The organism is Limnohabitans sp. 2KL-17 (assembly GCF_003063415.1).
In the GTDB taxonomy this organism is placed as follows: Bacteria; Pseudomonadota; Gammaproteobacteria; order Burkholderiales; family Burkholderiaceae_C; genus Limnohabitans_A.
The window spans coordinates 1-115,343 of the sequence record NZ_NESK01000001.1 but is presented as its reverse complement, the minus strand read 5'-3'; the positions used below and the strand labels follow the sequence as shown (position 1 = coordinate 115,343).

Sequence of the window (115,343 nt, the reverse complement as noted above, 5' to 3'; positions counted from 1 at the left end):
ATGGCATCGGTGATGTCCGCCACATGAAATTCGTCAAAGCAAATGAGCCGATATCGCTTGGCCATGCGCCGACCCAGTTCGTCCAGCGGGTTCACGGTTCCCTGCATGGCGGCCAATTCGCGGTGCACTTCGCGCATGAACTCATGAAAATGCAAACGGGTCTTGCGCTCAATCGGCACCGCCGCAAAAAAGCAATCCATCAGGAAACTCTTGCCGCGCCCGACCCCGCCAAACATGTAAACCCCTTTGGGTATTGGCGGGCGGCTGAGGAATTTCTTCAGGACATTCGAGCGTTTGGATTTGTACGCCGCCCATTCGCTGGCGCAACGCTCCAATGCCTCGATGGCCCGCAACTGGGCAGGGTCGCTTTGGTAACCGCGCTTTTGGAGCTCTTCTTCGTAAACTGCACGAACAGACATGGGTTGATTGCTCTTCAATTCAAAACAAAACCCGGGACCAGGCCCGGGTTTTCAGGGATGCAGAACTTTAACCCAACTCACCAGAAACGTCAGTTCCGGGCAAGCCATGGGCTTAGAAGTTGAGTGTGCGCTTATCGACCGCCAAAGCCGCTTCTTTGGTCGACTCGCTCAAGGATGGGTGTGCGTGGCAGATGCGGGCAATGTCTTCTGCGCTGGCGCGGAATTCCATGGCCACCACGGCTTCGGCAATCAACTCAGACGCCATCGGGCCCACAATGTGCACCCCCAAAATCTCGTCGGTTGTGGCGTCGGCCAGCATTTTCACCATGCCAGTCGTATCGCCCAAAGCGCGTGCACGGCCATTGGCCAAGAACGGGAACGAACCCGCCTTGTACGCGACACCGTCGGCCTTGAGTTGCTGCTCTGTGCGGCCCACCCAAGCGATCTCAGGGCTGGTGTAAATAACCCAAGGGATGGTGTTGAAGTTGACGTGTCCATGCTGGCCAGCGATGCGCTCGGCCACGGCAACGCCCTCTTCTTCAGCTTTGTGCGCCAGCATCGGGCCACGCACCACGTCACCGACTGCCCAAACGCCAGGCAAATTGGTTTTGCAGTCAGCATCGACCACGATGGCACCGCGCTCATCAAGCTGCAGGCCAACGGCTTCGGTATTCAGCCCGATGGTGTTGGGCACGCGGCCAATCGAGATGATCAATTTGTCTGCGTTGAGCACCACCGACTCGCCCTTGGCGTTGGTGTAGTTGACGGTCACGCCCTTCTTGCCGTTGACGATCTCGCCCACTTTCACGCCAAGTTCGATCTTTAGGCCTTGCTTGTCGAATGCTTTTTTGGCTTCTTTGGCAATTTGCTCATCGACAGCACCCAGGAAGGTCGGCAGACCCTCGAGGATGGTGACGTCCGAGCCCAAACGACGCCAGACTGACCCCATTTCGAGGCCGATCACGCCGGAGCCGATCAATGCCAGCTTCTGGGGTACGCCGCCCAAGCGCAATGCGCCATCGTTGCTCAACACGTTCACCTCGTCGAACGGGGTACCAGGCAAAGCCCGTGCGTTGGAGCCGGTAGCGATGATGACCTGTTTGCCGGTGATGGACTCTTCGGTCTTGCCAGCAACTTTGATCTCGTAGCCGCCATCGGCTTTGCCGGCAAAGCTGCCACGGCCGTGAAAGAACGTGACCTTGTTTTTCTTCAGCAGATACAAAATGCCATCGTTGTTTTGCTTTACAACGTTGTCCTTGCGGGCCAACATCTGGGCCACATCCATCTTCACATCTTTGGCGCTGATGCCGTGCTCTGCAAAGTGGTGGTTGGCGTGGTCAAAGTGCTCGCTGGATTGCAGCAAAGCCTTGGAAGGAATGCAACCCACGTTGGTACAAGTGCCGCCGGGAGCAGGGCCGCCCGCAGCGTTTTTCCATTCGTCGATACAGGCAACCTGAAAACCGAGTTGTGCAGCACGAATGGCCGCAATATAGCCACCTGGGCCACCACCAATGACGACGACGTCAAATTGTTTGCTCATGCTAAATGCCTTCTGGATGAAAAACGCCCCCTTGGCAGGGGGCATTCAATAGGGGGAAATCAGATGTCGAACAGCAAGCGGGCTGGATCTTCCAGCGCTTCCTTCATGGCCACCAAACCCAGCACGGCTTCGCGGCCGTCGATGATGCGGTGGTCGTACGACATGGCGAAATAGTTCATGGGGCGAACCACGACCTGGCCGTTTTCCACCATGGCGCGGTCCTTGGTCGCGTGCACGCCCAAAATGGCCGACTGGGGCGGGTTGATGATGGGGGTGGACATCATGGAGCCGAACGTGCCGCCATTGGAGATGGAGAATGTGCCGCCGGTCATTTCTTCCATACCCAGCTTGCCGTCACGGGCCTTCACGCCATACTCGGCGATCTTTTTCTCGATGTCAGCAAAACTCATCTGGTCGGCATTGCGCAAGATGGGCACCACCAAACCACGAGGCGAGCCCACAGCGATACCGATGTCAAAGTAACCGTGGTACACGATGTCATTGCCATCCACAGATGCGTTCAGCACAGGGAACTTCTTCAAGGCGTGCACAGCAGCTTTGACGAAGAAGCTCATGAAGCCGAGCTTGCAACCGTGTTCTTTTTCGAAACGATCTTGCATGCGTTTGCGCATGTCCATGACCGGGGCCATGTTGATTTCGTTGAAGGTGGTGAGGATGGCATTGGTCGACTGTGACTGCAACAGACGCTCTGCCACACGGGCCCGCAAACGCGTCATGGGCACGCGCTGCTCAGGGCGGTCGCCCATGTTGACAGTAGGAGCCGCCACTTGAACCAAAGCCTTGGTCGGCACGCCTGTGGGGATCACAGCAGCGGTTGACTTGACGCCACCGGCCACGGCTGACAGCACATCGCCCTTGGTCACACGGCCGTCTTTGCCAGAACCAGCAACCGTGCCAGTAGCCAGGTTGTTGTCTGCCATCAATTTGGCAGCAGCAGGCATGGCCACACCAGCCATGCTTGCGCTGGTCGCAGTGGCTGCAGCGACTGGCGCTGTCGCAACAGCCGCCACAGCGCTAGGTGCTGCGGCTGCAGTTCCAGCCTTGCCTTCGGTGTCAATGCGGGCAATCAGTTGCTCGGCATTCACGGTGCCGCCATCAGCGACAAGGATTTCGGCGATCACGCCAGCAGCCGGAGCAGGCACTTCCAGCACGACTTTGTCGGTCTCGATTTCAATGAGGATTTCGTCCGCGGCGACCAAATCACCGACTTTCTTTTTCCACTGCAGCATGGTGGCTTCTGCCACAGACTCTGACAATTGGGGGACTTTGACTTCTACGATAGCCATTTTTAGATTCTCTTAATAAAGGTTGAAGGCAAGCTTGTTCTGGTCGATCACTTGGTCAGCACAAAGCCCTTGAGCTTGGCAAACGCGGCTTCGATCAGTGCTTTTTGCTGGTCTTGGTGCAGGTGTGAGTAACCCACTGCAGGCGATGCGGAGGCCGCACGACCGGCATAACCCAGCTTTTGACCTTCGAGCATGTTTTCGTGGATGTTGTGCTGAATAAAGAACCAGGCGCCCTGGTTTTGAGGCTCGTCCTGGCACCAGACGGTGTCGGTGGCGTTCGGGTATTTCTTGATTTCGGCAGCGAAGGCCTTGTGCGGGAACGGATAGAGCTGCTCCACACGGATGATGGCCACATCGTCAGCACCCTTGGCTTCGCGGAACTTCACCAGGTCGTAATAAACCTTGCCCGAACAAGCAATGACACGCTTGACCTTCTCTGCCTTGAGCACCTTGTTCTCGGGGATCACTGTCTGGAAGCTGCCCTTGGTGAACTCGGATATCGGCGATGTGGCATCTTTGTTACGCAACAAGGACTTGGGCGTGAAAATGACCAAGGGCTTGCGCAGATCACGCACCATCTGGCGACGCAACACATGGAAAATCTGGCTGGCCGTGGTTGGCTGAACCAGCTGCATGTTGGTGTCGGCTGCCAGCTGCATGAAACGCTCGACACGGGCCGAACTGTGCTCTGGGCCCTGTCCTTCGTAGCCGTGAGGCAACATCAGTGTCAGGCCGTTGACACGCCCCCACTTGACTTCACCCGATGCAATGAACTGATCGATCACGACCTGCGCACCGTTGGCAAAGTCACCAAACTGGGCTTCCCAAACCACCAGGGTGTTGGGGTCGTTAGAGGCATAGCCGTATTCAAAACCCAGCACGGCCTCTTCAGACAGGATCGAGTCAATGACCACGAAAGGTGCCTGCTTGTCTGACACGTTCTGCAAAGCCACATAAGTTCCGGTGTCCCACTTTTCCCGCTTCTGGTCGTGAATCACTGCATGCCGGTGTGTGAACGTGCCGCGGCCGGAATCTTCGCCCGACAGACGAACGGGGTAACCGCTGGCCACCAGCGAGGCGAACGCCATGTGTTCGCCCATGCCCCAATCCACAGGCGTGTCACCTCGGCCCATGGATGCTCGGTCGTCGTAGACCTTCTTGACCAATTGGTGTGGGGTGACAGACTCGGGAATGGTCGTGATTTTCTGGGCCAGTCGCTTCCAGTCGGCCAGCGGAATGGATGTATCGCCAGCGTCGGTCCACTTCTTGCCCATGAACGGGGCCCAGTCCACCGTGAACTTGGTCTTGAAGTTGGTCAACACAGGTTCGGTGGTGTTCTTGCCCGCATCCAGCGCAGCACGATAGGCCTTGGCCATGTCGTCGCCCAATGTGTCGCCCATACCTTGTGCGGTCAGCTTGTCGGCAAACAGCTTGCGGGTGCCCGGATGGGTGGCAATCTTTTTGTACATCAGGGGCTGCGTCAGCGCAGGCGTGTCCTGCTCGTTGTGGCCGAGTTTGCGGAAGCAAACCACGTCGAGCACCACATCCTTTTGGAAAGTCATGCGGTATTCAAGGGCCAACTGAGTGGCCAGCACAACGGTCTCAGGATCGTCTGCATTGACGTGCAACACAGGGGCTTCGACCATCTTGACGATGTCGGTGCAAAACACGCTGGAACGCATGTCGCGAGGGTCAGAGGTGGTGAAGCCGATCTGGTTGTTGATGATGATGTGGACAGTGCCGCCGGTGGAGTAACCACGGGTCTGGGCCAGGGCCAGGGTTTCCTGGTTGACACCCTGACCGCCAAAAGCCGAGTCACCATGCACCAAAACGGGCAGAACTTGCTTGCCCAGAGGGTCATCACGGCGGTCCATGCGGGCACGCACCGAGCCTTCGACCACGGGGTTCACGATTTCCAGGTGAGATGGGTTAAACGCCAGCGACAAGTGAACCGGCCCACCGGTGGTGTTCACGTCCGAGCTGAAGCCCTGGTGGTATTTCACGTCACCGGCAGGCAGCTCTTCTGGGGCAGTGTGGTCGAACTCGGCAAACAGGTCTGCGGGCAGCTTGCCCATGGTATTGACCAAGACGTTCAAGCGACCACGGTGGGCCATACCTATCACGACTTCCTGGACGCCCTGGGCACCTGCGGACTGAACCAACTCGTCCATGGCCGCAATGAAGCTTTCGCCGCCCTCGAGTGAAAACCGCTTTTGGCCCACGTATTTGGTGTGCAAATAACGCTCAAGGCCTTCGGCAGCAGTCAGGCGGTCAAGGATTTGCTTTTTCTTTTCAGCGCCGAAATTCGGCTTGCTGCGGATACTTTCGAGTTTTTGTTGCCACCAGCGCTTTTCTGCCTGCTCGGTGGTGTACATGTACTCGGCGCCCAGCGTGCCGCAATAGGTCTCGCGCAGCGCATTGAGCAGCTCGCGCAAGGACATGTTGTTCTTGCCGAAGAAAGTGTTGCTGGTATCGAACACGGTTTCCTGGTCGGCATCGGTGAAGCCAAAGAAAGCGGGATCAAGGTCAGGAATATTGGGGCGCTCGGTTCGCTTGAGCGGGTCCAGGTCGGCCCAGCGTTGGCCCACGTTGCGGTACGCGGCGATCAGCTGCTGAACGGCAGTGCGCTTGCGGCCCATCTCGACGTTTTCGCTGGCCATGACGACCTTGGTGCCACCGGCTTTGGCGCGTTCGGCAAAGGCGTTGATCACCGGCAGGTGGGGCACATCTTTGGCGTTGGAGCCATCGACTGCGGGAACATGTTGGAGGGCGTCGAAATATTCGCGCCAGGAGTCGGGTACGCTGCCTGGATTGGCAAGGTAGTTCTCGTACATCTCTTCGACGTAAGGAACGTTACCTCCGAAAAGGTGGGTGTTGCCTGAATAGGCAGCGTAGACGGAATTAGTCTCGCTCATATTTCGCTGACCTCCGTTCCCCTCAGGGAAACATTAGTTGGTTGAGATTTACCTTCCGCGACACGGCTAAACCGATTGGCGGATGCGACTGTGGCAGGGGAAGGGCCTGAGTTCAGAGAGCATTGTGCCATGGCCTGCCCCACATGTTACTTACAGGGTGACAAGAGCATGGACAAAAAAAGACCCCGCAAAGCAGGGTCTGCGCTTGTCACGCCTTGATCAGATCAACGATCTGCTGCAGGGCAGCGGGATCGTCCATGGTGGTCAAGTCGCCTGGGTCGCGGCCTTCCGCCACAGCCTGTATGGCGCGGCGCAGCAACTTGCCACTGCGTGTCTTGGGCAATGCCGAGACAAAAAGCACCCGGGATGGACGGGCCACAGCGCCGAGTTGCGAATCCACAACCTTCATGACTTCGCTTTCCAGCTTTTGGCGCGCAGCGGCATCGGTGAGTCCCGAGGTGTCTTTGGCAATGGCAAAAGCCATGGCCACCTGCCCTTTGAGCTGATCGGCCACACCCACCACAGCGACTTCGGCGATGTTGGGGTGGCTGGAGATGCTTTCTTCGATCTCGCGGGTGCCCAGGCGGTGACCGGCGACGTTGATCACGTCGTCGGTGCGGCCCAAAATGAAGAAGTAACCATCTTCGTCGCGCACCGCCCAGTCAAAGGTGCTGTAGACCAGCTTGTTTGGGACGGTTTTCCAGTAGGTCTTGACGAAACGGTCGTCATCGCCCCAGATGGTTTGCAGGTTACCCGGAGGCAGCGGGCCTTCAATGGTCAACACGCCCTTCTGGTTGGCGCCGGTCAGCTCCTCGCCAGTCTGATCATCGACCAGTTTGACGTTGTAGCCATAAATGGCTTTGCCGGGTGAGCCGAACTTGCTGGGGGCTTTTTCCACGCCATTGCAGATGCTCAGAATCGGCCAGCCTGTCTCGGTCTGCCAGTAGTTGTCGATGATCGGTTTGCCGTTGAGGCCTTCAGAAATCCACTTGGCGGTGGGCTCGTCCAGGGGTTCACCGGCCAAAAACAGCGCCTGCAAGCTGGACAAGTCATACTTGGAAAGCAAGGCAGGATCTTGCTTTTTAAGCACCCGAATGGCCGTGGGGGCGCTGAACATCACGTTGACTTTGTACTTCTCGACCAGGCTCCACCAGATGCCGCCATCGGGCCGAATCGGCAAACCTTCGTAAAGAATGGTCGCCATGCCGCCGATCAGCGGGCCGTAAATGATGTAACTGTGGCCGACCACCCAGCCGATGTCGCTGGTGCAAAAAAAAGTGCCGCCAGGTTTGCCCTCAAAGACATTGGGCATGCTGGCAGCCAAGGCCACGGTGTAGCCACCGGTGTCGCGTTGAACGCCCTTGGGTTTGCCGGTCGTGCCGGAGGTGTACAAGGTGTAGCTGGGATGTGTGGCATCCACCCACTCGCAAGGCACCACGGCATCCATGTGCTTGGCACGTTCGGTGGCGTAATCCACATCGCGACCCGCCACGGGCGTGTAGGCGGCCAGCTTTCGGTCCACCATGATCACATGGGCAGGCTTGTGGGCAGACAGTTGGATGGCCTCGTCCAGCAGGGGCTTGTAGGGCACGCCTTTGCCACCACGGGAGCCGGCGTCGGCGCTGACGATGACCTTTGGCGAAGCGTCTTCGATGCGGGTGGCCAGCGAATGCGAGGCGAAACCACCAAACACCACCGAATGGATGGCCCCCAAGCGGACGCAAGCCAACATGGCAAAAGCGGCTTCGGCAATCATGGGCATGTAAATCAACACGCGGTCGCCTTTGACCACGCCCAGATCTTTCAAGATGGCGGCCATGCGCTGCACTTCGGCGTGCAATTCGTGGTAGGTGTAGGTTTTTTCCTGGTCGGTCTCGGTCGAGACAAAAATCAAGGCGGGCTGGTCTGCCCTCGCGGCCAAGTGGCGGTCTACTGCGTTGTGGCACAGGTTGGTCTGGCCGCCCACAAACCACTTGGCAAAAGGCGGGTTGCTGTAATCGCAAATTTGCTGTGGCGGGACTTTCCAGTCCACCAGCTTGGCCTGCTCGGCCCAAAAGGCATTGCGGTCGTTGATTGAACGTGCGTGAAAGTCAGCAAAGCTGCCCATGAAAGTCTCCTGATTACCAGCCAAATGAGTTTTATGAGGGCACACAAACCAAGCAAGCGCCCCACTTCTGAATTCATAATTATGGGCAGAGGACTTGCTACAAGCTGACTTTGTCGCGCACTGGACAGTTTCCCAAGATGGAAACGCTCAAAGCGCCTAAAAAATCATTTGAACAGGCTTTGCAACAATTTGAAGTCAGGATGCTCAGCGCTGCGGATCCACTCGAAAGCCACCATTTCAGCCGTCACCAGTTCGGCCCCTGCGCCGGCCAAACGGTCATAAGCAGCATCCCGGTTACGCTCGGTGCGCGAGCTGCAAGCATCGGTCACGACCCACACCTCAAATTCGTCTTCGAGCAAATCAAGTGCTGTTTGCATCAGGCAAATGTGGGCCTCACACCCCGCCAACACGATGGTCTTGCGCTCTTGGGCACCCGGCTGGGGCTTTTGCAGGTGGCGAGGCAAGCTGCGGGCATTGCCGCGTGGGGCTTGTTCAGGCTCGGGTTGCAACCATTCACCCAAACCCTCTTCCACCGCGCTGAACTGCATCTTGGCCAGAACCTTGCGGCAATGGCTGCGGATTTCAGCTGGCATCTCACCCAGGCGAGAAGGGTTTTGCTCGGTGCCCCAGGTCGGCACATCCAACGCCTGTGCCAAGGTGGCCAGTTTGGCCGCATTGGCCCAAACGGCATCGGCGTCCAGCATCACGGGTTTCAAGCGGGCCTGGAAATCGACCAAAACCAGTTGGCTTTCATCTGCATCAATCAACATAAGCGTTCCATTTGTAATGACCGCCATTGTGGCAGGAGCGCACACAGGGCTGACCAGCGGACCAACGCACGAACAGGCGGCACGTTTGTCTTGAAGGCCATCCGTTATGCTTGAACAAAACCCAACTTCAAAGAACATGAAAACTCAAATTGATCACCTCGTGGTGATGGCCTCATCGCTCGAAGCAGGTGTGCAGTGGTGCGAAGAAACCTTGGGCATCACGCCAGCCCCTGGCGGCGAACATGAAAAATACGGGACCCACAACCGGCTGTTCAAAATCGCATCCCCCAAATTCCCAATGGCTTATTTTGAAATCATCGCGATCAATCCCCAAGCGGTGATCCCGAAACGATCGCAAGTACCGCGTTGGTTTGACATGGACGATGTGAGCTTGCAAAAAGCCGTGGCACAAGGCCCACGGTTGATTCACTTTGTGGCCAGCACCGACGATGTGAAGGCGGCCCGGCATGTTTTACGCACCCAGGGCATCGAACGCGGCCAAGTGGTGCATGCCAGTCGCAAGTCCGGCAAGGGCACGCTGAACTGGCAAATCACGGTGCGCGAAGACGGTGCACGCCTCTTCGATGGCACCCTGCCCACCCTGATCCAATGGGGCAAGCCAGATGCCACAGACCCTTTACGCCTTCATCCGCGCAACAGTTTGCCGCGCTCTGGCGTGACGCTGCAAAGCCTGGCCGTCAGCCACCCGAGCAGTGACAAACTCCAAGCCGCTTATGAATCCATTGGCTTGGACGGCATCCGCATAGACACAGGCCCGGCGAACCTGGTGGCAACGCTCCAAACCCCCAAGGGCTTGGTTCAGTTGCAAAGCCTGGCCGTTTGATTCAGCCAGGCCCTTTGTAGCCTGAACCGGAGAGAATCAGCGCCGTCCACTGCCAGGCTTCGCAAAACCGGCATCCACCCAGGCTTGGGCAGTCTGCCGGTTGAGCTTGAAGCCAGCCTCAAGCTTGACTTCGGCCAGGGTGTCGCCGCCCTCATCTTGCGCAGTCAGCACCGCAAAAGGGTTGTCATCGTCAGGCACGATGTCCAAAAGCACCGTGATTCGGCCAGCCAGGCCATTGACGATCACCGACTGGTGCAACGAAGCATGCAGTTGCTGTTCATGGCGGCGCACAAACTCGCTAGCGGTTTTCACCAAGGTGATGAATGCGTTGCCATCGAGCGGTTTGGGGTTCTTTTTATCGCGACCCATGGTCCACGGGCCAATCAATGCCGCCTCGGTTTCACCCTCCTTGAACATCGCCACAGCCCAGCCATCGTCGTCGTCATTTTTGATGACCTTGGCGGTCCAGTCGTCACCTTGCCACAGGCGGGGCTCTTGAATCAGGGGCGTGTCTTGTGTGTCTTCGGTCATGGGCAAGCTGCGTGCAAGTGGCTTGCACAAATGTATAAAAAAGGGTCTCAGGGCTGCAGATGCAAAGCCAGCAAAAGCACTTGGCTGGCCCCATTTTCACGCAGAAGCGCTGCTGCCACGGTGGCTGCCCAGCGGGTTCTGACTTCGGTCGCCACCAGCAAGACCGGCCCATCCGGCAAGGATGCACCGGGCAACAGCCGAATGACCGACTCAAGATGCGCCACCACAGGGGTCGATGCCGCGTCATCGGGCGCAGCATGGCCTGTCCAGCTCAACACCTTGTGCAGCGGCAGGCGTCCTTTTTGGGAGATGTGCAAAGCCATCTGCTGGTTTGCAAACATGCGGGGGGCTGGCAAAGGCACCACACACACCGGGCGATGGCCCCATACCTTGGACCATCGCCCCAAAGTCGCCAAGGCACCTGCCAGCAACGCTTCGGGCAAGCATGGCTCGGACACATCCCCGCCAGGAGAAACAAGGGCGCCTGACACGAGCAAAGCCTGCAACTCGTTCACCCAGGCAGGGTCATCGGCAAAGGCCACTGCGCGCCCGGCCTCAAAGCCCAGAATATTGCCCTTGCGGCTGACGCCTGCAGGCCAGCGTTTGCGTGGCTCAATGGGCACATCCATACCACGCAAAAAATCGCGGGCGGCAATCATTTTGTCTTGGGATGGCGTGAGTCCCGGATAAGGCAGATGCCCGGTGCAGACCGAGCAGCGCCCACAAGGCGTTGGCGACGAGTCGTCCAGTGCGGTTTGCAAATACGCCATCAAACAACCCTGGCCGTTGGCGTACTGGCGCATGATGTTCGCCTCTTGTTGACGCACCCGGGCCAAAGCCGCCCATTTGGCGGTGTCGTGCACATAAGTCTGGCCAGTGGCCTTCCAAGCCGAACCGTCTTTGATGACCACGCCCTCCACTGCCAATATTTTCAGCAAAGCCTCAAGCCGGCCTCGGCGCACACCGGTCTGGGCTTCGATCTCCAGCAGCCCCCGCCCTGCCGCAGCCAGACAGGCCAGCACCTTGTCGGCCGTTTGCGGGTCTGGAATTGAAGCCGTGGCAAAGTAATCCCAAATGCGTTCGTCTGCATCTGATGGCAGCAACACGCCCTCGGCATGGACCACAGCGCGCCCTGCCCGGCCCACTTGCTGGTAGTAAGCCACCGGGGTGGATGGCGAACCCACGTGCACACAAAACCCCAGATCGGGTTTGTCATAGCCCATGCCCAGTGCCGATGTAGCCACCACCGCCTTGACCTGGTTGTGGCGCAAACGGTCTTCCACCTGCAGCCGCGTATCGGCGTCGATCTGACCGGTGTAGGCATCGACCGCATGGCCACAACTGCGCAAAAAGGCTGTCAGGCGATCGGCCTCGGCCACGGTCAGCACATACACAATGCCCGAACCCGGCAACTGCTTCAGCGCATCGGCCATCCAGGCATAACGCGCAAGTGGTGACAAACCCGGCACCACCGACAAGGTGAGCGAGGTACGGGCCAGCGTGCCCCGAAACGTGACCGTGCCCGCGCCCAACTGCTGACCGATGTCATGCGTCACCCGTTCGTTGGCAGTCGCCGTTGTGGCCAGTACGCTGGCTGTGGGCGTAGACAGCAGGGCCCGCGCCAGCCGCTGGTAGTCGGGGCGAAAATCAAAACCCCAGTCGCTGATGCAATGGGCCTCGTCGATCACGATCAGGCCCACACGGGACAGCAATTGAACCAGCCGTGCCGCAAAACGCGGATTGCCCAGCCGCTCGGGCGAGACCAGCAGCACATCCACAGCGTCATCGTCCAGTCGTTGGAACACATCGTCCCAATCGTCGATGTTGGTCGAATTGACCGTGGCCGCCTTCAGCCCAGCGCGCTCGGCTGCCGCCACCTGATCGCGCATCAGTGCCAGCAGCGGCGACACCACCAGCGTGGGGCCAGAACCCGTACTGCGCATCGCGTGAGTCGCCGCCCAATACACCGCCGATTTGCCCCAGCCCGTGGCCTGCACCACAAGCACACGAGAAGCCGGTTGCAACACGGCATGCACGGCGTACAGTTGGTCAGCCCTTGGCTTGGCATCTGGCCCCGCCAGGCGCGCCAGCACGGTGTGCATGTGCTGTGCGGCAAAGTCGCGTTGCCGGCGATCCGGCTGTGGGTCGGTGGTTGTGTTCATGTTCTCCCTGACGCCTTGGAAGGCGTTTGTAATGAGCGGCTATTTTGAGGCCAAAGCTTGTTGCCACACCCAGGCTGGAACACGCATTTCAGGTTCGAGGCAAATGTGCATCCAAGCCCCTGCGCGGCGATGGCGATAACGATGGTCCATAACCCAGCCGCGTCCACATCTGAACCGTGTGACCAGGCTCGGTGGCCCCAAGCAACTGGTGGATGGCCTGGTAATGCGGTGCCTGCTCTGTGTATTCTTGCAATGCCTGCGACAAAGGGTGCATGGACAAACCATGGGCCGTGGCAGCCAACTGCGCCCGCACATAGGCACGCCCGGCCAGCAGCTGGGTTGTGCGGTCGTTGCGCTTCGTGTTCAGCCAAAAATATGCGGGAGTGGTGGCGATCTTGGCATTGAATTGGGCCACCTGGTCTTTGATTTCCGAGCTGTCTGCGGCCGAGGCCTGGGTGCGATCAAACAAACCCAATGCGGCAATGGCGCGCAACATGGGCGAATTCAACGAGACCCCATCGCGGTGCTGCACAATTTCTTTCGGACCGATGCGCAATACTTTGTACGACTCCAGCAAGGTTCGGGGGGTGACGAGCTCAGTGCGCCAAGCGTCCATGGCGATCTGGGCATGGCGTTTCATGGCCACATCGTCAGCAAGGGTCACCCAGCCCGATGTCACTGGCAAACCCGCTACGCTTTCGGTCAAGGCCTGCAAAGCGGCCGCATCCGGTGCCCGAGTTTCGTAAGCAGCCCGGTTGGTGTGGCGCCGAAAAATCTGGGCAAATAAAGGATCCGGTTTGACCTGAGCATCCAGCACCAAACGGACGCTTGCAGTCGGGCGTGCGTCGGGAGTTTTGTCATCGAACTCGCCTTCAGGGAATATTTTGACCTCGGTTCGGTAACCGCGCTGACGGGCAGCAAGGTCAAGCAATTCGATGAAGGTTCCTTGGCTGATCACCAACTGGCGCGACAAAGGATCGGTCTCGGGCAGCAGGCGCTTCATGTCCATGCGCAGCACGATGGTGTCGGGCGTCGCCAGATCAACCAACCAAGACTGCAGGTTGTGAGCATGCGGCGCCAACAGCGCATGCGAGATCACCCAGCGACGGATGTCCAAAGTGTCTGCAGGCGGCAGCCAAGCCGCGATGGCCTCTGGCGGCATATCGGCACTGCAACCTGTGAATGTGCTTGCAGTGGCAGCAGCGATAAAGCCGCCACCCGCAATTCGCAAAATTTGTCGTCTGTTCATTCAATTACTCCTGAGTTTGATTTGAGTGCGCTCGATTGTCTGAAGTCAGCAGTGAATGCACAATGGTTTCTTTTCAAATAACAGAAATTCACTTATGAATACCAGAGAATTCAACTGGTCTTTGATCCCGTCATTTTTGGCCGCCATGGAACAAGGGAGCTTGATGGGCGCAGCGCGGGCTACCGGCGTCAGCCAACCCACGCTGGGACGGCACATTGCCGAGTTGGAGCAACAGCTTCAGATGGTCTTGTTTGAACGCACCGGGCGCGGCCTGCAACCCACCAGCCAGGCCATCACCCTGGCCGAGGCTGCCAGCGCCATGCAAGTAGGCGCGGCCAGTGTTTCGCGTCTGGCTTCGGGGGCGGGCCAGGCGATAAAAGGCAAGGTGAGGCTGACTGCCAGCCAGCCCGTGGCCTGCTTTTTATTGCCGCCCATCCTGGTCCAAATGCGCCAGGCCTTGCCCGATGTCGTGGTCGAGTTGGTCGTTAGCAATTCAATTAGCAACTTGCTGATGCGTGAAGCGGACATTGCGCTGCGCATGGTCAGACCCGAACAAGGCAGTCTGGTGGCCAAGCAAATTGGCCAAGTCAGGCTGCGTGCCTGTGCCAGCTTGGACTATCTGCAGCGCATGGGCACACCGCAACATGCCAACGACCTGATGCACCATGACCTGATTGCAGGTAACCGCACCGCCGAGATTGAAGCTGGCTTTGAAGCCCTGGGCCTGTCAGCCCACAACCTGCGGTATGGCCTGTGCACCGATGACCTCAATGCCCAATGGGCGGGCGTAAAAGCCGGATTGGGTGTTGGGTTTGTGGGTGAATACCTTGCCCTCAACGAGCCAGGCATCGCAAGCGTACTGCCCTCACTGGCACTGCCGGCGCTGCCGGTGTGGCTGACAGTGCATCGGGAGCTGCGCACCAGCATGCTGATCCGTTCGGTCTACGACTTCTTGAGCGAGCATGTGGCGCAAGGTTTGATCGATAAGGGTAAAGGCTAGCCAGGCTCAGCCTCGTCCGGCAAAGTGGCCAGCAAAGCCATGCCCAGCAGCATGACAGCGGCCGTCAGCCAAAGCGCCCCCTTGAAAGTGCCAGTGGCTTGTGCCATGGCGCCGGCCACGATGGGGGCGATGACCTGCGCTGCGCCATAACTCAAAGTCAGGCGGGCCATGGCCTTGCCCGGGTTGTGCGGTGCACGCCGCCCAACAAGGGCCAGCGTCAAGCTCACAATGCCAATGAACGTGGCCCCATAACCCAGGGCACCGCCCAGTGCAGCCGCCAAAGAACCGGACAGAGCGGGCAAGATCACCGACACCGTTTGCAAGCCAAAGGCCAGCAGCAAAGCCCGCGTGTCACCCAATCGCCGGGCCACCTTGTCCCACAAAAACACGGCGGGCATGGCCGCCAATCCGACCAGGGCCCAGGCCAATGCGCCCTGCCCGGCCAAAGCCGGTTCGCGCTCGACAATGGCCACGGTGAAGGTGGCACTGATCACAAAGCCCCAGCCTGCCGCAAAGTAGCTACCCGCCATGGTCAGCATCCAGCGCCGAGACACTTTGCTTGCGTCCTGTGTCAATGCAGCGGGTGGCACGGGCGGCACCGGAGGCCGCCAAAACCATGCCGGTATGAAAAACAGCAGCCCCATGGCAGCCATGGCCAACCACTGTGACGACCACAGCGTCCACAGCTGCGACACCCCCCAGGCGCCGAGGGCAGACACCACAATGCCCAAGCCCAGGCCGATGAAATGCACGCCCAGCTCGGGCCTTCGACCTTGCCGCATGAGCCAGCCCAACACAAGTCCTGCCCCAAGCAGCATGCCGGTGGCTCCGCACAACCCGCCCAAAAAACGCCACAGCGCCCAGTTGGGCATCCAGGTCGACAGGGCCATGCCGGCCACAGACAAAAGCGACAACCACAGGCCCATGCTGTAGAGCCGGTGACGCCATCGCACATCGTCAATCCAGGCTGCAGCCAATGCGCCAGAGATATAACCCGCGTAATTGATCGCAGCCAAGCCTCCGGCGGCGGCATCGGTCAGGCCTGTTTGCAACTGCAGCTGGGGCAACAAGGGCGTGAAGGCGAAACGCGCCAAGCCGATGGTCAGCACCAGACCGCAGATGCCCCCCACAATCACTTGCCAGGGCTTTAAGGCGTTGGACACGAGGCTCAAGGCAGCAGACTCATGCGGTGCAGCACCGTTTGGGGCGTTTGTTGCAAGTCCAGATAGCCGCCTTCAGCCCAGCGGTTGGCCATGTTGCGGCTTCGGGGATCCAGCACATGGCCCGACTGGCCTGTCTGGTAAATGAACACCGACTGATCCGGTTGCCCCAAGTCGTAGACGGCGCGCATCGATGCCGCATGGCGATTGGCAAAAGGCGTCTTCTTTTCGTTGGCCCAGTACTGGCCCACGTTGACGGTGAACAAGTCACCGGCACTTTCAACGCGCACGTCGAACAGCGCATTCAAGTAAGGCACTTTGCCGAATGGCTTGTGGCTGCTGATGGCCGGATGCCAAGCGCCCCAACGCCACTTCTTCGCATCGCTGCCCATACTGGCAGAGATGCGATCAAGCGCCCTGTCAAGTGCCGCTGAGGTCTGGGCAGGGCACGCACCAGGGCCACACCAAAATGCATCGGACCGGTCAAGAATGCCCTCCACGGCAGCCCTGAAATGGCGCTTGCCATACAAGCCCTGAAAGCGCTCAGCCCCCAGATGTGGCACCAACAAGCCCCGCGTCAGCTCATCGGCCCAGACATTGATAAGCAATGCCGCTGCGCTGTCGGTTCGCATCTGGCCGTCAAATTCGGCTACCAACTTCAATGCGACCGGGGCCAAGGGGTGCAGTGACTGCACCTTGCCCAGCCTGGACTGCAGGGCTTTGGCGCCCAAAGACATGACATCGTTCTGGATGGCCTGCATGCTTTCACGGCTGTGCTTGGGCGTAGTTGCCAGCAAATGCTCGATGCGCTGAAAACGCTCGGGCGTGGTCCAGTCACCTCCCACAAAATGCGGATAGCCTGGCGGCAAGATGTTCTGGTTGGCGGTCGCGTGCCAGCCCTTTTTCTCGATCTGGGCAGCGTCGACTGCGGGGTTTTGCGCGTAGGGCAACCAGCCTGTCCAATCGTATTGGGCCAACCAACCCGGTGACGGGGCAACGCCGCGAATGTCGTTTTGGGGCGCACGTGTGGGCACTTTGCCCACTGCGCGATACGCCACTTCACCCGAAGTGTCGGCCATCACCACGCTTTGCATGGGTGCATGGTGGTCGGCAAAGGCTTGCTGCAATTGCGGCACGCTTTGGGCCCAATTGGCTTGCATGCCTGCCTCAATGGTTTTGTTGTCCGGCGTCAGCGCCGACCAGCGCAGGCTGACGGCGTAACGGTTCGTGTCAATCAGCCCCTTGTACTGCGGCTGCACATCACTGATGACCGGACCGTGGCGGGTGCTGCGCACCTTGATTGCGACATCCGCTTGCCCCTTCACGCGAATCGTTTCGCTGCGTTGTGTGAAAGCACGCCAACCCTCGGGCGTGCGGTATTGACCAGGCTGGGCTGTATCGAGTTGTTCCAGGTACAAATCCTGCACATCGGGACCTGTGTTGGTGAAGCCCCAGGCCACGCCCGATGTGCGACCCAACACCACAAAAGGCAAGCCTGGCAAGGTGGCACCGATCACGTCCAGTGCCGGGTGCTTTTGCCCACCGGGTAATTCGCCAGCAGGGGCTTTCAGGTGGGCAAAGTACCAAATCGCAGGAGAGCTCAGCGCCAAATGAGGGTCATTGGCCAACAAGGGCTTGCCCGATACCGTGTGGCTACCGGGCACCACCCAGTTGTTGCTGCCCTTGCCATCCAGAACGCCCATGTCGCGCACAGTGTCTGCCGACCATTGCGCCAAAGGGGATGTGTTTGTGGGCAACCCCGAGGCCTTTGCCGCAGGGGGCGAATAGACACCCAGGCTGGCGTAGAGGGCTGGCAAATCAACCGATGTGGCGGGTTTTTCACCCGGATAAGCCGGCAGCAGTTGCCACAGCTGTTCGCTGCTCAGCACCTGGGACGCTGACAAACGTGCAAATTCCTGACCCCAGTTGCCCCCCAAGTCCAAGGCCATCATCAAAGCCCAGCCCACGCTGTCTTCAGGTGTCCAGGCTTGGCCGGTCAAGCCGCCGGCTTGGGCCGAGAGCAACGTGAACTCTGGCGATGGCCTTACCAAGCCACTTTGCCAAGCGGTCTGAACGCCCTCACTGTAGGCCTGCAAAGCGGCTTGGGCGGCAGGCGACAAGCCTTTGAGCTGCTGCTGTGCCATGCCAATAATGCCCAGGGTGCGCATCAGTTTGTCCGTGTCCAGCGTGGCGGCGCCCAGAATCTCGGACAGTTCGCCGCGCATCACCCGTCGGTTGAATTCCATTTGCCAGCCCCGCTCTTGGGCGTGCACGAAACCCAAGGCTCGCCAGGCATCCGGGGCCGTGCTGGCGCTGATATGGGTCACATCAGAAGCATCGCGGGTGATTTGCACCGAGGCCGACAAGCCCTTGAGTTGCACCTCGCCATCCAGCTGGGGCAGTCCGCGCAAAAGGTGCACGCTGACCACACCTCCTGCAAGCAATAAAACAGTCAGGCCTGCCAGCAGAACTCGTGCGATCCACTTCATGATCGTCTCCCTTGTTTGTTTTTTTGTTTCAACAGCAACAGCCGCCTTCAGGCCCCATGTGCCCTAAAACCCGCGGCAAGTCTCAGTTTTTAAATATGGCCCCAAACCATCAAGGCGTCACGCCCCTCGGTGACAAGATCCACCTTGGCGCCGACAGGCAGCAGCACCTTGGTCTCGACATGGCCAAAAGGCAGACCCGTCAAGACCGGCGCCTTGATCTGGCTGCGCAGCCAATCCACCACCGTGGCCAGCTTGAAGCCCTTGTCGTGGGCAGGCACCAGTTTGTAATGGGTGAATTGCCCCATCAACACGGCTTTTTGCCGAGCCAGCACGCCGGCATGCAACAGTTGCGTCAACATGCGCTCGACGCGGTAGGGGTGCTCGCCCACATCCTCGAGGAACAGCACACCGCCCTTGATTTGTGGAAAATAAGGCGTCCCCAGCAAGGAGACCAGCACCGACAGGTTGCCCCCCCAAAGCGGGGCATCCTTGAGCAGCACGCGGCGCTCGGTTTCAGTCTTGGGCAATTGCCAGCCGGTGCCCTCCCCTTGCTCAAGCAACAGGTCGTCAAAACAGGCTTGCATGATGTCGTCAGGCTCTTGAGCCGAACCGAAATCCTCGCCCAAAGCCGGGCCTTGCCATGTGATGCGGCCCGTCTTGGTGAACACCGCTTGATTAAACGCTGTGAAATCACTCAGGCCGACAAACTGCAAGCCGCCATCGATGGCTTTGCCAATGGCTTTGTAGGGCAAGTCCGGCAGGATGCGGGTGAGCCCGTAGCCCCCGCGAGAGATCAGCGCCACATCAGCGCCACTGGCAGCCGCACGGCCAATGGCTGCAATGCGCACAGCGTCATCGCCCGCAAAACGCATGTGACTGGTCAATGCGGCTTCATCCACTTCAACTTCATGACCCTGCGACTTCAAGCGTTTGAGCCCACGGCGAAAAGCCGCCTTGTCGCGCACCGCGCTGGAGGGAGAAAAAATATAAATATGGGCCATGGCGGGTGTTCTGTTTCAGGGCACAAAGTGTCGCACAGCCGCCTGTGCAATCGCATCGCCCTGCTCTTGCACAAAATGCCCGGCTTGCGGCAGCAGCATGGGTTCTGGACAAGCACGAATCTGACTTTGCAATCGACGCATCACCGGCTCGCCCAAAACCGGGTCTTGCAAACCAACGGCCATGAAACTTTGGCCTTGCCAATCGTTGCGCCAAAAAAATTCGGCTTGCCGAGACGTGGCGGCCCCTGGTGAATCAGCCAACTCCGGCACCATGGGTGGAAAGGCCCGCAATGCAGCGCGAAAGCCTTTGTCGGGAAAAGGCGCGTTGTAAGCGGCAACCTCGGTCTCGCTCAAATCGCGGTTGCCGCGCTTGAACAATTTGCCCACATCAAATTGAGGCTGGCTCTTGCACCAGTCACGCCAGGCCAGAAAACCTGCACTCAAAGGCACATCACCCGTGGCCAGGGTGGTGTTCATGACCAACAAGCCTTTGTAACGCTCGGGCGCGGCCATGGGCAAAGTCAAACCCAAAATCCCCCCCCAGTCTTGCACCACCAAAACGACACGCTGCAAATCCAGGCGCTCGATCAGATCCAGCAATGACTGACGATGGACTTCAAAGCTGTGAAAACTGTCTTTTTTGGGCTTGTCACTTTTGCCAAAGCCGATCAGGTCTGGCGCCACCACACGGTGTCCTGCCGCCAGCCAGATGGGGATCATCTTGCGGTAAAGGTAACTCCAGGCCGGGTTGCCGTGCAGGCACAACCAAGTCAGCGGCGCATCCGATGGCCCCTCATCCAGACAATGCATGCGCAGCCCGGCAATGCTCGGCAGATCGTTCAGGTAGCGCGGTGGCCAGGGGTAGCCGGGCAAATCTTCAAACGCTGCCTCGGGAGTGCGCAAAGCGTCTTCGCGCAAAGGCTCTGGGTTCAGCCGACGGGGCTTGAAAAAGTCTTTCAGCAATTGGGTGCATTCATCGGCCAGCACGCCTGCTGTGACCTGTGTCTGGTGGTTCAACTGGGCATGCGCAAACAGGTTGAGCACGGATCCGGCAGCGCCGGTGCGGGGGTCGCTTGCACCAAAGACCACGCGATCAAGCCGTGCGTGCAGCATGGCCCCACTGCACATGGCGCAAGGCTCCAGCGTGACATACAGCGTGCAGCCGTCGAGCCGGTAATTGCCCATCACCCGAGCCGCTTCACGCAGTGCCACCACCTCGGCATGTGCCGTGGGGTCATGGCTGGCGATCGGGGCGTTGCGCCCCGTGGCGATGACCAGCCCATCTTTAACCACCACCGCGCCCACTGGCACCTCGCCCGCTTCGACCGCCGCACGGGCTTGTGCCAGTGCCAGGCGCATGCCTTGCTCGTCGGTCAGAACCTCAGCCTGACTCATGGCACCAAGCCGAGGTCTTCCATCCAGCGGGCCAGGGCCTGTGCATTGGATGGGCCTGCGGCATAGGCCGCGTGCATGGCGGCATGGGCTTCAGGTCGGTGCTGGTTCAGTTTGACAGCGCATTGCAATTCGGTGATGTGCATCTCGAAGGCCACGATGCCGCTGAGCATGGTGCCGGTGTAGTTGGCAGGCAGCTCGCGCCACTGCTGTGCATAGGAAGGCTCGTGGTCGGCGATCAGGCATTTGAGCAACCGGTCGCGGTCTTCGTGCGGGTCGATGATGCGCGTTTGCACCTTGGCCTGCACCGCCAGATAACTCCAGGTGGGCACTCTCTGCTTGTCGGCGTACACGCCAGGGGACATGTAGGCCTGCGGCCCCATGAAGCTCACCAATGCATCGGCTTGAGAGGCCAGCAATTGCGCATGCGGGTTGGACCGGGCGCAGTGCCCCAGCAATACGCCGTATGCATGCTCAGCGCCATCGCTCCACAGTGAATCGGCTTGCCAGTGCATCGGAATGTGGCTAAGCACCGGGAACCCGTCCGCCCCCACCGACACGATGGACGCCAAAGCATGCTCGCGCATGAGGCGTTGGGCAATGGCCGGGTCGGTGTTGTGAAACTGTTTAGGCAAATACATATCGAGCAGAATGTAACAAAAAAAGGCACCTGAAGGTGCCTTTCTGGTCACTCCCACTCAATACTAACACAAGAAAAAACCTGAATAAAATCAAGCACTTGCATTGACTGAAAGCGTGTGTGTAACTTTTGTGTGAGTTTGCGTGTCATTTTTAAGTGTCTTAAGGATTTTCTTAAGTGTATATTTTCAAAGACTCAGGAGCAAGTTTGTTACACGCTGTGCGGGAATTTAAGCTTACTCCAAATCAAAAGTCATCTTCATAGTCTTCTTCAGTAAAGTTATTTACTTCCAAATAATTTTTACGGATAAGACGCTTCATTTGTACAGCCTTTTTTTGTTCATCCAACCACGCTTCGTAAACATCCAAACCTTCTAATGTGTACTTGTCAACCCAACGAAAAGGAAAAGAAAAGTTAGTCTCAAGCCTTCTAAGAAAATCCTTAATATAATCAGCATTACAGATAACAGGTGATGTCATAAGAGACTTACTTTGGAAAAAATGAGACTATGAAGCAGTAAAAATTCTGTCAACTTGACGTTCAATATTCTTAGTTTTATGACTTACTTGGGAAACTAAGACATATGAAATCCTCTTTTCTTCAAGATTGTAAAAAACATTTTTGCTACCAATAGGAAATCCTGTAAGTGCTTGATTATTAGCTCTTGAGTAAACTTTCCATCCATAAATCTCCCTACACTTTTCAGCATCATCATTGATAACCTCATAGTAAGTACCATTCTCAATAATGATTAAATGATTAGGAGCCTTGCTCTTTATATCTCTGTAAATATCCTCAAAAGAGTCATTAAAATAAATTCTTAGCTTTATTAAATCATTGAATTTACTTCTTCCTATTTCACTATCATAATCAACAATCAAAGGCTCTACATAACTCAAATGAATTGTCTTTAATCCAACTTTTTCAAATACAGCAGTAACTGACTCAGTTGTTGAATCAGAAACAACTCTACCAACACCCCAATCAACTTTTGGATGTTTAATAAATGTATCTTTAATGTATTTTTTATTAGTCAAAGCAATTGCCAAATTAAGCAAACTTAACGCTATACAAGTGTTGTTGAAAATCAACAAAGACACGCTTTATTTCTTCAACTTCACCAAGTGCTTTTTGCCCCTCATAGACGCTTCCATACTTAGAAGTAAGCGTAGCACTGAGCTTAGAAATGTCCAATTCGTCTACGCCATCTTGAACGTAGTTCCTTAAGATAAATCCAATGAAGTCACGTTGTTTCTCGTTAAGAAACGTATAAATGTTGCCTTGTGCGTTAGCTACACGTTCAGCACGAGTAATTGGTTTACGTGCGTAGCTAATGTACTCAAGCACATCAAACAAGTCACAGTTGTCTGCATCAATCATTTCTTGTAGCTTAAGCAAGTCAGATTTACCGCAACCTTGCTGTTCTAACTTCTTAAGCAACTCGCTACGTGTAATTGGATTAGCCCATAACTTACGTAAAGTATCTTCAGTTCCAAAGAATTCAGGAAGCTTAAGAGTATTGAAAAGGCGTTGTAAGAACTCCTCAGCACTGATAGGTTTTCCGTCTACGTAGAACATAGTGCTACGCATACTTTGTATCTCACGTGCCTTACCATCACTCAGCTTAATCTTAATTTTCTTAAATGTTGGCTCTTCGTCACCACCCTCACCTTCGCCAGTACCACTACCTTCTTCGCCTTCTGGTTCTTTAGGTTTCTTAGGAACTTTAGGTTCAGGCTCTATGGGTTCTCCATCCCACTCAGCGTCACTGAACAAGTGATATGCGTTCACAAAGTCAACAATAGTGAAGTAATGTTTACCTTCAAATAAACGTGTACCTCGTCCAATGATTTGCTTAAACTCAATCATTGAGTTAACTGGACGCATAAGAACAACGTTCCTTACATTTCGTGCGTCAACACCAGTAGTTAGTTTTTGACTTGTAGTAATGATTGTAGGAATAGTCTTATCGTTGTCTTGAAATTGCTTTAAGTACGTATCACCAATAGGACCATCATTAGATGTAACACGTACACAATAGTCAGTATTTTTGACTTTAACTTCTTGATTTATAATGTCTCTAACCATAGCGGCATGAGCTTGGTTAGCACAAAATACAAGCGTCTTTTCTTGTTGGTTAATGTTAGCCAACATCTCTTGTACACGCTTACGCTCACGCTCAGGTATAACAATTTTTTTGTTAAAGTCTTTTTCTGTGTAGACGTAACCTTCTTCTACTTCACCCTCTAATACTTCGTCGTCAGGTGTGTAAACGTATTCGTCCATAGTCGTTTGGATACGCTTAACTTTGAATGGGGTTAAGAAGCCGTCTTGTATACCCTCTTTCAAGCTGTACTTATAAACGGGCTCTCCAAAATATTTGTATGTGTCAGCGTTATCAATGCGTTTAGGCGTTGCTGTTAGCCCTAAGTGAACAGCAGGACTAAAGTAGTTGAGAATTTCACGCCAGTTACTTTCGTCATTAGCTCCACCTCTATGACACTCGTCAATGATTACAAAGTCAAAGAAGTCAGGCTCATAGTCTCCAAAGTACGGCTTACCTTCAGCTCCGCTCATAAACGTTTGGAAGATAGTGAAGAACACACTACCGTTCTTGGGAACTTCTCCACGTTTAGCAATCTGAGCTGGATTGATACGAACAAGTGCGTCTTCTTTGAATGCTCCAAAGTCTAAGTAAGCTTGATTAGCAAGAATATTTCTATCAGCTAAGAACAAGATACGGGGGGTACGTTTTCCATCTTTACGCAAGTTCCAACGTGATTGAAACAACTTCCAAGCTACTTGAAACGCTACAAACGTCTTACCTGTACCCGTTGCTAACGTAAGCAAGATTCTTTGCTTATTATTAGCAACAGCCTCCATAACTTTGTTGACAGCAATTTCTTGATAGTAGCGAGCTTGCTTGGTACCGTTAACGTCTTCAAATGGCACAGCATTAAACTTAGCTTGCCACTCATTGCTATCTCCAAATACCTTATTCCAAAGCTCATCAGGTGTTGGAAATCCGCTAACAAGTCCTTCTGTACCCGTGCCTAAGTTGATTTCGTAGATTTCTTTACCGTTAGCCGCATAGGTGTAGTCAAGTTCAAGCTTGGTAGCGTATAGCTTTGCTTGTGCTACCCCTTCACCTACTTCCTGTTCATTGCTCTTAGCTTCAATGACCGCAAGCTTTCTATTTTTATAGATAAGCACATAGTCAGCCTTCATTTGGCTACTACGTATGCCACCAACTCTAATCTCACCAGCGTTAATGTTGTACTCACGCTGTACACGTGATTCAGCTATATCACCCCATCCAGCAAGCTTAAGCTGGAGATCAATTAGTTCTGCTCGTGTATCAGCTTCGTTCATTAGCCAATCCTAAAGTTTCAGAAACAGTTGAAGTCTCTAACTCCCTAAGCAGTAAGATTTGTTGTTCAAGCATTGACTCACAGTGAGAGATGTCATCAAGCTTTTCATCAAGTTTTTTTAATAGCTCAATCTGAGTTTTAACTGGGGGCAATGGAATAGATAAATTCTCTATAAACTCTTTAGGAACACGTTTATGCCCAACAGCACCTGTCATTAGCTCCTTACCTTGCTCACGAATAAATGGCAATGTTAAAAATTGATAAACCCATTCAGAAAGAACTTCATTACCAACTCTAATGACGATATACTCAGTTGAGCCAAATCCAATACCATTAACCAAATCTTTAGCAATGCCAATCTTACCGTTTTCAAAACATGGCGTTATCTTTGCCAGTAGAATATCATTCTCACGAAAGTAAGTGTATCCCTTAATTACCTCTGATAGAGTTCTTTGATGTTTTGGTTTTACGTACTTTGAGTAAGCATCTAAATCCTCCATTGGCAAAAAACTCACCACTTCACTTGAAGAAAGCAATGCTCTAACTTCAGCTTTTTTGGGTTGAAATTCACAGATATCTTTAAGTTTTACCATTTTCATTCTGTGGCACCAATTTTTTCCATAAGTTTTTGTGTTTCCTTAGATAACTCAACAAGCGAATTTCTTATATCAGAACTTGGAGATATATCTTCGTAAGGATTAGCATCAGGATGTCTAATGGGTAAAGATAAAGTATCAATATTCAATTTAGAAATATCGACTGTCCACGAATTATCAGTATTGATTTTATTTGGATAATTATCAACAAAATCCTTCAAATGAACCTCAGATATTGGATTATTGATACCGAAACTTTCTTTAGCTTTTAACTTATAAAACCAAGTAGTAGAAGTTGACAAACCTTTAGTAAAGAACAGAACTACAGTAGTTGCTGGTGTTTTTGTAAAAACACCTTTAGGCAATATTAGTACAGCGTCTAATGATGTTTCAGAAAGAAGTTGCTTTCTAAGTGCGATGCTTGCGTTATCGTTAGCAGTAAGAAATGTACTTTTTATTACAATACCGCCACGTCCGTTGTTCTTAAGAATTTTAATAAAGTGTTGTAAAAATAAATAGGCAGTTTCACCTGTTGAAATAGCAAAGTTTTGCCTAACCTCTGCTCGTTCTTTGCCACCAAATGGTGGATTAGCCAGAACAACATCTACTCTATCTTTTTCTTGTATGTCCGCATTATTTTCACCTAAGGTGTTTGTGTGAATGATATTGGGAGCTTCAATCCCATGTAATATCATGTTCATAACGCCAATGATATAAGCAAGTGACTTTTTCTCTTTTCCGTAAAAAGTCTTACGCTGTAGCTGTTCAAATTCCTTAGCTGTTAGCTGTTTGCTTGTTCGCATGTACTCATATGCTTCGCACAAAAATCCAGCACTACCAACAGCACCGTCATAGACTTTATTTCCAATTTTGGGATTAACAACCTTAACAATTGTCTTAATTAGTGGACGTGGTGTGTAATATTCACCGCCGTTACGTCCAGCATTACCCATGTTCTTAATCTTGTCCTCATACAAGCTGGACATTTCGTGTTTTTCTTCGTTGCTACGAAAACGAAGCTCGTCCACCTTATTGATTACTTCACGCAAGCTGTAGCCACTTTGTAGCTTGTTCTTAAGCTCGTGGAAAATCTCGCCAATCTTGTACTCAAGTGTGTCTGCGTTTTCAGCACTAACTTTGAAGCTTTTGAGATATGGAAACAGCTTACCGTCTACAAATTCCTTTAAGTCTTCTCCTGTAAGTGCTGTGTTGTAGTCCAACTTGCCATCTGCTGTCTTTGGTACAGCCCAAGTTGTCCATGCGTATTCGTTGCTAAGAATGCGTTTGTAGCGTTCACCATTAAGCTGTGCTGACGCTTCCCTGTCTGCTTCAAAGTCATCCAAGTACTTCAAAAACAACACCCAACTTGTCTGTTCAATGTAGTCCAACTCACTACTACAGCCTGCGTCTTTGCGTAGTGTGTCGTCCAAATTGCGGAAAGTTGTCTCAAACATGCGTTGCCTTGTTTTTAGATGGAATTCAGTATAAAGAGTGAGCTTTTAGCTACACTATGGACACTTGTCATTCTACAAGCTGTTGACATGTAACTATGCCGTTGGTAGAGTTAAATGTCAACATGACTAACCTATGGAGCTATCAAATGAATGAAGTCGACAAAATTAACGAACAAATCGCACAACTGACAGCACAGCGTGAAAGCGTAATGCTGAAAGAAAAAGCTAACGTGCTTGCCAAAATGAAGGAAGATATCAAGCTTTACGGCTTTAAGACAAGTGACTTTAAGGGTGTACTTGCTACACGTAAGAAGCGTGGTACTGGTACTGCGGCTAAGAAGACTGTGGCTAAGAAAATCACAAAGTAAAAACTTATAGGATTACGTGCGACAAAGTTGGAGAAATAAATGGCAACAAAGACTAAAAGCAAACCTTCGTCAGCTACGTTCGCACGAACTCCTAAAGTTCCTAATTTTAGTGAAGCGGCGATTTACATTGCCGATTTGTGTGCGAGAGAGGCTTGGCTTGGAAAATCCTATGAAACAGGTAAAAAGAAAAGTCAACATCTTGATATAGAGATTACTGATGAGTATGGTGTGATTACTAAGGAAAGTTTTTCAACATATCTATCAGACGAAAACTTTCTAACCATCTTTGCTACTCATCTACTTCGTAATGCTGGAGTTAGTGGAGTCAAAACATACAAAGGTGGAGATACCATAACCTACAACAACTTTGGAGCCTTGTTGGATGCGGCACAGTTGAATTCCGCAGTCAATACAAATAAAACCTCAGTTGATATTCCAAACGGACTAAACTTTCTCAAAAATGATTTGGTAGTCCTGTATAAAAAATGGAATAAAGATAACTACAAGAATCCAAATCCTGAATTAGCTAAGCAAATGGTTAAGAAGCTTAGTGAAGAACTTTGCGTTAAAGTAAATGGTGTTTCAACGGGCAATCAACCAGCAATAGCATCACGTTTACTTAACTTTGGTTTTCCAGACTTGTGTGTGTACAACTACTCAACTGGAATTCACAGGGGACTAAGGCTTTCTAACAGCTACAATTCAGTCTTAATTGACAAGTATTATGAACTCTTGGATGAAGGATACGAAAGAAATTGGCATGTTCTTTCAAAGTATGAAATGCCTATTTCAAGTAAAGTAAATGATGTTGTTTGGCAACGAGCCCGTAACGGAGGATGGTGGCAACGTCGTATCTATGACTTAGCGTTGAAGATGTACTTCACTGATGATGATGGAAAAAATTACTTTAGTTCATTTAGCCCATACGTTCAAGAGCACATCTTCATCAAGCCAAGAGCATTTGACTAACTAAGATTCTTATTATGGGTTTTTTTACAGATGTTTTTTTGATTGGAAAACAGACAACTGATTCTGCTAAAACATCTCTACCTTATTATAATTTCGGTAAAACTGTTCTCAATCTTGAAGAACAAGTAAAACTGGATTCTATGGATTTATTCAAATCCATGGTTGAAGCAAATGCAATTCTTAAGCTTAGAATTGAATTTGATAATTTCGTGAATTCAAAACGTAATGAATACAGAGAAGGTGCTATCTACTTCTTGTCTGCTTTAGTGGCATACAAAATTGCTAAAGATGGAAACGATTGGGACTGGAAATTAATAAGAGATGAAGTACAGTCAATTCTTATAGAAATTAAGAAGAACCCAATAAGTTTCAGAAATGAAACACTGGAGTTTATTGACTTTCACACCGCTTACATTAGAGAAGCTTACGAAAGTAATAATTAAACCAACTCAATCGCCTTCCTCTTCATAGAATCATTCACGTCTATGTAGCATTGCGTAGTAGATAAATTCGCGTGCCTTGCGATGCTTTGTAGCACCCTAACGCTCACACCTTTGTCTGCTAAATTGGTTATTCCTGTGCGTCTTGGACTGTGACTACTACCACCTGAAATGGCACAGTTACGGAATAAGTGGTGAAAATGCTGACATAAGGTATTGCTGTTCCAACCCTCTTGTGGACGCTTTTGTGAGTAGAAAAGCTTGTCTGTTAATTCCTTGTACGGCACAGCCTTAACGTAAACCTGTAGCTCTTTGCGTAGCTTATCGCTGACAAAAACAGTACCGCCCTTACGTCCTTTTGTTTGCTCAGCACTCAGATAAATCTCAGTTTTAATCTTACCCTCTGCGTCAAGTACGTCTGCGTAGCGTAGTGCCGCACATTCTTTTACACGTAGCATTGCGTACAGCATTGTTAAAAACATTGCCCTATTGCGTTCAGCGTGGGGACGTGTAGCAACGTAGTCCAGCACTCTACGGATTTCTTGTGCTGTTAGCACTTTAGCCTGTTTAGACATTAGCGTTCTCCTTAATGTAAGCTTTTCAGTGCGTAAAGTGTATTTTCTTTGTTTCTCAATTCCTACCGATTTTTTACCTAAGTGCGTCAATGTATTTTCTCCAATGATTTCAAAGACTTAACGTGTCTTTAACTTAAAAACAAAGCTTTTAGTAATTAGCTTTGGTTTTATATTTATTGGAATTTTTAGTTGATTGCGACTTTTTTAAGCAGACTTGCGTATAAGCCCTGTACGCTTTTTTAAGCTGTACCAGCTACCCAAGCTTAGCTCAGCTTGCTTTGTGCGTTTGTAGCTTGTTTTAGTGCGTTGCTATAGAATTGACTAAAAGGATTAGTTATGCTGTACGCTGTCAAAACGCTCTTAAGTGCTTTAATTATTGTGATTGCTACAGAACTTAGCAAACGTAGCAGTAGCTTAGCCGCATTCATTTTGGCACTACCTATTGTGTCAATTATTGCTATCTGTTGGATTTACTATGAAAGTGAAGACACTTTGAAGATAGCTGACATTACCTATGAAACTTTCTGGTATGTCCTACCTACTCTCCCAATGTTTCTTTTAATGTCTTATTTTTTGCGTAATGAATACAACTTCTATCTTTCACTATTAGCCTGTTGTGTCATTACCGCTATCTTGTTTGCTTTAACTCAATACCTTGTGTCTAAGTTCTTGCTTGTTTGAGTGTTTACTTAATTTTAGGCAAAGCTTCGCCAATTAAAGCTAACAAGCTTTATTGGAAGTAGCAAGAGCCAAACGTGGGCAGTAATGCTATTAAGCTAAAGTCCAAAGCACATTGTCTGTGTCTTTAGTCCCTAACTCTTTTGTGATGTACTCAATCCATCCGCTATCAGCAAGTGACACTTTGTATTCAGCTTCAATGCTTTCAACTTGTAACTTAGCTTGACTAACTAACGTATCAAACTGATTAAACTTAACGTGACTTGGCAAACCACCAATGGCAAAGTGAAGATGTAAATTCTTATTGCTACGTTCACCTTCAACCACTGGCAGATACTTAAGTGACTTACCGCCCTTCTCTGCCGCATACTTACCAAAAACTTCTCTGTTCAATTTCTGCGTAAAGCGTTTGGCAATACGTTCGCAGTCAATGCGTGTCAACTTACGCTTGTATGTGCCTCTATCTGTAGTCTCAACAATAGTCTGCTTCAAAGTCAGCGTCAAAGCTAACGGGAAATCCTTACTCATTCCGCTTAACCACGTGCGTGTCGCCGCCTTCTGCGTAGGCAAAGCAAGTGGGTTATAGGCTGTACGAGTGCGAATGTCTTGTAATTTCATACTATTATTTATACAAAACCAAAGGAAAGAAAATATTTTCCTTTAGGTTGTCCTAAATAAAGTCTGAAGCTACAGTAAAAGTTCACTTAACAAAAGGAGCTTTTATGTCTTTTATTGCCAAACTTAAGCTTGTAACAAGCAAGCGTGAACGTAACCTTAGCCCAATTATGTTGCGTAGGCAGAAACTTGCTACAAAGATTGAAGAACAACTTGAACTTGCTCGTTGCCAAAAGAGTGGAACTTTGTACGCACCTAAGCGGCTTAAGACTGTAACTAATGAAAGCGGCGAACGTGTTGTAGTTGAGACTACCAAACGTGTTAAAGAATGGTTTTGGAAAACACCAAACAATAAAATCAATCTTAGTGTGCGTTACGGTAGCAAGACTTTGGAACTTGCTAAAGGCAAGAATGCTATTGAACTTGGCACACAAGACGAACTAATTGAAACCTTAGCATTGCTACAGCAAGTTGTAATTGGCGGCGAACTTGACGAAGCTATCAACAACGCAAGCGATAAGTTACGAGCTGGATTTGCTAAATGATTGATTAAGGGCTGGCACACAAGTGTCAGTCCTTGTCTTCTATTCTCGCTAAATATAAGAATAGGAGACAGTTATGAGGATTAGCGAGATAACAGACGCACAAGGACAGTTGGAGTTACTACGCACAGTAATTGACAACACTTGGACAGCAATAGCACAGCAGGCAGAACAAGAGAAACGAGCTGAGGCTGAACGTAAGGCACAAGCTAAGCTTAAGCCACGTGGTAAGAAATCAAGTAAGGGTACAAGCATACGTATACCCACCCCTCCACCACCCCCTACCAAAAAGCCACAAGCCCCCTTAGCTAAACAGCCACCCTCACCCCTTAACAAGTCCAACCCTAACGCCTTAAACGCTGTAAAGCCTGTACCCCCTACCAACCCTCAGCTTAAACAGCTACCTATAAACACAGCTATCAACCCTAAGCTTGCGTCTGTCGCATACCCTAAGCCTATAGCCAATACCCCATTAAAACCGCATTACGGCGTAAAAGACGGGTATTTTGGAAAGAATATAGGTGCTACAGAAAAAGAAGATGATGGGGATGACAGGCATAGCAAAAATGGTATTGCCACCCTTAAAAAATAGTTACGCAATTTCTTTAAGGTATGGAGAGCCTAACCATTGGTGATTTAATCTAACCCCAAATTGGTTCTGTAGCTCTTAAAAAAATGGGCTACGAAAAATTGTAGTCAAGTACTTACGCTTTTGGGGTGGTGATTTTTTACCTATACCCCCACCCTACCCTTACTTAGGAATCAGCATTCCATCCTTAACGTAGTAGCCAGCAAGTGCGTTACTCACCATCTTATCTTCCGTTGTATGGTAATAAGTCTTCTCAATTTGTGTAATGCTTGTGCCACACATCTCCGCAACAATAGCTGGAGGAAGATTGCTGTTGACACGTTGTGTAATGAAGTAGTGACGCAGACTGTACGGAACTAATCCACGCTTATCTGGATTAGGTATTTCAGCTTTAACAATCAAATTATCAAAGTGAACTCCAATAGCTCTTGCTGTAACAGCAGTCATTCCGTTAGTGCTAAACATTAGTTCGTCTTGTACTAAATTGACTAAGTCAGCCTCTAATATTTTACCTGTGTGTCTTTTTCTTGTTAGTTCAATTAAGCCTTTTAAGTAAACAGAATCTTTAACAACAAACTTACGTGTCTTTCTTACCTTACTCGTTTCGCCACGTACAGTAACTTTAATCAAGTCAAAGTCATTGCCTCTTGCTTCTGAATGCTCCATATCCTCAATGTCACTCCACTTAAGCTGAAGCTGTTCGCCACGCCTTAAGCCTGTGATTAAACTGAATCCCAAGTAATAGCCACAGACAGCTTTGACTAAGTTATTTGGCTCTGTTAAGTCCTTTTCCGCATCCTTAATGTAATCAGCTAATGACTTAGTCCATCGTGCTACTTCGTCATCTGTAAATGTGCTTCGTCTGTTTTCTTCGGAACCTTTGTCAACAGCTTTTAACTTCTTAAAGTCAAATCCATCAATGTATGTTTCCTTATGCTTGTATAGCCAAGCCATCATTGCGTTGACTGAACTTTGTTCGTTTTCAACTGTTGTTTGACTTATGCGTATCGTTTTTTTCTTCTTAGTTTTTGTACGACTGGCGAAATAATCTTCACAATCTGTACGCTCAAGCTCCTTAAGCTTTACATCTTTACCAATAAACTTTAGCCAGTGGTTAAGGTGTGTAGAGATTGTGTTGTACCTACCGCTAACGATAAATCCGTTAGTTACGTCTTTCTTTCTGTGTTCTAAGTACATCTCAACACCCATACGTGTTGTGATTGAAAAGTACGTTTTTCCTTGTAGCTGTCCCGCCATAAGCTCGTGATAGTGGAGCTTAGCTTTATCAATGGCTGTGGCTCTATTACGTGTCTTTAAGCTAAATCGTGCGTACTTGTGTTCTTTAGCAAGCCACATACGCATTTGCCAATATTCGCCACGTTTGTAGACTAACGCTTCCTCAAATATTGGAACTTCGTCGTCATTAAATTCAGCTTTTTTGAGTGCCATTGGACTTTAGAGTAACTACGTTTTTGAGTAGCCGCAACGCTGTGCTACTTAACGTGTAACTGTAAAGTCTTTTCTCAATAAAATCAACAGACTTTTTGAGTTTGTGAAACTTTTGTGTAAGTAGAAAACCTATATAAATCAACTACTTACGTTCAAAAAGTCACTCCCACTCAATTGTCGCGGGTGGTTTTGAGCTCACGTCGTAGGTGACCCGGTTGATGCCACGCACCTCGTTGATGATGCGGCCCGACACTTTTTTGAGCAGCGCATAAGGCAGCTCGGCCCAGTCGGCGGTCATGAAGTCACTGGTTTGTACCGCGCGCAAAGCCACCACAAAGTCATAGGTACGGCCATCGCCCATCACACCCACGCTTTTCACGGGCAGGAACACGGCGAAGGCCTGGCTGGTCAGGTCATACCAGCTTTTGCCGGTGTCGTCGGTGAAGTTGCGCAGCTCATCAATGAAGATCGCATCTGCTCTGCGCAACAAGTCGGCGTATTCTTTTTTCACTTCGCCCAGAATTCGCACACCCAGGCCGGGACCAGGGAATGGGTGGCGGTAAACCATCTCGCGCGGCAAGCCAAGGGCCACACCGAGTTCGCGCACTTCGTCCTTGAACAATTCTCGCAACGGCTCCAGAAGTTTCAGGCCCAGTTGCTCGGGCAAGCCCCCCACATTGTGGTGGCTCTTGATGGTCACGGCTTTCTTGCTCTTGGCGCCGCCAGACTCGATCACGTCGGGGTAAATCGTGCCTTGGGCCAGGAACGTCGCGCCCTTGTGCCCGCCGTTTCCGGCTTTGAGTTTCGCGGCTTGTTCTTTGAACACATCGACAAACAAACCACCAATGATCTTGCGTTTGGCTTCGGGTTCGCTCACCCCCGCCAATTTGCCCAGGAACAAATCACTGGCATCCACTCGAATGACATGTGCATGCAGTTTTCCAACAAACATGTCCATGACCATGTCGCCCTCATTCAGGCGAAGCAGGCCGTGGTCCACAAACACACAGGTGAGTTTGTCGCCAATGGCACGGTGAATCAGGGCCGCAGCCACCGACGAATCAACGCCGCCCGACAAGCCGAGAATGACTTCTTCGTCACCGACTTGTTCGCGAATTTTGGCCACCGCTTCTTCGATGTAATCGCCCATGATCCAGTCTTGGCGGGCTTTACAAATGTCGATCACGAAGCGGTTAAGCAGCGCCTGGCCCTGCACGGTGTGCGTCACTTCGGGGTGGAACTGCACCGCATAAAAGCGGCGGGCTTCATCGGCCATGCCAGCAATCGGGCAAGCCGGGGTAGAGGCCATGACCTTGAAGCCTTCAGGCAACTGGGTCACCTTGTCGCCGTGGCTCATCCAGACCTTGAGCATGCCGTGCCCTTCGGGCGTAGCGAAGTCTTCAATGCCTTTGAGCAGTTCGGTGTGCCCGTGGGCGCGAACTTCGGCATAACCAAACTCGCGCGTGTGGCCCGCTTCGACCTTGCCACCCAACTGCTCCGCCATGGTCTGCATGCCATAGCAAATGCCCAAAACCGGGATACCCAGCTCAAACACGGCATCCGGTGCACGGTCATCGACTTCGTAAACACTGGCGTGCGAACCCGACAGGATCACGCCCTTGAGGTTGCCGTCCTTGGCGTAGTCCCGGACCCAGTCACTGGTCACATCACAGGGGTGTACTTCGCAAAATACATGCGCTTCGCGCACTCGGCGTGCGATCAACTGAGTGACTTGCGAGCCGAAATCAAGGATCAGGATTTTGGAGTGCTGCATGGCAGGCATCGTTCTTTAAGAAATGAAAAGGCGTCTGGGGTACAGACGCCTTGAAGGTCATTGACCGATTTTAATCGGCGCGGTAATTTGGCGCTTCTTTGGTGATCTGCACATCGTGCACATGGCTCTCGCGGATACCGGCAGTGGTGATCTCTACAAACTGGGATTCATTGTGCATGGCCTCGATGGTGGCGCAGCCGCAGTAACCCATGCTGGCTCGCAAGCCGCCGGCCATCTGGTAAATGATGGCAACCACCGAGCCCTTGTAAGGTACGCGGCCTTCGATGCCTTCGGGTACGAGCTTGTCAGCGTTGGGGTTGCCGGTACTCGACTCCTGAAAGTAGCGGTCAGCACTGCCCTGCTGCATGGCACCGATCGAGCCCATGCCACGGTAACTCTTGTAGCTGCGCCCCTGGAACAACACAATTTCGCCCGGAGCTTCTTCGGTCCCGGCGAACATTCCGCCCATCATGACGGTGCCAGCGCCTGCGGCAATCGCCTTGGCGATGTCACCGCTGTAACGGATACCGCCATCAGCGATCAGGGGAACGCCTGTTCCTTTGAGTGCCAGGGCCACGCTGTCGATGGCCATGATTTGCGGTACGCCTACGCCCGCCACGATGCGGGTGGTACAGATCGAGCCAGGGCCGATGCCAACCTTCACGCCGTCCGCACCCGCTTCTACCAGTGCCAAAGCAGCTGCACCGGTGGCGATATTGCCGCCAATGACCTCGATGTGTGGATAGTTCTGCTTGACCCAGCGCACACGGTCGATCACACCTTTGCTGTGGCCGTGCGCAGTGTCCACCACAATGGCGTCCACACCTGCGCGAGAGAGTGCCTCGACACGCTCTTCGGTGCCCTCACCCACACCCACGGCGGCACCCACGCGTAATTTGCCAGCAGCGTCGCGTGCGGCGTTGGGAAAGTTGAGTTGTTTGGTGATGTCCTTGACCGTGATCAGGCCCTTGAGTTCAAAGGCGTCGTTGACCACCAACAGCCGCTCGAGTTTGTGCTTGTTGAGCAGGTGCTTGGCTTGCTCGGGGGTGGTGCCTTCGGGCACTGTGATCAGCCGTTCACGCGGCGTCATGATTTCACTGACCTTTTGGTCGTAGCGGGTTTCAAAACGCAGATCTCGGCCCGTCACAATACCGACCACTTTGCGGCCATCACAGACCGGAAATCCAGACACGCCCAATTCTTCCGACAAGGCCATGACCTGGCGAACGGTGGTGTCGGGTGTGATCACGACCGGGTCGCGCAAAACACCGGATTCATAACGTTTGACTTTTGCCACTTGAGCAGCCTGCTCTTGCGCCGTGAGGTTTTTGTGCACGATGCCGATGCCGCCTTCTTGCGCAATGGCGATGGCCAGGCGTGATTCGGTGACCGTGTCCATGGCAGCAGAAACCAAGGGCAGGTTCAGGCGGATGTTGCGGGTAAATTGCGTTGCGAGGGATGCGTCCTTGGGCAGGACTTGCGAGTAAGCAGGGACGAGCAGAACATCGTCAAAGGTCAGGGCTTTACCGATCAGGCGCATAAGGAAAGGCTCCAAAAGAAGTATTTTACCCGGGCCTAGCAAGGGATTTCCCTGAAATTGACCTAATAATCTCGCTCGCAAAAAAAGTACTGATGAAACTTCAGGCGTTTTGGTAATGCATCACTTTGAGTGACTTTTCAGGGTCTATGTCGTTAAAAGCCTCAGGGTTGGCCAGGCGCTCGACGAAGCGCAGACCGGGTGCGGCCTCGGCCACCTGGGCATGCAAAAACGCTGTGTCCAGTTCCGGCGCATTCAGGCACAGCAGCACATGGCCTTGCGGCTCCAGCAGGTCAGGCAGGCGCCGGATCAACTTGATGTAGTCCTTGGTCGCAATGAAACTGCCTTTTTGGTAGCTCGGTGGATCGATCACGATCACGCCATAAGGACCCATCTTGCTGATCTTGCCCCAGGTTTTGAAGATGTCGTGCCCCAAAAACCGCGCTTTGAGCGGTAATTCGTTCAGGCGATGGTTTTGTTGTCCCACCGCTAGGGCGGCCTGGCTCATGTCGAGGTTGACCACCTGAGCTGCCCCCCCTTGCAAGGCCACCACCGAAAATGCACAGGTGTAAGCAAACAAGTTCAACACGTTCTCGTGCAGGGCATGACGTTTGAGCCACTCGCGACCGTTGGCCATGTCCAGAAACAGGCCGTGGTTCTGCCCTCGCATCACATGCACCAAATAGCATGCGCCCTGCTCGATGACCCTATGCGGTTCTGGCACGCTGCCAGCCATGAGGCGGGTTTCGGTTTGACCCGCATTGCGGCATTGAAAAACCCAGTTCAGCGGTTGGCCTGGCGCCAGTGCTTGCCAGCGCGCTTGCAGTGCGCTTTGGCACTGGGACAGTTCAACTTCGGTCACGGTCTTGAAACTGGTCAAGACCCAAACGGGCGCAAACCAGTCCAGCGTCCAGTGTTCTTCACCGGGGTACATGCCACCTCGGCCGTGAAACACCCGGTGCGCATCGGTGGTGTTGTGCATCTGGGCGATGGCATTCAAAAGGGCTTGCATGGTCGGCTGGTACTGGGAATGGAAATTTTCAGATCTTTGGGCCAAGCCCGACGTGGTCATGAGGCGGCGCTTATTTCTGCTTGTGAAAAGCTTGATCGACTCAATAGCCTGCAGCCGAACCACTCTTACGGTTGGCAAACAGGCCCGCACGGCCTTTGCCCTGGCGCTTGAAGCGTTGGCGGCGCGCCACCTTGGGGTCGACCTGCAGCGGGCGGTAAAGCTCAATGCGATCACCCGCCTGCACAGCTTGCGTCCAGGGCACTTTGCGACCCCAGATGCCAGGTTGCTGGAATTTAAGCTTGGCTGCAACTGAAGCAGCCGCTTGCGCGCCGTTTTGCGACAAATGCAGCAGGGCCAAATCCAATGCGGCATCCACCGTGGTGCCCTCTGGCACGAGCAGGCTGAGTTCCTGCACATGCCGGGGGGCCAGGCTCCAGCAAATAGTAATTTGAAGGGTGGACTCAGCCATAGACCGCTTCAGCGCGTTTGACAAACGCATCAACCAAGCTGGCAGCGATCTTGTCAAAAACCGGCCCCACGAGTGCAGCCAAGGTCTTGCTGGAAAAACCGTATTGCAAATCCAGCTCGACCTTGCAGGCCCTTTGGGTGCCATCGCCCACAGGAATAAAGCGCCAAACACCGCTCAAGTTGGAAAACGGCCCTTTGATGAGGCTCATGTCGACCGATCGGCCTTCTTCGTGCTCATTGCGGGTGGTGAAGGTTTGCTTGATGCCCCCGAGGCTGATCCCCACTTCGGCCACCATGCCTTGGGCATCGGTTTCCAACACCCTGGCTTGATCGCACCAAGGCAAAAATTCGGGGTAACGGGCCACGTCAGTCACGAGGCGAAACATTTCCTCTGGGGCATACCAGATGAGGACGGACTTGTGGATATTCTTCATACAATGCACCGATTGTAGTTTTTTGACTCGGCACTTTGCGCTGTGGCGGGCTGCGATCTCTTGCTAACGGCCGTGCCGTCCTTATCTGCTTACCATGGCCACCACCAAAAAGTCTACTGCTGCCCCAGTTTTTGCCAAAATTGCCGAGAACAAAAAGGCTGCCTTCGACTACTTTTTTGAAGAGCGCTTCGAGGCGGGCATGGTGCTGGAAGGCTGGGAAGTCAAGGCCATCCGACAAGGCAAAGTGCAACTGACAGACGGGTATGTGGTGATCCGAAATGGTGAACTGTTCATCATCGGCTGCCTGATCAACCCCCTCAATACCGCCTCAACCCACATCAGCCCGGAAGCCGCACGCACACGCAAGCTGCTGCTGAACAAAGAAGAAATCAAGCGCCTGATCGGCAAAATCGAGCAAAAGGGTTACACCTTGGTGCCGATCAACCTGCATTGGAAATCAGGCAAAGTGAAATGCGACATTGCACTGGCCAAAGGCAAAGCCGAGCACGACAAGCGTGACACCATCAAGGACCGCGAAGGCAAGCGCGAGGTTGAGCGTGCCATGAAAAGCCGACACCGCGACCGCTGATCTTGCCAGGGCGGTCAGCTGTTTTCACACCGGCAACAGCGAGTCCACTTAACGGTCAGCTCAACGCTCGCAGCGGATGTGCATGCGCTGGCCATGGGCTGTCAAAGAAGGCGGCAACTTCTTCCACGTTGACATCTTCAGCCCGCGCCGGGTGCCAACGCGGCTTGTGGTCTTTGTCTATGGCCAATGCACGAATGCCTTCTACCGTTTCGCTTTGGGCCACAGGGCGCAGGGCAAAACAATGCCGAACCAGATCGCGCTCCATGCGCAAGTCGTCAGCCAGACTCAACTTACGTGCACGTCGAATTTGCGCCAACACCACATGCAGCATCAAGGGGGAACGGGTACGCAATGTTTGGGCAGTGAGTTTTGACCAGTCGTCTGCAGCAGACTCCAACTGATGAAGGATCTCCACCACACTGCCTTGAGCAAATGCGGCGTCCATCTGGGCACGGTTCTCAAGGCCAGTTTTCTGAAGACGATCGAACTGGGTGATGACCCAGCGCTCAACCGCTTCGCCGTTTTCAAATGGGGTGTCGATCAGGGTTTGCCAAAGGTGCGCCAATTTGCCGGATGTCATGTAGCCATCGGCCAGACCGGCGTGAACAGCCTCCTCACCATTCAACATATGGCCTGTGAGACCCAAGTACTCCCCCAGATGACCGGGGCAGCGGCTAAGAAAATAGCCCCCCCCCACATCGGGGAAAAGTCCGATATTGGTTTCCGGCATGGCCATCTTGCTGCGTTCGGTGACCACACGCACACTGGCACCCTGACTGATGCCCATGCCACCACCCATGACAATACCGTCCATCAAGGCCACATAGGGCTTGGGGTAGGTGTGAATCAGGTGGTTCAATTGGTACTCTTCGGTGAAAAAATCTTCCAGCCGTGGGTCCCCTGTCGTGGCCGCCTGGTGGAAAAACCGGATGTCCCCCCCCGCGCAAAAAGCCCCAAAAGGGCCTTCTTTGTTGCTACCGCGAACCGCCACAGCCAGCACTTGCGGGTCGGTTTGCCAAGCCAACAAAGCTGCGGTGATGCTGCGAACCATGTCCAGCGACAAAGCGTTCAACGCCTTCGGTCGGTTGAGAGTCAAGCAGCCGATTCGGCCTTCAATTTGTGCGATGACATCAGACATTTTTTTGCCTCCAGCCTAAACATTCGTTGAGAAGCAAGGCGCCCAAAACCAGGGCACCGCCCAAGAGTATGCTTATTTGAGGGGCCTCGTTCGCACCCCACCAAGCCAGGGCGATGCCGAAAACAATTTCCAGCAAGGCAAGAAGGGCCACCTCGGGCGCTTTGAGCACCCGGGCGCACACCACCGACAAAGCACAGGGAATGGCCAACTGAAACAAGCCCAGCACGGCCAGCAAGCCGACATCATGGGCCGACGCCTGAAAAGGCATGGCCATTGGCAAGGTAAAGGCCGAGGACATGATGGCGCCAAGCAAGACCGAAGGCACCAGGTCAAGGCTCAAGCCTTCGCTTTGGCTTTTTTGAGTCAGTGTCCATTGCACGGCACCCGCGACAGGAACGCACAGTGCCACCAAGGAGCCGATGAGAAAGTTAGGGTCACCCAAGCTGAGTTGGGAGCCATACATCCAGCCGATGCCGATGCCGGCCAGAACAATGGCCAGCCAGGTTCGTGCAGGCAAGCGATGGCCCAAAAACACCCGGGTAATCAAGGCGGTAAGCAATGGCCCTACGGCCATGGTGATCAGCACATTCGCCACTGCGGTCAATGTGAGCGCCACCATGAACGCCGTGAACATAACGCTCCAGCACAAGCCAGAAAACCAAAAATAAGGGCTGCGCCAGGGCAACCTCGACCAGACACTGCGCCCCTGCCACAAGGGCAGGATCACCAACAAGGACAGCACGGTGAAGAAACTGCGCCAGAAGGTGACTTCAAAGCTGCGCGCTTGCTCCAAATGCCTTGTCACGACACCGGCCATGGACCAGAGTGCCGTGACACCCAGCATGGTCCAAACGGCCATGCCGTGGGTCAAACGCATGATTTTCAGCCGATCACTTGTTGCGCTTGCGGTCGCTTTCCTTCAGGAAGCGCTTGCGCAGACGAACGCTTTTGGGCGTGATTTCAACCAACTCATCGTCTTCAATGAACTCGACGCCATATTCCAGGGTCAGGTCAATGGGTGGCGTGATCTTGATGGCATCTTCCTTGCCCGAGACACGGAAGTTGGTCAACTGCTTGGTGCGTGTTGCATTGACCACCAGGTCGTTGTCACGGCTGTGGATGCCCACAATCATGCCTTCGTACACGGGGTCATTCGCCTTGACGAACATGCGGCCACGATCGTCCAGTTTGCCCAAGGCATAGGTGAAGATTTCACCGTCGTCCATGGAAATCAAGACACCATTCTTACGGCCACCGATGTCGCCTTTGTGTGGCTCATAGCCATCAAAGATGTTGGAGATCAAGCCGGACCCTCGGGTCAGGTTCAGGAACTCGTTGGTGAAACCGATCAGGCCACGTGCTGGTATGCGGTATTCAAGTCGGACGCGACCACGGCCATCAGGGTCCATGTTGACCAACTCGCCTTTGCGCTCACCCAAAGCCTGCATCACGCCGCCTTGGTGCGTTTCTTCGATGTCAGCGGTGACCAACTCAATAGGTTCGTGGCGCTCGCCATTCACATCACGAAAAACCACGCGCGGCTTGGATACAGCCATTTCGAAGCCTTCGCGGCGCATGTTTTCCAGCAGGATGGTCAGGTGCAATTCACCACGGCCCATGACTTCGAAGATACCCTCTTCGTCGGTTTCCTTGACACGCAAAGCCACGTTGTGTTGCAGTTCTTTTTGCAGGCGGTCCCAAATTTGGCGACTGGTGACGAACTTGCCTTCACGACCGGCCAGAGGCGAGGTGTTCACGCAAAAGTTCATGGTCAAGGTGGGCTCGTCCACCTTGAGCATGGGCAGCGGTGCCGGGTTGGCAGGATCGGTGACGGTCACGCCAATATTCACCTCGTCAACACCGTTGATCAAGACGATGTCGCCAGGACCGGCTTCGGTCACCTGAACACGGTCCAAGCCTTGAAACTTGAGCACTTGATTGATGCGACCTTTGATGGCCTTGCCATCTGGGCCTTCCATGACGACCACGTCCATTTGAGGCTTGACAGTGCCTTGGCTGATGCGGCCAACACCGATACGGCCGACGAAAGTCGAAAAATCCAGGGCGGAAATTTGCAATTGCAAAGGCGCTGCGGGGTCACCCTTTTGTGGCGGCACGTGCTTGAGCACGGTATTGAACAGGGCAGACATGTCTGGGCCCCACTGTTCACCAGGAGCGCCCTCTTCCAGGGATGTCCAGCCATTGATACCAGAGGCGTACACGACCGGAAAGTCGAGCTGCTCATCGTTCGCACCCAGCTTGTCAAACAGGTCAAATGCTGCATTGACCACTTTGTCGGGGTTGGCGCCGGGCTTGTCCACTTTGTTCACCACGACGATGGGCTTGAGACCCAGGGCCAAGGCTTTCTTGGTCACAAATCGGGTCTGCGGCATCGGGCCTTCCTGGGCATCGATCAGCAAGACCACGCCGTCCACCATGGACAGGGCGCGCTCGACTTCACCACCGAAGTCCGCGTGACCAGGGGTGTCCACGATGTTGATGTGGGTGCCTTCCCAACTTACCGCACAGTTTTTGGCGAGGATGGTGATACCACGCTCGCGTTCGATGGCGTTGTTGTCCATGACGGTGTCGACGATTTTTTCATGGTCGGCAAAGGTTCCAGATTGGCGCAGCAGTTGGTCCACCATGGTGGTTTTGCCGTGGTCAACGTGGGCGATGATGGCGATGTTTCGAATTTGCTTGCTCATGCTTTCTCTTCCTTTAAACCTGCTCGGCCAGTAATGGCTCGGGTGCAGGTGATTTTTTCAAAATCTGTTGAATTTCAATCGGGCTCAACAATCGACCCGGAATCAATTCGCCGCCATGCACATGTGCTGTTCCCAGCAAGGCACGAGGATGTTCTCCATAAACAACGACTTGATCACAATCAACCCAGGGGCCAGGTCTGCGCACCCCACTCAAAAAACGGCCAGCGTTGTCACTGTCCAGGCTAACCTCACTACAGCTGGTCAGCAACACATCCACTGGCAACAAGGCGTCCAAACGCCTGTCTTCATGCATGGCTTCCAGTTGCTCCAGGGACACGCACTGTGAAGCATCAAAATGACCGGTGACCACACGGCGCAAAGCGCTCAAGTGGCCACCACAACCCAGGGCCTCAGCGATGTCCTCGCCCAGTGTCCGGATGTAGGTGCCTTTGCTACATCGCACGCGCAAACGCAAGAAAGGCGTATCGCCCTGCAACTGCATCTCAAGCAACTCCAGGTCATGAATCACCAAATTGCGCGCTTCACGCTCAACTGTTTCACCCTCACGGGCATATTCGTACAAGGGCTTGCCGTCTTTTTTCAAAGCGCTGTACATCGGCGGCACCTGGCTGATCGGCCCCATGAACCGGTCCAGCACTTCGACCACCCTACCAGGCGTACATGACACTTCACGCTTGGAAATGACATCACCTTCAGCATCCGCTGTGCTCGTTTTCAATCCCAAACGAACCGTGGTCTCATAGGTTTTGTCGGCATCCAGATGTTGTTGGCTGAACTTGGTGGCTGCTCCAAAACACAATGGCAACACACCCGTGGCCAACGGATCCAATGTGCCCGTGTGCCCTGCTTTCTCAGCGCGCAGCAACCACTTGGCTTTTTGCAAAGCCTGGTTGCTGGAAAGACCCAGCGGTTTGTCAAGCAGAAGCACCCCATGCACAGGGCGCCGCTGCACCCTTGTGCGAGGCGCGTTCATGCTCAGTCCTCCTGTGCGCGAGAAGACACGGCCTTGGCGATCAATGCATTCATGTCGGACGCACGCTCGGTGGTGCGATCGAACAAAAAATGCAATGTCGGCACGGTATGAATGTGCAAACGCTTGAACAAACCATTGCGCAAAAAGCCCGCTGCCGCATTCAATCCCTCAGTCGCATCTTCGGGATTGCCCGTCAAGACACTGAAATAGACCTTGGCATGCGCGTAATCGGGCGTGACCTCAATCGCATTGATCGTGACCATGCCCACACGCGGGTCTTTCAACTCGCGTGCGATCAACTCGGCCAGATCACGCTGGATCTGGTCGGCTACGCGAAACCCGCGGTTGGGAACGGACGATGGCTTCTTGCGCGCCATTTACAGTGTTCTCGCGATTTCCTTGACGTCGAAGAATTCGAGTTGATCGCCTTCTTTGATGTCGTTGTAGTTCTTGAGCTTGATACCGCACTCAAAGCCTTCTTTGACTTCGCGCACATCGTCCTTACCGCGCTTGAGCGAATCGAGTTCGCCCGTGTAGATGACCACGTTTTCGCGCAGCAGGCGGAATTTGGCGCTTCGAGTGACTTGACCCGAAGTGACCATACAACCCGCCACAGTGCCGATTTTCGACGCCACGAACACAGTACGGATTTCGGCCATACCCATGATTTCTTCGCGTTGCTCTGGAGCCAGCATGCCCGACATAGCGGCCTTGAGTTCATCCACAGCGTCATAAATGATGTTGTAGTAATGAATATCAACCCCATTGCCTTCGGCCAATTTGCGCGCACCGGCATCGGCTCGCACGTTGAATCCGATCACGATGGCTTTGGAGGCGATCGCCAGGTTGATGTCAGACTCGCTGATGCCACCGACACCGGAATAAACCAGTTGAACTTTGACTTCTTCGGTTGACAACTTGAGCAAGGAAGCGCCCAGGGCTTCTTGCGAGCCCTGCACATCGGCCTTGACGATGATGGGCAACATCTTGATTTCGCCCGCCGATATGTCGGTGAACATATTTTCGAGCTTGGCCGCTTGTTGCTTGGCCAGCTTGGTGTTGCGGAACTTTCCTGCACGGTAAGTGGCGATCTCACGGGCACGACGCTCATCGTTCATGACCATGAACTCGTCACCGGCTTGTGGCACCTCGGTCAAACCCTGGATTTCAACCGGAATCGAAGGCCCAGCCGATTTGATCGCCTGTCCGTTTTCGTCCAGCATGGCACGCACACGGCCAAAAGTCTGACCCGCAAGCACCACATCCCCAGTGTTCAAAGTGCCCGACTGCACCAGGATGGTGGCTACAGGTCCACGGCCCTTGTCCAGTCGTGCCTCGATGACCAGGCCCTTGGCAGCAGCTTTCACTGGCGCTTTGAGCTCTAGCACTTCAGCTTGCAGAAGCACTTGTTCCAGCAAAGTGTCGATGCCCATGCCGGTTTTGGCCGAAACAGACACGAAGGGTGCATCGCCGCCAAATTCTTCGGGCACGACTTCTTCAGCAATCAGCTCGCTGCGCACACGCTCAATGTTGGCGTCGGGCTTGTCCATCTTGTTGATGGCGACCACGATGGGCACACCCGCTGCCTTGGCATGCTTGATGGCTTCTTTGGTCTGGGGCATCACACCGTCGTCACCCGCCACCACAAGGATGACGATGTCGGTGGCTTGTGCACCACGCGCACGCATGGCCGTGAAGGCCTCGTGTCCGGGTGTATCCAAAAAGGAAATCATGCCACGAGGTGTTTCGACGTGATAAGCGCCAATATGCTGCGTGATGCCACCGGACTCACCCGAGGCGACTTTGGCGCGTCGGATGTAGTCGAGCAAAGATGTCTTGCCATGGTCAACGTGACCCATGACGGTGACCACAGGCGCACGCGGGAGCGATTCAGCCTGTTGATCCGACACTTCGTCGTCGGTGAAAGCTTCGGGATCATCCAATGCTGCAATCACCGCCTTGTGGCCCATTTCCTCCACCACGATCATGGCGGTGTCCTGGTCCAACGGTTGGTTCATGGTGGCCATCAGGCCGATTTTCATCAAGTGCTTGATGACCTCAGAAGCCTTGATCGCCATCTTGTGCGCCAACTCAGCGACTGTGATGGTTTCAGGGACATGCACTTCAAGTACACGCACTTCCGCCGGGGCTTGCTGAGCGTGCGAGTCATCGCGGTCGCGTTCATTGCCTCGGCGACCACGTGGTCCGGTGCGCCAGTTGTTGCGACCCACGCCACCACTGGTGTCGCCACGGGTGGGAATGGCTTTCTTTTTGGCTGGATCACCGGCCCAGCTGGAAGACAGCTTGGCAGATTTGACTTCTTTGTTACCACCTGGCGCCGATGGTGCGGCGGCTTGAGCCGCAGCTGCGCGTGCGCCGGGTGCAGGTGTTCCTGCAGGCTTGTGCAAAGTGCCTTTGACAGCGGCTTTTGCTTCAATCTTGGGCTCTTCCTTCTTGGCCACCAACACCTTCTTGGGTGCATTCATCATGGTGCGGATGGCTTCGGCCTCGGCCAAAGCCTTGCGGCGGCGCGAATCCAGATCCAAGGCGCGGGCGGTTTCCTCGTCGGCTTTGGCCTTTGAAGCGGCTGCCGCTTTTTGTGCAGCCGCCTCTCGGACGGCTTGTTCGTCTTTGGCTTTGGCAGCAGCAGCTTCTGCAGCCTGTGCAATCTGATTGGCAACAAGGTTCTCAGCGGGCACGACTGCAGCAGTTTTAGTCTGCGATGCGGCATTGATGCTGGCTGCCTCAGCGCGGCCAATTTGCTCACGGTCTTCACGGCTCAACTGGGGCTTGGCAGGCGCAGCCTGTCCGGCGGCCAAAGCGGCTGCTTCGGCCAGTGCCTGGACTTCAGCGCGGGCCTTGGACTCCTGGGCGGCCAAATCGGAGCGCTCTTGAGCCTCTTGTGCTTCGCGCAAGCGTCGTTTTTCGGCCAACTCCTCTTCCTGGCGACTGATCAATTCGGCTTGGCGGCGGGCTTCTTCTTCTCGTCGCGCCAGATCGGCGTGATCGATCACGGGTTCTTCGACCTGGGCCACAGGCTCATCGTCGCGCTTGATCAGCGTGCGCTTTTTACGCACCTCCACCTGAATTGTGCGGGCTTTGCCGGACGCATCAGCTTGCTTGATCTCACTGGTGGATTTTTTCACCAGGGTTATTTTTTTTCTGTCTGCTGTGACAGTGCCGTGGCTGGCTTGCAGGTAGCTGAGCAATTTTTGCTTGTCAGCATCGTTCAGCGTATCGCTGTCCGAGGTTTTGGCAACGCCCGCTGATCGCAATTGATCGAGCAAGACATCGGCAGATTTTTTGAGTTCATTGGCGAACTCTGCAACAGTGGTACTGGACATAATTTTGTTCAAGTCTCCATCAGACTTCAGGCCTGGCCAGCGAACCAATGTTCGCGGGCTTTCATGATCAAGACGGTCGCCTCTTCGGCTGATTGAGCAGTGATGTCAGTCAGTTCATCGGTGGCCAAGTCAGCCAAATCGTCACGGGTTTGAATACCCGCTTCGACCAGCTTAGAAATAAGCTCAGGCGTCAAGCCTGGCAGGTCACGCAGGTCTTGAGAGACGTCTTCGACGCTCTCTTCACGTGCGATTTCAAGGGTCAACAACGCGTCTTTAGCGCGCGTGCGCAATTCGTTGACGGTGTCTTCGTCGAAGCTTTCGATCTCCAGCATTTCCTGGATCGGCACGTAAGCCACTTCTTCCAGGCTGGTGAAGCCTTCACCGATCAAAATATCGGCAATTTCCTGGTCGACATCCAGCTTTTCCATGAACAACTGACGAATGCCCGTGGATTCTTCGGCCTGCTTCTGGGCAGACTCAGCAGCATCCATGATGTTGATTTTCCAGCCGGTCAGGTCGGAAGCCAAGCGCACATTTTGACCGCCACGTCCAATCGCAATCGCAAGGTTCTCTTCGTCCACCACCACATCCATGGCATGCTTTTCTTCGTCCACCACGATGGATTGAACATTGGCAGGGGCCAAGGCACCGATCACAAACTGGGCTGGGTCCTCGCTCCACAAAACGATGTCCACGCGCTCACCAGCCAGTTCGTTGGTCACGGCATTGACACGGGTTCCGCGCACACCGACACAGGTGCCGATCGGGTCCACGCGCTTGTCATGCGACAACACAGCGATCTTGGCGCGCGAACCTGGGTCACGGGCACAGGTTTTGATTTCCAGCAAGCCTTGTTCAATTTCGGGCACTTCCTGGCGGAAGAGTTCGATCATGAACTCGGGTGCCGAACGAGACAGCAGGATGGGGGCGCCGCGCAAAGTCAGATCGACTTCCATGATCATGGCGCGCACACGGTCTCCGCTGCGCAAGTTTTCCTTCGGAATCATTTCGCTGCGACGCAGACGGCCTTCGATGCGCCCAGCCTCGCAGATGATGTCGCCCTTGTCCATGCGTTTGACAGTGCCGACAAAAATCTTCTCACCACGCGACATGAAGTCGTTGAGCAACATTTCGCGTTCAGCATCGCGAATTTTTTGGAGGATGACCTGCTTGGCGGCCATGGCCCCGATGCGGCCGATGGGCAAGGACTCGATTGGCTCTTCGATGTACTCGTCGACTTCGACGTCGGGAATCTGCTCTTTGGCTTCAAACAGCAGGATTTCCTGCTCAGGCAACTGAAGGCCGGCCTCATCGGGAACCACGTGCCAGCGGCGGAAAGTTTCGTAACTGCCGCTGTCGCGGTCCACAGCAACCCGGATGTCTACTTCGCCGGAATACAGCTTTTTGGTGGCTTGGGCCAAAGCGGCCTCGACGGCACCAAACACCACGTCGCGCTCAACGTTCTTTTCACGTGAGATGGCTTCGACCAACATCAACATTTCGCGATTCATGACTTGACTCTCCTGTATCACTGGGTCTGCGGTTCAGACCCGATAAAAATGCTCAAAACCCGACACCCAGGTCAGGCTTCAACCTTTGGCTTTCGCCCTTTGAAATCCACCACGGGCGCCAAACGGGCCTCGCGCAACTCATCTAATGTGAAACCCAGCGCATGCAAGGGCGCAGGGACTCTTTTTTTACTGATCCTTTGACCCGGCTTGACAGCAGGCGCATCGCTCCAGACGATTTGCCAGCCTTCTTCATTGGCCGTTCTCTCCAGGGTGCCACGAAATTTCTTGCGGCTGGCACTCACCAAACCACCAGCACTGTCACCCATCGGCGCCTTGAGGGTGACGTCAATCAACTCACCCACAAAACGTTCAAAATCTTTTTCATGCCGCAATGGGCGGTCAATGCCTGGGGATGAGACCTCAAGTCTGTTGTATTCGATCCCGTCGACTTCCAGGGCAAACTGCAACTGTCGGTTGACTTTTTCGCAGTCTTCCACATTGATAAAGAGCTCGGAGCCCGGTTGCCAGAGCCAGTCGATGGTGATGCGCAACAAACCGCCCGCTGTGCGGTCAATCTCGACCAGGTCATAACCCAGTCCAGTCACGGTTTCTTGAACAATTTGCTGTAATGCCACAGAGCTTCGAAATATCAACGTTAAAAAAGTAAGACCCAAAAAAAACGGGCGGTGAAAACCCGCCCGTTTGGTCGTGAAGCCGGTATTCTAGCCGAAAAACGTTCTAAGTGTGTGATTTCTAAGGAAAACCAAGCCCGGCTTCCTGTGAATCTGCTCACTCATCCGGGAAGGCCGAAAGCAAGCTGCGGGTGTAGGCGTGGCTTGGTTGGTACAGCACCTGCTCGGCTGAGCCTGCCTCAACGACTTGCCCCGCTTGCAGCACCATCACTTGGTGGGCCATGGCCCTCAAAACATCGATATCGTGCGTGATCACCAAATAAGCCACGCCATGTTTCGTTTGTAAATCCTGAAGTAATTTCAAAATTTGTTTTTGTACAGTCACATCCAACGCACTGGTGGGCTCGTCCAAAACCAACAAATCCGGGTTGACAACCAGTGCACGCGCCAAAGCGATGCGTTGGCGCTGTCCACCCGAAAAGGCATGGGGGTATCGGTTGAGCAAATCGGGAAAATCGGCGCTGTTCAAACCCACTTCGGCCAAAGTATCCAGAATGCGCGCCTCAATGACTGGCTCAGTCGCCTCTGGCTGGTGCAATCGAAGTCCCTCAGAAACGATTTCTCCCACGGTCATGCGTGGCGAAAGACTGCCATAGGGATCCTGAAAAACCACCTGAACACGTTGGCGCAGGGCTTTGTCACGCGCAGGCGAGTTTTGCCAGGTTTGGCCCTCGAAAGACAATACCCCTTCAAAGGGGATCAGGCCCAATACAGCTTGCGCCAAACTGGACTTACCCGAACCCGACTCGCCCATGACCCCCAAGGTGGTTCCCGGCGCGATGCTGAAATCTGCACCATACAGGGCCGTGAAATGGTGTTGACGAAACCAGCCCCGAAATCCGGGTGTCGCCATAGGATAACGAACCTGAAGGCCTTTGGCTTCCAGCAAGGGGCGGGGTTTTGAGGTGCCATCGGCTGGCACCAATCCGTCCCGGCTTGGTCGACTGTCAAGCAGTTTTCGGGTGTAAGCGTGCTGCGGCTGCGTGAATACAGCGGTCAAGGCGCCCTGCTCCACAAGGTGCCCTTTTTCCATGACGGCCACCCGGTCAGCAAAGTGACGAACCAAGGCCAGATCGTGGGTGATCAACAGCACAGCCATGCCCGTTTTCCGCTGCAACTCTGACAGCAAGCTCAGCATTTGCAGGCGCAAAGTGGCATCCAGCGCCGTGGTGGGCTCGTCGGCCAACAAAAGTTTGGGCTCTGAGGCCAAAGCCACGGCCATCATGGCGCGCTGACGTTGCCCCCCCGACAGTTGATGGGGGTAAGCGCCGAACCTTCGCTGCGGGTCATCGATGCCGGTTTCGGACAGCAAGTGCACCGATCGCTCATCTGCATCGCGCCTGGCCTGCCCTTTTTTGAGCTGAAGAACTTCCGATATCTGCTGACCCACCGTCATCAAAGGGTTCAGCGCGGTCATCGGCTCCTGAAAAATCATCGCGATCTCATCGCCACGAATACGCTGCATCTCGGCCAGTGGTTGCCGCAGGAGGTCGCGCCCCTGCCAAAGCACCTGACCACTGAGTTGGGCCGACTCCAGCAAACGCAAGATCGACAGAGCTGTGACCGACTTGCCAGAACCCGACTCGCCGACCAGGGCCACACGCTCGCCCGACTGAATACTCAGGTTGACGCCATGCACCACCGATTGCCCGGCGAAAGCAACGCGCAGGTCTTTCAATTCCAGCAAGGCCGGCTGAACCGTGACCTTGTTCATAAGTCAAGCTTCCTGGGGTCCAACGCATCGCGCAGCGCATCGCCCATGAATGTCAGCAGAAGAAGGGTCAGCACCAACACGCCAAAGGTGGAGATGGAAATCCACCAGGCGTCGATGTTGTTCTTGCCCTGGGCCAGCAATTCACCCAAAGATGGCGTGCCGGGCGGCACGCCCAGGCCCAGGAAATCGAGCGAGGTCAGAGCCAAAATAGCGCCACTCATTCGGAATGGCAAAAAAGTCACCACCGGGGTCATGCTGTTGGGCAAGACATGGCGCCAGATGATTTGCCAATGTCCCAAACCCAAGGCACGGGCTGACTTGACGTAATCGAGCTGGCGGTTGCGCAAAAACTCTGCCCGCACATAGTCGGACAAGCCCATCCAGCCAAACAGACTCAGCAGTACAAGCAACAATCCCACACTGGGCTCGAACACTGCAGAGAAGATGATCAGCAGGTACAACTCGGGCATGGCACCCCAAATTTCAATAAAACGCTGCAAAACCAAATCAGTTTTGCCTGCAAAAAACCCCTGTATCGCGCCAGTCAAAACACCTAACAACACGCCAAAAAGCGTCAGCGCCAAAGCAAAAAGCACCGACACCCTGAAACCGTAGATCAATCGGGCCAGCACATCCCGGCCCCGGTCATCGGTCCCCAGCAAATTGCGCGAAGTGGGTGGCGCCGGGTTGGGCAAAGGGGCAAAGTAATCGAGCGTGCCGTGGTGGTAGGGGTTTGGGGCTTGCAATGCCCAGTTGCCGTCCTTGTTCAATTGCTGCTGAATAAAGGGGTCGAGGTAGTCGGCAGGGGTTTCGAAATCACCACCAAAGACTTTTTCAGGCAGCGTCTGCACCACCGGTGCATACCATTGCCCCTGAAAGCGCACGATCAGGGGTTTGTCGTTGGACAAAAACTCGGCACCAAGACTCATCACGAACAAGATCACAAAAACGACGAGGCTTACAAAACCGAGTCGGTTGCGCTTGAAGCGAAGCCAGGCTCGGGTCGATGGCGAGACCTGAGGCAGAAAAACAGCAGATGGCAAGGGTGTCATTTGTCGAACTTCACACGGGGGTCGACCCACACATAACAAAGATCGCTGACAAGTTTGGTGAACAGACCCATCAGCGTGAACAAATACAGGGTGCCCAGGACCACGGGGTAATCGCGCCGGATCACCGACTCGTAACTGAGTAAACCCAGACCGTCGAGCGAGAACAGGGTTTCTATAAGCAATGAGCCCGTGAAAAAAGCACCGATAAAAGCCGCAGGAAATCCGGTCACCAGTGGAATCAGCGCATTGCGCATGACATGGCGATACAGCACACGGTTTTCGCTCAGCCCTTTGGCGCGAGCCGTCAAAACGTATTGCTTGCGGATTTCCTCCAGAAACGCGTTCTTGGTCAGCATGGTGATGACCGCAAAGGAGCCCAGCACGCTGGCCGTGACCGGCAAGGCAATGTGCCACAAATAATCAAGCACTTTGGCACTCCAGCTGAGCTGATCCCAGTTGGACGAGGTCAGTCCGCGCAGAGGAAACCATTGCAGCTGCCCACCAAAAATCACCAGCAATGCCACACCCAGCACGAAGCCTGGAATCGCATAACCGAGCAAAACCAGCAGACTAGTCAGCGTGTCAAAACGGCTGCCTGCCCGCACCGCCTTGGCAATGCCCAAAGGCACCGACACCAGGTAGCTGAGAAAAAATGTCCACAGTCCAAGGCTGATCGAGACGGGCAGTTTTTCCTTGATGAGACTCCAGACGTCTTTGGGGTAGAAGAAACTTTTACCCAAGTCGAATTGAACAAACTGTTTGAGCATCATCCAGAAACGCTCGACGGGAGGCTTGTCAAACCCGTAGAGGGTTTTGATCTCGGCAATGCGAGCAGCATCCACCCCCTGTCGCCCCCGGTAACCGCTTCCCGCGGCAGCCGCCCCCTCACCGCCGGTGTCTCGTCCTTGCAACTGCGCGACCATTTGCTCGACGGGCCCCCCCGGCACAAACTGAATGACCACAAAGGTCATCAACAACACCCCGAACAATGTCGGGATCATCAGCATCAAGCGTTTGAAAATATAGGACAACATCGGTCAAGGGCCTTTCTTGACGACAGCATGGGTGGTCGATGCACTGCCCGACGAGACGGGCGTGGCGTTGGTCGACTTGGACCACCAGACCGTGGTTACCAAAGCCTCAGGCTGGTAGTAGCGAGGCAAACTGGCCGGGCGATCGAAGGCCGCCGCCCGCCAGGAAACCCGGTGAACCGCGCCATACCAATGTGGCACCACGTAATGACCATGTCGCAACACCCGGTCCAATGCCCGCAAGCTGGCCACCAGTTCAGGCCGGGTGCTTGCGCTCACCGCTTTGTCCAGCAAGGCGTCCACCACCGGGTCTTTCAGGCCCAGTACATTGCCCGAGCCTTCCACATCGGCCGACTTCGAGCCAAATCTCTCCAGTAATTCGGTGCCGGGTGCTTCGCTGCCCACGGTGCGGTTGCTGATGATGTCGAAATCGAACACATCCATGCGCTTTTGAAGGAGCGCAAAGTCGATCACTTTGTACTGCACCTGAATCCCCAGCTTTTCGAGGTTTTTGGCAAAGGGCGTGACCACCCGCCCCATTGAACCCGAGCTGTCCAAAAATTCCAGGGTCATGGGCAGGCCTTGGGCATTGCGCAAAGCGCCATCGCGGTAAGTCCAACCGGCGTCTTTGAGCAGGTCTCGGGCTTGGCGCAGATGGTCGCGCAGGGTATGGCCCGAATCGGTGGCAAGCTCGGTTTTAGGTGGCTGAGGCACCTCTTGCTCGAACACGGCAGACGACAACTTTCCCCGCAAGGGCGCCAGCAAAACCAACTCTTCGGGGCCAGGGCGCCCCTTGGCTTCAAAGTCACTGGCCACAAAGTAGCCGCGCACCCGGCTGTACGCGTTGTAGAACAACTGCCGGTTCAGCCATTCAAAATCCATCGCCAATGCGATGGCTTGGCGGACCCTGACGTCCTTGAATTTGTCACGGCGTAAATTGAACAAAAAGCCCTGAAAATCCCCCGCATTGCCATGGGGCAACTCGGCCTTGACCAGCTCGCCACGCTCAAATGCACGGCCGGTGTAGGCACGCGCCCATTCACGCGCCACAAAAGACTGCATGTAATCGAACTCACCCGCTTTGAAAGCTTCCAGCTGCGCTGTGCTGTCTTTGTAAATTTTGTAGGTGATCCGGTCAAAATTAAAAAGTCCTTTGCGCGCATTCAGGTCTTTGGCCCAATAGGCCGGGTCGCGCACGTAGGTAATGTCCTTGCCAAATTGCACTGGCCCGATGCGGTATGGCCCCGAGGATATGGGTATGTCCATGACCATTTGGTCCAGTGGTTTGAGTGTGTCGCCTTGCAAACCCCATTTGTGGCTGAAAACGGGCAGGCCGCCCACGATCAAGGGAAGCTCGCTGTTGGGGCGTACAAATTCGAAGCGGATGCTGCGCTCGCCCAAAACGGTGGCCGTTTTCACTTCTCCAAAATAAGTGCGGTACTGAGGCGCAGCCTGCTTGCTGGTCAGCCGTTCAAAGGAATGACGGACATCGGAGGCGAGTACCGGGTCACCATTGTGAAAACGCGCCTGCGGGTGGATCTGAAAAGTCACAGACATGCGGTCGGGTGCGACCTGGGTGTCAGAGGCCAACAAGCCATAAGCGGTGGTTGGCTCTTCCATGTTACCCACCAGCAAAGTGTCAAACATCATGCCCAGCATGGACGGTGGTGCACTGCCTTTGAGTGTGAAGGGGTTGTATTTGTCAAAATTGGACTGCCGAGTGGGCGGCACCAAAACGATCTCGCCACCTTTGGGCGCAGCAGGGTTGACATACGAAAAATGGGAAAAACCTGCAGGGTAACGAACGTCGCCAAACTGGGCATACGCATGGGCCGCCCATGCGTTGCCAGTTATCCAGAGCCCGAGGGCTAGCCAACACTTTGTCAAAAATCGAGCCATGGGTCTACGCATGCGACAATTCTGCCCACATTTTCCAGAAGTTGAAGACATGACCACAAAAACAGGATTTCTTTCGGGCAAAAAGCTCTTGATCACCGGCGTGCTTTCCAGCCGCTCGATCGCTTATGGCATCGCCAAGGCCTGCCATGCCCAAGGCGCCGAGTTGGCTTTCAGTTATGTGGGAGAGCGCTTCAAGGACCGCATCACCGAGTTTGCAGCCGACTTTGACTCCCAACTGATTTTTGATTGCGATGTGGGCAGTGACGAGCAGATTGACAAGCTGTTCACCGACCTGTCGGCGACCTGGCCCAAACTTGATGGTTTTGTTCACGCCATCGGCTATGCCCCGCGCGAGGCCATTGCTGGTGATTTCCTGGAAGGCTTGTCGCGCGAAGGCTTCAAGATTGCCCATGACATCAGCGCCTACAGCTTCCCCGCCATGGCCAAAGCGGCTCTGCCCTACCTGAACGACAAATCGGCTCTGCTGACGCTGACGTATCTGGGCGCTATCCGTACGGTGCCCAACTACAACACCATGGGCCTGGCCAAAGCCAGCCTCGAAGCGTCCGTGCGTTACCTGGCCGAGTCGCTGGGCAGCCAGAAACGGGGCTTGCGTGCCAACGGCATTTCAGCGGGCCCCATCAAAACCCTGGCGGCCAGCGGCATCAAAGGCTTTGGCAAGATTTTGTCGGTGGTGGCCGAGGCTTCTCCCATCCGGCGCAACGTGACCATTGAGGATGTCGGCAACGTGGCTGCGTTCTTGCTGAGCGATCTGGCAGCTGGCGTGACCGCCGAAATCACCTATGTGGATGGTGGTTTCAGTCAAGTGGTCGGCGGTATTGCCGAGCCAGCGGCTTCGGCCTGATCCGTTGAGTTTTTAACGGACCCTTGCTGCCCCCAAGGGTCCAACGCAAGACTCAAGCCTTCACGCAATCCGCAAAGTAGCGCGTCTTGCCCTCTTCGTCCTTGACCTCGACCAGGCCATGGATGTCGGTTTCAAAACCTGGGCACTTCTCGTTGAACTCGCGGGCGAACTTGAGGTAATCAACGATCTTTTTGTTGAAGACTTCGCCAGGGATCAGCAATGGAATACCAGGCGGATAAGGCGTGACCAGACCCACCGTAATGCGGCCTTCCAAGTGGTCGATTTCCACTCGCTCGGTCTTGCGGTGGGCAATGTGGGCGTAGGCATCTGAGGGGCGCATGGCCGGGGCCAGATCCGACAAATACATGTCGGTGGTCAAACGGGCAATGTCGTACTTGGCGTACATCTCGTGCACATGCTGGCACAAATCACGCAGGCCCATTCGCTCGTACCGTGGGTACTTTTGGCAAAACTCCGGCATGATTTTCCACATGGGCTGGTTCTTGGCGTATTCATCCTTGAACTGCTGCAAAGCCGTCAACAGCGTGTTCCAGCGGCCTTTGGTGATGCCAATGGTGAACATGATGAAGAAGCTGTAAAGACCCGTCTTTTCAACCACCACGCCGTGCTCGGTCAGAAACTTGCTGACGATCGAGGCGGGGATGCCTGTCTTGTCAAACTTGCCGTCCAAGTCGAGGCCCGGTGTCACGATGGTCGACTTGATCGGGTCCAGCATGTTGAAGCCATCGGCCAACTGCTGACCAAAGCCATGCCACTTGCTGGTCTTCTTGCGGGGATCGTTGCGCAATATCCAGTCATCGGCGCGGCCAATGCCTTCTTCGGCAAATTTTTCCGGGCCCCAGACCTTGAACCACCAGTCTTTGCCGTACTCGGCATCCACCTTGCGCATGGCACGGCGAAAATCCAGCGCTTCGGCAATGCTTTCCTCCACCAATGCAGTGCCACCTGGCGGCTCCATCATGGCTGCAGCAACGTCGCAGCTGGCAATGATGCTGTACTGGGGTGATGTCGAGGTGTGCATCAGATAGGCCTCGTTGAACAACGGCCTGTCGAGCTTGGTGTTTTGTGCATCTTGCACCAGCACATGACTGGCCTGGCTGATCCCAGCGAGCAACTTGTGAATGGACTGTGTGGCGTACACCATCGACTCTTTGGGACGGGCGCGTTTTTTACCCATTGAATGGTAAGGACCATAAAACGGGTGGAAAGCCGCGTGGGGCAACCAGGCCTCGTCAAAGTGAAGGTTCTCAACGTAGCCATCCAGCATGCTCTTGATGGTTTCGGTGTTGTACAGAACGCCATCGTAGGTTGACTGCGTGAGGGTCATGACACGGGGTTTGACCTTTTTCGGATCCACGCCCTTGAGCAAGGGGTTGGCCTTGATCTTGGCCATGATGGCTGCAGGCTCAAACTCACTTTTGGGAATCGGACCAATGATGCCGTAGTGATTCCGGGTGGGCTTCATGAAAACGGGAATCGCGCCGGTCATGATGATGGCATGCAGGATGGACTTGTGGCAGTTGCGGTCTACGACCACCACGTCCCCTGGTGCCACGGTGTGGTGCCAGACGATTTTGTTGGAAGTGCTGGTGCCGTTGGTCACAAAAAAGCAATGGTCGGCGTTGAAAATCCGGGCTGCATTGCGCTCGCTTGCGCCAATGGCCCCGTTGTGATCCAACAACTGCCCCAACTCTTCCACGGCGTTACACACATCGGCGCGCAGCATGTTCTCGCCATAAAACTGGTGGTACATCTGACCCACGGGACTTTTCAGGAAAGCCACGCCGCCGGAGTGCCCCGGGCAGTGCCAGGAGTAAGAACCGTCTTCTGCGTAATCGAGCAAGGCCTTGAAGAAAGGTGGCTGCACGCCTTCCAGATAGCTTTTGGCCTCGCGGATGATGTGACGCGCCACGAACTCTGGCGTGTCCTCGAACATGTGGATAAAGCCATGCAACTCGCGCAGGATGTCGTTGGGCAAATGGCGCGAAGTTTTGGTTTCGCCATAAATGTAGATGGGCACATCGGCGTTTTTGCGACGCACTTCGTCAATGAAGGCGCGCAAACTGATGACAGCAGGGTCCAGATCAGGGCCTGGCGAAAACTCTTCATCGTCAATCGACAGGATGAAGGCGCTGGCTCGGCTTTGTTGCTGCGCAAATTGCGACAAATCGCCGTAACTTGTGACCCCCAAAACCTCAAAACCTTCAGCGATGATGGCATCGGCCAAAGCGCGTATGCCCAATCCCGATGTGTTTTCGGAACGGTAGTCTTCGTCAATGATGACGATCGGGAAGCGAAATTTCATGGGCTTGTCGAGCAGTGCGCCGAATAAGGGACAAAGGAATTCAAACAGAGTGGAAGTTTAAGGATAAAAAGGGCTGATCGGACGATACAGATCTGAATTCATCAAAAATCACACCTCATAAGCCAGCAATAAACACGCTTAGGATTTGTACTCGATGGGCTTTGCTTGCCATTTTCCACTGCTACAATAGCTGGCTTAGGAGCGGTGGATGAGTGGTTTAAGTCGCACGCCTGGAAAGCGTGTGTGGGTTAATAGCCCACCGCGGGTTCGAATCCCGCCTGCTCCGCCAAAACAAAAAAGCCTGCACAAGTGCAGGCTTTTTTTGTCTGTCCACTTCACCAACGGCTCGAAAGCGGGATGAAGTGAGCCCCCGAAGCCGGGGGCTGACAGATCAGCGAACCACAGCCAACTGTGAACGCTCGCCACCTTTGTAGGTGTACATGGTCAAAGCGCCGTTCTTGACATCACCTTTTTCGTCGAAAGCGATGTTTCCGGTCACGCCTTTGTAGTTAATGGCCTTCAAAGCAGGCAGGTATTTGGCTGGGTCAGCCGAACCTGCGGTCACCATGGCTGTGGCCATGACTTTGACGGCGTCATAAACGTAAGGGGCATACACCTGCACATCGGCGTTGTACTTGGCCTTGAAATCAGCGCGGAACTTGTCCATGCCGGCTTTTTGTTCACCCTCAACACCGCCTGCTTCAGCGCAGAAAACAGTATCGTCTTTCATGGCGTCACCAGCCAGCTTGGCCAACTCGGAAGTGCACATGCCATCGCCGCCCATGAACTTGGCATTGATGCCCAAGGATTTCATTTGACGCAACATTGGTCCGGCCACAGCGTCCATGCCACCAAAGAAAACGACGTCAGGCTTCTTGGCCTTCAATGTGGTCAGGATGGTGTTGAAGTCAGAGGCTTTGTCGGTGGTGAACTCATGACCGACGATGGTGCCGCCAGAAGCCGTAGCGGCCTTCTTGAACTCTTCGGCAACACCTTGGCCATAGGCCGTGCGGTCGTCGATCACAGCGATGTTTTTACCTTTGAGGGTTTCGACAGCGTATTTGCCGAGGGTGCCACCCAAATGGACATCGTCAGCCACCACGCGGAACGCACCAGCGTAACCCTGGCGGGTGTACTTGGGGTTGGTGGCCGATGGAGAAATCTGGGGAATGCCAGCGGTGTTGTAAATTTGTGAAGCAGGAATGGTGGTGCCTGAGTTCAGGTGACCGATCACGCCATTGACTTTGGCATCTACCAGCTTTTGGGCAGCCGCGGTGCCTTGCTTTGGATCTGCTGCGTCGTCTTCAGTCAACAATTCAAACTTAACCGCCTTGTCACCGATTTTCAGACCAGCAGCATTGAGCTCTTCAATGGCCATGCGGCCACCGTTCTCGTTGTCTTTACCCAAGTGGGCAATGGCGCCACTGACTGGGCCCACATGACCAATTTTGATCACCTGAACATCAGATGCGGCTTCTTTTTTGCCACAAGCTGCCAAAACGACTGCGGCAACAGCCACAGCAACCACGGTCAATGAACGTACACCAGAAAATTTCATGGAATCTCCGAAATAAATTTGCTTCAATTAAGCAAGCGGCAAAGATACTTCAAAAACAAGCATTTTGAACATAGGGAAAACCAAAACCCTCACAAATATTTTGGTCTCAGAGCTTCAAGGACACTTCTGATCAAGTCGGCAACGGTTGAGCCAGACGTGGTGAATGCTGTTGCGCAGCAATTCAGTGGCCAACCGTGCCACCTCAGGGCGCAGCTCGACCATCAACTCATCTGCCAAGGCCAGAAAAGCTGCCTTTTCAAGCGCCAGGGCCTCCAGGGCAGCCTGCACAACGGCAGGAATGTCCGACTCGGCAATAACCGCATTCAGAACAGGCGCATTCAAAGGTATGTGTTCGGCAAAAAGCCCGGATGCTGGGGATGTCATGACAAAGCGCCCTTTGACAAATCGTGTTGCGCCAAATCGTATCCCTGCTTGGTGTAATGTCGCCAGCGCTCACGGGCAGTCATGCGGCCATGGTCGTCGGTGGCCACCATTTCAATAAGGCGCTCAAATTTTTCAAAACCTTGCGGCACCTCGTCCCCCAAATTCACCAATATGTCCAGATCGGTCAACTGCATTGGGTCGGCATGAAGCCGAATGGGCGAAACGTCTTGAATACCTTGAGCATCTTGCGCATGGCTGTGCGGTAAAAAGTCAAGTTCCGAAAATGTCCACAGCAGATTGTCCAATTGGCGCAGGGTGGCCTCGGAGCCGACCACACCCAAGCGCAAAGACTGGCTGTGGGCTTTCCTTAATAGCCGGCAGGTGTATTGCAGGCGATCGGCGGTATTGAAATGGAATTCAATCCGGGTCATCTTCATTCCGTCAAGAGCGGCGAGTTGAAGTGGAACGGGGTGAAGTTGTCTTGACGGCTTTCTCGTTGGCCCGAGCCAACAGATAGTGCAGCAACAAGCCAACAGGGCGGCCCGTTGCACCCTTGGCCGCGCCGCTTTTCCAAGCTGTGCCAGCAATGTCCAGATGCGCCCAGGGGTAGCGTGATGCAAAGCGTTGTAAAAACTTGGCCGCCGTGACGGATCCTGCTTGACGCCCCGCCACGTTGGCCACATCGGCGTAACGAGACTTGAGGCCATCGGCATAGTCGTCGTCCAAAGGCATGCGCCAACAGGCATCCCCAGACGCATCACCCGCCAATTGCAGGGCCTGCGCCAAAGAATCATCACTCGAGAAAAGACCCGAGCGCACCCCGCCCAGGGCGATCACACAGGCACCTGTCAAGGTTGCAATATCGATCACGGCTTCTGGCTTGAACCGCTCGGCATAAGTCAGGGCATCGCAAAGCACCAAGCGGCCTTCGGCATCGGTGTTCAAAATTTCTATGGTCTGACCGCTCATGCTGGTCACCACATCTCCTGGCTTGACGGCCAAGCCATCGGGCATGTTCTCTGTCGCTGGAATCAGCCCGACCACGTTGATGGCAGGCTTGAGTTCACCCAGGGCTTTGAAAACCCCCAGGACGCTGGCTGCCCCGCACATGTCGTATTTCATCTCGTCCATTTCAGCCGCAGGCTTGATGGAAATCCCCCCCGTATCGAAGGTGATGCCTTTGCCCACAAGCACCACAGGCGGCTGGCCTGTTGCGGCGCCGTTGTAGCGCATCACAATGAAGCGCAAAGGCTCTGCCGCGCCTTTTGCCACGGCCAAAAAGGCGCCCATGCCCAATTTGGCCACCTCTTTGGGGCCCATCACCTCGCATTTGAACGAGGCCGCTTTGGCGATCGACTTGGCCGCATCGGCCAGCATGGTGGGGGTGGAATGGTTGGCAGGCCTGTTGGCCCACTCTTTGGCCACTTCCACGCCAGCCACCAAGGCTTGTGCATGGGCCAAAGCCTCGCGAAGCCCGGCAGTGACAGTGTGAGCACTGACAACGACTTGCTTGAGTGTTCTGGGTTTGGGCTTGCTCAAGGTGCTGGTGTAGCTGTAGCTGGCATCGGCCAAAGACGCAACAAGCGTCTGCAACACCTGAGGGGAGAGATCAGCCGCCGAGTGAAGCCCGATGCGCTTGATTCTGGAGGACTTGAGTGCAGTCCAAGCGGCGTTTACAGCACTGCGAACCTGGACCACTGTGCCCTCAGCCACACAAGCGATTACCAGGTGTCGGGCCTTGACGCCCGGATGGGCATACAAAGACAAAACAGCACCCGGTTTGTGCTCAAAATCTCCGTGTCGCAAAGCTGCCTGTAACAAAACGGCAATCGGGTCCTGCCCAGAGACCAACGCGTCATCTTTTGAGGGCCACAGGACGATCAGGGCATCGAGTTCGTCACGAATCACACTGGACAAGGCACGCTTTTGGATTTCGAAGTTCATAATTCAGTTTTTCCTTCCCACCGATGTTATTCCATTCTTCTTTACGCAAAGACCTTGCCCGTAATTTCGGAGCCACGCTGGTGGTGTTGGTCACCATCGTGATCACCATCATCCTGATCCGGACCTTGGGCCAAGCCAGCAGAGGGAGTGTCAACCCCTCCGAGGTTTTGCTGGTCATGGGCTTCAGTGTGCTCAGCCAACTCACCACAATCATCACCTTGAGTCTTTTCATCACGGTGGTGGCCACGCTTTCCCGCATGTACGGCGACAGCGAAATGGTGATCTGGTTTTCCAGCGGACAAGGTTTGGGGCATTTTGTCCGGCCCCTCTTTCGCTTTGCTTGGCCCCTGTTGTTGATTATGACCTTGCTGGCCTTGTTTGCATGGCCCTGGAGCAACCAGCAAATTCAGGATCTCAAACAGCGGTTTGAAAAAAGAAACGATATCGAACGGGTTGCACCCGGCCAGTTTCAGGAGTCCTCCGGGGGCCAACGTGTGTTTTTCATCGACAAGGACACCCCGAACAACCGTTTTGGCCGCCATGTTTTCATCTCCAGCCAGGACGGCATCATGGAAAGCGTCACCACGGCGCAACAAGGTCGCATTGAGCTGACTGGCAATGACAGATTCCTGATCCTCGAAAAAGGGCAGCAGTGGCTGACGAACCGCGAGACGGGTGAAACCCGCCTGACCCAGTTTGAACACTACGAACTGCTGATCGATGACAAAGTCAATCTGTCTGATTTTGCTTTCACCAGTCGCCACACCCCGACCTGGGACCTGATCAAAAAACCCAACCGTGAAAATTTGGCCGAACTCTCCTGGCGTCTGGGCCTGGGTCTGGCAGGCATCAATTTGTTGTTGATTGCACTGGCGGTTTCGACGGTCAACCCCCGGGTCGGGCGAAGTTACCACCTGGGCCTGGCTTTGTTTGTTTTCATCGCTTACTACAACATGGTCAACGTGGGCCAAAGCTGGATCAGCACGGGGCGCTGGAGCGTTGCGTCATTCATGCTGACTTTGCATGGTGGCGTGTTCGTGCTCGCCGTGCTTTGGATTGCGGCGAGGCACTTCAATGTGTCCTGGCGCTTTTTAATTCCTGCCCGCACAGCATCCAGCAAGGGTGCAGCATGAAAACCGTTCGCAGCTTATTGCATGGCGAAATCATCCGGGCCGTGGCTTTTGTGACGTTTGGCTTTTTAGCCTTGTTCCTCTTTTTTGACCTAGTTGATGAATTGCAAAATTTGGCTCGGCTGGCCAGCCAGGGCTACAAACTTCAGCATGCCTTGTTGTATGTGGCGCTCAAGTCACCGACACACCTGTACGAGCTGCTGCCCATTTCGGTGCTGATTGGCTGTATTTTTGTCATGGCTCGGCTGGCGCAAAGCTCGGAGTTCACCATCTTGCGCACTGGCGGGCTTGAGCCGCTCAAGGCCTTGGGCACCTTGCTTCAACTGGGGGTCTTTTTTGTTCTCGTGACTTTTTTGATGGGCGATTACGCAGCCCCTTGGGCCGATCGACAAGGCGTCCTGATCAAAGCCCAGTTTCAAGGCAACCTGACCGTGGGCCAGACGGGGGCTTGGCTCAAAGAACGCCAGGCAAGCCGCCACTTTGCCGTCAACGTCCGCAGCTTTGACGGCATCAGCCACATGCAAAACGTCAGGATTCATGAATTCAACGAAGCCGGACAGTTGCTGGCCATCACCACGGCGCCAAAGGCACAGATCGGCCAGGATGCGTGGGAACTGCAACAAGCCGAACAAAAGTCAATCGTTCCAATTGACGGCCAAAAAACCCTCCAATTCCGATCCGTCACGTATGCCACCTTGGTTTGGCCCACCGAGATCAGTGGCGACATGGTGGCTGCAGCCGTGCTCAGTCCTGACCACATGGGAACTTGGGAGCTTTTCAAGTACGTACGCCATTTGTCAAGCAACAATCAAAATGCCCAGCGTTACGAAATCGAGTTCTGGCGCAAGGTTTTCTACCCCTTGAGTTGCCTTGTGATGCTGGTCATGGCCTTGCCATTCGCCTACTTGCACTTTCGCTCAGGCCAGATTGCTGGGCATGTCTTTGCCGGCGTTTTGGCAGGCATCAGCTTTTCACTGCTGAACAATGTCTTCAGCTTTGCGGGCGTTTTGCAAAACTGGCAGCCCTGGCTGACCGCTGCGGCACCAGCACTGATTTACAGCGCGATTTCCTTGCTGGGGTTTTGGTGGATGGTGTTACGACAATGACGACAAGCTTTTCAACGCAAACAGGTGTGATCTTGTTCGCCCACGGCTCTCGCGACCCGCTCTGGCGGCTGCCCATTGACGCTGTGGCTCTGCAAATGACCCAGCGCTGGCCCGGCTTGGCTGTTGAATGCGCTTTTCTGGAGCTGACAGCCCCCGACCTGCCAAGCACGGTGGAAGCCTTGATGATGCAAGGCAAAACGCATGTCCGGATCGTGCCCATGTTTCTCGGGGTTGGCAGACATGCCCGCGAAGACTTGCCACAGTTGGTCACCGGTCTGATCGCGGCCTACCCCCAGGTCCAATTTGAGCTGCTGCCCGCCATTGGCGAACACCCGGCCATGACCCGGTTGATGGCTGAGATTGCCACCGGGCTGCCCTCCTCCACATAGACATTTAACGCATAATTACGACTATCTATATGCTTTTAAATGTATGAACCTGCACCAATTTCGCTTTGTCCAAGAAGCGGCACGCCGAAACCTGAATCTGACTGAAACAGCAAAGGCCCTGCACACCTCACAGCCCGGCGTGTCCAAAGCCATCATTGAGCTGGAGGAAGAACTGGGCATAGAAATCTTTGCCCGTCACGGCAAACGGCTCAAACGCATCACCGAACCCGGCCAACATGTGCTGGAAAGCATTCAGATCATCCTGCGCGAAGTCAGCAACCTGCGCAAGATTGGCGACCAGTACAGCGCCCAAGACAATGGCACCTTGTCGATCGCTACCACCCACACCCAGGCGCGCTATGTGCTGCCCATGCCCGTGGCCAAGCTGCGCGAAAAATACCCCAAGGTCAACATCAGCCTGCACCAAGGTGCGCCAGACCAAGTGGCCAAAATGCTGCTGGACGACACCGCCGAAATCGGCATCGCCACAGAGTCACTTTCAGCTTACGAGGAATTGGTGACCCTGCCTTGCTACGAGTGGCAACACGTGCTGGTCTTGCCGCTGGACCACCCTTTAGCGAAAAAAGAGCATCTGTCACTTGAGGACATTGCCAGTGAGCCGATCATCACTTACCACCCGTCATTTACCGGTCGTGGACGAATTGACCAAGCCTTTGCCGCCAAAAAACTGCACCCCCGGATCGCACTGGAGGCCATCGACTCGGACGTGATCAAGACTTACGTCCGTCTGGGCTTGGGCATTGGCATCGTGGCGGAGATGGCGGTGAAAGACGATCCGATCAAAGACCTGGCGGTCCGGCCCCTGGGCACGCTGCTGGGCATGAACGTGGCGCGTGTCGCGTTCAAACGTGGTGCTTATTTGCGCCAGTTTGTTTACCATTTCGCCGAATTACTGAGCGACCGCCTGACCGCGCCGCTGATCACCAAAGCCATGAACGGGCATGTGAACGACTACGAACTTTGAGTCCCCCACGATTTTTGCTGTTTTAACTCCCCCCATCTCATCATGAACGCTCGAAGCCCCATTCTCGTTTCCAAAGCGCCCCACATGGGCACCACCATTTTCACGGTCATGTCGGCCCTGGCCGCTGAAAAGAACGCGGTCAACCTGGGCCAGGGCTTCCCTGATTTTCCGTGTGACCCCAAACTGCTGGACCTGGTCAACGATGCCATGCGTGAAGGCCTGAACCAATACCCGCCCATGACCGGCGTGGCCCCTTTGCGCGAAGCCGTGGCACGCAAAATCGAAACGCTTTATGGCCGACGTTATGACCCGGCCAGCGAAATCACCGTGACCGCCGGCGCCACCCAGGCCATTCTCACCATCGTGCTGGCGATTGTTCACCCGGGTGACGAAGTGATCGTGCTTGAGCCCTGCTATGACAGCTATGTCCCCAACATTGAACTGGCGGGCGGTGTCCTGGTGCGTGTGCCCCTGACACCTGGCACCTTCAGGCCTGACTTTGACAAAATCCGCTCCGCCATCTCGCCCAAAACACGGGCCATCCTCATCAACTCGCCACACAATCCCAGCGGCATGATCTGGTCAAAGCAAGACATGCTGACCTTGCAGGACATTCTGGCCCCGACCGACATCGTGCTCATCAGCGACGAGGTCTACGAGCACATGGTCTATGAACCCAACCAGCACTGGAGCGCAGCACACTTTGACGGCCTGGCCGCCCGTGCCTTCATCGTGTCCAGCTTTGGCAAGACCTACCACGTGACAGGCTGGAAAGTCGGTACAGTGACTGCCCCGGCAGCGTACACGGCCGAGTTCCGAAAAGTGCACCAGTTCAACGTGTTCACCGTGAACACCCCCATGCAACATGCACTGGCCCGCTACATGGCAGAGCCTGCACATTACCTGGGGCTTCCTGCGTTTTACCAACGCAAACGCGATTTGTTCCGCCAAGGTCTGGCGCAAACCCAATTCAAATTGTTACCCGGCGAGGGCACTTACTTTCAATGCGTGGACATCTCCGGCCTGAAAGTGCCAGAGAAAAACCTGAACGATGCCGACTTCTGCAAATGGCTCACCACCGAAATTGGCGTTGCCGCCATCCCACTGTCGGCCTTTTACGGCAATGGCTTTGACCAAAAAGTCATCCGGTTCTGCTTTGCCAAAAAAGATGAAACGCTGATGGCCGCACTGGAGAAGTTGAAGGGGCTTTAAGGACAAGGGCCGCGTTGACTCTTACAAAGCAATGCCCTCCCCGCTTGAGTGCTTTGGCGATGGCTCAGCTTGGTCAGTCGTCCTCGGCTGCACTGATATCGGGAAACAGCACTTCAGTGAACCCAAACCTTGTGAAATCACGCACCCGCATCGGGTAGAGCTTGCCGATCAGGTGGTCACACTCGTGTTGCACCACACGGGCATGAAAACCATCGACCGTGCGATCGATGGTTTGTCCCCATTCGTCAAAGCCGGTGTAACGGATGCACGACCAACGCGGCACGACACCGCGCAAACCGGGCACCGACAAACAGCCTTCCCAGTCTTCTTCTTCACTCACGCCCAAAGGCGTGATCACCGGGTTGATGAGTACGGTACGCGGTACCACCGGACGATCCGGGTAGCGCGGATTTACCGCTGCACTGCCAAAGATGACCACCTGCAAATCGACACCAATTTGCGGCGCAGCCAAGCCGGCACCATTCACAGCCGCCATGGTCTCGCGCAGGTCGGCAATCAGGGCGTGCAACCCGGGCGTGTTGAATTCCTGCACACGCTGGGCCACACGCAGCAGGCGGGCATCGCCCATTTTGAGGATGTCACGCACGGTCATGGTTTTTCTCCCGTCAAAAGCACAGCCAGTCCTGCATCGTCCAGCACCGGCACACCCAACTCTTTGGCCTTGTCGAGCTTGCTGCCCGCCTCGGCGCCAGCCACCACATAGTGGGTTTTCTTGCTGACCGAGCCGGCCACTTTGGCCCCCAGAGCTTCGAGTTTTTCTTTGGCTTCGTCACGGCCCATGCTTTGCAGCGTTCCCGTCAGCACCACCGTGATGCCCGACAACGGCATTTCAGTCGGGGCCAAGGCCTCGCCTTCAGGCCATTGAATGCCAGCTTCGCGCAGGGCTTGCACCACTTCGCGGTTGTGCGGCTGGTCAAAAAAGGTGCGGATACTGTGCGCCACCACGGGCCCGACATCGGGCACTTGCAGCAGTGCTTCTTCGCTCGCCAACATGATGGCTTCAAGCTGGCCAAAGTGTCGGGCCAGTTCTTTGGCCGTGGCCTCGCCCACATGGCGAATGCCCAGACTGAACAAAAAGCGGCCCAGTGTGGTTTGCTTTGATTTTTCTAGCGCTTCAAGGAGATTGACTGCTGATTTTTCAGCCATACGCTCCATGTTGGCTAAGTTGTGCAGCTTCAGGTGGTACAGGTCCGCCAGCGTTTTGACCTGACCCGAGTCGACCAATTGGTCCACCAGTTTGTCACCCAGACCTTCGATGTCCATGGCACGCCGGTGCGCAAAATGCCAGATGGCCTGCTTGCGCTGGGCGCTGCAAAAAAGCCCGCCCGTGCAGCGGTGGTCGGCTTCGCCTTCTTCCCGTTCGGCCAAGCTACCGCACACGGGGCAATGGGTCATCATGGTGAACTGGGCTGCATGGGCTGGTCGGCGATCCAACACCACCGACACCACTTCAGGAATCACGTCACCGGCGCGTCGCACGATGACCGTGTCGCCCACCCGCACATCCTTGCGACGAGCCTCCAACTCGTTGTGCAGCGTGGCGTTGGTCACCGTCACGCCTCCCACAAAAACAGGGGCGAGTTTGGCCACTGGCGTGAGCTTGCCCGTGCGGCCCACTTGCACATCAATGGCCAACACCGTGGTCATTTCTTCTTGCGCCGGGTATTTGTGGGCCACAGCCCAGCGCGGCTCACGGGTTACGAAGCCCAAGCGGGCTTGCAAGGCCAGGTCATTGACCTTGTAAACCACGCCATCAATGTCATATGGCAATGCATCGCGCTCAGCGGCCATGCGCTGGTGAAAAGCCACCAGGCCCGCTGCGCCTTGCACGCAGGCCGTTTGCTCGGCCACCGGAAAGCCCCAGACTTTGAGTTGCTGCAACATGTCAAAGTGTGTGGTCCATTGCGGGCCACCCTGTTCAGCCGGAGTGATGTCACCCAAGCCATAGGCAAAAAAGCTCAAAGGACGCTCTGCGGCAATGCCCGAGTCGAGCTGACGCACAGCGCCAGCGGCAGCGTTTCGCGGGTTGACAAAGGTTTTTTCACCCTTGATGCCCGCTGCGATGCGTTGGCGTTGGCGTTCGTTCAGCGCTTCAAAATCATCACGGCGCATGTACACCTCACCTCGCACCTCCAGCACGGCAGGGGCATCGGGTGGCAGTCGCAAAGGAATCTGTCCAATGGTGCGGATGTTGGCAGTGACCTCTTCCCCGGTTTCGCCATCGCCCCGAGTAGCAGCCTGAACCAATACGCCGTTTTCATAGCGCAGGCTCATGGCCAGCCCATCAAACTTCAGCTCGGCCACATACCGAACAGGCGGTTCCGAATCGGTCAAGCCGAGTTCCTTGCGGATGCGGGCGTCAAAGGCCTCGGCACCAGAGGCTTCGGTGTCTGTTTCAGTGCGAATGCTGAGCATGGGCACGCGGTGGCGCACTGCCGCAAAGGCATCCAGCACCTTGCCACCCACACGCTGGGTAGGCGAGTCGGGGGTCACAAGCTCGGGGTGGGCCGATTCGATCGCCTGCAATTCACGAAACAATCGGTCGTATTCAGCATCCGGGATTTCAGGGGCGTCGAGCGTGTAATAAGCGTGCGTATGGTGGTGCAGCAAACCCCTCAACTGGGCAGCTTTGTGGACAGGTGACACTGTCGAAATCAATGCGCTTGAATTGGCAGGATCGCCTGGTGGCAGTTCGCCAAACAGGTCCGGGTGGGACATGTGATGTGCGCCCAGATCAGGAAAAAAGGCGGCGTGCTTGTGGCGTTCCTGCCGACAATTCACGCGCCCCCAGGGCGTCGTACAACTGCTGCAGATCGTTGGCAATTTGGTCCAAGACCTCTTCGCCCAAAATCTGCCCGTTGCCATCGGTTACCACACCATCCATGTGCTCTGCTAGCAGGCGGGCCGCCTCGCGCAAGAGCTCAAAAGGCTGGTCTTCACGGTCAATTTGCGGCACATCCAGGCTGAGAGAAAACTCTCGGATCGCCGACAAGGCCGGGTCCTCGGCCATGGCGGCCTGGGTGTCAAAAGTCAAAGACAAAATAGGGGGCAAACCCACCATGGCCGAAGGCAAGACCATACGGCCGGGGATCACGCCCGCCACAAAACCCAATCGCGCCGCATGCTGCTGGATGTAGCCAGGGCTCCAGGCTGAAGCTCTGGCGCACAAGGTAAAGCTCAACTGGGCATCGTGGGCACTGGCGAACTGGTCAAGCTCGCGTGCACGCGCCACTTCTTCCAGCATGTCGCTGAAGTTGGGCGTGCCCCCCACAGCATCTGCAAATGCCTGGGTTTTCACCACAAACTCGGAAAACTCGATGTTGTTGAGGGCTCCCACGCGGTTGGCCAACTGAACACCCGCCTGGAAAGCCGAGTAACGACGCCCAGCCACCAAGGCCTCCCACTCCCCTGTCAAATCGCTGCAACCTTCGACATGAAATGGCTTGGTGCCCACCCGGCGCGTTACAGGCAAAGCTGCCAAAGCCGCATCACCGGAGACGGGGTGGTCCACCTCGATGGTGGCAATGACATCGATCAGGGCATCGAGTTGGGGTTTGCGCTCAGGCTGAGGCAAGCTGGCGAAATCATCGGTCAAAACAGGTTCAGTCGGCTCAACGGCCTGCTGATCCTGAACATCTGACGCGGCCCCGACTGGCTCAATTTGGGGGTCAGCCTGTCGCGGCACATTCTTTTGGGATGTCCAATAGTTGTAGAGCACCACAACACCCAGCGTGAGGGCACCGACTGCGGCCAAACTCAACTGCAATGAACTCATTGAATCGAACATAAAAAAAACCTCAGGCCTCGTCGGCCATAGACACTGCGGATTCCATGTCCACAGCCACAATGCGTGACACGCCCTGCTCCTGCATGGTCACGCCAATCAATTGCTCGGCCATTTCCATGGCGATCTTGTTGTGGCTGATGAACAGGAACTGGGTTTCTTTGCCCATGCTCTTGACCAACTTGGTATAGCGCTCGGTATTGGCATCGTCCAGCGGCGCGTCGACTTCGTCGAGCAAGCAAAACGGTGCGGGATTGAGCTGGAAAATCGCAAACACCAGTGCGATCGCAGTCAGGGCTTTTTCACCGCCAGACAGCAGATGAATTGTCTGGTTCTTCTTGCCCGGGGGCTGCGCCAGCACTTGCACACCCGCATCCAGAATTTCGTCCCCGGTCATGACCAGGCGGGCGTTGCCACCGCCAAACAGCTCGGGGAACATGCGGCTGAAGTGCTCGTTGACAATCTTGAAGGTGCCGCCTAACAGTTCGCGGGTTTCGGTATCGATCTTCCGGATCGCGTCTTCCAGCGTGTTCATGGCATCGGTCAGGTCGGCGCACTGGGCATCCAGGAAGGTCTTGCGCTCGCGGGATGTGGTCAGCTCTTCCAATGCGGCCAAATTGACTGGACCCAGAGCCGTGATTTCCCGGTGGATGCGGTCGATTTCACCTTGCAAGCCAGTCACGCGTACCTGGCCCACTTCAATGGACAGGGCGACGGCATCGAGGTCAGCCTGGGCATCGGCCAAAAGTTGTGCGTACTGCTCCAGGCCAAGGCGCGCGGCTTGTTCCTTGAGTTGCAAATCAGTGATGCGCTGGCGCAAGGGGTCCAGTTCGCGTTCGAAGCCGACACGCCGCTCATCACTTGCGCGCAACTTGGCAGTCAGGTCATCGTAGGCACTGCGGCGGGCAGCCAGGGCTTGCTCTCGCTCCATCTTGACAGCCAGGACGTTTTGCAAACCGGCTTGCGCTGCGGCATCGGTGAGGCGACTCAACTCATCGCGGGCACGCTGCATTTCGGCGTCGATGCTGCTGACTTGTTGGTGCGCCGTCTCGATGGTCCGGTTTAACTCGGCGCGGCGGGCATCCAGGCTGCGCTGCGAGTACTGGGCTTCCTGTGCGCGACGCTCCAGGCTGCGTTGTTGTTCACGGCATTCGGCCAGCTTGCGCTCGGCCTGAATGACGCGCTCATCCAGTTGGGCATGGCGTTCCTGGGTGTCAGCTAACTGCATATCCAGCTCTTCAAAGCGGGCTTCTGCGGTGACCCGGCGTTCTTGCAACTCATCGAGCAAGGCCTCGACTTCGGCCAGATCGTTGCTGATTTGTTCGCTGCGGGCACGGGTTTGCGCGACCAACTGTGACAAACGCAGGGTTTCAACTTGCACTTCGTGCGCACGAGACAGGCTTTCGCTGGCTTCGCGTCGCACGATGATCAGCCGCTGCGAGGCATCAGCGTAAGCCGCTTCAGCCCGAATCAGGGCGCTGCGGCTTTCTTCAGATATCAGGGTTTGGGCGCGCTGCTGCTTGTCGAGGTTTTCAATCTCCTGAGCGCGCGCCAGCAAACCCGCTTGCTCCGAATCCTGGGCGTAAAACACCACGCTGTTCAGGTCCACAGCATGGCCCGCTTGCACCAGCAGGGTCTCGCCGGGCTTGAGCTGGCTGCGCCAAGTCAGCGCGTCTTCCATGCTGGGGGCGGTGAAGCACCCTTGCAGCCAGTCGGTCAGCAATGCCAGCAGTCCGGCATCGGAAATGCGCAGGTAATCTGCCAGGGGGCGGCAGCTGCCGGGCAAGCCACGCGATGGGTCAGTGACCGCCAAAGACACCAAGGGCGGGCTGAAGAATGTCAGTTTGGCAGGCGGTGCATCGTTTGCAAAAGCGCGCACCATGTCCAGGCGCGACACCTCCAGCGCTGACAGGCGTTCACGCAGGGCCGATTCAAGGGCATTTTCCCAACCCGACTCAATGTGAATGCGGCTCCACAAGCCCTCCAGCCCATCCATGCCGTGTTTCACCAGCCAAGGTTTGAGCTTACCGTCTGTGCGGACTTTTTCCTGCAAGGCCCTGAGTGCTTCGATGCGGGCGCTCAAATCAGCCAGACGCGCAGACTCTTCGTTGACGGCCTTTTGGCGCGTGCGGCGGTCTTCGTCCAAAGCGGGAACTTGTTCTTGCAAATCGTGCAAACGGGCCTCGGACTCCGCCGACTGGGCTTCGACCGCAGCCAATTGTTCTTGAAGCGATTGCAGGCGGGCTTCATCGGGCGCAGCCAGCGCGTTGCGGTCGGTCAACAGGCGCTCGCGGCGCTGATCGAGTTGGCGTGATTGCTCTTCAATGTTGCGCTGGTCTGCTGCCAAAACACCAATTTGCTGCTGCACCTGCACCACACTGGCGCGTTGGGCATTGGCATCGTTTTGGGCTTTGCGCAGGGCTTCCTCCAGATCGGGCAAGGCCGTGGCCTGGTCTTCGACCTGGGCGGCCAGCGTCATGCTCTGGTCTTCGGCCAAAGCCGCTTGCTCTGAGAGTGTTTCCAGCTCGGCTTGCGCATCCTGACTGCGGGTGCCCCATTCAGCCGTTTGCGCGACCAACTGCTGCAATCGCTGCTCGGCACGCTGGCGGCCTTCGACCACAAAACGAATTTCGGCTTCAAGCCGCCCCACTTCGGCGCTGGCCTCGTACAAAGCACCCTGCGCCTGATTAACCTGATCCCCCGCCGCGTAATGCGCCTGTCGGATGGCCTCCAGATCGGCTTCAACATGGCGCAGATCGGCCATGCGTGACTCCAGGTCGTTCACCGCTTTGTCCACATCGGCCTTCATGCGGCCCTGGTCGGTTTCTGCATCGCGACGTTTTAAAAACCACAGCTGATGCTGCTTGAGCGAGCTGTCTGCTTGCAAGTTGTTGTAACGCAAGGCTACTTCGGCTTGCTTTTCGAGTTTTTCGAGGTTGGCGTTCAACTCGCGCAGGATGTCGTCGACCCGGGTCAGGTTCTCACGGGTATCGGATAAGCGGTTTTCGGTCTCGCGGCGGCGCTCTTTGTATTTGGAGACTCCCGCAGCCTCTTCGAGGAACAGACGCAGCTCTTCGGGGCGCGACTCAATGATGCGGCTGATGGTGCCCTGGCCGATGATGGCGTAGGCGCGGGGCCCCAGGCCAGTACCGAGAAACACATCCTGAACGTCACGGCGGCGCACAGTCTGGTTGTTGATGTAGTAACTGCTGTTGCCGTCGCGTGTCAGCACGCGCTTGACAGCGATCTCGGCAAACTGGCCCCACTGACCACCTGCGCGGTGATCGGCGTTGTCAAAGACCAGTTCCACGCTGGCACGACTGGCTGGCTTGCGGGTGTTGGTGCCGTTGAAGATAACGTCCTGCATGGATTCACCACGCAATTCGGACGCTTTGGACTCGCCCAAGACCCAGCGCACCGCATCCATGATGTTGGACTTGCCACAACCATTGGGGCCGACCACGCCCACCAATTGCCCGGGCAGCAAGAAGTTGGTCGGTTCGGCGAACGATTTAAAGCCTGAAAGCTTGATGGAATTGAGACGCACAGCGGCCAGAACAATCTAAAAAGTGAATACAAAATGACGAAAAACTGACATCGCCATCCGGTGCAAAAAGCCTGAATCCAGGCTGTCTGAACAGTCTTCAATATTAACCCAGCAAGCATGCCCGGATGATCCCGGATAATCGAGGTATGAATCCCCTTCTAGCCAAGCTTCAGCCCTATCCCTTTGAACGGCTGAAACAACTGTTTTCGTCTGTTACGCCCAACCCCACCATCAAGCCCATCAGTCTGGGCATCGGTGAGCCCAAACATGCCACCCCGGTGTTCATTCAGGAAACGCTCAAGGCTTCTGTCACCACCGGTCTGTCGGCCTACCCCGCCACAGCGGGCGAACCGGCCCTGCGCCAGGCTTGTGCTGCCTGGCTCAAAAGCCGCCACAACCTGGTGTTGAATGCGGCCACACAGATCCTGCCGGTCAACGGCTCCCGCGAAGCGTTGTTTGCACTGACACAAACCGTGATTGACCCGACCCAAACGGGTGCTACTGTGGTCAGCCCCAATCCTTTTTACCAAATTTATGAAGGTGCAGCCTTGCTTTCCGGGGCCACGCCTTATTACGTGCCCAGCGACCCGGCGCGCAACTTTGCCATCGACTGGGACAGCGTGCCTGCCGAGGTTTGGGCCCGCACACAACTGCTGTTTGTTTGCTCACCAGGCAACCCCACAGGCGCGGTGATGCCCTTGCCTGAATGGCAAAAGCTGTTTGACCTGTCAGACCAGTACGGTTTTGTGATCGCCTCGGACGAGTGCTACAGCGAGATTTATTTCCGCGAAGAAGCACCCTTAGGCGGCCTGGAAGCGGCCCACAAGCTGGGACGAACCGACTTTAAAGGCCTGATCACCTTCACCAGCCTGAGCAAACGCAGCAATGTGCCCGGGCTGCGCAGTGGATTTGTGGCGGGTGACGCAGCCATCATCAAAGCCTTTTTGCTCTACCGCACCTACCACGGCAGTGCCATGAGCCCAGTGGTCCAGGCTGCCAGCATCGCCGCCTGGGGCGACGAGAGCCATGTGGTGGACAACCGCAACCTGTACCGAACCAAGTTCGCCCAGGTCACGCCCGTGTTGGCCGAAGTGCTGGATGTGAAGTTGCCTGATGCCAGCTTTTATCTTTGGGCAGGTGTGCCTGAAGCTTGGCAAGGTGATGACGCTGCGTTCGCCCAAGCCCTTTTTAAGGCCGAAAGCGTGACGGTGCTGCCCGGGAGCTACCTGGCACGTGAATTCAATGGCAAAAATCCCGGGCAAGGCCGCATCCGCATGGCGCTAGTGGCCGACACCGCCGAATGCCTTGAAGCCGCCCACCGCATCGCCCGCTTTGTGCGTGCCAACCCCAGCAAGGCCTCAGCATGAGCACTTGTCACAACACCCTTCGGCTGGCCGAACAATTGATCGCGAAGCCATCGGTCACACCTGATGACTCAGGGTGCATGGACCTGATCGTCGATGCACTCATGCCACTTGGCTTTGTTTGCGAATTCATAGATTCCGGTCCTGACAACTTTCGGGTCCGCAACCTGTGGGCCAAACGTTCAGGCCGTTCAGGACAGACTTTGGCTTTTGCGGGACACACCGATGTGGTGCCCACCGGTCCACTCACGCAATGGGACAGCGACCCCTTCACCCCCACCCACCGCGATGGCAAGCTCTTTGGCCGGGGCGCGAGCGACATGAAAACCTCGCTGGCGGCCATGGTGGTGGCTGTTCAGGAATTTCTCGCCACCACACCCGACCCTGAACTGGGCATCGCTTTTTTACTGACCAGCGACGAAGAAGGCCCGGCCCTGGATGGCACCGTGGTGGTTTGCAAACAACTGGTCAGTCGTGGCCAAGCGCCGCAGTTTTGCATTGTGGGCGAGCCCACCTCGGTGCAGCAAACCGGTGACATGATCAAAAACGGACGTCGTGGCACCCTGAGCGGTAAGCTCACCGTGAAGGGCGTGCAGGGACACATCGCCTACCCCCACTTGGCCGACAACCCGATCCACCGCCTGGCCCCGGCGCTGGCCGAATTGGTGTCGACGCGCTGGGACGAGGGCAACGCCTTTTTTCAACCCACCAGCTGGCAGGTGAGCAACATCCATGCGGGCACGGGCGCGGGCAACGTGATCCCGGGCGACTGCGTGGTGGATTTCAATTTCCGCTTTTGCACCGAGTCCACCCCCGAAAGCTTGCAGCAGCGCTTACTCGCCGTTTTGGACCAGCATGGCCTCGAGTACGCGCTGAGTTGGACCCTCGGTGGTCTGCCGTTTTTGACCACGCCAGGCACGCTGGTGGCCGCTGTTCAGTTGGCCATCCGTGACGAAACCGGCTTGGCCACCGAACTTTCGACGACTGGCGGCACCAGCGATGGCCGCTTCATTGCCCAGATTTGCCCCCAGGTGGTCGAGTGTGGGCCGCCTAATGCGACCATTCATAAGATCAACGAGCATGTGGCACTGGCCGACATTGCGCCACTGAAAAACATCTACCGCCGGACTTTGGAAAAGCTCAACGCAGGGTTGTCTGCATGAGCGCATTGACCCTGTTTGCGTTGATCGAGCCATTGGCCAAACGCCTGCAAGATGCAGGCGTGGCTTTTGGCCACGGCACACTCAATGCTTTTGACGAAGCTGCCTGGCTGGTGCTGTGGCGGTTGGGCCTGCCGCTCGACACCGAACTGGACACCCTGCCCCACCAAGCCATCACACCTGAACAGCTTGAAGCCTGCACGGCCTTGATCGAAGAACGCATTGCCACCCGCAAGCCCGCCGCCTACCTGACCCGAGAAGCCTGGTTGCAGGGTGTGTCTTTTTACATCGACGAGCGCGCCATCGTGCCGCGCAGCCTGATTGCCGAGGTACTGGCCGAAGGCACCATCGACGCCTGGCTGAGTGAGCAAACCCAACACGTGTTGGACCTTTGCACCGGCAATGGCAGCCTGGCCGTGCTGGCGGCACTGGCCTGGCCCGAGGTGATGGTCACTGGGGCCGATATTTCTGACGACGCACTGGCAGTGGCCGCCATCAACATTGAGCGCCATGGCGTGCAAGATCGCGTCAAATTGGTGCACAGTGATGGCCTGGCCAGCGTGCCCGGCCGGTTTGATCTGATACTGTGCAACCCGCCCTATGTGTGCCAGGCCAGCATGGACGAATTACCCGCCGAATACCGCGCCGAGCCCGCGCTGGCTTTGACTGGTGGCACAGATGGCATGGACTTTGTCCGTCAATTGCTGCGCGACGCGCCAGCACGCATGAGCGAAAACGCGGTACTGATCCTCGAGATCGGTCACGAATGTGAACACTTTGAAGCCGCTTTTCCCGACCTGGAAGTGGTCTGGCTTGAAACCAGCGCTGGCGATGACCAGGTTTTACTGATCACCCGTGAAGCACTTTTATCGCTGTAGCAGCGGCCTCTGACCGCACACAGTTCAACAGCATTTTCATCGCGGTCGGAGACCGCTCCCTAACGCATTTTTCATGATCAACCTTAAAAACGTTACCCTTCGCCGCGGCGCCAAAGTGCTGCTTGACCAAGCCTCGGTCACCCTCAACCCCGGAGAAAAGGTCGGGCTGGTCGGGCGCAACGGTGCGGGCAAGTCCACCTTGTTTGCCCTGTTCAACGGCACCTTGAACGAAGATGGCGGCGACTTTGACATGCCGCGCAACTGGAGGATGGGGCAAGTGGCGCAAAACATGCCCGAGACCGACCAGGCGGCAGCAGAGTTTGTATTGGAGGGCGATACACGCCTGGCTGAACTGCGCCAACGCCTGGTGGCTGCCGAGGCCAGCGGTGACGGCATGGAAATGGCGCACGTCTACACCGACCTAGCCGATGCAGGCGACCATGATGCCTTGCCCCGTGCCGAAGCCCTGATTTTGGGACTGGGATTCCGGGTCGACGAACTCAACAACCCCGTGAACAGTTTCTCGGGTGGCTGGCGAATGCGCTTGCAGCTGGCGCGCGCCCTGATGTGCCCCTCTGATATCTTGCTGCTGGACGAACCCACCAACCACTTGGACCTGGACGCCCTGGTTTGGCTGGAAGCCTGGTTGCAGCGCTACGCAGGCACCATGATCGTGATCAGCCATGACCGGGAGTTTCTGGACGCGGTGACCGACGTCACCCTGCACATCGACCATGCCAAATTGACGCGATACGGCGGCAACTACAGCGCGTTTGAGATCTTGCGCTCGCAACAAATGGAGCTGCAACAGGCTTCATTTTCCAAACAGCAAGACAAGATCGCCCACCTGCAAAAGTTCATCAACCGCTTCAAGGCACAAGCCAGCAAAGCCAAGCAGGCACAAAGCCGGGTCAAGGCGCTGGAACGCATGGAAAAAGTGGCCCCCTTGTTGGCCGATGCCGAATTCACCTTTGGCTTCAAGGAACCCAACAATCTGCCTAACCCCATGCTGGCCATCAGCGAAGCCAATTTTGGTTACACCGTGGACGATGAACCCAAAGCCATCCTGCAAGGCGTTAGCAAATCGGTACTGGCTGGGCAACGGATCGGTATTTTGGGTGCCAACGGCCAGGGCAAATCGACCCTGGTGAAAACCGTTGCGCGCACCATGCCGCTGCTGGCGGGCACGCTTACCGAGGGCAAAGGACTGAACATCGGCTATTTTGCCCAGCAAGAACTCGACGTGCTTCGCCCACAAGACAACCCGCTGGAACACATGATCCGACTGGCCAAAGAGCTCGGGCCCAACAGCGGCGAGCCGAGCCGAGAACAAGATCTTCGCAACTACCTGGGGACGTTCAACTTCAGTGGCGACATGGTCAAGCAGACCGTGGGCACCATGAGCGGTGGCGAAAAAGCACGCCTGGTGCTGGCCATGATCGTGTGGCAGCGCCCCAACCTGCTGCTGCTGGACGAACCCACCAACCACCTGGACCTGGCCACACGCGAAGCCTTGTCGATGGCCCTCAACGAGTTTGAAGGCACCGTCATGCTGGTCAGCCATGACCGCGCATTGCTGCGTGCCGTGTGTGATGAATTCTGGATGGTCGGACGCGGCAAAGTGGATCCGTTTGACGGCGATCTGGACGATTACCAGCGCTATTTGCTGGATGAATCCAAGCGACTGCGCGAAGCGGCCAAGAACTCGGCCCGCGAGTTGGCCAGCGCGATCGCAGTGCCAGCGGTGGCCATGGCCGTTGCCACGCCAGCGGCACCCGTATTGGCCGATAACCCCATGCTCAGCAACGCCGAGCAGCGCAAGCTGGATGCCCAAAAGCGCCAACAGCAGACCGCTCAAACACGGCCCTTGAAACGTGAACTCGAACAAAACGAGCAACGCATGGCCAGCATCGGCCTGGAAAAGAGTCAGCTGGAGCAGCGGCTCACCACCAGCATGCTCCCGACCGAAATGGCCGATGCAGGTCGCCGCCTGAAAGCCTTGGCCGATGAAGTGGCAACGCTGGAAGAGCGCTGGCTTGAACTGAGCTCACAACTCGAAGCCACCGCCTGAGCCCTGTGGCTTGAATCCAACCGGGCCTGCTGATGAGGCCCCGGTTCTTGGCACACCCCTGTTTATGGGCCCACGACCGTCCATCCAGCGCGCTGGTCTGTTTTGTTGTTCTCATATTCCCAGGCTGTACCGCAACGGTCACAGCGGTACTGGGTGATGTTGACCTGGCCTGATGCACGCTGCTCTTTGCGGTTGGCGCCTTGCACCAACTCTGCATGTCCGGGCGCCCTGCGCCAGTTGCGCTGAATGCCCGAGCAGGGCACACACATCGCTGTTTTATTCAATACATTTTCGGGATTCAATTCGTGGGTCATCTTGTGGCTATTTCGAGGGGATCCGGGTTCACTCAACGCGTGCATGTGAACACCAAAGGGGATTGATTATGGACGCTGCCCCAATGTGATCCCCCGAAGCTTGGCATTTTTCAAATCGGCCAACGACGTAGCGTTGCGCTTTCGCCTTGCACAAGCACTGAGTCAGTCGACCGTTTGATGCCCTTTGCGAAGGCCAAGTATTTCGTTGATGTACGAATTTATTGGGCCTTCGCGCCAGAATCCTTGACGACCTTGGCCCATTTGGCAATTTCAGTGGCCTGGTAGCGAGCCAGTTCATCCGGGCTGGACAGCACCGGGTCCAGGCCCAGTGTTTTCAGGCGTTCCTGAACTTCGGGCAGCTTGAACACCCGCACGACTTCGGCGTTGAGTTTGTCGATGATGGGACGGGGCACATTGGCCGGGGCAAACATGGCAAACCAGGTGGTAGCTTCAAATCCCGGAACGGATTCGGCGACGGTAGGCACATCCGGGGCGGCAGGCGAGCGTGTGGCGGTGGTCTGTGCCAAAGCCCGGATTTTGCCTTCCTTGGCCATGGGCAAAGCCGAGGGCATGTTGTCAAACATGAGCTGAATGCTGCCCCCCATCAAATCAGGAATCGCGTATTGCCGGCCTTTGTAGGGCACATGCGTCATGCTGGTTCCCGTGAGCGATTTGAACAATTCGCCGGACACGTGCACCGAGGTGCCGATGCCCGGTGAGCCGAACGACAACTTGTTCGGGTTGGCCTTCATGTAACTGATCAATTCCGGCACGCTTTTGACAGGCAGTGCGTTGTTGACCACCAGCAGGTTTGGGGCCGATGCAATCAAAGAAATCGGGCTGAAATCCTTGACCATGTCGTAAGGCATTTTTTCGTACAGCGCCCCATTGATCGAATGAGTGCCCACAGTGCCCATCACGACAGTGTGGCCGTCACCCACCGACTTGGCCACGTTGTCAGCCCCGATGTTGCCGCCTGCGCCGGGCTTGTTGTCGACCACAACGGGAAAGCCCAGTTGGGCCTTTTCACTGAAGAGGCGGGCCAAGATGTCAGGCGCACCGCCCGACGGAAAAGTGACCACCAAGCGCAAGGGCTTGGTTGGAAAAGCCTGGGCCAAAACCCCTGTGCCGCTGAACGCGCCACAGGCTAACAACATGAGGCTCAGGCTGCGGCGAATTGAAGATGGGGCGGTGTGACGTGGTGACATGGTGAAGCTCCTTGGCTTTTCACTTTAGGGGGCCAACTGTTTTGTCGGGATGGTGAAAACCCTTTGTCAGACCGTTCAGGCTATCTTGTGGGCGACCTTCAAGGCTCTGCAGCTAACGTTCTGAAGGGGCAACAACACCCTTGAAGCCCGCATGGCAGGGGTTTGGGGGGCGTAGAGTATCTTGAGGAAAACGCAGACACAAAAAAGCCCACTATAAGTGGGCTAAGTTGTTGATTTCTCAGAGAAATCTTTGGAGGCGCGACCCAGAGTCGAACTGGGCTAGACGGATTTGCAATCCGTTGCATAACCGCTTTGCTATCGCGCCAAAATCAGGTGTATTAGATCAGAGCGGGAAATATAAACTTCCCGTTTTGCTAAAAGATGTTGGCACACCTTTGAAAATCTGGAGCGGGAAACGAGATTCGAACTCGCGACCTCAACCTTGGCAAGGTTGCGCTCTACCAACTGAGCTATTCCCGCAAAAACAAGTCAACATTGTACATTGGCTGCGGGCGTATTTCACGAAGAACCGAAATCAAAACTCGATGGATCACAAGCCATTTCCATTCACGGCATGAAACGGCATTGTGAAGTTTGCAAGTGGTGAGCGCCACGCCGGACCGGGTATGCGCAGAAAGCAAAAAGGGAAGCATGAGCTTCCCTTTTTGTTTGAAAGATGTTGGCACTTCTTTCTTTGTTTGGAGCGGGAAACGAGATTCGAACTCGCGACCTCAACCTTGGCAAGGTTGCGCTCTACCAACTGAGCTATTCCCGCATTTCAGACAAGCCGATCATCACGACCAACTTGTCAGAGAGCCTGAATTCTAAAGCAAATTCGGGACGACTTTGGATCTGATCCAAAAATTTTGCTTCAATGCTTAACCGCCTCGGCTTTGACCGTGGCAGGTACAGCGGACAATGCCGCAGCGGCAACCTCTTCGTCACTCAATGGAACGGGCTTGGCTTCCAATGCGATGTCGAGCACTTGGTCAATCCACTTCACGGGCACGATCTCAAGACCGTTTTTGACATTCTCGGGAATGTCTTGAAGGTCTTTCACGTTGTCTTCAGGGATCAACACCGTCTTGATGCCACCGCGCAAAGCTGCCAGCAGTTTTTCCTTCAAGCCACCGATGGCAGTCACTTCACCGCGCAAGGTGATTTCGCCAGTCATGGCGACATCTGCTCGAACTGGAATACCCGTCATGGCCGACACCATCGATGTGGTCATGGCGGCACCCGCACTGGGACCGTCTTTGGGCGTCGCGCCATCGGGCACGTGGATGTGCAGGTCTTTCTTTTCAAAAACCTCATCCTTGATCCCCAGAAGACGGGAACGGCTGCGCACCACAGTGCGTGCGGCTTCAACGGATTCTTTCATCACATCGCCCAATGAGCCTGTGCGGGTGATGACCCCTTTTCCTGGCATCAGCGCTGCTTCGATGGTCAGCAAATCTCCACCCACCTCAGTCCACGCCAAGCCGACAACCTGACCGACCTGGTTCTTTTGCTCAGCTCGGCCATAGGTGTATTTGCGAACACCCAAAAAATCGTTCAGGTTGTCCTCCGTGACCTGAACCTGAGGCTTCATTTGCTTGAGCAGCAGTGCCTTGACGACTTTTCGGCAAATCTTGCCGAGTTCGCGTTCGAGTGAGCGGACCCCGGCTTCACGCGTGTAGTAACGCACCACATCGCGTACAGCCTCTTCGGTCACTTTCAACTCGGATTCTTTGACGCCGTTGTTGGCCAACTGTTTAGGCAACAAATACTTCATCGCGATGTTTGTCTTTTCGTCTTCGGTGTAACCCGACAGACGAATCACCTCCATCCGGTCCAAAAGGGCCGATGGGATGTTCATCGAGTTCGAGGTTGCCACAAACATCACATCGCTCAGGTCAAAGTCGACCTCAACGTAATGGTCGACAAACGTATGGTTTTGCTCAGGGTCAAGTACCTCAAGCAGCGCACTGGAGGGGTCCCCTCGAAAGTCTGTACCCAGCTTGTCGATCTCATCGAGCAAGAACAAGGGGTTCTTGGTTCCGACCTTGTTCAGGTTTTGCAGCACTTTTCCTGGCAATGCGCCAATGTAAGTACGACGGTGCCCCCGAATTTCGGCCTCGTCGCGCATACCACCCAAGGCCATCCGCACGTATTTGCGCCCCGTTGCCTTGGCAATGGATTGACCCAGCGAGGTTTTGCCCACACCGGGCGGCCCCACCAGGCACAAGATAGGCGCCTTGACCTTGTCTACGCGCTGCTGAACTGCAAGGTATTCAAGAATTCGGTCTTTGACTTTGTCCAAGCCGTAGTGGTCTTGGTTCAACACCTCTTCGGCGTTGGTCAGGTTGTGCTTGAGCTTGGTTTTTTTGCCCCAAGGCAGCCCCACGAGCACGTCCAGATAGTTGCGCACCACCGAAGCTTCGGCCGACATGGGGGACATCAGTTTCAGCTTTTTCAACTCACCGTCTGCCTTTTTGCGGGCTTCGACGGACATTTTGGCTGCTTTGATTTTCTTTTCTATTTCCTCAATGTCGGCGCCTTCCTCACCCTCTCCCAGTTCTTTCTGGATGGCCTTGACTTGCTCATTGAGGTAAAAATCGCGCTGATTTTTCTCCATCTGACGCTTGACGCGCCCCCGGATGCGTTTGTCCACATTCAGAATGTCGACTTCGTGTTCGAGTTGGGAGAACAGGTTTTCAAGGCGCAACTTGATGCTTGCCAGATCCAGCACCTGCTGTTTGTTCTCGAGTTTGAGGGGAAGGTGAGCGGCAATGGTGTCGGCCAGACGGCCCGCATCATCGATGCTGGAGATGGATGTCAGGATCTCAGGAGGGATTTTTTTGTTGAGTTTGACGTATTGGTCAAACTGCTGCATCACTGCACGGCGCAGGGCTTCAATTTCGCTGCTGGGCTCGGCTTGTTCGGCCACTGGATCCACCGGGATGACCGTGGCCACAAAGTGAACCTCGCCGTCCACAATGGACTTCACCAGGGCACGTTGCTGCCCCTCTACGAGCACCTTGACCGTGCCGTCAGGCAGTTTCAGCATTTGCAATATGGTCGACACGCAACCCACATCGAACATGTCGTCAATGGCGGGCTCATCTTTGGCAGCGGTTTTTTGGGCCACCAACATGATGCGGCGCTCGGCAGCCATGGCCGACTCCAGCGCTTTGATGCTTTTGGGGCGACCCACAAACAAGGGAATCACCATGTGAGGGAACACCACCACGTCGCGCAAAGGCAACATGGGCAGTTCGATCGGGGTGGGTGGCAAAGGTGTGTGTCCAGACATGGTGTATCCCTCAATTCAATTCAACTTCACATGGATGCAAGTGCCACGATTTCAACCCATCCAACAGAAAAGGTATCGACCACAGCATCTCCTGTGTTTGTCAGGCCTGTTTGGCCGACTCGCGGTAGACCAGCAGCGGTGGTTTGTTGTCGTCGATGACGGACTCGTCCACCACCACTTTTTCAACATTGACCGTATTGGGTAATTCGAACATCGTGTCGATCAAGGCTTGCTCCATGATAGATCGCAAACCTCGGGCACCCGTCTTGCGGGCGAGTGCCTTGCGTGCGATAGCGCTCAGTGCATTGGGGCGAACCTCGAGTTCTACGCCTTCCATGGCCAAAAGTTTGGTGAACTGCTTGACCACCGCATTTTTGGGCTCGGTCAGGATTTGCACCAAGGCGTCTTCGGTCAATTCGGCCAGGGTCGCCACAACAGGCAAGCGGCCAACAAGTTCGGGAATGAGCCCGAACTTGATCAAATCTTCCGGTTCGACTTCGGTGAAAACCTCGGTCAAGGATCGTTGTTTTTTACTTTTGACCGTGGCACCAAAGCCGATACCACCGGATTCGGTGCGGTTTTCAATGACTTTTTCAAGCCCGGCAAAGGCGCCACCGCATATGAAAAGTATGTTGGTCGTGTCGATCTGCAAAAAGTCCTGGTTGGGATGCTTGCGGCCACCCTGAGGAGGAACGCTGGCCATCGTGCCTTCAACCAACTTGAGCAAAGCCTGTTGCACGCCTTCGCCCGAAACATCACGGGTGATTGACGGGTTGTCCGACTTGCGGGTGATCTTGTCAATTTCGTCAATATAGACAATGCCGCGCTGAGCACGTTCGACATCGTAATTGCAGGTTTGCAACAACTTGGCGACGATGTTTTCAACATCTTCGCCCACGTAACCGGCTTCGGTCAGAGTGGTGGCGTCAGCCATCACAAAAGGGACATCAAGCATGCGCGCCATGGTCTGGGCCAGCAAGGTCTTGCCAGAGCCTGTGGGGCCAATCAGCAAGATATTGCTTTTCGCCAGCTCGACGTCGTCTTTCTTGGCGCCCTCTTTGTGCTTGAGGCGCTTGTAATGGTTGTACACCGCCACCGCCAGGCTGCGCTTGGCCTTTTCCTGGCCAATCACATAGTTATCAAGGTTTGTCTTGATGTCCAACGGGGTCGGCAGGCCCTCTTTAGCGCCTTCTGCCAGGTTGGTGGTGGAAAGTTCATCGCGCACGATGTCGTTGCACAAATCAATGCATTCATCGCAGATAAAGACCGATGGCCCCGCTATCAGTTTTTTGACCTCGTGCTGGCTTTTTCCACAAAAAGAGCAGAACAGGTTTTTCTCAGAAGTTGAGCCTTTTTTGTCGGCCATAAAAGTCGCCTTGGTATCCGGAATTGAACAATGATAACGAAAGAAAAACGGCGCTCACCCTTAAGGGGCAAACGCCGTCAGCCTGGAAGCCCAATTAACCGGCCAAACTCAAGCCCGTTTGGAGATCACTTCATCAATCAAGCCATAGTCTTTCGACTCGGCTGCAGACAAATAATAATCGCGCTCCGTGTCGAGTTCGATCTTGTCCAAAGGCTGACCGGTATTTTCGGCCATGATGCGGTTCAAATGGGCCCGGGTCTTGACAATCTCGCGCGCGGCGATTTCGATCTCAGTGGCCTGCCCCTGTGCACCGCCCAAGGGCTGGTGAATCATGATCTTGGAATTGGGCAACGAGAAGCGCTTGCCTTTGGCCCCTGAAGACAACAAAAAGGCACCCATGCTGGCGGCCATGCCATTGCACAAGGTCGATACATCGGGCTTGATGAAGTTCATTGTGTCGTAAATCGCCATGCCGGCGCTGACGGAACCGCCAGGGGAGTTGATGTACAACGAAATGTCCTTTTCAGGATTTTCGCTCTCGAGAAACAGCAACTGGGCGACGATCAGGTTGGCCATCTGGTCGTTGACCGGCCCAACCATGAAGATCACGCGTTCTTTGAGCAAACGCGAATAGATGTCATAGGCTCGTTCACCACGACCCGACTGCTCGATGACCATGGGAACCATGCCCAAATTTGTGATGTCCAGTGTGCTCATCATTTCTCCAAGAATTTCAGAATGACTTTAAACAAGTTTTCAAACCTACCAAAGAGATGGGGCTTGTGAGCCGAACTGCAAGCCCGGCACAAGCCCCATTCTGAAGGGTATCAAAGCACGATCAAGCTTGTTGACCCATCAACTCTTCAAAAGTGATGGCCTTTTCAACGACTTTGGCCTGCGCCAGCACGAAATCAGACACATTGCTTTCGATGACCATCGCTTCAACCTCAGCCAGACGCTGGTTGTCGCTGTTGTACCAACGCACCACATCATCCGGACGCTCGTAGCTGGCCGCCAATTCTTCAATGTGGGCTTTGATTTGTTCAGGCTTGGCGTGCAAGGTGTTGCCACGCACAACTTCGGCCACCACCAAGCCCAGACGAACGCGCTGCTCGGCTTGGGGGCGGAAGATGTCGTCGGGAATCGGCGCCTTGTCAGCGTCCTTGATGCCACGTTGCTTCAGGTCTGCACGGGCGCCCTCTTTGAGGCGTTCGATTTCGGACTGAACAATGGACTGGGGCAGATCGAGTTCGGCCTTGGTGACCAACGCATCCATAGCGGCTTGCTTGTTGCGCGCCAACAGGCGGGACTTGACCTCGCGCTCGAGGTTTTTGCGGATATCGGCGCGAAGACCTTCCACGGTCGCATCGGCAATGCCCAGTGACTTGGCCAAGGCCTCATTCACGTCGGGCAAGTTAGCTGCTTCGATTTTTTTGACAGTGACCATGAAGTCAGCCGTTTTGCCAGCGACATCCTGGCCATGGTAGTCAGCGGGGAAGGCCATTGGAAAAGTCTTGCTTTCGCCTGACTTCATGCCAAGCACCGCAGCTTCAAATTCCTTGAGCATTTGGCCGTCGCCCAGAATGAACTGAAAATCAGCGGCTTTACCACCCGAGAAGACTTCACCATCGATCTTGCCTTCGAAGTCGATGGTGGCACGGTCCCCATCTTGCGCGGCAGCGTCTTGCGCACGTTGGGCAAAGGTACGGCGCTGCTTGCGCAAAATGTCGACGGTTTTGTCGATAGCGGCATCGCTGACTTCGGCTGTGAGTTTTTCAACTTCGGTGTCGGACAGATTGCCGAGCTTGACTTCGGGGTAAACCTCAAAAATTGCCTCGAAGTTCAACTCACCTTCAGGGGCGCCTTCTTTTTCAGAAATGCGCGGTTGTCCCGCCACATGGACTTTGGCTTGGTTGGCGGCGAGCGAGAAGGCTTCGCCCACTTTGTCGTTCAGGACTTCATACTGAACCGAATAGCCATAGCGCTGGGCGACCACATTCATGGGCACTTTGCCTGGACGGAAACCGTCCATCTTGACCGTGCGGGCCATTTTTTTCAGACGCGCATCCACTTCGGTCTGGACGGCCGCCACGGGCACAGTCAGAGTGATCTTGCGTTCCAGCTTTTCAAGGGTTTCAACAGTCACAGTCATCGTCGTTCTCGGTTAATTGAATGTCTCTTTAGTCCAGGGCTGCCCCATGGCCAAAAGTCAGTTGGTGCGCGGGGCGGGACTCGAACCCGCACAGTGTTGCCACCGTCAGGACCTAAACCTGGTGCGTCTACCAATTTCGCCACCCGCGCAGGTCCAAACAAAAAGGGCGTCAGGTTTGACAATCAGCCCGAAGCTGCTTGAAAAACCTGACCGCCCGGTTGAAATCGGTCAACTTTCTATTTTAGCCACTTCAAGTGGCCAAATTCAGGCACGGGCTTCATTTGGGCGCGGAATCCTGAACCAAGCCGCATACATGGCCGGCAAGGCCAGCAGCGTCAAGGCGGTAGCCACAATCAAGCCACCCATGATCGCCACGGCCATCGGTCCCCAGAAGATGCTGCGTGAAAGCGGAATCATGGCCAAAACAGCTGCAGCGGCCGTGAGCACGATAGGCCGCAACCGACGCACCGCCGACTCCACAATGGCTTGCCACGGCGGCATGCCAGCAACTCGGTCTTTCTCGATCTGGTCGATCTGGTCGATCAGGATGACCGAGTTGCGCTGGATCATGCCCATGAGCGCGATCACGCCCAGCAAAGCTACAAAGCCGAAAGGCCTGTTCAGCACCAGTAAGGCCCCCGCGACACCAGCCATTCCCAGCGGCCCGGTTAAGAACACCAACATGGCGCGGCTAAAGCTTTGCAGTTGAAGCATCAACAAGGTGAAGGTAATGAACAGCATCACCGGCACACCCGCGGCAATCGAAGCCGAGCCTTTGGCGCTTTCCTCCACCGCACCAGCCACCTCAATCCGGTAGCCAGTAAGCCCCTGCCCTTGCCAAGTGGCCTCGGTTTTCTTCAAGGCAGGCAGCAACTGTGCGGTGACGGTGGCACCCTGCAAGCCTTCGGCAATGTCAGACTGCACCGTGATGGCGTATTGCCGGCCTTCACGCCACATCACACCCGGCTCCCAAACGAATACCGGCGTCACAATTTGCAGCAGCGGAATCAACCGACCCGATGCGGTGGGCAAATACGACTGATTCAGATCGGACAAAGCTTCGCGTTCGGCCAAGGGCTGGCGCAACACGATGTCAATCAATTTGTCGCCATCGCGGTACTGCCCCACGGTCGAACCACTGAGCAAGGTGCGCGTGGCTTGCGCTATGGACTGGCTGGTCACACCCAAAGCACGGGCTTTGGCCTGGTCAACGTCCAGCCGAACCGACTTGACCGACTCGTTCCAGTTGTCATTCACACCCCGGGTGTTGGGGTTTCGGCGCATCTCGGCCTTGATGTCATCGGCCTTCAGTCGCAAGACCTTGGGGTCTGGCCCCACCACACGAAACTGCACCGGGTAAGGCACGGGCGGGCCATTGGGCAGCAATTTCACGCGACCGCGCGCTTCGGGGAATTCCTGGGCCAGCAAAGCGGGCAGTTTGGCGCGCAACACTTCGCGGGTTTTCAGGTCTTTGGGCAAGACAATCAACTGGGATACGTTGGTCTGGGGGAACACTTGCTCCAACGGCAAATAAAAGCGGGGTACGCCAGAGCCCACCCAGGCCGTCACCGATTTCACGCCCTCCAGCTGGGCCAGCCGTTGTTCTACCCGCTTGGCCATGTCTTCGCTGGCCTTGAAAGGCGAGCCCTCGGGCAACCACAAATCGACCAGTATTTCAGGTCGGCTGGAATCAGGAAAGAACTGCTGTTGCACCTTGCCCATGCCAACCAGCCCCAAGGTGAACAAAAACACCGTGATGCCAATCGTCTTCCATCGGTGGGTCACGCACCAGGTCACCCAGGTGCGAAAGTGCCGATAAAACGGCGTATCGAACATTTCAGCCGAATCCAGGTGCTCAGCCGACACGGCATGCGCAGGTGGCTTCAAAAGCAAAGCGCCCAGGTAAGGCACAAAGTAGACCGATGCCACCCAACTGACCAACAAAGCCACCACGGTGACTGCAAAGATTGCAAAGGTGTATTCCCCCGTCGTGGATTTGGCCATGCCAATCGGCAGGAAACCAGCCGCGGTGATCAAGGTGCCCGTCAGCATGGGCATGGCTGTGAGTTCATAAGCAAAGGTCGCAGCACGCACTTTGTCATAGCCCTCTTCCATTTTTCGGACCATCATCTCGACAGCGATGATGGCATCGTCCACCAGCAAACCCAGCGCAATGATCAGCGAGCCCAGTGAAATTTTGTGCAGTCCAATGCCAAAGTAATTCATCGCCAAAAAGGTCACCGCCAGCACCAGTGGAATTGTGATGCCCACCACCAGACCAGGCCGGATGTCGAGCGTCCAACGGCGCCACAAAGGATGGTGTCCAGGGCGTTTGTGCAAACCCAACGCCAGGAAACTCACGGCCAGAACGATCACCACGGCCTCGATCAAGACCTTGACGAATTCGTTGACCGAAGTGGCTACGGCACTCGGTTGGTCTTGCACCTGCTTCAAGTGCATGCCCACTGGCAAAGTAGCCGTCACTTCTGCGACCGTCTGGTGCAAGGCTTGGCCCAAAGCAATGATGTCCCCGCCTTTGGCCATGGACACGCCCAGTGCGACAACCTCCTCGCCATCGTGACGAACTTTGACAGTCGGTGGATCCACATAAGCGCGGGTCACTGTCGCGATGTCAGACAAGCGAATCTGTGCACCAGAAGTACCGCGGATGGGCATGGCCTGTAGGTCTTCCAGCGTCTGGAACTGCCCACCCACGCGCACCTGCACCACATCCAAGGGCGACTGCATGCTGCCTGCCGACTCCACCGCGTTTTGCTGGCCCAGTTGCGCCAGCACCGCCCCCATGTCCAGACCCAGTTGCACCAGCTTCTTTTGAGACACCTCGACAAAGACTTTTTCGTCTTGCGCCCCAAACAAGTCGACTTTTGCCACATAAGGCACGCGCAGCAAGGTCTGGCGCAGGATGTCTGCCTGTTTTTTGACTTCAGCAGCCGAGAAACCCTGACCACCCAGGGCATAGATGACGCCATACACATCGCCAAATTCGTCATTGAAAAACGGCCCCACCACACCTTGCGGCAAGCTGCCACGCATGTCACCGATTTTTTTACGCACCGCGTACCAAACCTGCGGCACCTCCCCTGGCTTGGAGTTGTCTTTGATCTGGAAAATGATCTGCGCTTCACCCGGCTTGGAATAGCTGCGGATCTTGTCCGCAAAAGGCACCTCTTGAAGGGTGCGTTCCAGCTTGTCAGTCACCTGCTCGGCCATTTGTTCTGCGGTAGCACCTGGCCAATAAGCCCGCACGACCATGGCCCTGAAGGTAAAGGGAGGGTCTTCATCCTGCCCCAGCTGAAAATAGGACGCCATGCCCAAAACCAGCAACACCACCATCAGGTAGCGGGTCAGGGCCGGGTGCTCCAGCGCCCAGCGCGAGAGGTTGAATCGGGTGTTGTCGGTTCCACTCATGGGATCACCGTTGCTCTGTTGAAGCGGTTGCAGGGGCCAACGCAGGAACCAATGCATTCGGGGCAGCACTGTAGACCGTGACTTTCTGGCCAGGCGCCAAAACATGCACACCCGCACTCACCACTTTTTGACCTGGCTTCAAACCCGAAGTGATCACCACCTCGTTGCCATCTATCGGCCCAAGCACCACCACTTGAATGTTCACGGTCATGCTCGTTTCGTCCAGCAACCACACCACCGTGGCCTGGCCATCCTGGCGCAATGCGCTGGTGGGAACCTTGATCACCGCAGCTTGACTGCCCGGCAAATGCAGCGCCAGGACATTGAGCGTGGCGCCCAATGGCAAACGATCAGAACCATCAAGTGCCAGCTTGACCGCGTAAGTCCGCGTCACCGGGTCGGCACTGGCGGCCAATTCCCTGACCTTGCCCTTGAAGGACTGTCCAGTGCTGGTCAAAGTCACTTGCATGGCCTGACCTATTTTGAGGCTAAAGGCCATTTGCTCGGACACGGCAAACACCGCATCGCGGGGGCCATCGTGCGCCAACCTCAGCACAGGCTGGCCGGCAGAAACCACTTGCCCCGCTTCGGCCTCAACGGCCGTGATCACACCCGAATGGCTGGCCACCAAGCGTGCATAGCCTGCTTGGTTGTTTTGCACCTGCCCTTGGGCCTTGGCCTGATTCAAGGTGGCCTCGGCCGCTTTGAGGGTGGCCTCGCGCCGTTCCAGTTCGGCAGCACTGATGAAATTTTGCCCCCTTAAGGCCTCAAAGCGCTTGAACTCAGCGGCGGCCAGATCCCGCTGGCTCTGCGCCGCACTCACCTGCGCCAAGGCAGCTTGCGCGGCCAATTGGTAATCTTGTGCGTCAATTCGGGCAAGCAATTGCCCAGCCGCTACGCGCTGCCCCAGATCGACTGAGCGTTCCACCAGTTTGCCCGCGACCTGAAAGCTCAGACGCGACTCCACCCTGGCACGCACTTCTGCAGAATACTGACCTGATAAGTTCAGCTCCCCTTGTGACACCGTGAACAGTTTGACCGAACGCAAGGGTTCCACAGGTGCCTCGGTCTTGGAACATGCCACCATAGTGTTCAAAAGCGCACCAAGTACGCACCAACAGAAAACTCGCCGAAGGGCGAGTGGGGTCGAATAAGGCATGGAAAATCCAGGAAATAATAATGACTGACTGGTTAGTAATCTATTCAAAGACATGATCCTTGTCAAGCGACAATAGCCTTTGACCATGCAATCTGCCCCATTCATTCACCGATCCACACGCTCTGGCTTGAGTCCGGAACACCGGCAACTATTGCGCGGCGTGTCACGCTCGTTTGACCTGTCCATTCGCCTGCTACCGGCGAAACTACAGGCCCCTGTGGCCATCGGCTACCTGCTGGCCCGCGCCACAGACACGGTGGCAGACACCACTGCCCTGCCCTTGGCAGAACGGCAAGAATTGCTCGAACTGATGACTCGGGTGATCGCATCTCCAGACATCGAAGCGGAGCAAGCGCGTGAAATCAAGCAGCTGACGCAGGCATTTGCAGCTCAACAAACCGACTCGAACGAACGTGCCCTGATGCACGCCCTGCCGCAATGTATGCCTCTGTTACAAACCCTTGACGAAGCCGATCAGGCCAGCGTACGCCTGGTGCTCAGCCACATCACGCAAGGCCAACATCAGGACATGGCTCGCTTTGGCCCCGGCTTGCACGCCCTCAACACGCAAACCGAACTGGACCACTACACCTGGCAAGTGGCCGGAAGCGTCGGCGAGTTCTGGACCGAGCTCTGCGGTCGTCATCTGCCCGGCTACACCCTGTTGGCACAAGATGAAATGCTTCGTCTTGGACGTCGCTTCGGTATGGGTTTGCAACGCCTCAACATCCTGCGCGATGCCGGGTCCGATCTGGCTGCCGGACGTTGCTACTGGCCCCTTGAGACACTCTCAACCGCCGGCCTGAACGCTGAGCAATTGGCCAATGCAGCGAAAACCGCCCACGCCAGCAGCTTGCAGGCACTGACCCCGCTGTACGCACAATGGATCGAGCACACCCAATCGCAACTGGCAGATGGCATGCGCTATGCCCTTGCCCTGAAGCCGCTCCGACTGAGAGTGGCCAGCGCCTTGCCGGCACTGATCGGTGCACGCACCTTGGCGATGCTCCGGCAAGCGGGGCCGATGGCTTTGACCCAGCACATCAAAATGCCTCGCCATGAAGTGCGCTGGCTTTTGTGGCAAATGGCCCTTGGCCGGGGTTCAGCCGGTGCGCTCGAAAGGCTTTTCAAGAAATTGTCCGGCCATGACCTCGCTTGAACCCCTCGTTTGAGTGAGAAAATCAGCGCCCATGAGCCCCCAAGACTACGTTCAGCAAAAAGCCGCCGCCTCCGGCAGCAGCTTTTATTACGCCTTCCTGTTCCTTCCACCAGAGCGGCGTGCGGCCATCACCGCGTTTTATGCGTTTTGCCGCGAAGTCGACGATGTGGTTGACGAAACCAGCGACTCCGGTGTGGCCGCGACCAAACTGGCCTGGTGGCAAAAAGAAGTCCTGCAATCGTTTGATGGCCAACCCAGCCACCCGGTCATGCACGCCCTCATGCCCCTCTCACCGACCTTTGGCATTGAAAGCCGCCACCTGCTGGCCGTGATCGAAGGCTGCCAGATGGACCTGAACCAGACCCGCTACCTGGACTTTGCGGGCCTCACAAAATACTGCCATCTGGTGGCTGGCGTGGTGGGCGAAGTCGCCGCACGCATCTTTGGCCAGACCGATGAGGCCACCACCGCATACGCCCACAAACTGGGCCTGGCTTTTCAGATGACCAACATCACCCGCGACGTGGGCGAAGATGCGATGCGCGGTCGCATCTACCTGCCGCTGGATGAACAACAACGCTTTGGCGTCAAAGCCAATGACCTGATCCAGCGCACTTACTCGGACGGCTTCAAAGCCCTGATGAAGTTCCAGACCGACCGCGCGCACGCACTCTATGACGAAGCCCTGGCAATGCTGCCGGCTGCCGACCGCCGCGCTCAAAAACCCGGCCTCATGATGGCCAGCATCTACCGCACCTTGCTGCGTGAAATCGAGGCATCGGGTTTTCAGGTGCTGCACCAACGCATCGCGCTGACGCCCCTGCGCAAGCTGTGGCTGGCGTGGAAGATGCAGGCGCTGGGGCGGTTTTAAACCGCTTCAATCGGTCTAGGAGCAATTCAGCTCAAACTTCACTTCATGGCCCTCGCCTGCTTGTGCGCAGCGCGTTCCACACAGGCATGCAGCCACCCTGACACCACCGGGTATTGCGCAAGCAAGCCCGCTGCCGGGCGAATCCAGCTGGCGACACTGGCCACACACACATCAGCGACGGTGAAGCGATTGGCCGCCAGGAAAGCCTCCCCTTTCGCGTGCTGCGCTTGAAGGTGCGCTTCCAGCACGGCCAGTGGCACTTTCAAGCGGCTTTCAGCGCGATCGGCCAACTCGGGCTTGCGCTGGTCAGGAGGCATGGCCATGCGGTGCATGAGCACGGTGAGCGCATCGCTCTCGAGATCAGTCACCGTCCAAAAGCTCCATCGCAGGGCCTCGGCTTCTTCGCGGGGATTGGCGGGCGTGATGGACTGGCCATCGGGACGGCCGTGCACTCGGGCAATGTACAAGGCGCAGGCCATGCTTTCCCACACCGTGACGCGGCCCTCGGGGCGCTCGTCCACCACCGCCGGGATGTGGCCATTGGGGTTGATGGCCAGAAACTCGGGCGTGCGCGTCGCGCCACCGGCGTAAGGCATGGCAATGTGCTCAAAGGGCACGCCCAGTTCCAGCGCAGTCCACAGCGGGCGAGCGGCTCGGGATGTGCCGATGCCGTAAATTTTCAATGTCAAGTCGGTCTCCTGATCAGTTTGTAGTCGGGCCAAAAAGCACACAGCGCATGCAAATCCTTCACGTCCAGGTGCGGGCGGGTGTCCCCATGGGCCCAGTCGTGGCCTTCACGGTTGAGCCAGGCAACCTGCATGCCTGCAGCCAAGGCCCCCACGCAGTCGGCGTGTGCGTCGTCTCCGATGTGCAGCACCTCATGCAGCTGCACGCCCGCTGCCTGGGCCCCTGCGGCAAAAATCCGCAGGTCAGGCTTGGCCACACCCAATGACTGCGCACTCACTGATGCATGAAAGTGCTGGCCAATGCCGACACGGTGAACATCGGCGTTGCCGTTCGAAAGGGCGACCACCGGCAAGCGCTGGCTCCAGAAGGCCAGCGCAGGCAAGGCGTCTTCAAACAAATCCACCCGCTGGCGCTCGGCAAAAAATACCTCAAAAGCAGGCTCTGCCAAATGCAGCGACTCCCCAGCTTTCTGCAACAAGGCGCGGATGGAGGCCAGCCGCAAAAATGACAAGTCATGCGCCCTGTCGGCATGGCGGGCATTGATCTCGGCGCGAACCGCCGTTTTAACCTCGGGTTGGGCTGACAAGAGGGCTGTCGCAGGTGCGTTTTTGCTGAGCCAGGCCTGCAAAGCGGCTTCGGCCCGGCCAATCGTGGGCCAGACGGGCCACAAAGTGTCGTCCAGATCGAGGGTAATGGCTTTGATTCGGGATATGGCAATCATGGTGGTGGGAGAATACCGCATGGCATTTCAACAAGAACCCTCTTTCCAGCATGGTCAGTCCGCCCGCACCGCGATCCTGTATTGCAACTTGGGCACGCCCAGCGCGCCCACGGCACCGGCCCTGCGCAAATACCTGGCCGAATTTTTGGGTGACAGCCGTGTGGTCGAAATCCCCAAACCCATTTGGTGGCTGATCCTGCACGGCATCATCTTGCGCGTACGACCCGCCAAATCGGCGGCCAAATACGCCAGCATCTGGACCGAGCAAGGCTCCCCACTCAAAGCCAACACCGAACAACAAGCGCTGTCTTTGGGCGCAGCCATGCAAAAAAGCGGCCACAGTGTGTCTGTGCGTTTTGCCATGCGCTACGGCCAGCCTTCCGTTCCCGCACAACTCGATGCACTCAAGGCCGAAGGCGTGCAGCGCGTGCTGATCGTGACCGCTTACCCGCAATACAGCGGCACGACCACCGCCAGTGTGTTTGATGCGGTCTACCGATGGGGCCTGAAAACCCGATTGATCCCTGAAATGCGCTTTGTCAACCGCTACCACGACGACCCGCGCTACATCGCTGCCTTGGCGCAGACCGTGCGCGATCATTGGGCTGCGAACGGCCAAGCCGAGCAGTTGGTGATGAGCTTTCACGGCGTGCCTGAGCGTACCCTGCAACTGGGTGACCCCTACCACTGCGAATGCATGAAAACTGGCCGTCTGCTGGCCGAGGCGCTGGGCCTGAGCAAAGAACAATACAAACTCACCTTCCAGTCGCGTTTTGGCAAAGCCAAATGGCTGGAGCCCTACACCGAACCCACGCTGATCGCCATGGCCGAACAAGGGGTGAAAAAGGTGGATGTGATCTGTCCGGGCTTCACCAGCGATTGTCTGGAGACGCTGGAAGAAATTCAACAAGAAGCCCAAGAAGCTTTCTTGCATGCGGGCGGCGAAAAGTTCAGTTACATCCCTTGCCTGAACAACAACCCGGTCTGGATAGACGCCCTTGCCGCCATCAGCCTGGACCACATGCAGGGCTGGGATTTGTCAGCACCCGATGAAAAGGCATTTGCAGCCAGCCGGGCTCGGGCCTTGGCGCATGGTGCGAAGGCCTGAGACAGGGCCAACAAAGACCCCTTTAATGGGGCACTTTAAAAGGCGACTTTTTCGGCCTCGATGTACGCCAGGCTGACGTACTTGCCAATGTTCCCATCGAAACCCTGCATGGTCTTGGCGCGAGCGGCGACACGCGGGTCTTTCAGCACGGCGGCTTTCGCCTCGGCTTCCGACTTGCCGTCTTCCACCATCTTCAGGCAAGGCTCCCAGATACCCGCCATGAAGTCACCATAGGTCTTGAGCAGGTCTTTGCGGGCTTGGCCATGGCCTGGCACCCACAGTTGCTCACCCGTAGCCGCCATCAGGGCTTTGTAGTATTTGAAGGTGCCTGGATAAGAGCCCTCGTCCATATTGGCGATGCGGTTGGTCATGGCGATGTCGCCCACGGCCGTGAGTTTGTCTTGCACCACCTCGACACACAAATCAGAGGGTGTGTGCGCCGTGCCGTAGTGGTGCATGCACAAAGTCACATCACCAAACTGCAAGACCTGCCCATGCTGAACCGCGGTGTTGGGCAAAACCACCTGGGTGCCCAACGTGGACTGGTTGGTCCACCGCTCCATCAGGCTGCGCCACAGGTTGCCTTCTGTGCCCTTGAGTTTTTCGATCGTGCTGGGCAATGCATAAATGGGAAGCTGGTCACCATAGGCCTTGACGAAAGCATGGTTGCCCAGCCAATGGTCTCCGTGGTAGTGGCTATTGAACACAGCCACGACCGGCTTGTCGGTCACCTTGCGGATCATGCGGATGGCCATCTGGCCAATTTGCAGCGAAGCCCCCGAGTCGAGCACTACCACACCCGCCGATGTGACCACAAAAATCACGTTGGACATCATGCCCCGGTTTTCAGGGGTGGGAAAGCCATCGGGTGAATAGACCATCCAAACATGGGGCGAGAGTTGTTGGGCAGGGATGTCGGCCACGGGTGGGCCTTCGATGAACTCCTGCGCTTGCTGCGCCAGCGAGCGGGCCTCAGGCCACAAGACTGCACCGCACATTGCGGCGCCGCCCAAGAGCCATTGTCTTCTTTTCATGATGCTGAACTCCTGCGAAGGAACAACGCTTTCAGGCGGCTATGAGTGACTGTGAAACGAGAGGCGGCACGACGAAGTGCAGCCAATTTCGATCAAACCACATAGCCCTTATTGGGCAATGCACCCATGATTTTTGGGGCGTTGATTTTGCGAGGTTTGACGCGTCCGCCCTGAGCCTTGAGCCAGGTCTCCACCACATCCCAGACCTGCTTGTTGCCCTGGTTTCGGGCTTCTTCAGCCACGGGGGCCCAGCCCGCCACTTTGTACTTTTTGCCCGATTCGATCAGTTGCCCCTTCAAGCGCAAGTCACCAATGCGGCTGCCTGCGGCACCGACCGGATTGCAGCTATAAGACAAGCCGCCCACGCGCACCATGTCACCGCCTTGCTGGTAATAAGGGTCGGGGTTGAACAGGTTATCGGCCACATCCTCCAGCACGGTCTTGATGGTCTCGCCCGTCATCTCAGTTACCGTGGCATACGAGTAAGTGGTGGCCGTCATGTCCAGCAACCACTCTCGCGTGATGGCCTGGCCCGGCAGCAGCGTGGTCCCCCAACGGAAGCCGGGTGAAAAGGCGATTTCGGCGCCCTGCACTTCCAACAAGGCATCGATCAGCAACTGGTCACCCGTGCCATTGAAATTGCCACGGCGGTAAAGCAGGCCATCGGTCACCGCCAATTTCTCGGCCAACTTGGATTCGTAAGGCGCGCGAACCCTGGTGATCAGCGCATCCATCTCCTTGTCAGCGGGCAGCATGTTGGAAAACACGGGCAACAACTTGTAGCGGAAGTCAGTGACTTTTTTATCCTTGACTTCGAAATCGAGCACGCCCAGAAACTTGCCATTGGAGCCCGCATTGGTCACCAGGGTCTTGCCCCCCTTGTTGGAGATGATGGAGGCCACAGGCATGCCATCGTGCGTATGGCCACCCATGATGGCATCAATGCCACTCACACGGCCAGCCATCTTCAGGTCCACATCCATGCCGTTGTGGCTGTTGACCACCACCACCTGCGCACCCTTGCCACGGGCTTCGTTGACCATCTTCTGCATGTTCTCGTCCTGTATGCCGAACTCCCAGTCAGCCACCATGTAGCGCGGATTGGCAATCGGCGTGTAAGGAAAAGCCTGGCCAATGATGGCGCAAGGCACACCATTGATTTCGCGGATCACGTAGGGCTTGAACACCGGATCACCAAAATCGCTGGTCTTGATGTTTTGGGCCAAAAAGTCGACTTTGCCCGCAAAGTCTTTTTCAACAATTTCTTTCACGCGTTCCATGCCGAGGGTGAATTCCCAATGGCCTGTCATCACGTCCACGCCCAGCAGTTTGCAGGCATCCACCATGTCCTGGCCGTTGGTCCACAGACTGGTGCCAGAGCCTTGCCAGGTGTCACCCCCATCGAGCAGCAAGGCACCGGGGCGGCTGGCTTTCATGCGCTTGACCAGAGTGGCCAAGTGCGCGAAACCACCCACCTTGCCGTATCGTTTGGCCGCCTTTTCGAAATCCAGAAACGTCAACGCGTGTGCCTCTGCCGTGCCGGGTCGGATCTTGGCCACCTGAAGCAAATACTCCCCGACCAAATGCGGCAAATTGCCCTGCATGTTGCCAATGCCCATGTTGATGCTGGGCTCGCGAAAATAAATGGGTTTGAGCTGCGCATGGCAATCGGTCATGTGCAGAAAGGACACATTGCCGAACTTCGGGATGTCATAAAGCCCGTTGGCCGCAGTGGATGCTGGAGCTTGTGCATAAGCGCCCATGCTCAGGCCCGCCATTGTGCCGGCACCCATCACCTGGATAAATTCGCGTTTGGAAAGATTCATATTGGCATCCACTGATATATAACGGCTTAAAAAAAACCTGGACAAGCCGGGTTTTTCAGGGTTTACTGGTTAACGGGGGATTTGGGGTCGAGCAACAAACCAACGATATGACGGACCTGGGTTTCGTTGAGGATGCCCATGTGTCCTGCGCGTGGCATGTTGGAGCAGGCGTTGTAAGCCTTGGCGTTCCAGATCTTGCCCCAGGTGTATTCCACGATGGCTTTGCTGGCCGGATCATCCGGATTGCTTACGCCACGGATCTTGCCGTAGTTGTAAAGGCTGGGGCCGATGGTGCCGTAAGAAATTTCTTTCTTGTCCATCTGGTGGCAGTTGTAGCAATTGCCGCCATTGACCGCAGTCGCCGAATCGGTCCAGGTCAAGCCACGGCCGCTTTGGGCAATAGCCTCGCCTTGCTTCCAGTCACCAATGAACTTGCCGTCCGAAGGCCACCTGATGGCTTTGAGGTTGGATTCCTCAATGGCTTTCGCGGTTTTTTCGTCCAAGGGCTTGCCAGCCACATCGGCTTCGCTGCAAAGGCGGTTTGTTTCGTCGGTGGCGGTGATGCGCTCCACCTTGACGTGACTTTGATCTCGGAAAGAGGCCTTGACGATTTTCTCCGTCAGTGCGTTGATCTCGGCCACGGAAGGACCGGATGCACAGCCTGCAGCCACCAAAGCGGCAACCAAGCTGGCCAATACAAGTTGGGTCTTTTTGTTCATGAATTTCTCCTGGTCGGATCAGCGCTTGATGGCCGGTGCAATCGATGCGGCACCCTTGGCATTCACACCCAAATAAGTGGACAAGGCCACAGTGGCGTCACTGGCAAAACCAGGATACGGAAACCGCTGCTGGCGGTAGCAATCGTTCAGGCGCAACTGCATGCTCCACATCTGGCCATTCGATACGCGGTAGGCGGGCCAGGCGGCAAAGCCGACACCATCGCCAGGGTTCTTGGTCAGGATCGGCAGGTCTTGCAGACGAATGCGTTTTCCTTCTTCACCGTGGCAAGAGGCGCAAGAAAAATCATGCGACCCGCCTCTTTGAAAAAACAGGCGCTTGCCCACTTCATAAAAGTTTTTCTCTTGCTGGTGCGATTGCGAAAGGTTGAACTTCAGGCCCTTGGATTCGGCGGCGATCCAGGTTGCCAAAGCGGTGACGTTGGCCATTTCATCTCGGCCAAAAGGCGTTTTTGAAATTTCGGCGGCATTGAAGCCTTGCAGGTTTTCCATGCAGGTGACCAGACGCGACTCGAGGTCTTGCATGCGCTGGGTATCGGCAAAGTAACGGGGCAGCTCCACAAAAACGCCTTTGACAACGCCTGGGCCCTTGCCAAGATCGCATTTTTCAAGGGACACGTTTTTGGGACCGCGGTTTTTTTTCCAGAGGTCTTCACCCTTGGCTTCAAACAAGTCGGCCGGGTTACCGTCTTGCAACATGGCACGGTATTCGTCGATGCCCTGACTGGCTGATTTTTGGGCCAGAACAGGCATTGCGCTCAAGGCCAATGCCGCAGCAAAGGCCAGGGTTGAAGTTTTTATCATGGTCACCTCGTTGAATTAATAGAACGCAAAAAGGGTGAAGCTTTGGCTCCACCCTTTTGCAAGCTCAGCGGAAAGTCATGACACCGTGGCTTCGTCGGTGCGGCTGTCGCCCTTGTTGTCTTTCCAGGTCACTGCAATTTTGTCACCTGCTTTGGCACCTTTAACCGCGAACTGAAGGAAGGGGTTTTTGGACACGGCAGGGCCCCATTCGGCAGCCAGCACTGGCTTGCCGTTGTGGGTGGCTGTGACCTCCTGGATGAACCAGGCGGGCACAGTTTTGCCAGCAGCGTCTTTGCGCTGACCGGACTCCATTTCGTGGCTCATGAGCACACGAACGGTCGCTTTGTCGCCAGAGGCTTGGGCACGAATGCGCATTGGATCTGCCATTTTTTTCTCCTAAATCTTTCAATGAATCAATGTGTGAGGGTTGTGTGTCAGGGCTTAACCGCCACAACCACCCAAAGTAACTTTGACTTCTTTTTTAGCCCACAAGGCTTTGCCGTCGTTCATGATGGCCACAGCGTAGACATCCGAGGATTGGCCCATCTTGGCGCGAGTCGAGAAGTTGGCTTCCACGGCATCGGACACATGAAACAAGGCAACCAGTGCTGCAGGGTTCTTTTCGACCATGATGAGCAATTGCTTGACACCTGGCAACGAAGTGCTTGCGCCCAAAGGCACCACGGCGCCGTTTTCAGCGATGTCCGGACCGGTGATGGTCACATCCTTGCTCTCGGCCATGCTGGTCGAACCGGCAGCTTTGGCGGCATCTTGCACCGACTTGGCGTCGAATGCGGCTTTGTTAAAGGCTGCGTGGGCGAACTGGGGGAAACCAGCGGAGGCCAAAAGGCCAGCCACGACAGCGGTTTGTTTGAGTGTCTCGCGACGGGTTTGCATCTGATATCTCCTTGATGGTTGAATGATGCTATTGAAACAGGCTTGAAAATGCAACGGTTATATCCCGTATTATTTGCTGGCCCCCTTGGAAATCCATTCGGCTATTTTCTTGGCATCTGACTCTGGCAGCGACTGCGCGGGCATTGGAATCTGCCCGTATACCCCGACGCCACCCGCCCTGATTTTGCCGACAAGATAGTCCACTTTGCCGGCTTGCTTTTTGGCAATCTCATTGAAACCCGGACCCACAATTTTCTTGTCCACGCCATGACAGGCTGTGCAACTGTGCTTGCTGAGCAGTGCAATCGCGGCTTTGGCCTCGTTGTTTTCAGGTTTGGCTGTTGCCACGGGTGCTGCTGCGGCCACAGACATGCCTGCTTTGGGCTCGGGGCGCGTGGTGTCAGCACCACGTTGCTGCCCGACGATGCGGTTTTGTTCTTGCAAGTTGCCATGGGCATTGCGGGCAAAGTCGGGCAAAAGTGACGCCACTTTGATTTCGGGCGTGCAGTCCTTCATGCAAATTTTGTTGGCCGTATCGGGTTTTTTCGTGCCGCCAAACTCATTGCCTGGCCACATGGCGTGTGCCGTGGTCATGCCGTTTCGGTTTGGCAAACGAGCTTGCACCTCAGCCATATTTTTGTCAGACAACACATAGTCGTCTGGCACGATATTGGCAAGGTTCAGCATGAAGGCCGTGACCGCATAGACCTCTTCCGTCGTCAGCGTCTTGGGGTTGGTCCAAGGCATCGCCCGGTTGATGTAGTCCCACAAAGTAGAAACTGTGGACACCTTCATGATGGTGGTGCGGCCAGGATAATCTGCGCGCTGCAAATTGGCCACACGCCCGGTCTTGATGTCCTCGGCGGTTGTGCCACCAATCAAAGGGCTGAACACCTCGTTGGACTCCCCAAAAACGCCATGGCAATGGGCGCACTTGGCCTCCCAAACATCCTGACCCTTGGCCACAGAACCCGAACCTGCCGGCAAGCCCTTGAAGTCAGGGCGCACGTCGATGTCCCACTTAGCAACTTCTGATGGGGTGGCTGCTCGGCCGATACCCACAAACTGAGTGGACTGCGCGGCAGCCACACCCGCCATGGCCAGCAAAGCCAACGACATCAGTGCATTACGAAACCTGGACATTTTTCACCTCACCGTTTTCCTGCACCAACCACGACTGGATGGCGTTGTTGTGATAGATGGACCGTGTGCCGCGAACTGCACGCAACTGCTGGTATGTGGGTTGCACGTGTTCGGTATCGTCTTGCGCACGGCTTTGAATAATGGCCGGCTTGCCGTCCCACACCCAGTTGAGGTTAAAGCGTGACAGGGCTTTCGAAAGCACGGGCGTCTCCAGCCTGGCCTGACGCCAGTTGCGCCCCCCATCGGTGGACACGTCTACCCGTTTGATCTTGCCCTTGCCCGACCAGGCCAGGCCCGTGATGTTGTAGAAACCCTTGTCCAACAAAACCTGCCCACCCGAAGGCGTGGTCACCACGCTCTTGACTTCCTGGATGTTGGTGTACTGGCGATGCAATCCACCCGGTTGCAAATCCATGTAGTGAATTGCCTCGTCTTTGGCAGCATAAGGTTTGTCACCCACTTCGATGCGGCGAAGGTACTTGACCCAACTGACACCCTGCACACCCGGCACCACGAGACGCAAAGGGTAGCCATTTTCTGGGCGCAACATTTCGCCATTTTGGCCATAGGCCACGATGACTTCACCAGAGGTGATCAGACTCATCGGGATGGTGCGGGTCATGGAAGAACCATCACCCCCTTCGGCCAGCACAAACTTGCCGTTTTTCAGGTCGGCCCCAGCCAGCTCCAGCAGCGTGATCAGGGGCACGCCCGTGAACTCGCTGCAAGACAGCATGCCGTGGGTGTATTGGACTGTGGGCACGGCCACGTTGCCCCAATCAACCGCAGTGTTGGCGCCACACTCGATGAAGTGAAAGCGCGACACCGATGGCAAGCGCATGATTTCGTCCATGGTGAACACCATGTTCTTTTTGACCATGCCGTTGATCATGAAGCGGTGCTTGGACGGATCGATGTCCCACCAGCCCTGGTGATGCCGCTCAAAATGCAGCCCACTGGGCGTGATGATGCCGAACAAGGACTGCAGCGGGGCGAACGAGACCGAAGCTTGGGTGGTCTGTGTCAGACCCGGGCTCTGGCGACGCTGCAAGTTGGCCTCGAACTTGGAGGGTTTGCCGTAACCGTCAACGGCCACGCCCTGGCCTAGACCCGTGGCATGCTCGGGAAGGTTCAAAATGTTGAGGTCACCGCCCTCGGCGGGTACCGGGTTGCCCTGGGCCATGGCCATGGGAGTTGCAACCCCTGCAGCAGCGGCAGCGAATGCACTGCGGATGAAATCACGACGCCCTTTTTTCCCTTCTGCAAACACAGCCTTGATGCCGCCATGGGTCAAGAAGTTTTCAGGTGCTTTTTGCACCCTTCCTGAATGAATGTTGTCTTCTTTCACACACACTCCTCGTTTTGAGTTGTCAATTCACGGCTGAGTCAACGGCCACCCGCGTGCACATGGTCTGGCCTACCTTCGCAGCACCATTTTTCACCCTGCATAGCTCGCTGATGATGTGCAATCGAATGGACATGGACAGTACGGCAAACAACTCAGCCGCCCTGCCAAACACCTCGTCAGTTTCATCGCTCATGCGATCTGTGCCATTAGGTTCGTATATTCGAATGTGCGAATATATACGTTAAACGATGTATCCGAATCAGGGATTACACCGAAGGCGATTGCTAGTTAGCACAAACCCTGATCAAGAAGGCTTCGACGTTTATTCGTCCAGTTTGCAGGACGACACCAACGGGGGTGATCCGTCACTTGAACTTGTAGAAGTCCCTGTTGAGCACTGCAGCAACCGAGTTCACGTCTTCTGGAAACATGCCCAAGTTCAGCTCGGTGTTGCACTGTTCGACCATACCGCGCAAAAAAGCAGCGGTATTGATGCGGCCTTGCGGTTTGTAAATGGCACTGCCATCGCCGCCAACCTTGGAGATGTGGCAGGCCACGCATTTGCTTTCTGCGATCAGTTTTTCACCCAACTTGTAGTCGGCTTCCTTGAAGATGGCAGGCTGAGCGCAAGCTGCAAAAGACAACAGGACAGTGGTCAATGCGAAGCCATGCGTTTTTTGGAATTTCATTTTCGACTCCAAATAAAAAGCCACTTGAGGACAAGCCCCTAAGCGGTGAGCAAAAGCCACTGGCAACCGTCAAGCTTGTCAGACTTTTCGGATTTGACAAGCTTTGAAGGCTTGGCTTTACTTCGCGCCAGCCAGAATCCAGTTGGCCAAAACCAAGGCATCGGCCTCGCTCAAAGCAGCTTGTGCAGGCATTGGCACAGGGCCCCACTTGCCTGCACCACCCGCCTTGATACTTTTAGCCAAGCTTGCAGCGGCGTCTTTTTGAGCACCATATTTTTTAACGACGTCTTGGTAGGAGGGCCCTACGAGCTTCTTGTCAACCGCATGGCACGCCATACAAGCGTTTTTCTTGGCCATGTCCATGCTGGCAAAAGCGGGGAATGACATCACTGCAGAAAAGGCAACAGCGGTAAAAATCAATTTCATGAGAACTCCGAATGAGGATCGTGTGAATATAACCAGATGCTAATTTAACCCAAACTGACATGGCTTTGTGCTCGCAGGTTAAAGCCCAACGTCAGAAATTTTACTGAAACCGTAAAGCCCAAAATTCAAAGCCAGTCTCAAAAACCAGGCCGAAGACTTTCGTCCCAATCATCGATCAGAGGGCATTGCGGAGACCTGGATGGGCCGAATCGTGAACGTCGAACACATCAGGTAGCGGCTGTTTGTCTGGTTTTTCTTGCCCTACTCCAACCCAGCAATTTGAATTTAGCACGACCACCCCGCCCGCTGCCAAGACGCGTCAAAGGGCCTTGCGCCCCTGGACCAAGCGATCTTCCAGGTAGGGGCCATAAAAGTCAGGCAGATAGGCCCCTTCCATCCTCTCGGCCACTTCTTTCCCGCCGGGGCCGAAAAACAGCAATGTGGGCGTGATGGAAACTTTCCATTGGCGGGTCAGCTGGTCGTGGGTGGTGAGCTTGCCCGCAAAATCGAGCACGGGCTGGTTGTTGCGCATGTCCACCTGCACGATGGCAACACCTGCCTTGTACATGGGTGAAAGGTGGCTTTGACGTGCCTGTAGGCAAAACACGCACCCATCAAGGCTGACCATCACGATCAGGGGCTGCTTTTTTTGAAGGGCACGGGCCAGTTCATCAGGCAGTGATTGAGCGACCGGCAAAGTGGCCGCGCCCCCAGATTGCGCCAGTACCGGGGTGGTGCAAAGTGATACCCCCACCCGTAAAAGCCAGTCGCGGCGGTGCCAAACTGATGTGTGTAAGAGGGTTATGTGAGAAGCCATGGGTTGCAGAATGTGGACAATAGCGGGTTTTGCGTGGTGGATGACGTCCTTCACAACTGCCCTGTTTGAATATAAGAAACCAATGAATTATTGGAGAAATCCATGAATATCGCAAGCTTGCTCGAAAGCTGGGGCGACTCGAATGTACTGGCCATGGCGGGTGCTTTGGCCGGCTTCATCTTCGGCTTGGCGGCCCAGCGCAGCCGATTTTGCGCCCGTGCGGCAGTGATCGAGTGTTGTGAAGGCCAGGCCGGCGACCGCTTCAGTGTGTGGTGGCTGGCTTTTGGTGCAGCCATGGTGGGTGTGCAGGCGCTGGTGATGGCGGGCTGGCTCAAGCCCGCAGAAGCCCGCTACATTGCCCAGCCCGGCAGCATTTCGGGGGCGGTTCTGGGGGGCCTGTTGTTCGGAGCAGGCATGATTTTGACGCGCGGTTGCGCCAGCCGTTTGTTGATTTTGTCGGCCAATGGCAATTTGCGCGCCCTTTTGGCGGGTCTGGTGTTTGCCGTCACGGTTCAAGCCAGCATTGCGGGTTGGCTCGCACCTGCCCGTCAGACCTTGGCCGCTTGGTGGCCCATTGACGGCGGGCCTTCACGTGACTTGCTGCACCTTGCGGGTCTTGGCCCCTCAGGGGGTCTGGTGCTGGCGCTGTTGGCCCTGACCACAGGCTTTTACTTTTTCTTCAAAACCCACCAACACCGCTGGGGCTTGGCAGTGGGTGCCATCGTTACCGGTTTGAGCATCGCGCTGGGCTGGGGCCTGACGCAGGCGATTGCCTCGCAGTCATTTGAAGCGGTGCAGATCCAAAGCCTGAGTTTCAGCAGCGCATCGGCCGAAATGTTGATGCGGGTGCTGTCCACTGCCACCTCACCCAGCCTCGGTTTCGATGCGGGTTTGCTGCCAGCGACATTTCTGGGCTCTTTGCTGGGGGCGCTGGTCGGGGGAGATTTCAAACTGGAAGGCTTTAAAACAGAAAACAAGCTGGGCCATTACCTGATTGGCGCGGTTTTAATGGGCTTTGGTGCCGTGCTGGCCGGAGGATGCACCGTGGGTGCGGGCATGACTGGCGGCTCAGTCTTCTCACTCACGGCTTGGCTGACTCTGATCGCCATTTGGTTGGGTGCAGGCATGGCCTGGCGCATCAACCGCAGCATGGGCTGGCCGATCTGATTTTTTTCAAACATCCAAATTAAAACAACCACTGGGTGTAAAAAAAACGCCGCCAGTCTTGGGGACTGCGGCGTTCATTGACAACCTGGCACAGGCCACGCGCCCGATGCATCAAGCCAAGGTGTCTGCCCAGATGTTTTGAGCCCAAGACCAAGCGTAAACGCCCTCCAGCTCATTGGCAGCACTGGACACGCCACCCGAACCAGGAACGGCCAACATGGTCTTCTTCTCGGCATCGTACTTGTGGACACTGGCCACATGCACAACATCTTTGCTGCTGACATAGCTGTAGCAAGTGTTGTTGTAGATGGGCATAGGGTTGACCTCTTTGCCCATCAGCAAGGCGATCACTGCAGCAGCGCAGGTTTTACCGTGCTGGTTGGCCATGTGTCCCGACTTGGGCATGCCTGGGGCGATCTGGATCGAGTCGCCCAACACGTGCACGTTTTTGGCCGCTTTAGACTCAAAGGTAAGGAAGTCCACCTCGCACCAACGGTTGTTGGCCGTGGCCAATCCGGCATTGACTGCGATGTCTCCTGCACGCATGCTGGGAATGACGTTAAGCACATTGGCCTTGAGGTCATCATTGAACTCGAATTTCAAGGTGTTCGAGGATGCATCGACATCGGTCACACGGTGCTTGCCACGGTACTCGACGATGCCTTTGTAACGCTCTGCCCATGCTTTTTTGAACAACGGGCCCTTGGAGGTCACGTCGTCGTTGGCATCCAAAATCAGCACCTTGCTCTTGGGTTTGGCTTTGCTGAAATACTCAGCTGCCTGACAAGCACGCTCATAAGGGCCAGGCGGGCAGCGGTAAGGTGCTAAGGGAATAGACATGGCAAACACACCGCCATCGGGCATGGCTTCGAGTTGCTTGCGCAGCGTGACAGTTTGCTCACCCGCTTTCCAGGCGTGCATGATCGTTTCTTTGGCTCCCGCCTTGTTCATGCCTGGCAGGGTTTCCCACATGAAGTCGACACCAGGGGAAACGATCAAGCGGTCATACGCCAGCTCGGTGCCACCCGCCAGCTTGACGATGCGCTTGTCAGCATCGATGCTGTTGACGCGGTCCTTGACGACCTTGACGCCATGGCGTTTGGTCAAGTTGTCATACGGCGTGGTGATCTCAGTGATGGTTTTGCTGCCACCAATCACCAGGTTGGACATCGGGCAGGAAATGAAGGCATCGTTTGGCTCGACCAAGGTGACCTGGATCTTTTGCTCAGACCACATCCGAAGGTATTTGGCCGCAGTGGCACCGGAGTAGCCCCCGCCGATCACCACCACTTTCGGGCCGCTGCCACCACCCACGGTGGCACAACCCGATACAAGGCCCATAGCACCCAAAGCGGAGCCGCTCTGCAAAAATTGACGACGTTGCATGGCAGTTTTTCCTTATTTCTTTTGAGCGGCAAAATAGCCTGCAATGGCGACGATCTGCTCGTCGGAATAGCCCTTGGACAGTTGATGCATGATGGTTGCTGCGGGTACGCGACCGGCTTTGTAATCAAGCATTTTTTGAATCGTTACTTCTTTTGGCACACCTGCCAAAGAAATCATGCCCGGCTGGGCACGGCCATCGGTGCCATGGCAGGCTGCACACGATGCAGCCCAGCTGCGCACATGCAAAGGATCAACCTGGGCTTGCACCAGGCCAGACACAGCGACCAGAGCGGCCGCTGACAAAACTTGTTGAATCTTCATGGGATTTCCTCGAAAAAAAACAGACTTGACTTTTCAGCAACCAACTACGATCAGGGGCGCAGATACACAAATTTTTCATTGGCTTGCAGCTTGGCCACTTCGGCCACGCCGGAAGGAACCACTTTGGTTTCCATCAGCAGTTTGTCCTTTGAAATCTTACGCGCCACCAATGTGTTGTTGCACACACGAAACTCCACGCCTTTGCTGACCAGATCGCTGACGCTGCCCGAAAAAGGCTGGTCCATTTGATTGGTGGCACCTTCCAGCAAAAAGTCGATCCCCAAACCGTGAGTGACCACCACAATCTTGGCGCTAGGGTCAGCTGACAAATGGTTGCGAATATTACCTATCGCACGAGAGGCCTGGGGAATGCCCTCGCTCAAGTGGTAAACCACCTTGATCTCAGCCCATGAAAGGGCAGAGGCAAGCAAACCGGTCAGTAAAAAAAGACTTTTTTTCATTCGTGACTCCTTATAAATGGATATTAGCCTGACCCAAGTCAATGCGATGCCCGTGAAAACCCGGCTCGAAACTGATGCAAATCTTTCACGCCTCATCGCTCGCAATCTGCACGCACACCGCACGACAAAGCGTCACAACGCGCTCATTGACGATGCGGTAAAAGATCTGAACGCCGTCTCGGCGCTTGCCCAGCACACCCGCTTGATAAAGCGTGTTCAGATGCTGGGACATGTTGGGTTGCGTGGTGTTGATCTCGGCCAGTAACTCACCCACGTTTTTTTCGCCATTGCACAAGGCACTGATGATGCGAAGGCGCATGGGCGCGGACATGACGCGAAAAATCTCAGCAGCCTTTTCAAAGACTTCCTCGGATTCTGTCAAAGCGTTGTCTTGAACGGGTGATTTTTGGACCATGGCGGGGGTTCCATTGTTTATCAGGTGGCTAGAGGATTGTCCAACAAAAAAAGGCCTCCACCGGATACAGGCAAATACTGACCCCGGGTGAGTGACACATGCTGGTGCCGACAACACGCTCATACAGCCTAATAGATAAGGCAACTACTTGGCTATTGGATCCTGCAACTGACTCTGCCCAGCAGCTCTGAATTCGCTATAGGCCTTCTCCCAATCCACATTGGGGAATGCATCTTTGACTGACTCCAGAAAGTCATTGCGATTCAACGTCTCAAAGGTAACGTCTTTGTAGCGCTCGTCCAATTTCATTTCCTGAATTAAAGTTTCGGCACTGGGGAAAACTTTGTCCAACTCACCGTTAAGCCACTTCTTGGCGGCCACCTCAGAAATCTCACCGTTGAGTGACTGGCCAAGCAGCGCATCGGGCTTTGCCTCTATGACACGAGCCTGGTAGTAGGCGACGATCTGCTCCCGCGAAGTATCAAGGTGCTTTTGCAAGTCTGCCTCCACCGCCTTTTGATGCGCCTCCAGCTTCGTACGAAATTCTGTCAGCCTGGCAAGCAAATACGGCTTGGCTGCCTTCAACACCACCCGCCCGTGATCCTTACCCAATGAGGGCGTGAAATTCTTGCGAATCTCGTTAAGTGCGTCTTCCAGCGGTTTGGACGACAACTTGCTGCCCTTCTCGATCAATTCAAAGGTGGTGCGCAAACGGATTTCCAGGTCTTTGCTGCCACCAAGTTTCTGAATGCTGGTCGGAATCGCCATGCGGTGGCGCTGGATGGCCGCGCCGGACAGGCTCAGTTCCACATACTGCAGATAGGGCTCGAACACCCGCACCTGCCGCGCCAGATCAAAGCGCACGGGCGGCACCTCTTCCAAACTGGTTTTCACCTCGGCCAGCCTCGATACCGTGATGGGCGCAGACAACACATCGACCGTCAAGGCTTCGATCTGCTGTTTGGCTTCAGGGGTTTTGGCTTGGGCCACGGCAATCGCTTTGGCTGCCGGTGAAAGCCTGGCCAGCGCCTGCGCTACCTGTTCGCCCGACATGCGCATTGCGTTGGATGCAGCGCCATCGGAGGGCTCTGCCTCCAAGTACAGCGCGGTGGGGGTAAAGACATAACCCTCGTTGTCCACCACCACCAAGGCGGTGCGAAGACCCGGTGAACTATTTACTGAAATGCCAGCGCCAAGCAGCAAGGTCACCGCGCCAATATCGCCGTAACCCATGCGCATGACGCGGTCGTCAAAATCCAGACTCACGGTCAGCATTTCTTTGCCTAACCGCCCCACCGTTTCCACCATGGCCTGCGCCAAATCCAATTGGATGCCCGGCGCGGCATAGCAAACCGCACGTTGGGCAGAGCGAATCAACTCGGCAATGCGCAACGGCGACAACGAGCAAAAAAGTGCATCAATATTCACAGAGAACCCTTTGTAGAAACCGACGCTCATCACCTGGGCCGCTCACAACCGCCCAGCTTCCAAAAAACTGAAATATTCTGTGCGGTTGAAAATGATGTGGTCCAGCAACTCGATACCCAAAATCCCACCCGCTGCCTTGAGCTGCGCGGTGATGCTGATGTCGCTGTGCGATGGCTCCACACCGCCACTGGGGTGGTTGTGAGCGACGATGATCGCAGCAGCGCGGTCCGCCAGTGCATCGGCAAACACTTCACGCGGATGCACAGGGCTGCGGTCAATCAGGCCAATTGACACCACGCGAATATTCAAAATTTCATTGGCCCCATTGATGCTGGCGCACAAGAAATGCTCTTGCTTTCGGTCGGCGTAGTGCCGCAAATGCGGCAACAAATTTGCCGGTGTTTCAATCTTTGAACCCTCGGGCTTAATACGGCGACGGGCGAATTCGATGGCCGCCAGAATCAAGGTGGCTTTGGCATCGCCCACACCGTCAAACTGCGTCAGGTCGTCCGCCTTGACTTGCAAACCCTTCTCGTCAATGAGCCGTGCCAACTTAGCGGCCAGAGTCATCACGTCCATGCTGGCGGTGCCCTTGCCCAAGAGCACCGCCAACAGTTCTTGGTCACTCAAGGCAGATGCGCCCTTGCGCAGCAGTTTCTCGCGCGGTCGGTCGGCTTCAGGAATTTGCGCGATGGTCTTGCTCATGGCTTCAGGCCAGGTAAGACAAGTGGTGCTTAATCACCGTCACCGCCATGATGTCAAAAATACCACCCGCATCCGTGTATTTGATGTCAGCCAATTCTTCGTAGCGGCCTATATCGTTGTAGGCTGTTTGAATTACGCCATTCACCTGACCGCGATACACGCCATTGAGATATATGTCGTCAGCCCGGTTCGAGGTCACCGTGTCGCGGATCGACAGATCAGCCGCTTTCTCTTCGGTCACCTGCTTGATGAAAAGCGCCTCCGCATCGGTGATGGGAAATTTGGCCTGAATGTCGGCAATCATTTTTTGAACCGAAACCTTGGTGGGTGGTGGCCCCTCCCCTTTTTTACCGCCCCCTGGCTTGAGCTTCACCGGCCCACCGCTGGTGGTCACCCCCACATAGTCCACGGCGGCCTTGATGACCTCGGTCTGCCGAATCAACTGCATCAACTCCGACACGCTGCCCGTTTTGATGAGCTGCGGGCCAACATAGTCGGCAAACGTGGCCAACTCCTTGATCTCCGTCGAAAACGTGAAAAAGCAAGTGAGGAAGTGAACGCTCTTCGCAAACTTGGCCAGCAGGTAAACAAACGCCTTGCGCTCTTCCATATCAGCCAAACTGGCCTGAAACCGAATCCGCAGCGCATTGACCGCAAACTGCACCTGTGCATCAGTACCAACACCCAGCAACTGACCCATGTCAGCGGCATCCTTTTGTGTGAACACCCCTGCTGCCAAAACCTCCGCATGCAGCTTGAGGCACTGCGCCGGGGCGGGCTCTTCCGGCTCAAACGGCGTGCCTTTTCGGTACTTGTTAAAGGCTTTCAAAATCGCCTTGGCATTGTTGGTGAAGTCCACCACCACCACTTTCTCTTTTTCGTCATGGCAGCGGTTTAGGCGTGACAGCGTTTGCACTGCATTGCGGTCCACCACCGGCTTGTCCAGAAACATGCCCGCCAACAAGGGTTGGTCAAACCCGGTCTGAAACTTGTTCGCCACAATCATCAGCCGATAGCCGTCCCCCTCAAACCGATCCTCGATCAACTCGCCGTCACCCAGCCCGTTCACCGCGTGTTCACTGATCGCCGCGTTGGTTTTGGGGTGGGTGAAATCCGAGAAGGCATACAGCGCCTGGTAGGCCGCACCACGCTCTTTGAGCTTCTCCTGAATGATCTCGAAATAACGCAAGCCCGCCACGCGCGAACTGGTCACGATCATTGCCTTAGCACGCCCGGCAATCAGCGGCATCACGTCGGCCTCAAAGATGCGCAACATCACCTCTGCTTTGTACTGAATCAGCCCATCGTCCTGAAACGCCACATTCTTCAACGCCTTGGCCACCACACCGGCCGGGTAGAGTTTTTCTTCGTCGGCCTTGGGCACCACCGGGCAATGCAGGTTGTACAGCGTCTTGTATGAAATGATGCTGGCCGCCACATCCACGATGTAGCCCTCGGCAATGGCCTCAGCCTCGGAATACGTGTCGAATGCCTCGCCAAACAGGTCAACGGTCACCGGCGCAGGCGTCGCGGTAAACGCCACAATCATCTGATTCAGGTCATGCTCACGGATGATTTTGGCAATTTCGTCTTGCCCGTCGGATGCGTCGTCCGCCGCATCATCGGCATCAGGTTCATCGGCTTTGCGAAACGGCAGCCGAATGGCCGCACCCATCTTGCCTTCTTGTGAGCGATGCGCCTCATCAATCAAAAAGGCCACGCGCAGTTTTTTCAGCGCCGGGTTACTCTTGATCTCGTCCAGCACCCAGGCAAATTTCTGCTGCGTGGTGACGATGATGGACTTGCGCTGCGCCATAAAATGCGGCAAATCGTCTGCCTTGCGCGCCAGCCCCACCACGGCGGCCAGGTGGGTGAGATTCTCTAGGTCGTCCCGAATATTGGTGTCCAGCGACTTGCGGTCGGTCAAGATAAACACCATGTCCACCAGTTTTTCAGCCGTGCCCGGTTTGAACAGACTGTGCAGCCGGTCCGCCAGCCAACAGATGGTCAAGGTCTTGCCACTGCCTGCTGAATGGTTGATCAGGTACTTGCGGCCTATGTCCCCGGTACTCGCAAAGCGGTCTGAAATATCGCTGGCCACCCGGCCCACCGTTCGGCTTTGGTGGTAGCGCGGAAACAGTGTGAAAGCGGCCCGCTCGGGCTTGTCGTCTTGCGCCTCGCGCTTGGGCACACGCACTAACAGGCTGCTGAAATACCCCATTCGCGAGCGCAATTTCGCCCCGCATGGTTTTGATTTTTTTGATTTTCCTTTCGCATTCTGATATTCCCTTCGTTTTTTGTTCGCCTTGGCCCACTTGTAAGCCCATTTCGGGGCTTTTTCTGCCCCTCACGCCCCCTGCTGACGGATTTGCCCCAAGGTGCGCATGCGCGTGAGGTTATAGGCGGTCATCGTCAGCACAAACATCTGATCGACTTTCTCCAGCCCCCGCACCATCACCTGCGCCATGTGGCCCACC

100 protein-coding genes, 5 tRNA genes and 1 pseudogene (1 of these 106 running past the window's edge) are annotated in these 115,343 nt (G+C 55.3%); 24 read left to right on the top strand and 82 right to left on the bottom strand.

Going from position 1 to position 115,343, the window contains the following annotated elements; genetic code table 11:
- The 6 genes from zapE to B9Z45_RS00495 form a co-directional block, all read right to left on the bottom strand.
- Positions 1–419 carry the 5' end (the start) of a cell division protein ZapE gene (zapE, locus tag B9Z45_RS00520; protein ID WP_108405277.1) on the bottom strand. Its footprint begins 679 nt before the window's first position, so only the first 419 of its 1,098 coding nucleotides appear in the window; its start codon is at positions 417–419; its stop codon lies off the left edge, out of view.
- A gap of 112 nt (positions 420–531) precedes the next feature.
- Entirely contained in the window at positions 532–1,959 is a 1,428-nt protein-coding gene (gene lpdA, locus B9Z45_RS00515; RefSeq protein WP_108405369.1) for a dihydrolipoyl dehydrogenase, read from the bottom strand.
- Positions 1,960–2,018: 59 nt separating this feature from the next.
- Positions 2,019–3,266, bottom strand: a complete 1,248-nt coding sequence (gene odhB / locus B9Z45_RS00510) for a 2-oxoglutarate dehydrogenase complex dihydrolipoyllysine-residue succinyltransferase (protein WP_108405276.1) — start codon at positions 3,264–3,266, stop codon at positions 2,019–2,021.
- Between the two features lie 47 nt (positions 3,267–3,313).
- Positions 3,314–6,181 (bottom strand): 2-oxoglutarate dehydrogenase E1 component, encoded by a 2,868-nt coding sequence (locus tag B9Z45_RS00505; RefSeq protein ID WP_108405275.1) that lies wholly within the window; start codon positions 6,179–6,181, stop codon positions 3,314–3,316.
- A gap of 208 nt (positions 6,182–6,389) precedes the next feature.
- A complete protein-coding gene (locus B9Z45_RS00500) occupies positions 6,390–8,312 on the bottom strand; it encodes a propionate--CoA ligase (protein WP_255561972.1) in 1,923 nt (640 codons plus the stop codon).
- A 140-nt stretch (positions 8,313–8,452) separates the two neighbouring features.
- Positions 8,453–9,058: an isochorismatase family protein gene (locus tag B9Z45_RS00495; RefSeq protein WP_108405273.1), complete on the bottom strand. Its 606-nt coding sequence runs from the start codon at positions 9,056–9,058 to the stop codon at positions 8,453–8,455.
- A 136-nt stretch (positions 9,059–9,194) separates the two neighbouring features.
- Between B9Z45_RS00495 and B9Z45_RS00490 the strand changes: the two genes are divergently transcribed.
- Positions 9,195–9,902 carry a VOC family protein gene (locus B9Z45_RS00490; RefSeq protein ID WP_108405272.1) on the top strand — a complete coding sequence of 236 codons (708 nt, stop codon included), beginning with the start codon at positions 9,195–9,197 and terminating at the stop codon, positions 9,900–9,902.
- Between the two features lie 36 nt (positions 9,903–9,938).
- On the opposite strand, the gene B9Z45_RS00485 is transcribed toward B9Z45_RS00490, so the two are convergent.
- The 3 genes from B9Z45_RS00485 to B9Z45_RS00475 all read right to left on the bottom strand — a co-directional run bounded on the left by B9Z45_RS00485 (position 9,939) and on the right by B9Z45_RS00475 (position 13,844).
- Positions 9,939–10,433 carry a hypothetical protein gene (locus B9Z45_RS00485; RefSeq protein ID WP_108405271.1) on the bottom strand — a complete coding sequence of 165 codons (495 nt, stop codon included), beginning with the start codon at positions 10,431–10,433 and terminating at the stop codon, positions 9,939–9,941.
- Between the two features lie 47 nt (positions 10,434–10,480).
- Positions 10,481–12,595 (bottom strand): ATP-dependent DNA helicase RecQ, encoded by a 2,115-nt coding sequence (locus B9Z45_RS00480; RefSeq protein WP_233252024.1) that lies wholly within the window; start codon positions 12,593–12,595, stop codon positions 10,481–10,483.
- A gap of 88 nt (positions 12,596–12,683) precedes the next feature.
- Entirely contained in the window at positions 12,684–13,844 is a 1,161-nt protein-coding gene (locus B9Z45_RS00475; protein WP_108405270.1) for a nitroreductase family protein, read from the bottom strand.
- A gap of 94 nt (positions 13,845–13,938) precedes the next feature.
- On the opposite strand from B9Z45_RS00475, the gene B9Z45_RS00470 reads away from it, so the two are divergent.
- Positions 13,939–14,844 (top strand): LysR family transcriptional regulator, encoded by a 906-nt coding sequence (locus B9Z45_RS00470; RefSeq protein ID WP_108405269.1) that lies wholly within the window; start codon positions 13,939–13,941, stop codon positions 14,842–14,844.
- On the opposite strand, the gene B9Z45_RS00465 is transcribed toward B9Z45_RS00470, so the two are convergent.
- From B9Z45_RS00465 to B9Z45_RS00420, 10 genes are all read right to left on the bottom strand, one after another.
- Positions 14,841–16,007: a YbfB/YjiJ family MFS transporter gene (locus B9Z45_RS00465; protein ID WP_108405268.1), complete on the bottom strand. Its 1,167-nt coding sequence runs from the start codon at positions 16,005–16,007 to the stop codon at positions 14,841–14,843. The genes B9Z45_RS00470 and B9Z45_RS00465 overlap by 4 nt on opposite strands.
- 5 nt (positions 16,008–16,012) lie before the next feature.
- On the bottom strand, positions 16,013–18,493 hold the full coding sequence (locus B9Z45_RS00460; protein WP_108405267.1) for a penicillin acylase family protein: 2,481 nt from the start codon (positions 18,491–18,493) through the stop codon (positions 16,013–16,015).
- Positions 18,494–18,582: 89 nt separating this feature from the next.
- A complete protein-coding gene (locus tag B9Z45_RS00455) occupies positions 18,583–19,494 on the bottom strand; it encodes an LD-carboxypeptidase (RefSeq protein WP_108405266.1) in 912 nt (303 codons plus the stop codon).
- Between the two features lie 15 nt (positions 19,495–19,509).
- A complete protein-coding gene (gene tadA / locus B9Z45_RS00450) occupies positions 19,510–20,889 on the bottom strand; it encodes a tRNA adenosine(34) deaminase TadA (RefSeq protein ID WP_108405265.1) in 1,380 nt (459 codons plus the stop codon).
- Positions 20,886–21,527 carry an FMN-binding negative transcriptional regulator gene (locus B9Z45_RS00445; protein WP_108405264.1) on the bottom strand — a complete coding sequence of 214 codons (642 nt, stop codon included), beginning with the start codon at positions 21,525–21,527 and terminating at the stop codon, positions 20,886–20,888. Before B9Z45_RS00445 ends, tadA begins: the two co-directional genes overlap by 4 nt.
- Positions 21,528–21,771: 244 nt before the next feature.
- The gene (locus tag B9Z45_RS00440) at positions 21,772–22,005 is read right to left on the bottom strand and encodes a hypothetical protein (protein ID WP_108405263.1); all 234 of its coding nucleotides are present in this window, start codon (positions 22,003–22,005) and stop codon (positions 21,772–21,774) included.
- 27 nt (positions 22,006–22,032) lie between these two features.
- Positions 22,033–22,626, bottom strand: coding sequence for a DUF3553 domain-containing protein (locus tag B9Z45_RS00435; RefSeq protein WP_108405262.1), 594 nt, complete (start codon positions 22,624–22,626; stop codon positions 22,033–22,035).
- The gene (gene hsdR / locus B9Z45_RS00430; protein WP_108405261.1) at positions 22,577–24,898 is read right to left on the bottom strand and encodes an EcoAI/FtnUII family type I restriction enzme subunit R; all 2,322 of its coding nucleotides are present in this window, start codon (positions 24,896–24,898) and stop codon (positions 22,577–22,579) included. Before hsdR ends, B9Z45_RS00435 begins: the two co-directional genes overlap by 50 nt.
- Positions 24,885–25,496, bottom strand: coding sequence for a restriction endonuclease subunit S (locus tag B9Z45_RS00425; RefSeq protein WP_199221803.1), 612 nt, complete (start codon positions 25,494–25,496; stop codon positions 24,885–24,887). The genes hsdR and B9Z45_RS00425 overlap by 14 nt, the downstream gene beginning before the upstream one ends.
- A complete protein-coding gene (locus B9Z45_RS00420) occupies positions 25,493–26,947 on the bottom strand; it encodes a class I SAM-dependent DNA methyltransferase (protein WP_108405260.1) in 1,455 nt (484 codons plus the stop codon). Before B9Z45_RS00420 ends, B9Z45_RS00425 begins: the two co-directional genes overlap by 4 nt.
- 146 nt (positions 26,948–27,093) lie before the next feature.
- On the opposite strand from B9Z45_RS00420, the gene B9Z45_RS00415 reads away from it, so the two are divergent.
- The 3 genes from B9Z45_RS00415 to B9Z45_RS00410 are packed head-to-tail and all read left to right on the top strand — an operon-like array spanning position 27,094 to position 28,727.
- Positions 27,094–27,315: an H-NS histone family protein gene (locus tag B9Z45_RS00415; protein ID WP_146180851.1), complete on the top strand. Its 222-nt coding sequence runs from the start codon at positions 27,094–27,096 to the stop codon at positions 27,313–27,315.
- A gap of 39 nt (positions 27,316–27,354) precedes the next feature.
- On the top strand, positions 27,355–28,284 hold the full coding sequence (locus B9Z45_RS16840; RefSeq protein ID WP_146180850.1) for a hypothetical protein: 930 nt from the start codon (positions 27,355–27,357) through the stop codon (positions 28,282–28,284).
- A gap of 14 nt (positions 28,285–28,298) precedes the next feature.
- Positions 28,299–28,727, top strand: coding sequence for a hypothetical protein (locus tag B9Z45_RS00410; RefSeq protein ID WP_108405258.1), 429 nt, complete (start codon positions 28,299–28,301; stop codon positions 28,725–28,727).
- Here B9Z45_RS00410 and B9Z45_RS00405 read toward each other — a convergent pair.
- On the bottom strand, positions 28,724–29,299 hold the full coding sequence (locus B9Z45_RS00405) for a site-specific integrase (RefSeq protein WP_108405257.1): 576 nt from the start codon (positions 29,297–29,299) through the stop codon (positions 28,724–28,726). The two genes, B9Z45_RS00410 and B9Z45_RS00405, sit on opposite strands and share 4 nt — an antisense overlap.
- Before the next feature lie 336 nt (positions 29,300–29,635).
- On the opposite strand from B9Z45_RS00405, the gene B9Z45_RS00400 reads away from it, so the two are divergent.
- Entirely contained in the window at positions 29,636–29,980 is a 345-nt protein-coding gene (locus B9Z45_RS00400) for a DUF3147 family protein (protein ID WP_108405256.1), read from the top strand.
- Positions 29,981–30,070: 90 nt separating this feature from the next.
- Here B9Z45_RS00400 and B9Z45_RS00395 read toward each other — a convergent pair whose 3' ends face one another.
- Positions 30,071–30,595, bottom strand: a complete 525-nt coding sequence (locus tag B9Z45_RS00395) for a hypothetical protein (protein WP_108405255.1) — start codon at positions 30,593–30,595, stop codon at positions 30,071–30,073.
- A gap of 104 nt (positions 30,596–30,699) precedes the next feature.
- Between B9Z45_RS00395 and B9Z45_RS00390 the strand changes: the two genes are divergently transcribed.
- On the top strand, positions 30,700–31,137 hold the full coding sequence (locus B9Z45_RS00390) for a DUF6641 family protein (RefSeq protein ID WP_108405254.1): 438 nt from the start codon (positions 30,700–30,702) through the stop codon (positions 31,135–31,137).
- Positions 31,138–31,210: 73 nt separating this feature from the next.
- The gene (locus tag B9Z45_RS16835; RefSeq protein WP_146180849.1) at positions 31,211–31,726 is read left to right on the top strand and encodes a hypothetical protein; all 516 of its coding nucleotides are present in this window, start codon (positions 31,211–31,213) and stop codon (positions 31,724–31,726) included.
- Between the two features lie 159 nt (positions 31,727–31,885).
- Here B9Z45_RS16835 and B9Z45_RS00385 read toward each other — a convergent pair whose 3' ends face one another.
- From B9Z45_RS00385 to B9Z45_RS00360, 6 genes are all read right to left on the bottom strand, one after another.
- A complete protein-coding gene (locus B9Z45_RS00385) occupies positions 31,886–33,172 on the bottom strand; it encodes a tyrosine-type recombinase/integrase (RefSeq protein WP_108405253.1) in 1,287 nt (428 codons plus the stop codon).
- Positions 33,173–33,332: 160 nt separating this feature from the next.
- Positions 33,333–34,946, bottom strand: coding sequence for a glutamine-hydrolyzing GMP synthase (gene guaA, locus B9Z45_RS00380; protein ID WP_108405366.1), 1,614 nt, complete (start codon positions 34,944–34,946; stop codon positions 33,333–33,335).
- Positions 34,947–35,016: 70 nt separating this feature from the next.
- Positions 35,017–36,486: an IMP dehydrogenase gene (gene guaB / locus B9Z45_RS00375; protein ID WP_108405252.1), complete on the bottom strand. Its 1,470-nt coding sequence runs from the start codon at positions 36,484–36,486 to the stop codon at positions 35,017–35,019.
- A 100-nt stretch (positions 36,487–36,586) separates the two neighbouring features.
- Positions 36,587–37,495, bottom strand: coding sequence for a class I SAM-dependent methyltransferase (locus B9Z45_RS00370; RefSeq protein ID WP_108405365.1), 909 nt, complete (start codon positions 37,493–37,495; stop codon positions 36,587–36,589).
- A 100-nt stretch (positions 37,496–37,595) separates the two neighbouring features.
- Positions 37,596–37,964, bottom strand: a complete 369-nt coding sequence (locus B9Z45_RS00365) for an RnfH family protein (RefSeq protein ID WP_108405251.1) — start codon at positions 37,962–37,964, stop codon at positions 37,596–37,598.
- Positions 37,957–38,397, bottom strand: a complete 441-nt coding sequence (locus tag B9Z45_RS00360) for a type II toxin-antitoxin system RatA family toxin (RefSeq protein WP_108405250.1) — start codon at positions 38,395–38,397, stop codon at positions 37,957–37,959. Before B9Z45_RS00360 ends, B9Z45_RS00365 begins: the two co-directional genes overlap by 8 nt.
- 94 nt (positions 38,398–38,491) lie before the next feature.
- On the opposite strand from B9Z45_RS00360, the gene smpB reads away from it, so the two are divergent.
- Positions 38,492–38,986, top strand: a complete 495-nt coding sequence (smpB, locus tag B9Z45_RS00355; RefSeq protein WP_108405249.1) for an SsrA-binding protein SmpB — start codon at positions 38,492–38,494, stop codon at positions 38,984–38,986.
- 55 nt (positions 38,987–39,041) lie between these two features.
- Here smpB and B9Z45_RS00350 read toward each other — a convergent pair whose 3' ends face one another.
- The 12 genes from B9Z45_RS00350 to B9Z45_RS00295 form a co-directional block, all read right to left on the bottom strand.
- Entirely contained in the window at positions 39,042–40,124 is a 1,083-nt protein-coding gene (locus B9Z45_RS00350; protein ID WP_108405248.1) for an enoyl-CoA hydratase/isomerase family protein, read from the bottom strand.
- Positions 40,117–41,001, bottom strand: a complete 885-nt coding sequence (locus B9Z45_RS00345; RefSeq protein ID WP_108405247.1) for a DMT family transporter — start codon at positions 40,999–41,001, stop codon at positions 40,117–40,119. Before B9Z45_RS00345 ends, B9Z45_RS00350 begins: the two co-directional genes overlap by 8 nt.
- Before the next feature lie 13 nt (positions 41,002–41,014).
- Entirely contained in the window at positions 41,015–42,832 is a 1,818-nt protein-coding gene (gene typA, locus B9Z45_RS00340; RefSeq protein ID WP_108405246.1) for a translational GTPase TypA, read from the bottom strand.
- 13 nt (positions 42,833–42,845) lie between these two features.
- Positions 42,846–43,826, bottom strand: a complete 981-nt coding sequence (truB, locus tag B9Z45_RS00335) for a tRNA pseudouridine(55) synthase TruB (protein WP_108405245.1) — start codon at positions 43,824–43,826, stop codon at positions 42,846–42,848.
- A gap of 2 nt (positions 43,827–43,828) precedes the next feature.
- On the bottom strand, positions 43,829–44,203 hold the full coding sequence (rbfA, locus tag B9Z45_RS00330) for a 30S ribosome-binding factor RbfA (protein WP_108405244.1): 375 nt from the start codon (positions 44,201–44,203) through the stop codon (positions 43,829–43,831).
- Positions 44,204–47,170 carry a translation initiation factor IF-2 gene (gene infB / locus B9Z45_RS00325; protein ID WP_108405243.1) on the bottom strand — a complete coding sequence of 989 codons (2,967 nt, stop codon included), beginning with the start codon at positions 47,168–47,170 and terminating at the stop codon, positions 44,204–44,206.
- Positions 47,171–47,196: 26 nt separating this feature from the next.
- Positions 47,197–48,681 (bottom strand): transcription termination factor NusA, encoded by a 1,485-nt coding sequence (gene nusA, locus B9Z45_RS00320; protein ID WP_108405242.1) that lies wholly within the window; start codon positions 48,679–48,681, stop codon positions 47,197–47,199.
- A gap of 71 nt (positions 48,682–48,752) precedes the next feature.
- Positions 48,753–49,316, bottom strand: coding sequence for a ribosome maturation factor RimP (gene rimP, locus B9Z45_RS00315; protein WP_108405241.1), 564 nt, complete (start codon positions 49,314–49,316; stop codon positions 48,753–48,755).
- Positions 49,317–49,470: 154 nt separating this feature from the next.
- Positions 49,471–51,087: an ABC transporter ATP-binding protein gene (locus B9Z45_RS00310; RefSeq protein WP_108405240.1), complete on the bottom strand. Its 1,617-nt coding sequence runs from the start codon at positions 51,085–51,087 to the stop codon at positions 49,471–49,473.
- Entirely contained in the window at positions 51,084–52,139 is a 1,056-nt protein-coding gene (locus tag B9Z45_RS00305) for an ABC transporter permease (protein WP_108405239.1), read from the bottom strand. Before B9Z45_RS00305 ends, B9Z45_RS00310 begins: the two co-directional genes overlap by 4 nt.
- Positions 52,136–53,173 carry a microcin C ABC transporter permease YejB gene (locus tag B9Z45_RS00300; RefSeq protein ID WP_108405238.1) on the bottom strand — a complete coding sequence of 346 codons (1,038 nt, stop codon included), beginning with the start codon at positions 53,171–53,173 and terminating at the stop codon, positions 52,136–52,138. The genes B9Z45_RS00305 and B9Z45_RS00300 overlap by 4 nt, the downstream gene beginning before the upstream one ends.
- 3 nt (positions 53,174–53,176) lie before the next feature.
- Positions 53,177–55,081, bottom strand: a complete 1,905-nt coding sequence (locus B9Z45_RS00295; protein ID WP_199221802.1) for an extracellular solute-binding protein — start codon at positions 55,079–55,081, stop codon at positions 53,177–53,179.
- A 37-nt stretch (positions 55,082–55,118) separates the two neighbouring features.
- Here B9Z45_RS00295 and fabI point away from each other — a divergent pair, with 37 nt between their 5' ends.
- The gene (fabI, locus tag B9Z45_RS00290; RefSeq protein WP_108405364.1) at positions 55,119–55,934 is read left to right on the top strand and encodes an enoyl-ACP reductase FabI; all 816 of its coding nucleotides are present in this window, start codon (positions 55,119–55,121) and stop codon (positions 55,932–55,934) included.
- A 52-nt stretch (positions 55,935–55,986) separates the two neighbouring features.
- Here fabI and B9Z45_RS00285 read toward each other — a convergent pair whose 3' ends face one another.
- The gene (locus tag B9Z45_RS00285) at positions 55,987–58,260 is read right to left on the bottom strand and encodes an arginine/lysine/ornithine decarboxylase (RefSeq protein ID WP_108405236.1); all 2,274 of its coding nucleotides are present in this window, start codon (positions 58,258–58,260) and stop codon (positions 55,987–55,989) included.
- Between the two features lie 198 nt (positions 58,261–58,458).
- On the opposite strand from B9Z45_RS00285, the gene B9Z45_RS00280 reads away from it, so the two are divergent.
- A tRNA-Ser gene (locus tag B9Z45_RS00280) sits at positions 58,459–58,549 on the top strand.
- Positions 58,550–58,651: 102 nt separating this feature from the next.
- Here B9Z45_RS00280 and B9Z45_RS00275 read toward each other — a convergent pair.
- From B9Z45_RS00275 to B9Z45_RS00260, 4 genes are all read right to left on the bottom strand, one after another.
- Positions 58,652–59,818 carry a branched-chain amino acid ABC transporter substrate-binding protein gene (locus tag B9Z45_RS00275; RefSeq protein WP_108405235.1) on the bottom strand — a complete coding sequence of 389 codons (1,167 nt, stop codon included), beginning with the start codon at positions 59,816–59,818 and terminating at the stop codon, positions 58,652–58,654.
- A gap of 114 nt (positions 59,819–59,932) precedes the next feature.
- Positions 59,933–60,202, bottom strand: a complete 270-nt coding sequence (locus B9Z45_RS00270; RefSeq protein ID WP_108405234.1) for a hypothetical protein — start codon at positions 60,200–60,202, stop codon at positions 59,933–59,935.
- Entirely contained in the window at positions 60,199–60,633 is a 435-nt protein-coding gene (locus B9Z45_RS00265; protein WP_108405363.1) for a DNA polymerase III subunit chi, read from the bottom strand. The genes B9Z45_RS00270 and B9Z45_RS00265 overlap by 4 nt, the downstream gene beginning before the upstream one ends.
- A 10-nt stretch (positions 60,634–60,643) precedes the next feature.
- Positions 60,644–62,146, bottom strand: coding sequence for a leucyl aminopeptidase (locus B9Z45_RS00260; protein ID WP_108405233.1), 1,503 nt, complete (start codon positions 62,144–62,146; stop codon positions 60,644–60,646).
- 23 nt (positions 62,147–62,169) lie between these two features.
- On the opposite strand from B9Z45_RS00260, the gene lptF reads away from it, so the two are divergent.
- From lptF to B9Z45_RS00235, 5 genes are read left to right on the top strand one after another with little or no spacing between them, the layout of a single operon-like run.
- A complete protein-coding gene (lptF, locus tag B9Z45_RS00255) occupies positions 62,170–63,279 on the top strand; it encodes an LPS export ABC transporter permease LptF (RefSeq protein WP_108405232.1) in 1,110 nt (369 codons plus the stop codon).
- Entirely contained in the window at positions 63,276–64,382 is a 1,107-nt protein-coding gene (gene lptG / locus B9Z45_RS00250; RefSeq protein ID WP_108405231.1) for an LPS export ABC transporter permease LptG, read from the top strand. Before lptF ends, lptG begins: the two co-directional genes overlap by 4 nt.
- A complete protein-coding gene (locus B9Z45_RS00245; protein ID WP_108405230.1) occupies positions 64,379–64,771 on the top strand; it encodes a sirohydrochlorin chelatase in 393 nt (130 codons plus the stop codon). Before lptG ends, B9Z45_RS00245 begins: the two co-directional genes overlap by 4 nt.
- 43 nt (positions 64,772–64,814) lie before the next feature.
- Positions 64,815–65,756 (top strand): CysB family HTH-type transcriptional regulator, encoded by a 942-nt coding sequence (locus tag B9Z45_RS00240; RefSeq protein ID WP_108405229.1) that lies wholly within the window; start codon positions 64,815–64,817, stop codon positions 65,754–65,756.
- Positions 65,757–65,798: 42 nt separating this feature from the next.
- The gene (locus B9Z45_RS00235; RefSeq protein ID WP_108405228.1) at positions 65,799–66,968 is read left to right on the top strand and encodes a pyridoxal phosphate-dependent aminotransferase; all 1,170 of its coding nucleotides are present in this window, start codon (positions 65,799–65,801) and stop codon (positions 66,966–66,968) included.
- A 73-nt stretch (positions 66,969–67,041) separates the two neighbouring features.
- On the opposite strand, the gene def is transcribed toward B9Z45_RS00235, so the two are convergent.
- From def to smc, 4 genes are read right to left on the bottom strand one after another with little or no spacing between them, the layout of a single operon-like run.
- Entirely contained in the window at positions 67,042–67,581 is a 540-nt protein-coding gene (def, locus tag B9Z45_RS00230) for a peptide deformylase (protein ID WP_108405227.1), read from the bottom strand.
- Entirely contained in the window at positions 67,578–69,707 is a 2,130-nt protein-coding gene (gene ligA, locus B9Z45_RS00225) for an NAD-dependent DNA ligase LigA (protein ID WP_108405226.1), read from the bottom strand. The genes def and ligA overlap by 4 nt, the downstream gene beginning before the upstream one ends.
- Positions 69,708–69,723: 16 nt before the next feature.
- Complete coding sequence (locus B9Z45_RS00220) at positions 69,724–70,764, bottom strand: cell division protein ZipA C-terminal FtsZ-binding domain-containing protein (RefSeq protein ID WP_108405225.1); 1,041 nt, start codon at positions 70,762–70,764, stop codon at positions 69,724–69,726.
- A gap of 22 nt (positions 70,765–70,786) precedes the next feature.
- Positions 70,787–74,320: a chromosome segregation protein SMC gene (gene smc, locus B9Z45_RS00215; RefSeq protein ID WP_108405224.1), complete on the bottom strand. Its 3,534-nt coding sequence runs from the start codon at positions 74,318–74,320 to the stop codon at positions 70,787–70,789.
- Between the two features lie 146 nt (positions 74,321–74,466).
- Between smc and dapC the strand changes: the two genes are divergently transcribed.
- From dapC to B9Z45_RS00195, 4 genes are all read left to right on the top strand, one after another.
- The gene (gene dapC, locus B9Z45_RS00210; protein WP_108405362.1) at positions 74,467–75,687 is read left to right on the top strand and encodes a succinyldiaminopimelate transaminase; all 1,221 of its coding nucleotides are present in this window, start codon (positions 74,467–74,469) and stop codon (positions 75,685–75,687) included.
- Positions 75,684–76,847: a succinyl-diaminopimelate desuccinylase gene (gene dapE, locus B9Z45_RS00205; protein WP_108405223.1), complete on the top strand. Its 1,164-nt coding sequence runs from the start codon at positions 75,684–75,686 to the stop codon at positions 76,845–76,847. Before dapC ends, dapE begins: the two co-directional genes overlap by 4 nt.
- On the top strand, positions 76,844–77,722 hold the full coding sequence (gene prmB, locus B9Z45_RS00200) for a 50S ribosomal protein L3 N(5)-glutamine methyltransferase (protein ID WP_108405222.1): 879 nt from the start codon (positions 76,844–76,846) through the stop codon (positions 77,720–77,722). The genes dapE and prmB overlap by 4 nt, the downstream gene beginning before the upstream one ends.
- A gap of 73 nt (positions 77,723–77,795) precedes the next feature.
- Positions 77,796–79,793, top strand: a complete 1,998-nt coding sequence (locus B9Z45_RS00195; RefSeq protein ID WP_108405221.1) for an ABC-F family ATP-binding cassette domain-containing protein — start codon at positions 77,796–77,798, stop codon at positions 79,791–79,793.
- Positions 79,794–79,855: 62 nt separating this feature from the next.
- Here the strand turns inward: B9Z45_RS00195 and B9Z45_RS00190 are convergent, their stop codons facing one another.
- The 12 genes from B9Z45_RS00190 to B9Z45_RS00135 form a co-directional block, all read right to left on the bottom strand.
- Complete coding sequence (locus B9Z45_RS00190; RefSeq protein WP_108405220.1) at positions 79,856–80,107, bottom strand: hypothetical protein; 252 nt, start codon at positions 80,105–80,107, stop codon at positions 79,856–79,858.
- 218 nt (positions 80,108–80,325) lie between these two features.
- The gene (locus B9Z45_RS00185) at positions 80,326–81,315 is read right to left on the bottom strand and encodes a tripartite tricarboxylate transporter substrate binding protein (protein ID WP_108405219.1); all 990 of its coding nucleotides are present in this window, start codon (positions 81,313–81,315) and stop codon (positions 80,326–80,328) included.
- A 251-nt stretch (positions 81,316–81,566) separates the two neighbouring features.
- Positions 81,567–81,640 (bottom strand) — tRNA-Cys (locus B9Z45_RS00180).
- Positions 81,641–81,719: 79 nt separating this feature from the next.
- Positions 81,720–81,795, bottom strand: a tRNA-Gly gene (locus B9Z45_RS00175).
- A gap of 219 nt (positions 81,796–82,014) precedes the next feature.
- A tRNA-Gly gene (locus B9Z45_RS00170) sits at positions 82,015–82,090 on the bottom strand.
- Positions 82,091–82,186: 96 nt separating this feature from the next.
- On the bottom strand, positions 82,187–84,610 hold the full coding sequence (gene lon, locus B9Z45_RS00165; protein WP_108405218.1) for an endopeptidase La: 2,424 nt from the start codon (positions 84,608–84,610) through the stop codon (positions 82,187–82,189).
- Between the two features lie 100 nt (positions 84,611–84,710).
- Positions 84,711–85,976, bottom strand: a complete 1,266-nt coding sequence (clpX, locus tag B9Z45_RS00160) for an ATP-dependent Clp protease ATP-binding subunit ClpX (RefSeq protein WP_108405217.1) — start codon at positions 85,974–85,976, stop codon at positions 84,711–84,713.
- Positions 85,977–86,084: 108 nt separating this feature from the next.
- Positions 86,085–86,693 (bottom strand): ATP-dependent Clp endopeptidase proteolytic subunit ClpP, encoded by a 609-nt coding sequence (clpP, locus tag B9Z45_RS00155; RefSeq protein ID WP_108405361.1) that lies wholly within the window; start codon positions 86,691–86,693, stop codon positions 86,085–86,087.
- A 121-nt stretch (positions 86,694–86,814) separates the two neighbouring features.
- On the bottom strand, positions 86,815–88,128 hold the full coding sequence (gene tig / locus B9Z45_RS00150; RefSeq protein ID WP_108405216.1) for a trigger factor: 1,314 nt from the start codon (positions 88,126–88,128) through the stop codon (positions 86,815–86,817).
- A gap of 62 nt (positions 88,129–88,190) precedes the next feature.
- Positions 88,191–88,277 (bottom strand) — tRNA-Leu (locus B9Z45_RS00145).
- A 115-nt stretch (positions 88,278–88,392) separates the two neighbouring features.
- Positions 88,393–91,557: an efflux RND transporter permease subunit gene (locus B9Z45_RS00140; RefSeq protein WP_108405215.1), complete on the bottom strand. Its 3,165-nt coding sequence runs from the start codon at positions 91,555–91,557 to the stop codon at positions 88,393–88,395.
- 4 nt (positions 91,558–91,561) lie between these two features.
- The gene (locus B9Z45_RS00135) at positions 91,562–92,614 is read right to left on the bottom strand and encodes an efflux RND transporter periplasmic adaptor subunit (RefSeq protein ID WP_233252023.1); all 1,053 of its coding nucleotides are present in this window, start codon (positions 92,612–92,614) and stop codon (positions 91,562–91,564) included.
- Between the two features lie 187 nt (positions 92,615–92,801).
- Here B9Z45_RS00135 and B9Z45_RS00130 point away from each other — a divergent pair, with 187 nt between their 5' ends.
- Together B9Z45_RS00130 and hpnD are read left to right on the top strand one after the other, a co-directional pair.
- The gene (locus B9Z45_RS00130) at positions 92,802–93,875 is read left to right on the top strand and encodes a squalene/phytoene synthase family protein (protein ID WP_108405213.1); all 1,074 of its coding nucleotides are present in this window, start codon (positions 92,802–92,804) and stop codon (positions 93,873–93,875) included.
- Positions 93,876–93,906: 31 nt separating this feature from the next.
- On the top strand, positions 93,907–94,746 hold the full coding sequence (gene hpnD, locus B9Z45_RS00125) for a presqualene diphosphate synthase HpnD (protein WP_108405212.1): 840 nt from the start codon (positions 93,907–93,909) through the stop codon (positions 94,744–94,746).
- Positions 94,747–94,784: 38 nt separating this feature from the next.
- On the opposite strand, the gene B9Z45_RS00120 is transcribed toward hpnD, so the two are convergent.
- Both B9Z45_RS00120 and B9Z45_RS00115 read right to left on the bottom strand, forming a co-directional pair.
- Positions 94,785–95,435 (bottom strand): glutathione S-transferase family protein, encoded by a 651-nt coding sequence (locus B9Z45_RS00120; protein ID WP_108405211.1) that lies wholly within the window; start codon positions 95,433–95,435, stop codon positions 94,785–94,787.
- On the bottom strand, positions 95,432–96,175 hold the full coding sequence (locus B9Z45_RS00115; RefSeq protein WP_233252022.1) for an HAD family hydrolase: 744 nt from the start codon (positions 96,173–96,175) through the stop codon (positions 95,432–95,434). The genes B9Z45_RS00120 and B9Z45_RS00115 overlap by 4 nt, the downstream gene beginning before the upstream one ends.
- On the opposite strand from B9Z45_RS00115, the gene hemH reads away from it, so the two are divergent.
- The gene (gene hemH / locus B9Z45_RS00110) at positions 96,174–97,262 is read left to right on the top strand and encodes a ferrochelatase (protein ID WP_108405360.1); all 1,089 of its coding nucleotides are present in this window, start codon (positions 96,174–96,176) and stop codon (positions 97,260–97,262) included. The genes B9Z45_RS00115 and hemH overlap by 2 nt on opposite strands.
- A gap of 35 nt (positions 97,263–97,297) precedes the next feature.
- On the opposite strand, the gene B9Z45_RS00105 is transcribed toward hemH, so the two are convergent.
- From B9Z45_RS00105 to B9Z45_RS00050, 12 genes are all read right to left on the bottom strand, one after another.
- Positions 97,298–98,296, bottom strand: coding sequence for an MBL fold metallo-hydrolase (locus B9Z45_RS00105; RefSeq protein ID WP_108405209.1), 999 nt, complete (start codon positions 98,294–98,296; stop codon positions 97,298–97,300).
- 92 nt (positions 98,297–98,388) lie between these two features.
- Positions 98,389–100,122, bottom strand: coding sequence for a thiosulfohydrolase SoxB (gene soxB / locus B9Z45_RS00100; protein ID WP_108405208.1), 1,734 nt, complete (start codon positions 100,120–100,122; stop codon positions 98,389–98,391).
- Between the two features lie 62 nt (positions 100,123–100,184).
- Positions 100,185–100,841 carry a sulfur oxidation c-type cytochrome SoxX gene (gene soxX / locus B9Z45_RS00095; protein ID WP_108405207.1) on the bottom strand — a complete coding sequence of 219 codons (657 nt, stop codon included), beginning with the start codon at positions 100,839–100,841 and terminating at the stop codon, positions 100,185–100,187.
- Between the two features lie 18 nt (positions 100,842–100,859).
- Positions 100,860–101,663: a sulfur oxidation c-type cytochrome SoxA gene (soxA, locus tag B9Z45_RS00090; protein WP_108405206.1), complete on the bottom strand. Its 804-nt coding sequence runs from the start codon at positions 101,661–101,663 to the stop codon at positions 100,860–100,862.
- A 75-nt stretch (positions 101,664–101,738) separates the two neighbouring features.
- A complete protein-coding gene (gene soxZ / locus B9Z45_RS00085) occupies positions 101,739–102,050 on the bottom strand; it encodes a thiosulfate oxidation carrier complex protein SoxZ (protein ID WP_199221801.1) in 312 nt (103 codons plus the stop codon).
- Positions 102,051–102,104: 54 nt separating this feature from the next.
- A complete protein-coding gene (gene soxY, locus B9Z45_RS00080) occupies positions 102,105–102,560 on the bottom strand; it encodes a thiosulfate oxidation carrier protein SoxY (protein WP_108405204.1) in 456 nt (151 codons plus the stop codon).
- Positions 102,561–102,629: 69 nt separating this feature from the next.
- Complete coding sequence (locus tag B9Z45_RS00075; RefSeq protein ID WP_108405203.1) at positions 102,630–103,703, bottom strand: c-type cytochrome; 1,074 nt, start codon at positions 103,701–103,703, stop codon at positions 102,630–102,632.
- Positions 103,687–105,051, bottom strand: coding sequence for a sulfite dehydrogenase (gene soxC, locus B9Z45_RS00070; RefSeq protein ID WP_233252020.1), 1,365 nt, complete (start codon positions 105,049–105,051; stop codon positions 103,687–103,689). Before soxC ends, B9Z45_RS00075 begins: the two co-directional genes overlap by 17 nt.
- Positions 105,052–105,073: 22 nt before the next feature.
- Entirely contained in the window at positions 105,074–105,244 is a 171-nt protein-coding gene (locus B9Z45_RS17190) for a hypothetical protein (RefSeq protein ID WP_199221800.1), read from the bottom strand.
- Between the two features lie 172 nt (positions 105,245–105,416).
- Positions 105,417–105,740, bottom strand: a complete 324-nt coding sequence (locus B9Z45_RS00060; RefSeq protein WP_108405358.1) for a hypothetical protein — start codon at positions 105,738–105,740, stop codon at positions 105,417–105,419.
- A 117-nt stretch (positions 105,741–105,857) separates the two neighbouring features.
- A complete protein-coding gene (locus B9Z45_RS00055; RefSeq protein WP_108405202.1) occupies positions 105,858–106,166 on the bottom strand; it encodes a c-type cytochrome in 309 nt (102 codons plus the stop codon).
- Positions 106,167–106,485: 319 nt separating this feature from the next.
- On the bottom strand, positions 106,486–106,983 hold the full coding sequence (locus tag B9Z45_RS00050) for a thioredoxin fold domain-containing protein (RefSeq protein ID WP_233252019.1): 498 nt from the start codon (positions 106,981–106,983) through the stop codon (positions 106,486–106,488).
- Between the two features lie 102 nt (positions 106,984–107,085).
- On the opposite strand from B9Z45_RS00050, the gene B9Z45_RS00045 reads away from it, so the two are divergent.
- Entirely contained in the window at positions 107,086–108,150 is a 1,065-nt protein-coding gene (locus tag B9Z45_RS00045) for a YeeE/YedE family protein (RefSeq protein WP_233252018.1), read from the top strand.
- A gap of 111 nt (positions 108,151–108,261) precedes the next feature.
- Here the strand turns inward: B9Z45_RS00045 and B9Z45_RS00040 are convergent, their stop codons facing one another.
- From B9Z45_RS00040 to B9Z45_RS00005, 8 genes and pseudogenes are all read right to left on the bottom strand, one after another.
- Positions 108,262–109,536, bottom strand: coding sequence for an FCSD flavin-binding domain-containing protein (locus tag B9Z45_RS00040; RefSeq protein ID WP_108405200.1), 1,275 nt, complete (start codon positions 109,534–109,536; stop codon positions 108,262–108,264).
- A gap of 12 nt (positions 109,537–109,548) precedes the next feature.
- Positions 109,549–109,857, bottom strand: a complete 309-nt coding sequence (locus B9Z45_RS00035) for a c-type cytochrome (protein ID WP_108405199.1) — start codon at positions 109,855–109,857, stop codon at positions 109,549–109,551.
- Positions 109,858–109,907: 50 nt separating this feature from the next.
- Positions 109,908–110,318 (bottom strand): DsrE family protein, encoded by a 411-nt coding sequence (locus B9Z45_RS00030; protein ID WP_108405198.1) that lies wholly within the window; start codon positions 110,316–110,318, stop codon positions 109,908–109,910.
- Positions 110,319–110,403: 85 nt separating this feature from the next.
- The gene (locus B9Z45_RS00025) at positions 110,404–110,733 is read right to left on the bottom strand and encodes a helix-turn-helix transcriptional regulator (RefSeq protein ID WP_108405197.1); all 330 of its coding nucleotides are present in this window, start codon (positions 110,731–110,733) and stop codon (positions 110,404–110,406) included.
- Between the two features lie 144 nt (positions 110,734–110,877).
- Positions 110,878–112,161, bottom strand: coding sequence for a hypothetical protein (locus B9Z45_RS00020; RefSeq protein ID WP_158270351.1), 1,284 nt, complete (start codon positions 112,159–112,161; stop codon positions 110,878–110,880).
- A gap of 42 nt (positions 112,162–112,203) precedes the next feature.
- Positions 112,204–112,866 (bottom strand): DNA repair protein RadC, encoded by a 663-nt coding sequence (gene radC / locus B9Z45_RS00015; protein ID WP_108405195.1) that lies wholly within the window; start codon positions 112,864–112,866, stop codon positions 112,204–112,206.
- A 4-nt stretch (positions 112,867–112,870) separates the two neighbouring features.
- The gene (locus B9Z45_RS00010) at positions 112,871–115,087 is read right to left on the bottom strand and encodes a DEAD/DEAH box helicase family protein (protein ID WP_108405194.1); all 2,217 of its coding nucleotides are present in this window, start codon (positions 115,085–115,087) and stop codon (positions 112,871–112,873) included.
- Between the two features lie 126 nt (positions 115,088–115,213).
- A pseudogene (locus tag B9Z45_RS00005) lies at positions 115,214–115,343 on the bottom strand (IS5/IS1182 family transposase); the annotation flags it as partial.

Excerpts from the sequence above, each read along its gene's own strand:
- lpdA (WP_108405369.1), bottom strand. The coding sequence starts at position 1,959 with ATGAGCAAACAATTTGACGTCGTCGTCATTGGTGGTGGCCCAGGTGGC.
- odhB (WP_108405276.1), bottom strand. The coding sequence starts at position 3,266 with ATGGCTATCGTAGAAGTCAAAGTCCCCCAATTGTCAGAGTCTGTGGCA.
- B9Z45_RS00505 (WP_108405275.1), bottom strand. The coding sequence starts at position 6,181 with ATGAGCGAGACTAATTCCGTCTACGCTGCCTATTCAGGCAACACCCAC.
- B9Z45_RS00495 (WP_108405273.1), bottom strand. The coding sequence starts at position 9,058 with ATGTTGATTGATGCAGATGAAAGCCAACTGGTTTTGGTCGATTTCCAG.
- B9Z45_RS00490 (WP_108405272.1), top strand. The coding sequence starts at position 9,195 with ATGAAAACTCAAATTGATCACCTCGTGGTGATGGCCTCATCGCTCGAA.
- B9Z45_RS00485 (WP_108405271.1), bottom strand. The coding sequence starts at position 10,433 with ATGACCGAAGACACACAAGACACGCCCCTGATTCAAGAGCCCCGCCTG.
- B9Z45_RS00480 (WP_233252024.1), bottom strand. The coding sequence starts at position 12,595 with ATGAACACAACCACCGACCCACAGCCGGATCGCCGGCAACGCGACTTT.
- B9Z45_RS00475 (WP_108405270.1), bottom strand. The coding sequence starts at position 13,844 with ATGAACAGACGACAAATTTTGCGAATTGCGGGTGGCGGCTTTATCGCT.
- B9Z45_RS00470 (WP_108405269.1), top strand. The coding sequence starts at position 13,939 with ATGAATACCAGAGAATTCAACTGGTCTTTGATCCCGTCATTTTTGGCC.
- B9Z45_RS00460 (WP_108405267.1), bottom strand. The coding sequence starts at position 18,493 with ATGAAGTGGATCGCACGAGTTCTGCTGGCAGGCCTGACTGTTTTATTG.
- B9Z45_RS00455 (WP_108405266.1), bottom strand. The coding sequence starts at position 19,494 with ATGGCCCATATTTATATTTTTTCTCCCTCCAGCGCGGTGCGCGACAAG.
- tadA (WP_108405265.1), bottom strand. The coding sequence starts at position 20,889 with ATGAGTCAGGCTGAGGTTCTGACCGACGAGCAAGGCATGCGCCTGGCA.
- B9Z45_RS00445 (WP_108405264.1), bottom strand. The coding sequence starts at position 21,527 with ATGTATTTGCCTAAACAGTTTCACAACACCGACCCGGCCATTGCCCAA.
- B9Z45_RS00440 (WP_108405263.1), bottom strand. The coding sequence starts at position 22,005 with ATGACATCACCTGTTATCTGTAATGCTGATTATATTAAGGATTTTCTT.
- hsdR (WP_108405261.1), bottom strand. The coding sequence starts at position 24,898 with ATGAACGAAGCTGATACACGAGCAGAACTAATTGATCTCCAGCTTAAG.
- B9Z45_RS00425 (WP_199221803.1), bottom strand. The coding sequence starts at position 25,496 with ATGAAAATGGTAAAACTTAAAGATATCTGTGAATTTCAACCCAAAAAA.
- B9Z45_RS00420 (WP_108405260.1), bottom strand. The coding sequence starts at position 26,947 with ATGTTTGAGACAACTTTCCGCAATTTGGACGACACACTACGCAAAGAC.
- B9Z45_RS00415 (WP_146180851.1), top strand. The coding sequence starts at position 27,094 with ATGAATGAAGTCGACAAAATTAACGAACAAATCGCACAACTGACAGCA.
- B9Z45_RS16840 (WP_146180850.1), top strand. The coding sequence starts at position 27,355 with ATGGCAACAAAGACTAAAAGCAAACCTTCGTCAGCTACGTTCGCACGA.
- B9Z45_RS00410 (WP_108405258.1), top strand. The coding sequence starts at position 28,299 with ATGGGTTTTTTTACAGATGTTTTTTTGATTGGAAAACAGACAACTGAT.
- B9Z45_RS00405 (WP_108405257.1), bottom strand. The coding sequence starts at position 29,299 with ATGTCTAAACAGGCTAAAGTGCTAACAGCACAAGAAATCCGTAGAGTG.
- B9Z45_RS00400 (WP_108405256.1), top strand. The coding sequence starts at position 29,636 with ATGCTGTACGCTGTCAAAACGCTCTTAAGTGCTTTAATTATTGTGATT.
- B9Z45_RS00395 (WP_108405255.1), bottom strand. The coding sequence starts at position 30,595 with ATGAAATTACAAGACATTCGCACTCGTACAGCCTATAACCCACTTGCT.
- B9Z45_RS00390 (WP_108405254.1), top strand. The coding sequence starts at position 30,700 with ATGTCTTTTATTGCCAAACTTAAGCTTGTAACAAGCAAGCGTGAACGT.
- B9Z45_RS16835 (WP_146180849.1), top strand. The coding sequence starts at position 31,211 with ATGAGGATTAGCGAGATAACAGACGCACAAGGACAGTTGGAGTTACTA.
- B9Z45_RS00385 (WP_108405253.1), bottom strand. The coding sequence starts at position 33,172 with ATGGCACTCAAAAAAGCTGAATTTAATGACGACGAAGTTCCAATATTT.
- guaA (WP_108405366.1), bottom strand. The coding sequence starts at position 34,946 with ATGCAGCACTCCAAAATCCTGATCCTTGATTTCGGCTCGCAAGTCACT.
- guaB (WP_108405252.1), bottom strand. The coding sequence starts at position 36,486 with ATGCGCCTGATCGGTAAAGCCCTGACCTTTGACGATGTTCTGCTCGTC.
- B9Z45_RS00370 (WP_108405365.1), bottom strand. The coding sequence starts at position 37,495 with ATGCAAGCCCTTTTGAATGCCATCGCCCAGATGCACAACACCACCGAT.
- B9Z45_RS00365 (WP_108405251.1), bottom strand. The coding sequence starts at position 37,964 with ATGGCTGAGTCCACCCTTCAAATTACTATTTGCTGGAGCCTGGCCCCC.
- B9Z45_RS00360 (WP_108405250.1), bottom strand. The coding sequence starts at position 38,397 with ATGAAGAATATCCACAAGTCCGTCCTCATCTGGTATGCCCCAGAGGAA.
- smpB (WP_108405249.1), top strand. The coding sequence starts at position 38,492 with ATGGCCACCACCAAAAAGTCTACTGCTGCCCCAGTTTTTGCCAAAATT.
- B9Z45_RS00350 (WP_108405248.1), bottom strand. The coding sequence starts at position 40,124 with ATGTCTGATGTCATCGCACAAATTGAAGGCCGAATCGGCTGCTTGACT.
- B9Z45_RS00345 (WP_108405247.1), bottom strand. The coding sequence starts at position 41,001 with ATGCGTTTGACCCACGGCATGGCCGTTTGGACCATGCTGGGTGTCACG.
- typA (WP_108405246.1), bottom strand. The coding sequence starts at position 42,832 with ATGAGCAAGCAAATTCGAAACATCGCCATCATCGCCCACGTTGACCAC.
- truB (WP_108405245.1), bottom strand. The coding sequence starts at position 43,826 with ATGAACGCGCCTCGCACAAGGGTGCAGCGGCGCCCTGTGCATGGGGTG.
- rbfA (WP_108405244.1), bottom strand. The coding sequence starts at position 44,203 with ATGGCGCGCAAGAAGCCATCGTCCGTTCCCAACCGCGGGTTTCGCGTA.
- infB (WP_108405243.1), bottom strand. The coding sequence starts at position 47,170 with ATGTCCAGTACCACTGTTGCAGAGTTCGCCAATGAACTCAAAAAATCT.
- nusA (WP_108405242.1), bottom strand. The coding sequence starts at position 48,681 with ATGAATCGCGAAATGTTGATGTTGGTCGAAGCCATCTCACGTGAAAAG.
- B9Z45_RS00310 (WP_108405240.1), bottom strand. The coding sequence starts at position 51,087 with ATGAACAAGGTCACGGTTCAGCCGGCCTTGCTGGAATTGAAAGACCTG.
- B9Z45_RS00305 (WP_108405239.1), bottom strand. The coding sequence starts at position 52,139 with ATGACACCCTTGCCATCTGCTGTTTTTCTGCCTCAGGTCTCGCCATCG.
- B9Z45_RS00300 (WP_108405238.1), bottom strand. The coding sequence starts at position 53,173 with ATGTTGTCCTATATTTTCAAACGCTTGATGCTGATGATCCCGACATTG.
- B9Z45_RS00295 (WP_199221802.1), bottom strand. The coding sequence starts at position 55,081 with ATGCGTAGACCCATGGCTCGATTTTTGACAAAGTGTTGGCTAGCCCTC.
- fabI (WP_108405364.1), top strand. The coding sequence starts at position 55,119 with ATGACCACAAAAACAGGATTTCTTTCGGGCAAAAAGCTCTTGATCACC.
- B9Z45_RS00285 (WP_108405236.1), bottom strand. The coding sequence starts at position 58,260 with ATGAAATTTCGCTTCCCGATCGTCATCATTGACGAAGACTACCGTTCC.
- B9Z45_RS00275 (WP_108405235.1), bottom strand. The coding sequence starts at position 59,818 with ATGAAATTTTCTGGTGTACGTTCATTGACCGTGGTTGCTGTGGCTGTT.
- B9Z45_RS00270 (WP_108405234.1), bottom strand. The coding sequence starts at position 60,202 with ATGACATCCCCAGCATCCGGGCTTTTTGCCGAACACATACCTTTGAAT.
- B9Z45_RS00265 (WP_108405363.1), bottom strand. The coding sequence starts at position 60,633 with ATGACCCGGATTGAATTCCATTTCAATACCGCCGATCGCCTGCAATAC.
- B9Z45_RS00260 (WP_108405233.1), bottom strand. The coding sequence starts at position 62,146 with ATGAACTTCGAAATCCAAAAGCGTGCCTTGTCCAGTGTGATTCGTGAC.
- lptF (WP_108405232.1), top strand. The coding sequence starts at position 62,170 with ATGTTATTCCATTCTTCTTTACGCAAAGACCTTGCCCGTAATTTCGGA.
- lptG (WP_108405231.1), top strand. The coding sequence starts at position 63,276 with ATGAAAACCGTTCGCAGCTTATTGCATGGCGAAATCATCCGGGCCGTG.
- B9Z45_RS00245 (WP_108405230.1), top strand. The coding sequence starts at position 64,379 with ATGACGACAAGCTTTTCAACGCAAACAGGTGTGATCTTGTTCGCCCAC.
- B9Z45_RS00240 (WP_108405229.1), top strand. The coding sequence starts at position 64,815 with ATGAACCTGCACCAATTTCGCTTTGTCCAAGAAGCGGCACGCCGAAAC.
- B9Z45_RS00235 (WP_108405228.1), top strand. The coding sequence starts at position 65,799 with ATGAACGCTCGAAGCCCCATTCTCGTTTCCAAAGCGCCCCACATGGGC.
- def (WP_108405227.1), bottom strand. The coding sequence starts at position 67,581 with ATGACCGTGCGTGACATCCTCAAAATGGGCGATGCCCGCCTGCTGCGT.
- ligA (WP_108405226.1), bottom strand. The coding sequence starts at position 69,707 with ATGTCCCACCCGGACCTGTTTGGCGAACTGCCACCAGGCGATCCTGCC.
- B9Z45_RS00220 (WP_108405225.1), bottom strand. The coding sequence starts at position 70,764 with ATGAGTTCATTGCAGTTGAGTTTGGCCGCAGTCGGTGCCCTCACGCTG.
- dapC (WP_108405362.1), top strand. The coding sequence starts at position 74,467 with ATGAATCCCCTTCTAGCCAAGCTTCAGCCCTATCCCTTTGAACGGCTG.
- dapE (WP_108405223.1), top strand. The coding sequence starts at position 75,684 with ATGAGCACTTGTCACAACACCCTTCGGCTGGCCGAACAATTGATCGCG.
- prmB (WP_108405222.1), top strand. The coding sequence starts at position 76,844 with ATGAGCGCATTGACCCTGTTTGCGTTGATCGAGCCATTGGCCAAACGC.
- B9Z45_RS00195 (WP_108405221.1), top strand. The coding sequence starts at position 77,796 with ATGATCAACCTTAAAAACGTTACCCTTCGCCGCGGCGCCAAAGTGCTG.
- B9Z45_RS00190 (WP_108405220.1), bottom strand. The coding sequence starts at position 80,107 with ATGACCCACGAATTGAATCCCGAAAATGTATTGAATAAAACAGCGATG.
- B9Z45_RS00185 (WP_108405219.1), bottom strand. The coding sequence starts at position 81,315 with ATGTCACCACGTCACACCGCCCCATCTTCAATTCGCCGCAGCCTGAGC.
- lon (WP_108405218.1), bottom strand. The coding sequence starts at position 84,610 with ATGTCTGGACACACACCTTTGCCACCCACCCCGATCGAACTGCCCATG.
- clpX (WP_108405217.1), bottom strand. The coding sequence starts at position 85,976 with ATGGCCGACAAAAAAGGCTCAACTTCTGAGAAAAACCTGTTCTGCTCT.
- clpP (WP_108405361.1), bottom strand. The coding sequence starts at position 86,693 with ATGAGCACACTGGACATCACAAATTTGGGCATGGTTCCCATGGTCATC.
- tig (WP_108405216.1), bottom strand. The coding sequence starts at position 88,128 with ATGACTGTGACTGTTGAAACCCTTGAAAAGCTGGAACGCAAGATCACT.
- B9Z45_RS00140 (WP_108405215.1), bottom strand. The coding sequence starts at position 91,557 with ATGAGTGGAACCGACAACACCCGATTCAACCTCTCGCGCTGGGCGCTG.
- B9Z45_RS00130 (WP_108405213.1), top strand. The coding sequence starts at position 92,802 with ATGCAATCTGCCCCATTCATTCACCGATCCACACGCTCTGGCTTGAGT.
- hpnD (WP_108405212.1), top strand. The coding sequence starts at position 93,907 with ATGAGCCCCCAAGACTACGTTCAGCAAAAAGCCGCCGCCTCCGGCAGC.
- hemH (WP_108405360.1), top strand. The coding sequence starts at position 96,174 with ATGGCATTTCAACAAGAACCCTCTTTCCAGCATGGTCAGTCCGCCCGC.
- B9Z45_RS00115 (WP_233252022.1), bottom strand. The coding sequence starts at position 96,175 with ATGCGGTATTCTCCCACCACCATGATTGCCATATCCCGAATCAAAGCC.
- B9Z45_RS00105 (WP_108405209.1), bottom strand. The coding sequence starts at position 98,296 with ATGAAAAGAAGACAATGGCTCTTGGGCGGCGCCGCAATGTGCGGTGCA.
- soxB (WP_108405208.1), bottom strand. The coding sequence starts at position 100,122 with ATGAATCTTTCCAAACGCGAATTTATCCAGGTGATGGGTGCCGGCACA.
- soxX (WP_108405207.1), bottom strand. The coding sequence starts at position 100,841 with ATGAACAAAAAGACCCAACTTGTATTGGCCAGCTTGGTTGCCGCTTTG.
- soxA (WP_108405206.1), bottom strand. The coding sequence starts at position 101,663 with ATGATAAAAACTTCAACCCTGGCCTTTGCTGCGGCATTGGCCTTGAGC.
- soxZ (WP_199221801.1), bottom strand. The coding sequence starts at position 102,050 with ATGGCAGATCCAATGCGCATTCGTGCCCAAGCCTCTGGCGACAAAGCG.
- soxY (WP_108405204.1), bottom strand. The coding sequence starts at position 102,560 with ATGCAAACCCGTCGCGAGACACTCAAACAAACCGCTGTCGTGGCTGGC.
- B9Z45_RS00075 (WP_108405203.1), bottom strand. The coding sequence starts at position 103,703 with ATGTCCAGGTTTCGTAATGCACTGATGTCGTTGGCTTTGCTGGCCATG.
- B9Z45_RS17190 (WP_199221800.1), bottom strand. The coding sequence starts at position 105,244 with ATGAGCGATGAAACTGACGAGGTGTTTGGCAGGGCGGCTGAGTTGTTT.
- B9Z45_RS00060 (WP_108405358.1), bottom strand. The coding sequence starts at position 105,740 with ATGAAATTCCAAAAAACGCATGGCTTCGCATTGACCACTGTCCTGTTG.
- B9Z45_RS00055 (WP_108405202.1), bottom strand. The coding sequence starts at position 106,166 with ATGAAATTGATTTTTACCGCTGTTGCCTTTTCTGCAGTGATGTCATTC.
- B9Z45_RS00050 (WP_233252019.1), bottom strand. The coding sequence starts at position 106,983 with ATGGCTTCTCACATAACCCTCTTACACACATCAGTTTGGCACCGCCGC.
- B9Z45_RS00045 (WP_233252018.1), top strand. The coding sequence starts at position 107,086 with ATGAATATCGCAAGCTTGCTCGAAAGCTGGGGCGACTCGAATGTACTG.
- B9Z45_RS00040 (WP_108405200.1), bottom strand. The coding sequence starts at position 109,536 with ATGCAACGTCGTCAATTTTTGCAGAGCGGCTCCGCTTTGGGTGCTATG.
- B9Z45_RS00035 (WP_108405199.1), bottom strand. The coding sequence starts at position 109,857 with ATGAAGATTCAACAAGTTTTGTCAGCGGCCGCTCTGGTCGCTGTGTCT.
- B9Z45_RS00030 (WP_108405198.1), bottom strand. The coding sequence starts at position 110,318 with ATGAAAAAAAGTCTTTTTTTACTGACCGGTTTGCTTGCCTCTGCCCTT.
- B9Z45_RS00025 (WP_108405197.1), bottom strand. The coding sequence starts at position 110,733 with ATGGTCCAAAAATCACCCGTTCAAGACAACGCTTTGACAGAATCCGAG.
- radC (WP_108405195.1), bottom strand. The coding sequence starts at position 112,866 with ATGAGCAAGACCATCGCGCAAATTCCTGAAGCCGACCGACCGCGCGAG.
- B9Z45_RS00010 (WP_108405194.1), bottom strand. The coding sequence starts at position 115,087 with ATGGGGTATTTCAGCAGCCTGTTAGTGCGTGTGCCCAAGCGCGAGGCG.